A 115,343-nucleotide genomic window follows, 5' to 3' on the forward strand; every position below is an offset into this window, starting at 1 on the left:
AGATGGCTGGTCGCCCTGATGGTCGGTTTATCCTGCGCCTGTTTTTGTAAACTCAATAACGGCGGATGGGATGGTGCGGTGATCACCTTTTTCGCCAGCATGGTGGCGATGTATATCCGCCAGATACTGGCATCCCGGCATTTGCATCCGCAAATCAATTTTTGCATCACCGCCTTTGTGGCGACCACCATTTCAGGCTTGCTGCTGACGTTGCCGACTTTTAGTAATACTCCGACTATCGCTATGGCCGCCAGCGTGCTACTGCTGGTTCCGGGCTTTCCGTTGATCAACTCCGTCGCGGATATGTTTAAGGGACACATTAATACCGGACTCGCTCGCTGGGCTATTGCCAGTCTGCTTACGTTGGCGACCTGTATTGGCGTGATCGTGTCGATGACCTTATGGGGGCTGCGCGGATGGGCGTGATCGATTTCATACTGGCGCTAATGCAGGATATGATCCTGTCGGCGATCCCGGCGCTTGGCTTTGCCATGGTATTCAATGTCCCCCATCGGGCGCTCCCATGGTGCGCATTACTCGGTGCACTCGGTCACGGCTCACGAATGGTGATGATGACCGCAGGGTTTAATATTGAATGGTCAACATTTATGGCGTCGCTGCTGGTCGGCTGCATTGGGATCCAGTGGTCGCGCTGGTATCTGGCGCATCCGAAAGTCTTCACCGTCGCGGCAGTGATCCCTATGTTTCCGGGGATCTCCGCCTACACAGCCATGATCTCAGCAGTAAAAATCGGCCATTTTGGTTACAGCGAAGTGCTGATGATTACCCTGCTGACCAACTTCCTGAAAGCCTCATCGATTGTCGGTGCGCTCTCCATCGGTCTGTCCGTGCCAGGATTATGGCTGTATCGCAAACGTCCACGCGTTTAACGGTGCACTTTCTTTAATACCGTGCAGAGAGGGGAATCTCCCCTCACCTGCTGCTCTCCTTCTTCTCTGTGTTACTATAAAAGCAGTCCCCTTCTCGGTTGTTGTTCAGTATTGAGAAACATTATGCCCTGCAAAATTTTGACGCCAGACGTCACGAGCATTGACGCCTTATTACACGATCACCACGCTGTGCTGGCCAAGTCTGCGGGTGGCGCCGTAGCCGTATTCGCTAACAATGCACCAGCGTTTTACGCGGTGACGCCTGCGAGACTGGCTGAGCTGTTGGCGCTTGAGGAGAAACTGTCACGCCCGGGAAGCGATGTGACATTGGATGATCAATTTTATGAAGAGCCGCAAACCGCTCCCGTTGCCGTGCCAATGGGGAAATTTGCGATGTACGCTGCCTGGCAGCCTGATGCCGACTTTCAGCGTCAGGCCGCTTTATGGGGCGTAGCGTTGCGAGAGCCGGTTACTGCTGAAGAACTGGCCTCATTTGTTGCCTACTGGCAGGCTGAAGGCAAAGTCTTTCACCATATTCAGTGGCAGCAAAAACTGGCGCGCAGCATTCAGATTGGACGGGCCAGCAATGGCGGAATGCCAAAGCGCGATGTGAACAGCGTCAGTGAACCTGACAGCCACATTCCACCGGGTTTTAGAGGATAACGATGAAAAACGTTGGCGACCTGATGAAACGTCTGCAAAAAATGATGCCACCTAATGTCGAGCCCGCCTTTAAAACGGGCGAGGAGCTGCTGGCATGGCAAAAAGAGCAAGGTGAAATTCGTGCCGCAGCGCTGGCCCGCGAAAACCGGGCCATGAAAATGCAGCGCACATTCAACCGTTCCGGTATCCGTCCGCTGCATCAGAACTGTTCGTTCGAAAACTATCGGGTAGAGTGCGAAGGTCAGATGAACGCCCTGAGCAAAGCCCGCCAATACGTTGAAGAGTTTGACGGCAACATCGCCAGCTTTATCTTCTCCGGCAAACCCGGCACCGGCAAAAACCATCTGGCCGCCGCCATCTGCAACGAACTGCTATTGCGCGGCAAGTCGGTACTGATCATTACCGTGGCCGATATCATGTCGGCGATGAAAGAAACGTTCAGCAATCGTGAAACCAGCGAAGAACAGCTGCTCAACGATCTGAGCAATGTGGATCTGCTGGTGATCGACGAGATCGGCATGCAGACCGAATCCCGCTATGAAAAAGTGATTATTAATCAGATTGTCGATCGCCGTTCATCCTCAAAACGTCCGACCGGCATGTTAACTAACAGCAATATGGATGAAATGAACAAGCTGCTGGGCGAGCGCGTGATGGATCGTATGCGCCTTGGCAACAGCCTGTGGGTCATTTTTAACTGGGAAAGCTACCGTAGTCGGGTCACCGGTAAAGAGTATTAACGTATTAGGACCACTCCTAAGACTGCCAGCGCTATACTGCGCTGAAAAGGCATAACACGAGTTGCATATAATGATGAAAACTACCAAACGTCTGCTGTGCTGTGCGCTTGCCGCCAGCACGCTCATCTCCACCAGCGTTTTCGCCGCCTCCTGGCAGGATTCGCTCTCCAGCGCGGCCAGTGAGCTAAGCAAACAAAGCTCCGGCTCGCAAAGCAGCTCGTCGCTCTCTTCCCTGACCAGCCTGCTGAATGGCAGCAATCAGTCGTTGACCTCCAGCAGCATGAATAACGCCGCCGGGATCCTGGAATATTGCGCGAAACAGAAGCTGGCCTCGGTCACCGACACGCAAAACGTCAAAAACCAGGTGCTGGATAAACTGGGGCTCAGTGCTCCTGAGCAGAAGCAAGACACCAACTATATGGACGGGATTCAGGGTCTGCTCAACGCCAAAGATGGTCAACAGCTGGACCTGAACACGATTGGCAACAGCTCGCTGGCGAAACAGGTTAAAACCAAGGCCTGCGATCTGGTGTTAAAACAGGGCATGAACTTCATTTCCTGACGCACGACACGCCGCGTATAACCTGCGCGGCATCTATTTATTTCCGTCAATGCATTCACATTTCAAATAAATAGTAATTCCCCACAAAAACGCGCATATCTAAACCAATTCTGAATAACAACGTAATTTAATGTCACTACAATTGCAGCAATGTAACAACGCTATTACATTGTGCTTTCCCCCTAATGATTAGCCTGCCAGGCATGTGCCCGGTTTACTGAGGATCGACCGTTGTCAGAATTAATCTCCATCACTCTGTTTCTCGCTTCAGTGCTGATTTACGCCTGGAAAGCGGGTCGCAACACCTGGTGGTTTGCCGCCACGTTATCGGTGCTGGGGATTTTTATTGTCCTGAATATCACGCTGTACGCCAGTGACTATTTCACCGGCGACGGGATCAATGATGCGGTTCTGTACACGCTGACCAACAGTCTGACCGGCGCGGGGGTTGGAAAATATATTTTGCCGGGCGTTGGGATCGCGCTGGCGCTGACGACCGTTTTTGTCGCGCTCGGTTGGATCCTGCGCCGCCGTCGCCATCACCCGCATCATGTGGGTTACAGTCTGCTGGCCCTGCTGCTGGCGCTGGCCTCCGTTGACGCCAGCCCGGCGTTTCACCAGATAACCGAACTGGTGAAGTCGCAGTCGCGCGATGGCGATCCGGATTTCCCGACGTATTATAAAGAGCCATCGAAAACCATTCCCAACCCGAAGCTGAACCTGGTGTATATCTACGGTGAGAGCCTCGAGCGCACCTATTTTAATAACGACGCGTTCCCGGATCTGACCCCGGAACTCGGCGCGTTAAAAAATGAAGGTCTGGATTTCAGCAATACCATGCAACTGCCGGGTACCGATTACACCATCGCTGGCATGGTCGCCTCCCAGTGCGGTATTCCGCTGTTTGCGCCATTTGAAGGCAACGCCTCGGCGTCGGTCTCAAGTTTCTTCCCTAACAATATCTGTCTGGGCGATATCCTGAAAAACTCCGGCTATCAGAACTACTTTGTGCAGGGTGCCAACCTGCGCTTTGCCGGCAAAGACGTGTTCCTGAAATCTCACGGCTTTGACCATCTGTACGGTGCGGAAGAGTTAAAAAGCGTGGTGGCGGACCCGGCCTATCGTAACGACTGGGGCTTCTACGACGATACCGTGCTGGACGAAGCATGGAAAAAATTCGAAGAGCTTTCGCGCTCGGGCCAGCGTTTTTCACTGTTTACCCTGACCGTGGACACCCATCATCCGGATGGATTTATCTCACGTAGCTGCAACCGTAAACGTTATGACATCGACGGGAAGGCCAACCAGTCGTTCAGCGCGGTCAGTTGCAGCCAGGAAAACATTGCCGAATTTATCAATAAAATCAAAGCATCGCCGTGGTTTAAAGATACCGTTATCGTTGTTTCTTCCGATCATCTGGCGATGAACAACACCGCATGGAAGTATCTGAACAAGCAGGATCGTAACAACCTGTTCTTCGTGCTGCGCGGCGACCAACCGCAACAGGACACGCTGGCGGTAAAACGTAATACGATGGATAACGGCGCAACGGTACTGGATATTCTCGGCGGCGATAACTTTATCGGTCTTGGCCGTAGCAGCTTGTCGAGCGAATCCGTGTCGGAAGTATTCCTGAACATTAAAGAAAAAATGCTGGCGTGGAAGCCCGATATCATTCGCCTGTGGAATTTCCCGAAAGAGATGAAAGAGTTCACCGTCGACCAGGACAAAAATATGATCTCCTTCTCCGGCAGCCATTTCCGCTTGCCGTTGCTTTTACGGGTATCGGACAAACGCGTCGAGCCGCTGCCGGAAAGCGAATACTCGGCCCCGCTGCGCTTCCAGCTGGCGGATTTCGCCCCGCGCGATAACTTTGTCTGGGTCGATCGCTGCTACAAAATGGCGCAACTGTGGGCGCCGGAGCTGGCGCTTTCTACCGACTGGTGCGTTTCACAGGGTCAGTTAGGCGGGCAGCAAATTGTGCAGCACGTCGACAAAGCCAAATGGAAAAGTAAAACCGTATTTAAAGATACGGTGATCGACATGGAGCGCTACAAAGGTAACGTCGATACGCTGAAAATTGTCGATAACGACATTCGCTACAAAGCAGATAGCTTCGTTTTCAACGTGGCGGGCGCGCCGGAAGAGGTGAAACAATTTAGCGGTATTTCACGCCCCGAATCCTGGGGACGCTGGTCCAATGCGCAGCTCAGCGAAGAAGTAACGATTGAGTACAAAGCCCCGCTACCGAAGAAATTCGATCTGGTCATTACCGCGAAAGCCTTCGGCGACAACGCTAATCGCCCTATTCCCGTGCGCGTTGGCAACGAGGAACAGACGCTGGTGTTAGGCCATGACGTCAGCACCACTACCTTACATTTTGATAACCCGGCGGATGCCGATACGCTGGTGATTGTCCCGCCCGATCCGGTTGCCACCAACGAGGGCAATATTCTCGGTCACTCACCGCGTAAGCTGGGGATCGGGATGGTTGAAATCAAAATAGTGGCTGCTCAGGGATAAAAAAACAGCGCCCAACACCACACCGGGCGCTGCATGGCAACCTTATTCCAGACCGTTCACCGCCTGGCGCATACCCTGCACCAGAATCATCTCCAGGTTGGCCGTCACCTGCCCGGCAAGCCCAGGTAACAACGTCAAATCCTCTCCCCAGTGCGCCGCATCGCCAAGCACTGCATCCACCAGTTCACGCAGCGTTAAATCATTGCCAACTCGCGGCCACAGGCTGGCATAGAGGCTTACCCACTGCTCATCATCCTGTATCGGATAGCGTTCCCCGTGACGCTCTGCGCGATAAAACGCCAGCAGCGCAGCGAGGGCAAACGTTAACCGCACTGGCCAGCGCCCATTTTGCTCACCCGCCAGCAGTTGCGGCAAAATTCGGGTGCGGAATTTAGTCATTCCGTTAAGCGCAATGGAAAGCAACTGGTGGCGAATGTAGGGGTTCTGAAAACGCCCGCTCACCGCGTCGGCAAATTCTCGCAGTTCGTCCGCCGGGAGATCCAACACCGGAATAATCTCCTCACTAATCGCCCGCTCGACAAAGCGGCAGATATCAGCATCCTGCATCGCCTCGCCAACGGTCTCCAACCCGCACAGCCACGCCACCGGCACCAGCGCCGTATGCGCGCCATTGAGAATAGCGACTTTGCGCTCTTTGTACGGTTTGATATCGCTCACTACACGGATATTCAGCGGACACTGCGCCAGCTTCAGCTCCTCAGCCAGCCACTGCGGCCCCTGGATCACAAACAGGTAAAAATGCTCCGCGGTATCGAGAAACGCATCGTGATAGCCAAGTGTAGCCTCCAGCGCTGCGGCTTCTTCGCGCGGGTAGCCGGTGACAATACGGTCAACCAGCGTGGAACAGAACGTGTTTGCCGTCTCCACCCAGTCGGCAAATGCCGGAGGAAGATGCCACTCCTGCGCATACCGCAGTACCAGGGTTTTGAGCGCCTCACCGTTATAGTCGATAAGCTCGCACGGGATAATTACCCAGCCCTTATCCACCGCGCCCTCAAAGTGGTTAAAGCGCTCCAGCAGCAGGCGCGTCAGTTTGGCCGGAAAGCTCACCGGCGGCGCATCATCCACACAGTCTGCCGCGTGATAGCTAATTCCGGCTTCGGTAGTATTTGAAAACACAAAACGGATATCCGCATTGTGCGCCAGCGCCAGATACGCCGCGAAATCCTGGTACGGGTTGATTTCGTGATTCACCGAACGGATAAGCCGCACCTCACTCACCGCCTCACCCTGCTCGTTTAGCCCGCGAATAAGCGTGGTATACAGCCCGTCCTGGGTATTCAGCGACGGCGGGAAATCGGTATTAATTGGCCGAACGATGGTCACGCCAGCGTTCAGATCAGTATGCTCGTTGAGGATATCCAGTTGCCAGTCGACAAACGCCCGCAGAAAGTTACCTTCTCCAAACTGGATCACACGCGTTGGGTAGCTGGCTCCCGGAAAATCACGTCGATTCAATGTTTTCATCCTGTTTTCCCTCTCAGAACGTGATCACGCCTTTAATCAGTTCACGGTTGTTGATCACATCCCGCTCGTAGATTTCAGCCAGTGTGGCAAACGCGTAACGGTGCGTAAGCATCATGTCAGCGGTCAATTTGCCTTCCGACATCAGGCGGCCCACTTTGGCGAAATCTTCCGGCGTGGCGTTGCGACTGCCCATCATGGTGGTCTCTTTCTTGTGGAACTCAGGGTCAGAGAACTGCAAATCGCCTTTAAACAACCCAACGAAAACGATGCTGCCGCCATGACGAATCAAATTCACCGTGTTATTCATCGCATGCTGATTCCCCGTGGCATCAATGACCTTTTGCGCCAGCGAACCGCCAAACTGGTTTCGCAGCTGCGCATCAAAATCTTCAGCGGACGGATCGATAACCGGGAGTCCCAGGCGGGAAACCACATGGTCTCGGCGCGCCGGACTGGTATCGGCGACCACCACCTGTGCGCCATCGGCTTTGGCAATCGCTGCAGCCCCCAGGCCAATCGGACCAGCGCCGACCACCAGCACCTGCTCACCCGGCGCCACCGCCGCCCGGCGTACCGCATGCGCGCTGATGGCATAAGGCTCAATCAGCGCCGCCGCCTGCGGGTCAATCCCCTGCGCATCCAGCAGGTTGGTCACCGGAACGGACAAATATTCACTGAAACCGCCATCCTGGTGCACGCCAATTACTGAAATCTTCTCGCAGCAGTTAGTGCGCCCGCTCAGGCATGCCGGACACTGCTGGCAGGCCACGTAAGGAATAACCGCCACCTGCTGACCATTTTTCAGATTCTGTATATTCTTACCCAGCCCGACAATTTCCCCACATATTTCATGCCCTAATACACGTGGGTAGCTGAAAAAAGGTTGATTGCCACCCCAGGCATGAATATCGGTACCACAAATCCCTACCGATTTAATTTTTATTAATGCTTCGCTCTCACCCGGAATAGGTATTTCGCGTTCTTTCCAGACTAATTTTTTAGGTTCCTGGCAAATCAACGTATTCATCGTAGACATGATTCTGCTCTCCTGTTTTTTGTTGCCTCAGATATCAACGAAAATAAAAAAGACGGAGAAAGCAGAAACACAATCTGTGAATCCCAGCGCATAAAAATGTTTTAAATCGGGTTTTAATAGATAAAAAGGAGAAGCCATGAGCCGTTCGCAGAACTTACGCCACAATGTGATTAACCAGATTATCGATGATATGGCGCGTGGTCATATCCCTTCCCCTCTCCCGTCGCAAAGCGCACTAGCGGAGATGTACAACATCAGCCGCACCACCGTGCGTCATATGCTGAGCCACTTAGGCGAGTGCGGCGTTCTGACCCAGGTCGGCAGCCACTATGTTATCGTGCGTAAACCCGACCATGACGACGGTTTTGCCTGCACCACCGCCTCCATGACCGAGCAAAACCGGATTTTTGAGCAGGCTTTTTTCACCATGATCAACCAGCGCCAGCTGCGTGCAGGTGAGAGCTTCTCCGAACTGCAGCTTGCCAGAGCCGCGGGCGTCAGTCCGGTAGTCGTACGGGAATATCTTTTAAAATTCGAACGTTACAACCTGATCAAAAACGAAAAACGCGGTCAGTGGAGCATGAAGCAGTTCGATCAGGCCTATGCGGAGCAGCTGTTTGAACTCAGAGAAATGCTGGAAACCCATTCCCTGCAGCATTTTCTCAATCTGCCTGACGATGACCCACGCTGGCTGCAAGCGAAAACGCTGCTGGAACGCCACCGGATCCTGCGCGACAGCATCGGCAGCAGCTTTCGTATGTTCTCGCAGTTAGACCGTGAGTTTCATGCCTTGCTGCTCTCTGCTGCCGATAATATATTTTTCAATCAATCACTTGAAATCATCTCCGTGATTTTCCACTTCCACTATCAGTGGGATGAGAGCGACCTCAAACAACGCAACATCATTGCCATCGATGAGCATATGACCATCCTCAGCGCGCTGATCTGCCGCAGCGACCTGGATGCCACCCTGGCGCTTTGTAACCATTTGAATTCAGCCAAACAATCAATGATTCGTTCCATCAACCAGAGTCATAGCGCCGCCCATTAAGTACCGATAAAAAACAGCAAATCATTACCGGGAGCACGATTTTATAAAAATAAAAACGCCTGAAAAATACCTCTTGCCTATGCTCACGCTAAGTCGACTGCATTAAAACTTTTGTGAGCGGTGATGAGCAAATTGATTCATCACCGGTATTTTTTCAATACTGCACAGTCCTGCTGTGTGAAAAATAAATTATTGAGGTTCAGGAGTCCGGCGTGGAAAAAAATAATATTACCCTCGACCCGAGTTCTTCGTTTGGCACGTCATCATCTGCGGATATTAATGTTCCGCCTGAGGGCATGGTGCAACGCAGTAGCCGAATAAAACGTATTCAGACCACGGCAATGATTTTATTATTTTTTGCTGCGGTTATTAATTACCTCGACCGCAGTTCTCTGTCGGTCGCCAACTTAACGATTCGTGAAGAACTGGGGCTGAGCGCCACGCAAATCGGCGTGCTACTGTCGGTATTCTCTCTCGCTTACGGTATTGCACAATTGCCCTGCGGCCCGCTACTGGATCGCAAAGGTCCGCGCATTATGCTGGGGCTGGGGATGTTCTTCTGGTCGCTGTTTCAGGCAATGTCTGGCATGGTACACAGCTTCACCCAGTTTGTGTTGGTGCGTATCGGGATGGGGATCGGCGAAGCGCCAATGAACCCGTGCGGCGTAAAGGTCATCAACGACTGGTTTAACATCAAAGAGCGCGGCCGCCCGATGGGATTATTCAACGCCGCCTCCACCATCGGGGTTGCCATTAGCCCGCCGATTCTGGCTGCCATGATGCTGGTAATGGGCTGGCGCTGGATGTTCATCACCATTGGCGTGCTGGGTATTTTCCTCGCCATCGGCTGGTACATGCTGTATCGCAACCGCGAGCAAATTGAGCTGAGCGCCACGGAACAAGCGTACCTGAACGCTGGTAGCGTCAATGCCCGCCGCGATCCGCTGAGCTTTGCCGAATGGCGCAGCCTGTTTCGCAACCGTACCATGTGGGGCATGATGCTGGGCTTTAGCGGCATCAACTATACCGCATGGTTATACCTGGCCTGGCTGCCGGGCTACCTGCAAACCTCCTACAACCTGGATTTAAAAAGCACCGGATTAATGGCGGCGATCCCGTTCCTGTTTGGCGCAGCCGGCATGTTGATTAACGGTTTTGTCACCGACTGGCTGGTGAAGGGCGGTATGGCGCCGATTAAGAGCCGTAAGATTTGTATAATCGCCGGGATGTTCTGCTCTGCAGCCTTCACCTTCGTTGTGCCGCAGGCCACAACGTCAATGGCCGCCGTGTTACTGATCGGTATGGCGTTGTTCTGTATCCACTTCGCCGGTACCTCGTGCTGGGGCCTGATCCACGTCGCCGTCGCCTCACGCATGACCGCTTCCGTGGGCAGTATCCAGAACTTTGCCAGCTTTATCTGCGCGTCGTTTGCGCCGATCGTCACCGGATTTATTGTTGATACCACCAACTCTTTCCGCCTGGCGCTGATCATCTGCGGCTGCGTCACCATGGTGGGGGCCCTTGCCTACATCTTCCTGGTTCGCCAGCCCATTAGCGATCCACGTAAAGATTAATCCTCCAGATGCCCGATAACACCGTGCTTATCGGGCATGTTATGCTCCTCGTATGAACATCACCTTACGCGCCACTACTCTGGCAGATACAGCCGCTCTTCCCGCCATCGAACGATCTGCGGGGCAACGTTTTTTACAGATCCCGGAACTGGCGTGGATTGCTGATGACCAGATTATATCGGCTGCTCAGCATCAGGCATTTGCCGCCACTGGCTTGAGCTGGCTGGTGCTGGCCGATGAGCATCCGGTCGGCTTTTTAGTCGCCGAAACGCTGGATTCATCGCTGTTTATTGCGGAACTGTCGCTGCATCAGGAGTGGCAGGGAAAAGGAATTGGCCGCCGATTAATTTGCTATGTTGCCGAACAGGCGTGCGAGAAAGGTTACACGTCGCTCACGCTGACCACCTTCCGCGATGTGCCGTGGAATGCGCCATGGTACGCGCGTCTGGGATTTGAAATGTTGGCTGAAGAGACGCTGCCCGCAAAGTTGCGCCAGAAAAGAGAAGAGGAAGCGGCGCATGGACTGGCATATGAATCGCGCTGCGCCATGCGCCTGATGTTGCGCTAATTGCCCGATGGCGGCTACGCCTTATCGGGCCTACGTAACATTCCCGTAGGCCAGATAAGCGATAGCACCATCCAGCAACCACATAACTTTCCCGTAGGCCGGATAAGCGATAGCGCCATCCGGCATCACAGTCTTAGAACGTTTCCCAGTTATCCCCGGCATCCGCTACCGCGGCTTTACGCGGCTGGACCGTTGAAACCGGTTTAGCGGCCGCAACGTCACGCGCGCGCTGTTGGTCATGCTGAATACGGAACACGGCAACGGCTTGAGTCAGGCGGCTGGCCTGCTCTTCCAGCGCGGCAGCGGCAGCGGCGGATTCTTCCACAAGCGAGGCGTTCTGCTGCGTCACACGATCCATCTCGGCAACGGCCAGACCAACCTGATCAATACCGCGGCTCTGTTCATCAGAAGCAGAGGCGATTTCACCCATGATATCGGTCACGCGGGTTACCGCATTGACGATCTCATCCATGGTTTCACCGGCGCTTTCAACCAGCGTTGAACCAACATCCACACGGCTGACCGAGTCTTCAATCAGGCTCTTAATCTCGCGCGCGGCCTGCGCACTACGCTGGGCCAGGTTACGCACTTCACCCGCAACCACCGCAAATCCACGGCCCTGCTCGCCCGCACGTGCGGCTTCTACCGCGGCGTTGAGTGCCAGAATATTGGTCTGGAAGGCAATGCCGTCGATGACGCTAATAATGTCGGCGATCTTCTGCGAACTGGAAGCGATATCACGCATGGTTTGCACCACGTTGTCCACCACTTTGCCGCCTTTCTGCGCGGTTTCCGACGCACTCAGCGCCAGATGGCTGGCCTGACGCGCGTTTTCGGCGTTCTGCTTCACGGTTGCCGTCAGCTGTTCCATGCTGGCTGCGGTTTCTTCCAGAGAGGCCGCCTGCTGTTCGGTACGGGAGGAGAGATCGTTATTGCCCATCGCAATCTCGCTGGCCCCGCTGTAAATTGCGTTGGCGCCGTTACGCACGTCACCCACGGTATTCATCAGCTCACCCTGCATGTGACGCAGGCTTTCCGCCAGTTGCCCAATCTCGTTGGAACCTTCCACCTCAATACGCTTCACCAAATCGCCGCTGGCGATATGACGAATGCTGTCGATCAGACGGTTCATTGGGGAGATAAGGGTCAGTTTGATACCAAACCACACCGCAATAATCGCCGCCAGTACGGTAATAAGCACGCAGATCAGCACCCACATCGCCTGGCTGTAAGAACTGTTGTTATCTTCCACCGCGATGTCATACAGGCGATCGTTCTGCTGCATGTAACTCATATACTGCTTCTCAAAGCCATCCTGATAGCTCTGCGTCGGTTGATCAAAGAACGCGTTGATCTTCCCGTCACCCAGTAACTGGATCAGCTCCGCCAGCGCACCGTGATAGATGTCATAGGTGCGGTTGATCTCCTGGAAAGCGGCTTCGCTTTGGCGCGGATCGCGCGGGAGCGACTCGTAAATCGCCCAGTTTTTTTCCGTCAGCTTCAGCGCCGTACTCGCCACCTGCATCAGCTCGGCAACGGTCGCGCCGCTGCCGATATTGCTCTGATCCATCATGTAGCGAATGCCCGCCCGGTTCAGGGTATTACGCGTTTGCAGCAGCTCAACCCAGGTGGCGTTCAGCGCAGACTGTTGCTGGCGAATGGTTTGCAGAACGGTAAAGTTCTCTTTGTCATTCTTAAGTGAGTTAAAAAACAAGCCGCCCGAGGCGAGCTGTAAAAGGCCAAATAGAGCCAATACCAGCAGTAAGCTGGTAACAATCTTCATACGTTTTAACATGTTTTCTCTTTCCGCTAGACAGATGTCAGAATTTTCGGCCTGGAAAGGGAAAACTTTATGGATATCGTTCGAAAAGCCGGTGTTCTGGCAATATCTCTCGCTGAAAAAAGCAGCAAACACACTCGGCACATACCACGCAAAAGTTGCCGTAGTGGCTTCCCCACCTTTTCAGAGGGCTTTTCATTTATACGCACTTCGATTACCAATGGAAGTCCTGTCACCCGCCTCTAAAACAAGGAAGTCCCTTTGTGAAAAAGAAATTTTTCGATTTATTATCTAATGCTGCTCCCTTCTTACTGCTGGGAGGCATTTTAGGATTAATGACCCCCATAGTGCCAAAGCTCCTTATCCCGGAGATTTCAGGCATCTTAATGGAGAGCATCGCACCTAAAAGCATCATGTTTCTGCTCATTATAGATGCGTTATTTACTGTAATTTTACTCAGGCTATGTGGTGTATTCGATTCAAAAAAAGAAAAATCTGCTTTTGTCTATGAAAGATTTTTATTTAAATTCAATGAATTGGGAAAATCCATTACCGCAGCCACGTTTGGTACACTTTTCGGGCTTACGCTGGCAATGCTTCCCTATAGCGAATTTCGCATGGCGGGAGTCGGCCTATATTTTTCTGCGATGTTGATCGTGATATGGGCCCTATTTGACTTCCTGAGCCACATGAGTAAAAACGCGGTTGGCAAAACTGAACGATGTACCTTTTATACCGTGGTTATCGCCATTTTCGCCTACTACCTCTACCTTATAGCCACTCAAATACAGGCGTCCACTCCCGCCGTGTGAACCTCACACCGGTAATTATGTGATTTTAATCACATAATTACCGGTCTACACCCCATATTAAAACCGCTCACTGACACTTGGGACCGCTTAAGCTGACATACAACCGCTCACTTATTTACCTTACTTTACGCGCGTAATTCTCTGGCAAGATCCCCCCAACATAGCAGTCAAATAACCTCCTCAAACACAAGATCAAACCCACGCGGCTTCGGCCAATTATTAATTAGATACCAGGTTTTACTATGGATACGAAAAAGATATTCAAGCACATACCCTGGGTGATTCTCGGAATCATCGGTGCATTCTGCCTCTCGGTAGTGGCATTACGTCGGGGTGAGCACATCAGTGCCCTGTGGATCGTGGTCGCCTCAGTTTCTGTTTATCTGGTGGCTTATCGTTACTACAGTTTGTACATCGCCCAAAAGGTGATGAAACTTGACCCGACGCGCGCCACGCCGGCGGTCATCAATAATGATGGTCTGAACTACGTTCCAACCAACCGTAACGTGTTGTTTGGTCACCACTTTGCTGCTATCGCAGGTGCAGGTCCGCTGGTTGGGCCGGTACTGGCCGCGCAGATGGGCTACCTGCCTGGTACGCTGTGGTTGCTGGCGGGCGTAGTGTTGGCCGGTGCGGTACAGGACTTCATGGTGCTGTTTATCTCTTCTCGCCGTAACGGCGCATCTCTGGGTGAGATGATCAAAGAAGAGATGGGCCCGGTGCCGGGAACCATTGCGCTGTTCGGCTGCTTCTTAATCATGATCATCATCCTCGCGGTACTGGCGTTGATCGTGGTGAAAGCACTGGCTGAAAGCCCGTGGGGTGTGTTCACCGTCTGCTCAACCGTACCTATCGCGCTGTTCATGGGGATCTACATGCGATTCCTGCGCCCAGGACGCGTGGGCGAAGTGTCGGTGATTGGTATTGTGTTGCTGGTTGCCTCCATCTACTTCGGCGGCGTGATTGCGCACGACCCGTACTGGGGCCCGGCGCTGACCTTTAAAGACACCACCATTACCTTCACCCTGATCGGTTACGCGTTTATCTCCGCGCTGCTGCCGGTATGGCTGATCCTTGCCCCGCGCGACTATCTGGCTACCTTCCTGAAAATCGGCGTTATCGTCGGTCTGGCGGTGGGGATTGTTATTCTCAACCCGGAACTGAAAATGCCGGCGATGACCCAGTACGTTGATGGTACTGGCCCGCTGTGGAAAGGCGCTCTGTTCCCGTTCCTGTTCATCACCATCGCGTGTGGTGCGGTATCTGGCTTCCACGCGCTGATCGCTTCCGGTACTACACCGAAGCTGCTGGCCTGTGAAACCGACGCGCGTTTCATTGGTTACGGCGCGATGCTGATGGAATCCTTCGTGGCGATTATGGCGCTGGTTGCTGCGTCCATCATCGAACCGGGTCTGTACTTCGCAATGAACACCCCGCCTGCTGGCCTTGGCATCACCATGCCGAACCTGCATGAAATGAGCGGTGAGAACGCCCCGCTGATTATGGCGCAGTTGAAAGACGTTACCGCACACGCAGCGGCAACCGTCAGCTCCTGGGGCTTTGTGATTTCACCTGAGCAGATCCTGCAAACCGCGAAAGACATCGGCGAGCCGTCTGTTCTGAACCGCGCAGGTGGCGCACCGACGCTGGCCGTTGGTATCGCCCACGTGTTCCATAAAGTGCTGCCGATGGCTGACATGGGCTTCTGGTACCACTTCGGTATCCTGTTCGAAGCGCTGTTCATCCTGACCGCACTGGACGCCGGTACCCGTTCTGGCCGCTTTATGCTGCAAGATTTACTGGGTAACTTCGTTCCGTTCCTGAAGAAAACCGACTCTCTGGTTGCGGGTATCATTGGTACTGCGGGCTGCGTAGGCCTGTGGGGTTACCTGCTGTATCAAGGTGTTGTTGACCCGCTGGGCGGCGTTAAGAGCCTGTGGCCGCTGTTCGGTATCTCTAACCAGATGCTGGCTGCCGTGGCGCTGGTTCTCGGCACCGTGGTGCTGGTTAAAATGCAACGCACCAAATACATCTGGGTTACCGTGGTTCCGGCAGTATGGCTGCTTATCTGCACCACCTGGGCGCTGGGTCTGAAACTGTTCAGCACCAACCCGCAGATGGAAGGCTTCTTCTTCATGGCGAATCAGTACAAAGAGAAGATTGCTAACGGCGGCGAACTGACCGCACAGCAGATTGCCAATATGAACCATATCGTCATCAACAACTACACCAACGCAGGCCTGAGTATTCTGTTCCTGGTGGTGGTGTACAGCATCATTTTCTACGGGTTCCGTACCTGGCAGAAAGCCCGTACCATCAACGGTCGCTCTGATAAAGAGACACCGTATGTACCGGTGCCGGAAGGCGGCGTGAAAACCTCTTCACATCATTAAGCCGTAATTGCCGGATGGCGCTGCGCTTATCTGGCCTACAAAATGTGCAGTATGTAGGCCGGATAAGGCGCAAGCCGCCATCCGGCTTTATTCATTAACAGGACGGCAGAATGTTTGGTACTTTAGGTCAGGCAAAAAAATATCTCGGTCAGGCGGCAAAGATGCTGATTGGCATTCCGGACTACGACAACTACGTCGAGCACATGAAGACCAACCATCCCGATAAGCCGTACATGACCTACGAAGAATTCTTCCGCGAGCGCCAGGAAGCCCGCTACGGTAGCGGCGGAAGCAGTTGCTGTTAGAAGGAGAAGTGAATGACCCCGATTGCAGTTACCCTACTCACCGGTTTTCTTGGCGCGGGTAAAACTACCCTGCTGCGCCATATTCTTAACGAGCAGCACGGTTACAAGATTGCCGTTATCGAAAACGAATTCGGCGAAGTCTCGGTAGACGATCAGCTGATTGGCGATCGCGCAACACAGATCAAAACCCTGACCAATGGCTGTATTTGCTGTACCCGATCTAGTGAGCTGGAAGACGCGTTGCTCGATCTGCTCGACAACCTCGACAAAGGCACCATCAATTTCGACCGTCTGGTGATCGAATGCACCGGCATGGCCGATCCCGGCCCGATTATTCAGACCTTTTTCTCCCATGAAGTAATTTGCGAACGCTACCTGCTGGACGGCGTGATTGCGCTGGTTGACGCGGTGCATGCCGACGAGCAGATGAACCAGTTCACCATTGCCCAGTCTCAGGTGGGCTACGCCGACCGCATCCTGCTGACCAAAACCGACGTAGCAGGCGAAAGCGAAAAGCTGCGAGAGCGCCTGGCGCGCATCAACGCCCGTGCGCCAATTTACACCGTGACGCATGGCGATATTGACCTATCCCTGCTGTTCGACACCAACGGTTTCATGCTGGAAGAGAACGTGGTCAGCGCCAAACCGCGCTTCCACTTTATTGCCGACAAACAAAACGATATCTCCTCGATCGTCGTCGAGCTGGATTACCCGGTGAACATCAGCGACGTGTCCCGAGTGATGGAAAACCTGCTGCTGGAATCCGCTGAGAAGCTGCTGCGCTACAAAGGTATGCTGTGGATTGAAGGCGAGCCAAATCGCCTACTGTTCCAGGGCGTCCAGCGCCTGTACAGCGCCGACTGGGACCGCCCGTGGGGCGACGAACAACCGTACAGCCAACTGGTGTTTATCGGTATTAATCTGCCGGAAAACGAGATCAGAGCCGCGTTTGCGGGGTTGAAGAAGTAGATTTTTTGTAGGCCGGATAAGGCGCAGCCGCCATCCGGCATTCCAACCACTCACTCGGTGATCACAAATCGTGTCGCCGCAAAGCAGTTCAATATCCGGTGCACCAGAAATACCATCGTTAATGTGGCCAGCAGCGCGACGGTAACGGAGGTGATGCGGTAGAGATCGCTGAACACCAGATCGCTGTCCGGATGCAGGTTCTGGCCAAACATAATGCCGATGGTGGTGATACTGGCAAAACCCACGCCCGCACCGACTTTTTCCATCACGTGCAGGCGGGCGCTGAACGCCAGTCCAAGACCAATCAGCGGCATCATCAACAGCATATGGTTGCTGAAATCATACACCAGCAGTTGCACCAGCAGAATGTACAGACAAGCCAGAACCACGCCGACCACGCGCCAGAGAGAGCTCAACACCGCGCCGCGATAATGCATCGGAAACAGGATCAAAATCCCCGCCATCAGCGCCGACAGCGAATCACTCAAGTCACAGATCTGGAAGACCACAAAAATCATCGTCGCCACCGTGCCGGAAAGCAGCGACTCGTGGCGCACCCGGGCGGCATCTTTTTCAATGCGCGGCGGCGGCTGGCGGGGTTCCACGTCCTGGATCAGATAATGCAGCAACGCGCTCAGCGCCACCGCCATGACGCAGGCTTCCATATTGGAGAACATCAGCGTATGCCAGTTGGTGGTGGGATAGCTCATAAAATTGAGCATCGTGCTCTGGCACACCACGCCCATTGAGCCGAACAGAAACAGCGGTCCTTTGCTCATCAAACGAAAACGCACCACGTACAGGCCAAATACCACCAGCGTCATAATCAGCGGCCATTGTGAGAGATAGCCGACAATCAGCACCATTTCGACGCAATTCACCGCCGCGCTGAACACAAACTGTTTGGCCACATGGCGGTTGAACACCGGTACCAGCGACAGCAGCATCAGCGGATAAACCACAAAAAATACGCCGTACTGCACGTTGTAGAAGGTCGAGATACTCAGCGCGATTGTCCCGGCGACGGAAATCCGCAGGGTCTGGCGAAAATCATTGGCGGTGTAGACAATATTCCCGTGCGGCGTAAAGACGTGAGCCAGGGTGTTAATAGACATAATGCAGCCAGCTAACAAGGTGGATCTGCGCCCCGGCAAAAGTGCGAGCGAACATCCCTTCGCTGTTATACAGCTGTACCGTGGCGCGCGCCCCGGTCGGTAACGGCGTGTCGAGCGGTTCGTTCAGCGCGACGTGAATACGCATACGCTGGGCATCGCGCACCCAGCGGGTGGACTGTTCCGGCTGCGACAGCTGGCCGTTAACCAGCTCCTGGCCCGCCAGAATACCGGCATCGCTGCTGGTGACGCGGGCAGAGAAAACCTTGCCCGGCATGGCGTCGAACACTACGGCGGCATCGGTATCCACCCGGGTGTGGCGCAGGCTTTTCTCGCGAAAGTCGGCCACGATATCAGTCTGATGGCTGACCAGCGCCAGTAGCGGCGTGGCGGCGGTGGCATAAAGTCCGGGACTAAGCTGGAGATTGCTCACCGTGCCGTCGGTCTGTGCATACACTTTGCTCCAGCCGAGGTTCAGTTGCGCCTCTTCCAGCGCGTTACGGTATTTTTGCAGCGTCACGTTGCGGTTTTCATCGCGCTCGCCGCGTTGGATCAGCAGGTTCTGAATACTGGCATTGAGCGCCGACACCGACTGCTCGCTGGTTTGCCAGGCGGTGCGCACCTTGTCGAGATCGGCTTGCGACACGTTCTGCATGGCGCTCAGGCGCTGAAAGCGGTCAAAGGTGGTCTTGTCGTTCCGGGCGTTGAATTGCGCGGTGCGCAGGTTGGCACGCACAGAGGCGATCTGCGCATCCAGCTGTTGGTTGCTCAGCTTTGCCTGCTCAAGGGCGATTTGCGCAGCCTCGACCTTATTGATAAATGGCGTCGGATCCAGTTCGTACAGCAAGTCGCCCTTTTTCACCTGGCTATTGTTATGTACATGCACCTGCGAGACGTAGCCGGATACGCGTGAGGAAACAGGCGTTACCACGCGCATCACCGTGGAGTCCGGCGTCAGCGGGATCCAGATATCAGCAACGATAAACCAGGCGAATATAACCAGGAAAGCGGCAATACTCACCCTTACCCAACGGGCAAATTTTTGTTCTGGGGTCATCATAGTTTTTTAGTGTTGATTGTCTTCTTCGCGGATTGTCCGCAAATTGCAGGCGAGTTGATTTAAGGTCGAGCTGAAGGCGGCAAGCTCCGCTTCGGGGATGGTACACGTGACGCGATGTTGGTAGTTCTCAATCACCCGGTTTAGTTCTTCCAGCCTTGCGCGGCCTTGCTCGGTCAGCGTGAGCAGGCGAATGCGTTTGTCATAAGGCGATGTGGAACGCAACAGATAGCCGTGCTTTTCCAGCTGTGAGAGAGTGCGCATAAGCGGCGGCAGTTCAATACCCTGCACCTCCGCCAGTTCACTGACCGAGACGTTGTCTCCCAGTTGATACAGCTGCATTAGTACCGTCCAGCTTGATTGCGTCAGGCCAGTGTCGGTAATGGCTGCATCAATAATGGCCCGCCACTGGCGCACCACCATTGCCATGCGCATCCCCATCGGACGGCGGGCAAACAGTTCATCTTCAGTCATGTATCCTTCCCCTCATCGCTGAGAAGAAAATAATACTTATCATGGTAAGTATCAAGAAACACATCATTCAGAAGCATGAATTGATAAATACTATGAATACAAAAGAGGCCGGGCGATAACCCCCAGCCTCTGCCGATGAAAGAAAATCACTCCACCTGATCGCGTCGCAGCCCGACGTCCCGCAGCCGCTCGTCGCTCATCTGTTGCAACAGGCGCCGCGTTTGCGCTCGCAGTCGCCACGCCTTGTATGCCCGCCAGATTAGTACAAACCCAATAAACGGCTGTTTTGCTTTATTCTCGTGAAATTCCATACCTTGCCTCCCCGCCTTGCCAGAGGCTTTATCTTCACGGATTTGGCCCAAAACAATACAGACTCACAAAGTACTTTTATTTAACATACAGATTGGTTAAAAAGAGTTCTGCATCGCTTTTTTCACGCCAATCTGTACCGGTTTGTTAATCTGTATGGTACCCATGAGGGATACAGCATGACGCGTTACCAACATCTGGCCAATCTGCTGGCCGAACGCATTGAGCAAGGTTTGTATCGCCATGGCGAAAAACTGCCTTCGGTACGCAGTCTGAGCCAGGAGCACGGGGTCAGCATCAGCACCGTCCAGCAGGCGTATCAGACGCTGGAACAATTACGGCTGATCACGCCGCAGCCGCGTTCCGGTTATTTTGTTGCACCACAAAAAGCACAGCCGCCGGTGCCGCTGATGTCGCGCCCGGTCCAGCGTCCAGTTGAGATAACCCAGTGGGATCAGGTGCTGGACATGCTTGCAGGTCATGCAGACAAATCGATAATCCCTTTTAGCAGTGGCGTGCCCGATATCAATCAACCCAGCCTGAAGCCGCTCTGGCGCGAGCTAAGCCGCGTGGCGCAGCATAATCTCAAGGCGGTTCTGGGCTACGATGAATTACCAGGCTGTCGCGAATTGCGTCAACAGATTGCCCGGCTCATGCTGGACGGAGGTTCGGTCATCAATGCGGATGATATTGTGATCACCAGCGGGAGTCAGAGCGGGATGTCACTGGCGCTGCTGGCAGTCTGCCAGCCAGGAGATATCGTCGCCGTAGAATCGCCCGCCTATTACGGCACGATGCAGCTGCTACGCGGATTAGGGATCAAAGTTATAGAGATCCCAACCGATCCGGATACAGGGATCAGCATTGAAGCGCTGGAACTGGCGCTGGATCAGTGGCCGATTAAAGGGGTGATTCTGGTTCCTAGCTGCAATAATCCCCTCGGATTTATTATGCCGGATGCGCGTAAACGGGCGGTGCTCGCCCTCGCCCAGCAGCACGATATTGTTATTTTTGAAGATGATGTGTACGGAGAGCTTGCCACGGAATATCCCCGTCCGCGCACAATACACTCCTGGGACAGCGATGGTCGGGTGCTACTGTGCAGTTCATTTACCAAATCCGTGGCGCCGGGGTTGCGCGTTGGTTGGGTTATTCCCGGTCGTTATCACGATAAATTTCTACATATGAAATATGCCGTCATCGGCACTAACGTTCCTGCTACGCAGCTGGCGGCCGCCGCTTTCGTGCGCGAGGGGCATTATCATCGGCATGTTCGCCGTATGCGTCAGATCTACCAGCGCAATATGGAGATCTACACCTGTTGGGTACGGGAATACTTCCCCTGCGGGATCTGCGTCACCCGACCGAAAGGCGGCTTTATGCTGTGGGTCGAGCTGCCGCACCAGGTCGATATGGTCTGTGTCGCTAAGCAGCTCTGTCGCCTCAAAATCCAGGTTGCGCCGGGTTCGCTGTTCTCCGCATCAGGAAAGTATCGCAACTGCGTACGCATCAACTGCGCGTTGCCGCCAAACGAGAAGCATCGGGAAGTGATGCAAAAACTCGGGGAAGCGGTAAAGGTGGCGATAGAGTAAATCAGACTACCCGGTGCTACCGGGCTGGCGATTGCACGGTTTAGGTCATTTCTAATGGCTTACGCCCTGAATATCTTCAACGGAAAGTCGGGTAATTTTTTGCACCGTGCTGAGATCAGTACCGTCGGCCAGCATGGTGCGGGCGATACGCAACGCCTCAGTACGTCGCCCCTCGATTAGACCTTCTTGTTTACCTTCTTGTTTACCTTCCTGCTTACCTTTTTGCTGGCCCTCTTGCAGACCCTCAAGCCACCCTTTTTGAAATCCAGCCTCATGCAATCTGTCTGCGATCGTCATTAAATGCTCCTTATGCTGCGGTGAACGTTCAGCAACCCCACGAATAAACTCACTGAAGCGAGGTGCATCGCCAGTTTGCAAAATATAATTAAACAGCGTCTTTATCTGGCTGTCATTAGTCACTCCAGTAAGTAGCAAGGAAACAATTTGCTCAACAAGCCCCATAAGATCGCGTTGACGGATATGTTTTTGGATTAACTCCAACAGCGCCATGCGTCGATGCTGCACAATTTCGTCATCTGGGATAACCGTAATATCCACCAGCGGAAACGCCGCAGCATACACCTGGCGTGCCAGCTTCGGGTTGGCAAACTCGTCCAGCCAACATAGCGAATAAGGGTACGGACTTTTAGCGCCGTGATAGAACAGCATCGGCACCACCAGCGGCAACTGCTGATGTCCGGCATCCAGATGTTTCTGCATGGCCGCAACTGCATAGCGCATCAGTCTGAATGCCATATGCGCATCCGGTGTGCTTTGATGTTCAATCACCACATAAATATATCCATCCCCTTCTGTCGTATTCACCGACCACAGCACATCGGAATAGTACGCACGTAAATTCTCTTCGATAAAACTGTCTGACTCGAGTTTCAGCGTCTGAAGATCGCAAAGTTCGCGTAGCGAGGCAGGAAGATGTATTTGCAGAAAATCCCGAGCTGTCTCAGGGTGACGTAAAAATGTTTTAAAAACCGCATCATGCGGTGTGGAAGTCGGCGCTTTGTTCATGGCGATCCGTCACCTGGAAATAAGATGCCGTGACTGTAGCGCCGGAAAACTGCCCCCTCACCTGCAACTTTCTCTGTTTGCGAGACGATTTCCGGGATAAAAACGTCCCTATGTAACGTCTGCATTTGTCTGGAACCCGTCACGCAGAATCACGACCTCAATGCACATTCCCGCTTTTTCACCACTCGGCCTGTGCTATAACGAATCATTACTTTCAGGGAGGAGGCGATGTGACGCACACCCGGGATATTCCACAATCGTTCTGGCGTGATGAACAGCTCCCGTGGCTGGAACTGCGCAGCACCTGGCAAAGCCAGCAGGCCTATAAGCGGCATCACCACTCTCAGCTCTCGATTGGAGCAATTCTCGAGGGGGAAACGTGCTGCCTGTGCGATGGCAAGGAATACCATCTGCAGGTGGGCGATCTGATTGTGATCCCACCGCTGGCACCTCACAGCTGTAATCCTGTTAACGGACAGTTTCGCAGCTATCACATGCTTTATCTTGATGCCCGGTGGTGCCTTGCCCATCTGCCTGCGCAGAACAACAATCAGCGGCTTTGCACGCGCGATCGTGTTATCCGCGATCGGCAATTGTTCCAGCACTATGTAAACCTCGTGGCACTTATGCAGCAACGGCAAACGACGCGGGTAACGGATGCCGCACAAGCATTGCTACGTTCGCTACCATTGCAATCGGTAGCACCGGAAAACCTAAGCGCCGCCAGCCAGTATCTGCGCGAACGGTTGCAGTCCAACCTGCAGGCTCCGCCCTCACTCGATGAGCTGGCACATGAGTGTCACATGCGTAAAGAAACGCTGATCCGTACCTTTAAGCAGGACACCGGGCTGACGCCAGGAAGTTATCTGAACATCATACGGATTGACTATGCCCGCCAGCGGCTGCGGGCCGGGGACGAAATTGCCGATGTCGGCTATCAGAGCGGGTTTGCCGACCAGAGCCATTTCCATCGCACCTTTGTTCGCTACACCGCCGCCACACCGCGCCAGTACGCGTTGGGGCGATCAATATCAGACAATAATTAGCGCTGCGTCAGGCGTACGGTGATCTCAGATTCATTGTCTGAGGTCGCTATGTCGCTGCTTTCTGTACTTTTTCCGTCTGCTTTTCCCGCGCTGGCGCTGGCACATTTTGTCGCACTACTCAGCCCCGGTCCGGACTTCTTTTTACTGGTCGGTTATGCCGTACGATACCGGATGCGCGACAGCACCGGGCTGTGCGTGGGGATCGCTATCGGCAACGGGCTGTATATCCTGCTGGCAATTATCGGTTGGGGGATCCTGCGCCAGCTTCCCCTGCTGTTTACCATTATTGAGCTGCTGGGCGCGCTCTATTTATTGTGGATAGGCAGCCTGCTGATACGCAGCCGCCCGCAAACTCTGACCGGAGCTGATGCCCGGTCTACCTGTCCAGGATTTGGTAAACAGCTGCTGCTGGGATTGGGTTCGTCACTGCTTAACCCAAAAAATGCACTGTTCTATCTGGCGCTAATGACCGCCCTGCTCGGCCCGTCAGTGACGCTGCTACAACAAACCATGAGCGGGATCTGGATGACCAGCGTGGTGCTGTGCTGGGATCTGCTGATCGTGATGTTCATCGGCTTACCGCAGATCCAGCGGCGGTTAACCAGAGGGATCCTGTGGGTAGAGCGTATCGCTGGCGGTGTATTGATTATCTTCGGCTGTGCTATCGCGCTGCGGTTTTTGCAGAGCATCGTAGTCTGATTTGCGGTGCGATTTTCTACACATAAACAGGATAAACTCGTTTAATTAATATCCAATCCGCATTACACTGCGGATGGTTATTACCCGTTCAACTTACTCTTCCTGAGGTGCGATGTGCTGATTGTTACCTGTAATCGTTACGTTTTCTGACCCCACGTTAGTGAGCGTTTCTCCTGTTTGCGCTTCACGCAGGCAGCGTTTTTGATTACATGAAATTCAGTACATTTGCAGTCTGCTTTTATTCTGTCATCGGCCTGACGTCTCAAAGACGGTATTGAATTTCGCTATTCCCGTTGAGGGTTTTCTCCCGACAAGGAGCTGTTTTATGCAACGGATTCTCGCATTTTTCTCCCAACGCGCTACGACGCTATTTTTTCCTATTGCGTTGATTTTGTATGATTTCGCCGCCTATCTGTCGACGGACTTGATTCAGCCCGGCATCATTAATGTCGTACGCGATTTCAACGCCGACGTCAGCCTGGCGCCCGCTGCGGTGAGCCTCTATCTGGCAGGCGGCATGGCGCTGCAATGGCTGTTGGGGCCACTTTCCGACCGGATTGGCCGTCGACCGGTGCTGATTGCGGGGGCGTTAATCTTTACCCTCGCCTGCGCTGCCACGCTGTTTACTACTTCAATGACGCAATTTCTGATCGCCCGATTTGTGCAGGGCACCAGCATTTGCTTTATCGCGACCGTTGGCTATGTCACGGTACAGGAGGCGTTTGGGCAAACGAAGGCCATTAAGTTAATGGCGATAATCACTTCCATAGTGTTGGTTGCACCGGTTATCGGCCCGCTCTCCGGAGCGGCGCTAATGCACTTTGTACACTGGAAGATCCTGTTTGCCATCATTGCCGTCATGGGGCTTATCGCCCTGATTGGGTTAATGCTAGCCATGCCGGAAACCGTCCAGCGCGGCGCGGTGCCGTTCAGTGCACGCGGCGTACTGCGCGATTTTCGCGACGTTTTCCGCAACCGGGTATTCCTGTTTGGCGCAGCCACGCTATCGCTAAGCTATATCCCGATGATGAGCTGGGTGGCGGTCTCGCCGGTGATCCTGATTGATGCGGGCGGCATGACCACATCACAGTTTGCCTGGGCGCAGGCGCCGGTGTTTGGCGCAGTGATCGTCGCCAATATGGTGGTAGTTCGTTTCGTGAAAGATCCGACCCGACCACGCTTTATCTGGCGGGCCGCACCTATACAACTGAGCGGGCTGACGGTGCTGATTGTCGGCAATTTACTGTGGCCGCACGTCTGGCTGTGGTCGGTGCTGGGAACCAGCCTGTATGCGTTTGGTATTGGGATGATCTTCCCGACGCTGTTCCGCTTTACACTTTTTTCCAACAACTTACCTAAAGGAACGGTCTCGGCATCGCTGAATATGGTGATCCTGACGGTGATGGCGGTTTCTGTCGAAATTGGACGCTGGCTATGGTTTAACGGTGGCAGGATTTCGTTTCATCTGCTGGCGGTTGCGGCGGGGCTCGCTGTCGTGTTCACGCTGGCAGGCTTACTCAAACGGGTACGCCAACATGAGGCAACGACGTTAGTCACTGAAAACTAACCTGCCCGCTTATCCGGCCTACGACAACTATGTAGGCCGGATAAGGCGCTTGCGCCGCATCCGGCTACGCTCACATCACCTTACGCAATGCGTGCAAATCCCGCTTCGAGATCGGCAATCAGGTCGCCAATATCCTCCAGGCCAATATGCACCCTGACCAGCGTGCCGCTGAAATCCACCTCTCCAGCCGGGCGGATGCTGTTCAGCTCTTCCGGCTGGTTCGCCAGAATGAGCGACTCAAATCCACCCCACGAATAGGCCATATGGAACAGCGAGAAATTATCGAGGAAATTCGCCATCTGTTCGTCGGTCAGTCTCTTTTTCAGCACAAATGAGAACAGGCCTGAGCTTCCGGTAAAATCACGCTGAAAATACTCATGGCCCGGACATTCCGGTAACGCCGGATGGTTCACCCGCGCCACTTCCGGTCTTGCCGACAGCCAGCGAGCAATATGGATACTGCTCTCCTGATGCTGCTTAAGGCGTACCGCCAGGGTACGCAATCCGCGGCTGCCGTTGTAGGCGGTATCGGCATCCAGCGTTTGCCCCATCAGATAGGAGTTCTCGCGCAGACGATCCCAACAACGAGCGTTAGATACCGCCGTGCCCAGCATGCCGTCCGAATGACCGATGGTGTACTTCGTTCCCGCCTGAATGGAAATATCCACGCCATAATCCAGCGCTTTGAACAGCACGCCCGCCGCCCAGGTGTTGTCGATCATAATGACAATCTCCGGATTCACCGCGCGGATAGCCTTCACCATCCCCGGCACGTCCTGGACTTCCATAGTGATAGAACTTGGTGACTCAAGGAATACAACCTTCGTTTCCGGACGCAGAAGATCGACGATACCTGCACCAATCAGCGGATCGTAATACGTTGTTTCAACATTGAATTTACTCAGGATCTTATTGCAAAAATCCTGGGTTGGCTCGTAGGCCGCGCCGGTCATCAGGATATGATCGCCACCCTGAACAAACGCCAGAATCGCATTGGTCACCGCCGCAGCACCACATGGGTACAGCGCGCAGCCAACGCCGCCTTCCAGTTCGCTCATTGCCTTCTGGAAGGCAAAGTGGGTATAGGTTCCGCGACGACCGTAAAACAGCTCACCGTTTGCGCGATTGGCGGTGGCAAATTTCTTGTCCTTCACGGTATCAAATACCAGTGAAGAGGCACGTTGGATAACCGGATTCACCGCTCCCTGGGTGTAGCGTTTGTCACGACCAGCAACAACCAGTTGCGTCTCAAGCTTCATTGCGTCTTTCATAACATCTCCTGTTCTTAATCCGTGTGAAACCTATACCACCGCAGCAGTAGAGTTTATTTCAGTGTTGGTCTGCTTTTTTCCAGCGAACCGTTCAACAATCTGCGCCGCATTCAAATCATGGATAACGTTAATCAGTGTGGCCGGCGCATCGGTAATAGTGCCCAGCACCACCAGCATCGGGATTGCTTCCATCGGCAGGCCCAGCGTGGTAACGATAAAGATTTCACCGAGGAACGCCCCGCCCGGCACGCCACCAACGATAATGGCGGAGAGCACCGCAATCAGCATCGTCAGGAAGAAGGTTTCGGTGGTGAATTCCATGCCCAGCACGGAATAGATAAAGACGATTTTCAGCGCGGCAATCATCGCCACACCGCCTTTGTTCAGGTTAACCAGCAGCGGAATGGAAACATCAACGATTTCCGGGTTAATCCCCATCGCCTTACCGGCACGCAGCGTCACCGGGAGCGTCCCCAGCGAAGAGCAGGTCCCCAGCGCAGTCGCAGACGGTTCAATCGCGTTACGCCAGAAGGCTTTGACCGCCGGAATACCGCCGCCAATATACGAATAGAGAATCGAGCCAAAAACAAAATAGACCAGCGTGGCAACCATAAACAGGCCGATGGCGCGGGCAAAGGTTAACAATAGTGCAGAGTCCTGACTGGCCATGGTGGCGGCGAAGTAGCAGCCCAGACCAATCGGCGCGACCTTCATAATGATCGAAACGATCTTCATGATCACGGTATTGGCGTCTTCCAGCAGCGACGCAATACGTTTACCGGCCTGATCCGACTGGCCAATCGCCACACCGGCGATGATCGCCATCACGATCAGTGCCAGAATATTGGACTTAGAGAACAGCCCAATAAAGTCGCTGGTGGTGATCATGCTGACAAAATCCATCTTGCCGCTGCCCGCCTGCACCGACTGCGAGAGATCGATAGTGACGCCCTGCGCCGGGTTATACCAGAGCGCCAGCGCGACGATCCCGGCCGCCGGAATAAAGGCCATCGCGATCGAAACAATAAAGATAATCGCCATAATACGCCCCAGCCTTTTCAGGTCGGTCATACTGGCGATCGAAGACATGACGCTGATCCCCACCAGCGGCACAATAATCATAAATAACAGGTTTAAGAATATCTGACCTATTGGCTGGAGTTTACTTGCAAACGATGGGGCATAAATACCTAATAAGCCGCCAATCACCAGAGCAACTAATAAAATAATCGACGATCTGTAGGGTTCGAGTCGTGACCACATAATCGGTACCTTTAGAATAATAATTAATGAGATTAAATTCACAATGTGATGAGTTTCCGTTTCGCCTCCTTTTATTTTGTGACGTAACTCACCTAAGTTGTTATTTTTTCATTTTGCCAGCAAGTTGTTTCCTGTGATTCAATAGTTGCATGTTTAAAAGGCGAATGTAACGGCCTATTCGTACCGTTTTTGCAAATCACTTGTGAATTAAAGGAAACTATGAGTACGCCGATTTCACTCAAGCATCTGGAGTTTTTTACTAAAATCGTCGACTGCGGAGGATTGTCAGAAGCCGCGGCGCAGCTCAACGTCTCGCCGTCTGCGGTCAGCAAAAGCCTGGCAGCGATGGAAGATACGTTAGGCACGACATTAATTAAACGCACCACCCGCAGTATTACCCTGACCGACGCCGGGCAATATCTCTTTAATCGCGCTAACAAGCTGTTGAAAGAATTCGATGAAACGCTGAACACTACTTCCGGTTATTACCATAACCCGCAGGGTGAATTACGTATAACCTGCTCAATTGCGTTTGGTTATTCCCGGCTGGTGAACCTGGTGGATAAATACCGCTCCCAGTTCCCGGATGTGAATCTGTATATCGATCTCAACGATAACTTCGTCAATCTGAACGAAACGGATTTCGACATTGCCCTGCGAATTTCCACCGCGCCGCCGCAAAACTATGCGATGCGCAAGCTGGTGCCCGTTCGCTGGGCGTACTGTGCCTCACCCGGCTACCTCGCCAAAAAAGGCATGCCCCAGCGTCGCAGCGATCTGGTAGATCATGATTGCCTGGTTTACCCGGGCCTCACGCCGGTACTGAAGGTGGCAGATGAACAGGATCGACTGCATCAGTTGAAACTACATATGCCGATCCAGGCCAACAGCAGTCTGGTGCTGTTGAAGTCGGTGTTAGAAGATCAGGGGGTGGCATATTTGCCCACTTATTTGATTGGCGATCATATTCAAAAAGAGGAGATCACGCCGCTGATGCTCGACGGCACCATCACCTGTGAAACTCATGCCCTGTATGCGCTGTACTTTCCCAGCAAGTACAGCAATCCGAAGGTGCGATCGTTTATCGATTTTCTGGTCGCAGAACTTGGTCCCTTACCGGCGTGGGATAACTGGATCCCAGGATAAACGCTTCCCGCCTGAAAATGGGAGACGCGCCACATTTTTTGCGCGATCCCCCCGTCTGGCTCTATCCTTAAGCCTATGAATAAAATTGCTGAACTCAAACGTGCCAAGCGACTGGCGCTCTCTCTGCTGCTGATCGCTGCCGCGACCTTCGTCATCACGCTGTTTTTGCCGCCTAACTTCTGGGTACTCGGGATCAAAGCGATTGCCGAAGCGGCGATGGTCGGCGCGCTGGCGGACTGGTTTGCCGTGGTGGCGCTTTTTCGCCGGGTGCCGATCCCGTTTATCTCGCAACACACGGCTATTATCCCGCGCAATAAGGATCGGATCGGCGAAAATCTTGGTCAGTTTGTACAAGAGAAATTCCTCGATACCCAGTCGCTGATAGCCCTGATCCGCCGCCATGAACCGGCGCTGTTGATCGGCAACTGGTTCAGCCAGCCGGAAAACGCCCAGCGCATCGGCCAGCATCTGTTGCAGATCATGAGCGGTTTTCTCGAACTGACCGACGACTCGCGCATTCAGCGGCTGATCAAGCGGGCGGTGCACAAGGCTATCGACAAGGTCGATCTCTCCGGAACCAGCGCGCTGATGCTGGAAAGCATGACCAAAAACAATCGCCATCAGGTGCTGCTCGATACGCTGATCGCCCAACTGATCGCCCTGCTCCAGCGCGACAGCTCGCGAGCGTTTATCGCCAGACAAGTAGTGCACTGGCTGGAAACCGAACATCCGCTGAAAGCAAAGATCCTGCCAACCGAATGGCTGGGCGAGCACAGCGCCGAGCTGGTGTCTGATGCCGTTAACTCCTTGCTGGATGACATCAGCCACGATCGCGCGCATCAGATCCGCCATGCCTTCGATCGCGCTACATTTAAGCTCATCGATAAGCTCAAACACGATCCGGAAATGGCCGCGCGGGCCGAAAGCCTGAAAAGCTATCTGAAGGAAGATGAAGCCTTCAACCGTTATCTTGGCGAGCTGTGGGCAGACCTGCGTCAGTGGGTGAAAACCGACATTAACGCAGATGATTCCCGCGTGAAGCAGCGCATCGCCAGCGCCGGGCAGTGGTTCGGCGAAACGCTGGTAGCCGACAGCGCCCTGCGTGCCTCACTAAATGGGCATCTGGAGCAGGCCGCGCATAAAGTTGCCCCGGAGTTCGCCACCTTCCTGACGCGCCATATTAGCGACACGGTGAAAAGTTGGGATGCTCGCGATATGTCGCAGCAAATTGAGTTAAACATCGGTAAAGATTTGCAGTTTATTCGCGTCAACGGCACGTTGGTTGGCGGTTCAATCGGGCTGGTGTTATATCTGTTGTCGCAAATTCCGTCCCTGCTGACGCTGGCGAATTTTTAAGGAGAAAGATTCAATGACGATGAACATCCGCATTTTTTCCCTGCGCGAAACACCGGAAAAGCTGCACGAGATCACCGCTTACTTTCAGCAGCAATGGGCCTCAGAAGACTCCATGGCGGTATACGAGGATGCATTGCGCCGTTGTATTGGCGCAAAGAATCCGCTACCGCAGTGGTACTGGCTACAGGATGGTGGCAGCATTGTTGGCTGTGCTGGATTGATCACCAATGATTTTATTAGTCGCGGCGAACTGTGGCCGTGGCTATGCGCGCTCTATATCGATCCTCGCTATCGTGGTCACGGTCTGGCGTTTCGCCTGATCGAACATATTGCACAGCAGGCCAGACAGTTGGGTTTTACACAGCTCCATCTGTGTACTGACCTGAAAGGTTTATACGAGAAAGCAGGGTTTTACTTCAACGGGCCGGGCTATCATCCGTGGGGAGAAGCCTCGCGGGTCTACAGCCGTAACCTTTGATGGCATTCAGCGTTACGCGGTTTTATTTTTACTTTTCATTATCATTTACGTATGTAATATAACAATTATCAGCTAACAGCGCGAAATGAGAGTCCGTATGCCCCAGGGAAGCCCAGATTCAAATCGCCATGCCATCAGTGTCGCGCTCTTTGGCATGCTGGTCTTAACGCTGGGCATGGGGATTGGGCGCTTTCTGTATACGCCAATGCTGCCGGTACTGCTGTCAGAAGGTCAATTTACGTTTGACCAACTCTCGTGGATTGCCAGCGCCAACTACGCCGGGTATCTGGCGGGAAGCCTGCTCTTCTCCTTTGGGCTCTTTCATCTTCCCTCACGCTTACGTCCAATGTTGCTAACGTCCGCGCTCGCTACCGCAGGGCTGATTCTGGCGATGGCCAGCTTAACGCAGCCCGCGCTGGTGATGCTGATCCGCTTTCTGGCGGGCGTCGCCAGTGCCGGTATGATGATCTTTGGCTCGATGATCGTTCTGCATCATACCCGGCATCCCTTCGTGATTGCGGCGTTGTTCTCCGGCGTTGGCGCAGGCATTTTGCTGGGCAATGAATATGTCATTAGCGGTCTGCATTTTGCGCTGTCCTCGCACACGCTCTGGCTGGGCGCGGCGGCAGCCTCGGCTCTGTTCTTTGTGCTACTGGTTATACTCCTGCCATCTCGCGACCACGTGCTCCCCGCCGCGGCCCCGGTAAAAACAGAGCATCAGCCTATGTCCTGGTGGCTGCTGGCGCTGCTGTACGGGCTGGCCGGATTTGGCTACATCATTGTCGCCACCTACCTGCCGCTAATGGCGAAAAGCGCCGGTTCGCCGCTGTTGACTGCACATCTCTGGTCGCTGGTCGGCATATCGATAATTCCGGGGTGTTTCGCCTGGCTGTGGGCCGCCCGACGCTGGGGAGTATTGCAATGCCTGACGGCGAATTTGCTAATTCAAAGCGCCTGCGTGCTCATGACGCTCGCCAGCGGCTCTTTGCCGCTGCTGGTGATAAGCAGCATGGGTTTTGGCGCAACGTTTATGGGAACCACTTCACTGGTGATGCCGCTTGCCCGACAACTTAGCGTACCGCGCAATATTAATCTGCTGGGCCTGGTCACTCTGACTTACGGCATTGGGCAAATACTTGGTCCGCTATTAACCAGCCTGCTGGGAAGCGGCGCACTGGCGATCGTTAACGCCACGGTGTGCGGCGCCGTCGCGTTGTTTATTGCGGCACTTATCAGCCTCACGCAATTATACAAACAGCGTTTCGCCTCGCCAAAAAGGGTATAACCGGCAACCTTCTAAAGAAGGTATATTCGGATTAGTCCGCAATTAAATGTCAACATTTAATAAACCGCAAATAATCGGTAATTACCCACCAGACAATTTATAATTCCCGTCCGTTCATTTATAAACTCAATTTAAAATGCGTAAAAATGGACATATTAATTCAACATCAACACTATCTTCGGGAAAACACATGTCGTGGTTTAAAAGAATGTTACTGGGGTTGATTATTTTGGCGGGTTTAATTGGCACGCTAAAGGATTATAAAGACTTTGGCCTGTTTGGCGCACTGGGATTGTTTATTATCTTCCTGTTATCAACAACATTTTTATGGCAATGGGCATCTGGCAGGTTACCGGAGATAACAAAGTTACATGCCATACTTATTTTACTGGCCAGCGCGATAGCCTCTATTTTTGTTATCAATATGGCCATTGCCGGAAATTTGCATGTGGATTTAATGGAGGTCATGCGCGTTACCATTACGCATAATCCACTTTTTTATCTGATTCTCTGCGTGGTTGCATGGGTAAAAGTGGGCATCTGGCAATGGCTGTTAAGCGGTGTACAGCAGGAAGATAGTCAGCCGGTTTAAACGCCGGCAGATATAAAAAAGGCGTCTTAACCAGGACGCCTTTTTCATACCAGAACAAAAAGTTAGAACTGATAGGTCAGACCCGCAGCAACCTGGTTATCGCTGTCTTTACCATCGAGCAGGTTAATTTTATAACCTACATCAGCCACGATGTTTTTGTTGAAGTAGTAGTCTGTACCCAGCGCGACGTATTCGGTCAGGTCATTATTGTTGTTATCACGCGCGTGGACGTAAGCCACGTTTGGACGCAGACCAAAATCAAACACATACGCGGCCATCGCTTCAAAGTGCTCAGCTTTGTCCGCATCCTGAATCAGGTTGTGGGACTCTCCGTACATAGTCGCTACATAGATAGCATTAGCATCATATTTCAGACCCGCGCCCCAGAACTCTGCGTTTTCGCCATTCCAACCTTTTTGTTTCTGCTGAGCAGTCACAGAACTGTTGGTATAGGCCGCAATTGCAGATATGCCAGAATCCGCAATGTTGTCATAACCCAGGGAGAAGCCGTAGCCATTGCCGTGTTGTTTCGTCGGATCCTTATTGGTATCGTCCTGACCCTGATATTGCGCGCCAACATTCAGACCATCAACGGCACCGAACAGATTTTTGGTGCGAAGTGTTGCAACGCCAGAAGTGCGTGTAGTAAGGAAGCGGTCAGTATTTTCAAAGGAGTCACCGCCGAACTCTGAGAGAGTATCAGTATAAGCTCCCACATCGTAAGCGATACCATAGTTACGACCATAGTCAAAACTGACGTCATGACCATAATCCAGGCCAGCAAACGCCAGACGTGTATTAACGCCATTCTGCGAACCTTCTGCTTTAGCGGCATCAAACTGACTTTCAAATTGCCCGTAACCGGTCAGTTGATCGTTGATTTGCGTCTCACCGCGAAAACCCAGACGTGCGTAGGTTTCATCAGCATTAGTACCATCAGTCCAGGAATGGGCTGCTTTTACTTTGCCGTAGAGATCCAGCTTGTTGCCATCTTTATTATAAATTTCCGCTGCATGAACGGAGGTTACCCCTAATGCCATTACAGCTAATGCCACTACTGACTTTTTCATGTTATTACTCACTTTTAATTGTGAATTTGGCTATCAACTTTGTTATGCAGGCAGAATACCTGCATAAAAAAGTCCCCTATGGATTAAGGGGCAATACCAATAACACACCAAAAAAATACCAATGAAGGTAATAATGAAGTGGCAAGACATAATTCATTTTTGGATTTTCAATCAAAACCGGACAGCGATAATTACTCGAGACTTTCACTCTCATTAACTGAGCGATGCAACATTAATGCTTCAGCAATAATATCTTGTTTACTTTTACGGGTTTCAAATGCCAGCGTTCGCACATATTCCCACAAAGAGGTATCGACACGGGCACTTAAAAGAACCATATCTTTTGATCGGGTCCCTCTGGGTTTTCGAATATCGGGATAGTCTCGAGATGGCATTTTCAACTCCTGAACGTAATAACACGCTTATGGCGATGAAATATGCAGTTAGTGTAAAAACATGTCAACGGTAAAATACCGTCATAATAGTAATGAAAGTGTTAATAAACCAATGAAGAATGGAACGATATTTCAAATGAAAGATAACTTGTTTATGGAATAATGTGTAATGTTAACTTTACGCATATTGGCTTTTATTCATTTGATTAAAAAAACATGAGGAATTTACATTAGACATATCACAACTCAAAACATCATTATGACCAATAAGTTACGCACCGTTATTAATGTCTACATTTACGCGAACCGCTTGTTTTTATGTGTAGTTATGCCGGTATACCTTATCCTGATTACTGCAGAGATCGCGTTGATTCTCACTTAACCCAGACCCATTTTGTCTAAAAATAAGCACGGAAAGGTAAAAATAAGGTAAACGACACATTTTTTCGCATGCGAAAATAAGTTGTTTTTAATTGATTTAAATCAATTTGCACCGCACAAAGGGGACGAAAAAATGTTCATCCGAGGCGATGGAAACAATTTTTTACGTGACTTTCAGAACGTGAAAAGCGGCCCTGCCGGGCAATGAATGAGGATGCGGAAAACGCGGTGCGGGCCGCAATAGCCCGCGTATGAGAGGAAGGGAAATCAGGCGTTAACTTTATCCAGCGGCCAGGAATCAAACAGATAACCATCAAAATCAATGTCATCGACATTTGAAAACTCCAGCAGACGCTGTTTGACGTTTTCCAGATGCTGCCACATGGCCAGCTTGGCCGCGCGGGCATCTTTTTTGATTAATGCAGCCAGGATCTGTTTATGGTCGCCCATCCACTCTTTCCGGTAGTGGGTATCGTCGAGGTGGCTATGGAGCTGGATCCACATCGGGTTGTTCTCACGCCACTGCCATGACTGGCGAAACAGCTCCACCAGCATGCTGTTATGCGTGGCTTCAGCTATGGCGAGATGGAACTGCATGTCGCCGCTTTCAGAACCGTTCGGCTCGCTGGAAGCCAGCTCCCGCTCTTCCAGTTGCAACGCCTGGCGCATTTTGACGATATCTTCGCGGGTAGCCTGCAGCGCGGCAAATTCGGCAATGTTGCTTTCCAGCAGCTGTCGCGCCTGCAACAGTTCAAACGGGCCCGCATCATTGCAATGATTTGCATCCGTACTGTCGATAGTCTGCGCATCCGCATTGTCGAGCACGTAGATCCCGGCTCCGCGGCGCACGTCCACCAGGCCTTTAATTTCCAGCATGATTAACGCTTCGCGAACCACCGTGCGAGTGACATTGAGCATCTCGGCAATTTCACGCTCTGGCGGCAAGCGTTCACCGGGCTGGTACGGCGTCTGGACAATCAGATCGCGGATCATGGCACCCACTTCCTGGTAGGGTCTTTGCTGAGAAGTGTTCGATTTCATCGTGTTATGTCCGTCAGATGCGTGTAATCAGATACGGGGAATAGGTATCGAACTATAGCATTTGCGGGAAGGCAAAAACAGAAAACGGGTCAACCAAACCAATATTTTGATTGACCCGTCATAGTTCGGAAGTTATGCGTCAGCGCTTAATGCCGCAACGCACTCACGTGCGCCGTGTTCACATAGCTGTTGATACGTCGCGATAATGGTCTCCACAAAGCCGGCGTTTTCCGCCAGGTCATGACCAAAAATGCCAGACAGCCCCAGCAGCGCCGTCACGCGCTCGGCGCCCTGGTACTGTTGGTTAATGTGCTGGAATTCAGCCAGCATAGGGTCGACAACATCAATGGCCTGCCCTTGCTCATCCACACCGTGGGTGTAGCGCATCCAGCCCGCCACGCCCAGCGCCAGGTGACGCCAGCCGCTGGCATTTTGCAGGTGCAGACGCACCGGATCCAGCAGGCGCTGCGGCAGTTTCTGGCTGCCGTCCATCGCAATCTGCCAGGTACGGTGGCGCAGAGACGGGTTGCTGAAACGCTCGATCAGCAGTGTCGCGTAGGCGTTGAGATCGGTGCCTTCCGGCATCGAGAGCGTCGGCGCCTGCTCCTGCATCATCAGCGCAAACGCAGCTTTGCGGTACGCCGGATTGGTCATGGTATCGGCGATGGTTTCATAGCCGCCGAGATAGCCCAGATATGCGAGGAAAGAGTGGCTGCCGTTGAGCATGCGCAGTTTCATCATTTCAAACGGCACCACGTCGGCCACGAACTGTGCGCCAACCTTGTCCCAGTCAGGACGACCGTTGACAAAATTGTCTTCAATTACCCACTGACGGAACGGCTCACAGGCGATAGCACATGGATCGTAAACGCCCAACTGGTCGGCAATCTCCTGCAACGTTTCCGGCGTCGCCGCCGGAACAATGCGGTCGACCATAGTGCACGGGAAAGTCGCATTAGCTTCAATCCACTGCGCCAGCTGCGGGTCGCGCGCCTGCGCCAGCCCCAGTACTGCGACTTTCGCCACATGCCCATTTTCACGCACGTTATCGCAGGACATCACGGTAAAAGCCGCCAGCCCCTGCTCACGGCGCAGGTACAGCGCTTGTACGATGTAACCAATCGCCGATTTCGGCGCGGTCGGATTCGCCAGATCGTGTTTAATCAGCGGGTTATTAAGATCTAACTGACCGCTGGCCGCATCGGTGCAGTAGCCTTTTTCGGTGACCGTCAGCGAAACAATTGCCGTCTGCGGGCGCGCCATCGCCTGTAAAATACCGTCACAGCCGTCAAGATCCGGGTGCAGCGCTTCTTTCATTGACCCGATCACTTTCAGCACGGTGTTGTCCGCACCTTTTTCCGCCACGGTATACAGCAGTTGCTGCTTGCGCAGATTTTCAATCAGTACGCAGTCGTTACCCGGCATCAGGTTAACTTCACAGATCCCCCAGTCGCTGTCAGTGGTTTCCAGCAAATGATGGGTGTACAGCGCCTGATGCGCGCGGTGAAAAGCGCCACATCCCAGGTGAACAATGCGGGATTGCAGGCGCGAGCGGTCCCATGCAGGGCGCGCAACCGGCAGGTCGCTATTGGCAATTGTCGTTGTCATCGTGAACTCCAGAACCCGTTGAAAGGCCAACGGATGAGAAAAGAAAAAGCCGGCCAGACAGGTGGCCGGCAACTCGCTTTAGCGGCTGAAGAAAGCGCGCTGGATAGCCATCTCAACGCCGCGCACTTCCGCCAGCCCTTTCAGGCGACCAATCGCGGAGTAGCCTGGGTTGGTTTTCTTTTTCAGATCGTCCAGCATCTGGTGGCCATGGTCCGGACGCATCGGGATCAGATCCTCTTTACCCTCGGCTTTACGGCGTTGTTCTTCTTCAACGATCGCTTTCACCACCTCGTACATGTCGACATCGCCATTAAGATGCGCCGCCTCATGGAAGGTTTTCGGGTTATCTTCACGCAGCGTGGAGCGCAGATGGGTGAAGTAAATGCGTGGGCCAAACTGTTTGATCATGTCGACCAGATCGTTGTCCGCCCGCACGCCATAGGAGCCGGTGCACATGGTGAAACCGTTCGCCATGCTGTTGACCGTATCGACCATCCACTGCATGTCTTCTACCGTGGAAACAATGCGCGGCAGGCCAAGGATCGGGCGCGGCGGATCGTCCGGGTGTACCGCCATGCGTACGCCGGCTTCTTCCGCCACCGGAATAATCGCCTTCAGGAAGACGGCGAAATTCTCACGCAGCGCGGCTTTGTCGATATCTTTATAGCGCGCAAGATGCTGGCGAAACTGGTCAAGCGTGTAGCCCTCTTCCGCACCCGGCAGACCGGCGATGATGTTGCGGGTCAGACGCGCTTTGTCTTCATCGCTCATGATGGCGAAGCGTTCATTTGCCTGAGCAATCTCTTCGGCGGTGTAATCCGCTTCCGCGCCCGGGCGCTGGAGGATATGCAGCTCAAAGGCGGCAAACTCAATCTGGTCAAAACGCAGCGCTTTGGAGCCGTCCGGCAGAACGTATTCCAGGTCGGTACGGGTCCAGTCGAGAACCGGCATGAAGTTGTAGCACACGGTACGAATACCGCACTGAGCCAGGTTACGCAGGCTTTGCTGGTAGTTGGCGATCCACTGCAGATAGTTGCCGGAACGGGTTTTAATGTCTTCGTGGATCGGCACGCTTTCGACGACCGACCAGACCAGGCCCGCCTGCTCAATAATGGCTTTGCGTTTTAGGATCTCATCAACCGTCCACACTTCCCCGTTCGGGATATGGTGTAAGGCGGTGACAACGCCTGTGGCACCCGCCTGACGTACATCCGCTAAGGTGACCGGATCGTTAGGACCATACCAGCGCCATGTCTGTTCCATGTTTTATTCCTCGTTACGTTATGGACTCGACGATATGGCACATAAATTCCTCCTTTTGGTATGACATGTCAACCTAAAGCTTAAAATTGGTTAACCAAATCACGATTTATTCTATTGAGATCGCCATTTTACGGCCCTGTTGCTCAGTAATAATGTAAACATGTAACGCAATGTGACATTCATCGCATCAATGGTTAACCAATATATGTAACATCTCAACCAAAATCATAATAGTTCAACCAATAAAGGTAGACGTTATATGCACGTTCTCAATATTCTGTGGGTCGTATTCGGCATCGGTCTGATGCTGGTGCTCAATCTAAGATTCAAAATAAACTCGATGGTCGCCCTGCTGCTGGCGGCGCTCTCGGTCGGTATGCTGGCGGGTATGGATTTAATGGAGCTGCTGCACACCATGAAATCCGGCTTTGGCAGCACGCTGGGTGAACTGGCGATTATCGTGGTATTCGGGGCGGTCATCGGTAAGCTGATGGTTGATTCCGGGGCGGCGCATCAGATTGCCCATACGCTGCTGGCGCGCCTCGGCCTGCGCTATGTGCAGCTGTCGGTAATCATTATTGGTCTGATCTTCGGCCTGGCGATGTTCTATGAAGTGGCATTCATTATGCTGGCGCCGCTGGTGATCGTCATTGCTGCAGAAGCGAAGATCCCGTTCCTCAAGCTGGCGATTCCTGCCGTTGCCGCCGCCACCACCGCCCACTCGCTGTTCCCACCGCAGCCGGGTCCGGTGGCGCTGGTTAACGCCTACGGTGCGGACATGGGCATGGTTTACATCTACGGTATTCTGGTGACCATTCCGAGCGTGATCTGCGCCGGGCTTATCCTGCCGAAATTCCTCGGCAACCTCGATCGCCCAACGCCGTCATTCATGAAGGCCGACGTACCGGTTGACCAGAATAACCTGCCATCCTTCGGTGTTTCTATCCTGGTGCCGCTGATCCCGGCAATCATCATGATCTCCACCACCATCGCCAACATCTGGCTGGTGAAAGGGACGCAGGCGTGGGAAGTGGTCAACTTCTTAGGCTCTTCACCGATTGCAATGTTTATCGCTATGGTTGTCGCCTTCGTGCTGTTTGGTACCGCGCGTGGTCACGACATGCAGTGGGTGATGAATGCCTTTGAAAACGCGGTGAAAAGCATCGCCATGGTGATCCTGATCATCGGCGCGGGCGGTGTACTGAAGCAGACCATTATTGATACCGGCATTGGCGATACCATCGGTATGCTGATGTCGCACGGCAATATTTCTCCGTACATCATGGCGTGGTTGATAACCGTGCTGATTCGTCTGGCAACGGGTCAGGGCGTAGTCTCAGCCATGACGGCTGCAGGGATTATTAGCGCCGCCATTCTCGACCCGGCAACCGGTCAACTGGTAGGCGTCGATCCGGCGTTACTGGTACTGGCAACGGCGGCGGGCTCCAACACCCTGACCCATATCAACGATGCCTCGTTCTGGCTGTTCAAAGGCTACTTTGACCTGTCGGTGAAGGATACGCTGAAAACCTGGGGTCTGCTGGAGCTGGTGAACTCCGTGGTTGGCCTGATTATCGTATTGATCATCAGCATGATTGCATAACGTCGATACCGCTCTGGCCCGCAGCGCCAGAGCGGTTATCCATCCTGCCTCAACAATCCTCAATAATCAGATACACCGCCTTCACCGGGCCATGCACTCCAACCACCTTGATAAGCTCAATATCTGCCGTCGAGCTGGGTCCACTGATGATGTTAATGCACGATGGCATACGCTCACCGGCCTGCGCCTTCTGATGCAGTTTTTCTGCCAGTTGCGCCACGCGCGGCAGGATAGTGCTTTTACGCAACACGAAAATTGAGGATTCCGGCAACAGGCTCAGGGAACGCCCGCGCTCCGGCGCGGAAAACAGCACCACGCCGCCGGACTCGGTCAGGCCATACTCGGCATACACCACGCCCACTTTCGCCTTTTCGGCCTGGGTAATATTTTCGCTGCCACGCGCCGGATCCCAGACCACGGCGTTGCATTCCTGTTGCAAGCGTTCGGTAATGCCCAGCGCCGCCAGCCGGCTGTCGCCGCTCAGCACCACCGGCTGCTGGCCCAATTCTTCGCACAGACGGAGCGCCGCATCTGCGGCCTGGTCTTCGCGAGTCAGCTCACAGCGAGCCAGCATCACTTCACTGGCAAACTGGACAAATGCATCGCAGCGCTGCTGCGGGCTAAGTTCGGTCAGGCGCTCGTTAGCATAGTTGTTAACCGGTGCGACATCCGCTTGCGGTTCGAAGCGCAGCGGGCGACCCAGCGCCTGGGCGATGGTATTTAAAAACGCGGTACGGTTATCCATTCTTTTTCTCCTGCGCCTGATGTTTCTTAAACCAGCTACGGAAGCTCTCGCCGTCGGCATCAGGCAGATCGCGCGCCTCCATCCAGTCACCAATCGCGCCAACCTTGAGCGGCGTTTTGCCGCCATTGATAAACCAGCTCGCCGCATGTGCGCCCGCCATCATCCCGACTTTCCACAGCCCCGGATGGCTATTGGCGTAGGCGAACATTTTGATCGCCCGTCGCTCGGCTTTCGGCGTTATACCCTCCTCGGCCATCACCCGGCGATGACGCAGGATCAGTTTTGACAGCGGAATCTTAACCGGACAAACGCTGTCACAGGCCGTGCATAATGAACAGGCGTATGGCAGATCTTTAAAATCTTTATAGCCGCCGAGCAGCGGAGAGATCACCGCGCCGATAGGGCCGGGATAGATAGAACCATAACCGTGTCCGCCAATGTGGCGGTACGCCGGGCAGGTGTTCATACAAGCCCCGCAGCGGATGCAGCGCAGCACATCGCGAAACTCAGAGCCCAGCACCTGTGAGCGGCCGTTATCGACAATCACCAGATGGAACTCTTCCGGGCCGTCGACGTTATCCGCCTCGCGTGGGCCGGTAAGCCAGGTGTTGTAGCCCGTCAGACGTGCGCCCACGGCGCTGCGCGCCAGCATGGTGATCAGCACATCCACCTCGGCAAAGGTCGGCGCGATACGCTCCATGCCCATCACCGCAATGTGCGTTTTCGGCAGCGTGGTGCACATGCGCGCGTTGCCTTCGTTGGTCACCAGGCAAACAGAGCCGGTTTCCGCCACGGCAAAGTTACAGCCGGTAATACCGATTTCGGCACTGAGGAAATCCTCGCGGATCTTCTGGCGAATGAATAAGGTCATCGCCTCTGGCGTTTCCGGGCCGTCATACCCCAGACGTTCGTTCAGCACGCGGCGGATCTGGTAGCGATCTTTATGAATAGCCGGGACCACGACGTGCGAAGGCGGATCCTGATCCAACTGCAGGATATATTCTCCGAGATCGGTTTCGATCACCTGAATTCCCGCATCCTGCAGCACATGGTTGACACCGATCTCTTCGGTCACCATCGACTTGGACTTCACCACCTTCTTCGCATTTTTACTCTGCGCAACCTGCAGAATATAGCGGGTGGCGTCTTCTTTGGTTTTGGCGAAATAGACGTGGCCGCCGTTTTCCGTCACTTTCTCGGAGAGTTGATACAGGTAAGCGTCGAGGTTGCTCAGAACGTGATCGCGGATCTGGCTGGCACGATCGCGCCAGTCTTCCCAGTGGCCTAGCTCATCAACCATTTTCTGCCGATTCGCACCAATACGCTCCTGCGCGTTGGCCACGGCTTTGCGCATGATCGGATCTTCGATCTGCTGACGAATGCGCAGTTTAAATTCTACATCGCTGGTTTTTATCGACATCTCTTTCCCCTCAGCGGCTCATCAGCACTTCAGCAATATGCATCACTTTGACCGGCTGGCCTTCGCGTTGCAGTCGGCCGCCAATATTCAGCAGGCAGCTGACGTCAGCGCCGATCAAAAACTCCGGCTTCGCATCCATCAGATGTAAAACTTTCTCTTTCACCATCTCGCCGGAGATCTCGGCCATCTTGACCGAGAACGTCCCGCCAAAGCCGCAGCAGGTGTCCTGATCGGCAAACGTCAACAGCTCCAGTCCGCGCACGTTTTTCAGCAGCGTGAGCGGCTCTTCCTTCACCCCCAGTTTGCGGGTCAGGCTACAGGAAGGATGATACACAGCGCGGCCCTGTAGGCTGGCACCCACGTCCACCACACCCAGTTTGTTGACGATAAAAGAGGTGAGATCCTGCATACGTCCGGCAACCTTCTCGGCGCGCAGCGCCCATTCAGGCTCATCCGCCAGATACGTCGGGTAGCTTTTTACCGCGTAGGTGCAGGAGCCTGCCGGGGAGATAATCGGATCGTCGTTGTCTTCCAGGGCGGCGATCAGGTTTTTCATCCCGGGGATCGCCTCTTTGATGTAACCGCTGTTGATGGCTGGCTGACCGCAACACCCTTGCTTCTCGGGGAAATTAACGCGACAACCCAGTTTTTCCAGCAGCAATACGGAGTCTCGTGCCATCCGTGATTTCAGTGCGTCACCAATACAGGTAACAAAGAAATTTACATTCACAATAACTACTCCATTGCTTCATTTCTGTTTATTGCGCTTGATATCGCGATATCAAACAAATGCTCATTCGTATTTCATGCCCAGTTTTTCTGTTTGCTGGTTTTACCAATACCTGGGTTCATGGTGATGCTCTGATCTTTTTCCTTTGATGACGACTCTCCTCTTCTTATATCAGGACAATCGCAAATGTCTGTATTTTCATTTGTATGACAAAACCAAATAATCCCCTAATCGACTCGCACATGCAATACCCTGGTTTATTTATTTCGGCCTCGCTCACATTTTTACATTGGAAACCACAGCGTTATTAACACCTTAGAAAACAGTTTCAAGTGATTACCACTGTTGTCACTACCATTATTAAAAAGTTTATTAAATAACTACTTATAGGTATTTAATCGGCACTTAAGTATATTTACCCGGCATTGGATTTTAATTAAAAGATTACAATAGTTACAAAACTACAAATCATAATTACTTTATTCACTGAAGCGATTCAGTTTGCATACTTTATTAGAACAGCAATGTAGCCTCCCCACCATAAATATAAATCAGGTTTAATGAACCAATTGGGAATAGCAATGAACGAATATTTTATGTTTGCCCTGGCACTCTCTCCGTTACTACTGATGGTATTTTTAATATTGAAATTGAAAATGCCCATCCATTATTCAGTACTGATCTCTTTGGTATTCACCGCTGCACTATCGGCAATATTCTGGGAAATGCCCGTACAAAATCTAAAAGCCGCGATAGGCTATGGCGCGCTGAAGGGATTATGGCCGATTGTGATCGTGATCCTCGGCGCTATCTTCAGTTATAACGTCATGCAGGCGACCAAAGCGCTGGATATTCTGCGCGATATTCTCGCCAGTATTAGCGAAGATAAGCGTATTCAGGTGCTGCTGATTTCATGGTGCTTTGGTGGATTTCTTGAAGCCGCGGCGGGTTATGGTACAGCGGTCGCCATTCCGATCGGCATTCTTATCGCACTGGGTTTCAATCCGCTGAAGGCGGCGATTGCCTCTCTGGTGGCAAATACCGTTCCCACTGCATTCGGCGCGGTCGGGATCCCGGTTTCTATTCTGGCAGAACAGGTTAACCTGCCGGTTTATACCTTAGGCGGAACCATTATTCTGCAGCTCGCGCTGTTTAATATCCTGCTGCCGTTTGTGATTGTCTGCATTATTGGCGGCGGCCTGAAAGCCATTCGCGGCGTATTTCTGATCACGTTAATTTGCGGTATTACCACGCTGGTTCCGCAGTATTTTGTCGCTATTCATCTCGGTGCTGAATTACCCGCCTTTGCCGGTAGCCTGGTCAGCCTGTTTGCCGTGGCGATGGTTAGTCGCCTGCGCAAAGGGAAAACCGATCCCGAGTGGCGAATTGAAGTCAGCCATACCCGCGAAACCACGCCGCGCTCGGCAAAAGTGTTGTTCCGAGTTGGCTCTATTTATCTGTTTATTTTTGTGTTTATCCTGATGTGTTCGCCGCTGTTCCCGACGATAAAAGGCGCAGCCTCACAACTGGCCTCGGTGCTACATTTCACGTTGGCTGACGGCAAAACGATGGCGTTGAAAGTTGAATGGGTGACCACGCCAGGGATGCTGATCATCTTTGCGACCATTATCGGTGGTTTTATTCAGGGAGCGTCCGCACGCGGGATGCTGGAAGTATTTATCAAAACGATTTTCCAGCTTAAAAACTCTATCGTCGCAATTATGGCGATCGTCGCGCTGGCCACGGTGATGGATCTCAGCGGGATTATCTCCACGCTGGCGCAGTCGATTGTCGATCTGACCGGCAGCTCGTACGTCTTCCTCGCCCCGGTGATTGGCGCGCTGGGCACGTTCGTTACCGGCAGCGATACCAACTCGAACATTTTGTTCGGAAAACTGCAAACCATTGCCGCCAGCAAACTGCATATCGATCCCAACTGGCTGGCAGCGGCCAATACCTCTGGCGCAACGGGCGGGAAAATGATTTCGCCGCAAAGCATCGCCATCGCGGTATCCGCCACAAAAATGGACGGTCAGGCCAACCAGATCATGTCTGGCACCATGAAATACTGCTGCGCCTATATCGTGATCCTCGGCTTAAAGGTTGGCCTCTTTTATTACTGGTTTATGGCATAAGCCATTGTCAACCCCGTCAAATTTGCGGCAACCGTATTTGACGACGCGGTGACCAAAAAGGTTTACACCTCCCCGGAAACGGAACGAGGCGACAGACTTTACGATTTGTCGGCGCTGACTAAAATAGCGCCGATGTTTCAAATCGAGGATTGTTGTTATGTTGTTCTGGAAAAAGATGGTGAAGAAGTTCGACGCCTTTTCCGCGTTGATTCCACCACGCTACTTCCGCGTGTAATACTGGGCACTTATGCCTGATGGCGCTTCGCTTATCATGCCTACGTTTCGCATTCATTTGTAGGCCTGCGTTTCACGCTCATTTGTAGGCCGGATAAGGCGCTAGCCGCATCCGGCAGCAGCGTAAAATGTTCACCCCTTTCTCTTACGCAGTCCGCACGCTCTTAACATCACAACCCAAATACGAAGCCATGCAAAACGGTAGACCAGCGGATGCTGAAACCTCAGCAATGTCAGAAACACAGAGCCCCCTTGCGGCGTCAGATCACTGTTGCCTGATAGCGAACCTGTGGGTCCATAATCTGGTGGCGCGCGTCTATCAGCCGCAGTTCATACGAATCATGCTCTTTCGTCAGCCGCATTACCGCGTCAACAACACTGGTGGTCCGCTCCAGCGCCAGCTTGTCCTCATAACCATTGAGTAGTGAGGCCAGCATCACGCTGCAAATCAGATCCCCAACGCCCACCGGCATTTTGGCAAAGGTATACAGCGGCCGGGCAATGTGTAACGTCTGTTCCGGCGTCACCAGCAGCATTTCAAACGCCTGTTTGTCCCGCGAACAGGCGCCGAGATGCTTCACCAGCACCTTCTTTACGCCCCACGACACCAGCTGCCGCGCCGCTTCCACCACCTCGTCAAAACTACGCAGTTGTTTGCCCGTCAGCACGCCCAGCTCATAGAGATTCGGTCCCATCATGTCGGCCAGTTGAATGGCGTCATCGACAAAAAATGACTCCACGCCCTGCGCGACAATGCAGCCTTTTTGCGGGTCGCCCATTACCGGATCGCAAAAATAGAGCGCCTGCGGATTACGCTGACGAATGGTGGTGACCGCGTGCTTCACCTCTTCACAATGGCGTTTATCTCCAAGATACCCGGACAATACGGCATCGCATTGCGCCAGCTTTTGCAGGTCATCCAGCCCGCTGATGATCGCGCTCAGCTCGCCGTGCGGCATCGCCATGCCCTGCCACATCCCATATTGGGTGTGGTTGGAAAACTGTACGGTGTAAAACGGCCAGACATCGATCCCCGAGAGCTGCATCGGCAACACAGCGGCTTTATTTCCGGCATAGCCATAAACGACCGACGACTGAACAGACAACACGTTTTTCATTTTGACTCCGTCTAACGAAACGTTGGCAGCAGACCAAATACGTCCAGAACAACCGTCAGATAGACAACCGCTCCGCAGACAATCACCAGGTTAAGCACGGTGTTATTACAGGGCGCGGTATAGCTGGCGGTCGGGAAACGTTTCCGCGCGGCTTTCACCAGGAACGGCGGCAGGATCACGCTCCAGATGGTAAAGGCCAGACCGGCGTAACCAATCGCGTGCACAAAACCGTTCGGGAAGAAGAAGCACACGGCGGCTGGCGGGAAGTAGGTCACCAGCGCGGTTTTCAGGCGGCCCATGCCGTCGTCCGGGAAGTGAAACAGGTCGGCGATGTAATCGAACAGGCCAAGCGTCGCCGCCAGCAGGGAACTGGCTACCGCGAAGTTGCCGAAAAAGGTGAGGATCAGATCCATATACCGGCTGGTGAACAGCCCGCTGATGGCCTCGACAAACACATCGATATTGCCGCCTTTGGCGATAATCGGCGGGAATGAGGAACGGCTGATGTTACCCATCGTCACGCCCAGCCAGAAAATATACAGCAGCAGAGCAAACAGCGTACCGATGATAATCGAACGCGTAATATTCGAGACTCCGCTTGTGCCATACAGTTTGACCAGGCTCGGCACGTTACCGTGAAAACCAAACGAGATAATACAGAACGGCAGCGTCATCAGGATGTACGGCAGATACTGCGAATTTGGCAACGCCACCGCCACGCTGTCGATGAGTTTTGCCACTTCGATATGGCCAATCAGCCCGGAGAACGTGGCAAAGAACGCCACAAACTTACCGATAATCAGCACGGTAGTGATGCGTCCGACCAGTAAGGAACTATACCAGGCAATCGCCCCTACCAGCATACTGACGATCACCACCGAGATATTCGCCGGAAAGCGCACGCCGCTGTATTTGAACACGGTTTGCGCCATCACCGCCGACGAACCGGAGATATAGGCATAGGTCAGAATATACAGCACAAAGCCGAAAGCGATACCAACCACGATATTCCACTTCCGGCCTAATAAATCCTGAGTAAAGGTATTAAAACTGGCACCAGCGCCATAATGCAGGTTAACTTCGACCAGCATCAGACCGGTTAATAACATCATGATGGCGATAAACAGAAGAATAACAGACGCACCGGGGAACCATACGCCGGCCATCGCAATCGGCAGGGAGAACATCCCGCCACCCACTACGGTCGCGATAACCAACATGGTTCCGCTAATCAGTCCGGGGGTACTACTCTGTCGCTCAATGGCATTAATATCCATGATAAATGTTCCTGTAGACTATTCGTTATAATTACAGCTGTCATTTGTACATCATGCGGATAATAAAAATGTCGGAGTCAGGGTTTACTTTTTTTTAGTTATGTCACGGTAACGGGCACCGCAAAGGTTTCCTGTTCATGGAAAAGGAATACAAAAAAGCCCCATCACGTGATGGGGCCATAACTATTTTTTAGATGTAATCAAAGCGTGCAGTAAAGAAACGCAACTGCTTCGGCTCGTAAATAAACTTCAGCCCGCGAATATCTTCTTTGTGCTGGTAAAGTTTAATAATACCGTCAGCCACAACATCCATATGTGCGTAGGTATAAACACGACGTGGAATAGTCAGACGCACGGTTTCCAGTTTCGGTCTGTGGTGTTCACCGGTCACGTTATTACGGCCCGCAGAGATAATTCCGCGCTCCATGCTGCGCACGCCGGTTTCCACATAGATGCTGGCGGCCAGACTTTGCGCCGGGAACTCATCTTGCGTCAGATGCTCGCAGAAGCGACGCGCATCGAGGAATACCGCATGACCGCCTACCGGTTCAACAATCGGTACGCCAGCGGCTTTCAGTTTGTCGCCCAGATAGCGAACCTGCTTCACGCGGTGCTCAATATATTCGTACTGCATGGCTTCGCGCAGGCCAATCGCCATCGCTTCCATATCACGTCCGGCCAGGCCGCCGTAAGATGGCATCCCTTCGTAGACCACGACTAACTCTTTGGCAGAAGAGAACATTTCGTCATCGTTCATGCACAGGAAGCCGCCGATGTTCACCAGACAGTCTTTTTTACCACTCATGGTACAACCGTCGGCGTAGCTGAACATCTCATGCACGATCTCGGCGATGCTCTTGTTCTCAAAGCCCTGCTCTTGCTCTTTGATAAAGTAGGCGTTTTCTACGCAGCGGGTAGCGTCGTAGAACACTTTAATGCCATGCGCTTCTGTCAGTTCACGCACCGCACGCATGTTAGCCATCGAGACCGGCTGCCCACCCGCGAGGTTAACCGTCACCGCCAGGCAGATATACGCAATATTCTCTGCGCCTTTTTCATCAATCAGCTTTTGTAATTTTTTAAGATCGATATCACCTTTAAACGCAATATTCAGACCGGCATCGTGCGCTTCGTCACGAACGATATCGACAAACACCGCACCATTTTTTTCCTGGTGATAACGGGTGGTAGTGAAATACATATTCCCGGCAACATATTGCCCAGGTTTAATAGCCAGCTGCGATAACAGGTTTTCTGCGCCACGCCCCTGGTGAGTCGGAACAATATGTTTAAAGCCAAACAGTTCCTGCACTGTTCTTTCCAGATGATAGAAGTTTTCGCTGCCCGCGTACGCTTCATCACCCATCATCATTCCGGCCCACTGCTTGTCGCTCATTGCGTTAGTGCCACTGTCTGTCAGCAGGTCAATATAAATATCTTTCGAATTTAACAGGAAAGTATTGTAACCCGCTTCCTGCATTTTCTTGAGGCGCTCATCACGCGGGATCATAGATACAGTTTCAACGCTTTTAATACGGAAGGGTTCTGCCGGATAATTCATTTTGTTTCTCCAGTAACAGTGGTCATGTACGTATTAATGTGAAGTAAATCATACCTGGTTCATCAACAAATCCTGATGAAATATAACTATTCGCCTCCTGAGTCAGGGGGAGAAATAATGTGGAGGCACTATGCAAGATTTGATTGATTATGGAAATAGCCCGGTCAACATTAATCACTGGCAATAATTTAAAAAGCTGTAAATGTGGGTGATGCAAATCACACGTCATTTTTTTACCCGTTAATATTCAACAAGTTTTTTTTTGCGTTTCGATTTGCCATTCGTCGTAGTGTGTCTGCGGAGAGTGGAAATACTGAAAACATAACTTTCCAGGCTGTGCTCGTAATGTATTGGTGAATGAGTACACCTCATTTTGTGAGAGTCGGATCACTTCACGGAGTGATATTTGTGATTCACATCACTAAAAGTGTAAAGCAAAGTGTACAAAACCGTGTTGTTTCAGAGTTTGCTATTTGCTTCAGTGAGTGAGATCGCATTTTTGGCCAGATGCAGAGGAGCATTATTTTCTGGAAATGGCAGGTATTTGGCGGATTGGATGAGAATGGATTTATACGGTGAATAATACCGGATTTATTGGGGTGAAGGGGTTTTCTATTTATTCCGAAAGCGTGCTATTCGCGCTTATTTCATCTTATTTACATCTGGACTTCCCCCAAGATACTGGCGTAATTTACAGGGGTTTTATTAGCGCGATGCGAAGGTGCGCCAACACCTCCGCATCGCTAATCACAGCAACTATTAATAGAGAATAGCAGCCATGACTGATACGCATTGTATTGCAGTTTCATTTGATCCAGAAGTCCACGCCGCAGATAACCGTCGCCTGAAGGTGGGTTATGCGAGCCGTTATCCTGATTACAGCCGTATTCCGGTGAAGTTCGTCCGGTTTCCGTCCATTGTGATGAAGGGCCAGTGGCTGAAAGCCGCCGGATTCGACACCGGCACCGACGTTGATGTTCGCGTAATGCAAGGCTGCATCGTATTAACCGCCCGCGCCGCCGAACCCGAAGAGTCAGAACTAATGAAATCCCTGCGCGCCGTGGAAAAGCTCTCCGTGCGTAAGCAAAAGCAGGTACTGGAGTTTATCGGGGTAATTGCGGGGAAAGCGTTGAAGGGGTGAGTGTGTGATTGTCATTGGGGCGCCTGCGGGCGCCTTTTTGAGCTTTTACAGGTAAGCGATAAAGTGACATCGATAGTGTATCGGCCTCACACCTGTTGATCAGGTGATAATTTGCGAGCATCATCGCAATTATTTACCTGATAATGAAATCAATGACTTCCAGTAAAACCCTGCAACAGGCAATTGCCGACATCACCATCTGGCGTAAAGGCGAGCAGCGCGCGCCGCACAAGCCCCTGCTGCTGCTTCATGTGCTGGCGGGTTATCAGCAGGGTCACGGTCGCCTGTTTGACTACGGTTCGGAGGTTCGCGACCCGTTGCATAGCCTGCTGGAGCGATTTGGACCACAGCGCGCGCAATACCGCCCGGATATGCCCTTCTGGCGCTTACAGGGAGATGGGTTCTGGGAGCTACAAAACGCCGAGCATTGTTCAACGTCCGGTTGCAGCAAACAGCCCCCTGCCGGAGAACTGGTGACGCATAACGTTGCCGGAGGCTTTGATGAACAGCATTTTGCCCTGCTGAAAAAGAACAAGAATCTCATTAATGCCCTGGCCCAGCAAATCCTCGAGGCGCACTTCACCGAAAGCATTCAGGAAGAGATCGCGGATGAACTGGGATTTGATATCCTGCAAATCCGCAAACAGCGGGACCCATTGTTCCGCCAGCAGGTTCTGCGTGCCTATAACTATGAATGCGCCATTTGTGGCTTCAATATGCGCCACGACAGCACCTCTGTCGCCCTGGAAGCCGCCCATATCAAATGGAAACAGCACGGCGGCCCGTGCGAGATTTCAAACGGCCTTGCGCTGTGTGCAATCCACCATAAAGCCTTTGATAAAGGTTCGATTGGCCTGGATGAAAGTATGCGAGTTCAAGTGTCGCCCGCAGTAAATGGCAGCGGCATGGTGGGCAGACTGTTCTGGGATTTCGACGGGAAGGAGATTGCTCTACCGATGATGCGCGAAAATTATCCACAAGAAGGGTTTGTGGAGTGGCACAGGAAAGAGGTGTTTAGAGGGTGAGTGCGAAGGCCGGACTCGCCTTTTCTTTTACTTTATTGAAAAGTAATGGGTTTTTAGGTTTTAGTTTGGGGATTTGCCCCCAGAATGGACACTTTATGCCATTACTTGGAAGAAGATCACAGAATTAGCAACTAAGCGTATCAGGTTTCATTATCTTTTTTCATCGCACAATTAAATTCATCCTGAACCTGCTGGAGACGTTCAATGATTTTATCAAACCCGTCAGGCTCCTTAAAAAACATTCCACCCTCAATAGCAATTCGATGATCTTCAGCGATAGCAGCAAGGCGCCCTGCATCTTCAGGGACCAGACGTAGCTCACCTTTAGCAACCAACGTATAATCCACACCAGGAAAGGTCCAGCGCTGCTGCTTCATTTCAATTACGTTTTGCATTGCTTCTTTTGTATCATAAAGATCGGCAAATTGATGCTGTAACAGGCAATCAACATCGTACCAGTGACGGGATAGACGTTCTGCATTTAACTCTTTTTCCTGGGTACAAAACTGATGCAGGGCGGTAATTTTTTCCCAGAGAATATAGCCAGGGTTATATGCCTGGACTGTTGCTGATGGCAACTCCAGCTCACCCAGCTCTTTTATTCCAGACAAATAACTGCTTACTGTTATTGTATCCGTCGGTTTTCCCCGATTACGACCACCGAACTCCAATAAGATATGATCTCGCTGGTAAGCCGCAGTATCAGCGTGAACACGAGGAAAGAATATATCGACCTTTTCTCCCCTACTTTCCGCCTCTAAACGAGCCTCCAGGCCGGAAATACCATAAGACTGGAAACGCTGATTAAGTTTTTCCACTAACTCCGCGGTCCATTCTTCTAGTCTTGTTTGCTGTTGTTCACGAAAGCGTTGATTCTGACTTCGACTACGAGTACTTGCTTTCCAGGCCTCTTGTTCCTGTTCTTCTGAATGACCAGCAAGTTCCGCCCAATGAATCGATAAATCGATATCTTCAGAAAAGCGCTCAATCACATTCCAGCACTTGCTTAATGAAGTTCCACCTTTAAAAGCGACTGTGTATGGACGAAGAAAACCTTCATCAAACAGAAGACGTAGGATCTCTGTAACCCAGAGATCCTTTTCCAGAAAGCTCGCCCCTAGACTCAATGGGTGCTTCTGTGCAGCATAAGTGAATATTTCCTGAAGTTGGCCCCGCCCTTCTTCAGTTTTATAGAGTTCAAAGATGCTGCTCATCAGATAGCCTGCCGAAAGAGTTCAAGCTGAGTACGCCATCCCTGAAGAGCTGGTTCACTCACTAATTTCTTAGCAATGGCTGAGCGAGCTTCCCGGGAAGAGATATTAAGACGGTTAAAAGCATTTTTGATTGCTTCCAGACGGGCATACTTTCCACTCAGGCTCAGCAACCCACGTAACAACTCCCCTTCAGGCCGATTCAGCCACTTCAGTTTACTTTCTGACTTGTGCTGAACAATCACAGTCTCGTTGCCAACCTTAAACTCTCTGGTTGGACCGTTCGACCAGTAAATACGCTTAACCGGAGCTTGCGTCTGCATACCCAGCCGATAAGCAGCCTCCAGCCCCTGGATGGTAATTTTATAGCCACGCTCTTTAGCCCATGCAGCCACTACCTTTTCAGCACTGGTTACGATCTTGATGGAAGGAATATTCTTGAGTGGTTTCGGTCGCGCGTAAAATCCTCGATCTACGCGAACAATCATGCCTTCTTTTGCCAGGCGACTCATAGCCTGCTGTACAGATGCGCGACTTCCCAGCGGGTAGAACCCACTGATAGAAAACGGTACACCTCGTCTCATGCGGTTAATCCGCTGACGGACCAGTGCTATAACAGACATACGCACTCCTTAACCTTAAGTGACACATAACAGACCATGTGAAATCATTATAGCCCTTATGCCATGGTGATTTCAAGGGTGTTTACGTCAGCAAAAGGTAGTCTATCGAGGCCATCATATTTCGTTAAAAAGTTTTTTTCACAAAAACAGTATTGGTTCAGATAATTTTGAACTTAAATCAATGCCATAAGAGGAATGCACAGGTAGAACATTATTTAGAGGGCGATATGAAAATATTTATGGATAAAGAAGCAAGAATTTATTAGGATATTATTACTAACACGTTGACTTATTTTAAAAATTATGCTAAGCTCTGCCACGCACTGCGATACCGCGAGTGCAAAGCACCACGACGCGTAAGCGTTCGCTAATCGCAGTGCGTGGCAGAATAAAAGTTTTAAATTTGAATAAATTTTTAACTTGCAAAAATATATTTTTAATACTCATTCTATTTGCTCTCCATTATTTATTATCGGATGGTACAATTGTTGACTACCTGAAGCAACTAACAGGGTGGTTAATTATACCATTGATAAGTTCATTTATAAAACCAAATAGATAAATTTTATTAGCTCTTTAAATGATGTCGTTCTGGCGTTCTTATTTCTTTGTATTTATCATCTCTATCAAGAGTTTCCTCTGGAGATATTCAATATATTAATCTTTTTATCTTTAGACAAGAACTGAGGATGGGCTTATGCCCCAAAAAACTATCGTTAATGTCGCCAGCTATGTTCAAGAGTTGGCAAAAGAAAACAATGTTACAGCTAATCGTGATGTTATGAGCCGCATGGCAGTGACCATTACTGCGCTTACTGGTGACTTTGTTGAGTTAGATAAAATCGAGCAATTGCTGGTAAACCTTAAGAAGAAAGGTATTCTGAGCAAAACTGAAATACTACAACTTCATGGCCGCTATATCTGTGAAGAACGACTTTTTAAGTTGTTAGATTTCTGATATATTTGGACCGTGTAAACAGCTTCTATTATAACTTTAAAAAAACAATATCATATTCTCCATTTGAAATAAAATCATTAAATCAACCAACAAGGAGTAATACAACAATGAAACTTCTTAATACTTATGAAAATAAAGACGAAGCAGAGGAGGCGTTGACAAAGATATCGGGTGAAAAAAGGCTGGCAAGTGAGAGAGATAGTACTGTTGTAATTTATAATCTTTTTGGACAACCGACGTGGGGTAACTTTTATAAACTTGAAATGTTTAACCTTCATGAATTGAAGAAAATATTAGAGGCGAAGAATTCTGGTCAGAATATTGAAAAAGCAAGGTATGATGAAATTATCACCATGCTTCGTTATGTATCTCGAACATTTGATTTAACTATTCCAGAACATTGGTTATAAAAAGAGCCGGCAACCCGGCCCCTTTTATTCTTTACTCTTCAAATTCAGCATTACCAAAGTTCAGCATGTTACAGTTTTCTTTGATTGCTCTCTGAAGATTCGCATCAAATCCTTTTTCTGAACGAGCATTAATCTCGACAGAGATAACTACATCCACACCTAATTGACTGGTGAAGTTTTGTACCACTTCATCCATCAGAGTAGCAAAATCTATTTTTGCTTTTAATGGATCTAATCGAACAGAACCATAAAATTGTTGTTTGGTGGGTTCGCTAACACCACTTCCAGAACCAGGGGTTACAGTAGAACTTGTGTCAATTACAGAGCCTGTATCAGCAGAAGATCCATTATCTGTAACAGGGACAGTATCAGCACTCTTTGATGATTGTTCTGCTTTTAATTTATCCACGTATTGAAGAGCTGATTCGCGACTTATGAGCAAACAATTCTCATCAAGAAAAACCGTAGCCGGACGACCAAAGGCAAATCCTTCGTAACGTTCTTCACGTTCCCCCGCAGCAAAAGCGAAGAAATCATCACTTTTGACAGCCTCTTCAATAGTACCGCGTAGTACCTGATCATTAACTAATCGCGGCATATACAGATATTGACAAGCATCTTGCCAAACCTTTACCGCACTCACTTGGTGAGTACCATTAGTAAAATAATACTTCTCCAAAAGATTACGAAGATGCACAGGTGACCATGCCTTAATTAACCATTCTTCCTCAATCAACCGATTTTCAATTTCTTGTACTAATTTTGGCGCACTGGAAGAAATTTGTGCGGTTTCCCACACTAAATCCTGGCCAGGCTCTTGTAACGGTGCCATAAGCCATTTATAGGTATCCCTAACCAGACCATTAAATCTCTGTAATGCACTATCGCGATTACTTTTGGCTTGAGTGAGGTGAGCAAGGTCTTGGTTTAATACACCATTTTCAATATCCTGAACGATGGATAACCACGCCAGATATATTTTCCCTTGCTCCTTAAGACGGCTTAAACTGTCATAATCTGCTGCAAGGAAGAATAAACGGTTTTGCTTAACCCTTGGCTGTTCTCCTCGTTTCAATAGAATATTTTCGGCAGCCTTAAACGCTAGATTATTACTATTGCTGCGACTGTATGCTGAAATAGTCTCTGGTGGTAAAACGACCAGACGAGGACCGGTACCAAACTCATCCGGAACATCTGTTGCTGGGGCAAATACATGAACACCTGTAAAGCAATGCTGGCTTCCAAAGCATGAAGTAACTGTTTTTTTGATCAGTGGGATCAGTACTTCACGTTCATTTATATTGCCCTTGCGAGTTTCCATCTCACGACGCAAATTTGGCTTAGTATCTAACCAAAGTCGATCTTTTTCTCCATACAGGTATGTCAAGCGATCGCGTAAACGCAAAAGAACATCTTCAAAAGTTCCAATTGTCTGTTCTGGTGAACATGCCCCTAGTAATACTCTCTCAATCTGTAAGCCGCGATGCATCTGATCGCCGCTGCTTGGAGCACTCCCCAAGAAAAGAGTGCGCATTACACGCCGTGCAGCATGATATTGACCAAAACGTGTATCGTTTTTGTCTATTTCAGTAGCTTCAGAGCGAGGGCCATCAACTTCTTTTTCAATAACAGGCTCCCAACCTTGAGGGAGGTAATGAATACTTTTACCCCGGACAATGCTGTCATCCAAAGGTAATGAACCTGGCATTATGAGCGCATCACGGTTATCGCTTACCCATAAACGATGGATGACTATAGCCATGTATTGCAAAACACCACGGGTACGCTGGAACTTATCAAGAGTTGACCAATCTTCATAAAGTCGGTCAAACACCTCTGGATGGATAGGATAAGATTGACACAATCGGTCATAGTAGTGAGCCGACTGAGTCTCATTAGGGAATTTGTGCGCGTTCTTACGATAAAAATCAGTATATTGCTGCGAAATCCCCTGAACTTGAGCTGTTTCTCCTGCAAACTCAAAAAGACGTCGGCGCACTATCTCAAAAGCTTCTTCAGTAGCTACCGGCTTCCACACAGACTCGACACGAGCAAAGTATTTTTCAAGAGAATCAAGAGCTTTCTGCCCCATTGTTCCCCCCACTTCCAGAGCTGATTCTGGAAGAGAGGCCAGCAATATGGCATTTGGAACAGCCTTAAATGCTTCAGTCAACGCTTGAACGAAAGTGATATTAGAATCGAAAGTACCTGCCTTGAACTGCTTGCCAACTTCAAGCTGACGTAAAAAAGCCACCAATTCATCAATTAAAACAACACAAGGCGCAGACCTGGTCAATAATTGTACTAACGCTTCTTTACCAGGGGACGTACCATCACGATCGCTATCTTCGACTAGAGTATATCCTTCTTCACCAAGCAGCTGCCAGGCAAGCTCACCCCATAAAGTGTTGGTAGAAACACTCCCATGCTCTCGAGGTTGGCTGACTGATAAATTAATGCCATCGATGACGGCAACCCTTGCTTGTGGCAATTCACTAATTCCAGCAGCATCAAGGATTGGGGGGATACCTTGTAAACGATCGGTACTGACATTGCGTGAGGCCAAATGATATACAGCCAGCATGGTGTGGGTTTTGCCTCCACCAAATGCGGTCTGCAATTGAATTACAGGATCTCCTCCTTTGCCTGTTAAACGTTCTGCTACTGACCCCAGCAATAAACGCATACCCTCAGTGATGAATGTACGTGCAAAAAATTGCTCAGCATCCTGGTACTCTCTGGGTGCTTTGCCATTTGCTACCTGAGTGATATCAGCAGCAAATTCTGATTGTTTGAAAGTGCCTTCAAGTACGTCGCGGTGAGGGCGTGCAATTTCACGCCAGGGTTTAAGACTCATTTTTTTATCCTGAATTTACAATGCCTGCTCTTTGTTTAAGAAACAGGCAGTGGCGTCAAACTTTGCTGTGGCTTTATTAGAAATCAAGAGATTGCTGATCGCCAGACTTACCAGTTTCTGCCATAGCAGATTGCATGGAATCCCATGATGTTACCAATTCATTGTAAGCTCGAGCATCACTCGCCCATCCTTTGCGCTCGCAAAGAGTATACAGCCGATAGGCCAATGAGCGGATTGCATCGCTTTTATTGGTGATTCGTCCTAACATGGTACCAGCAGCACTGGCTCCTTTGCTGTTCAAAACTCGAATCAATTGATGTAGCGCTTCCCAAATTGGGGTCCTACTATCGTGTTCTGGAGACCAATCATCCGGCATTTCTGCCCATTTCAGTAGACGTAATTCCCCTTGACCAGCATGGATTACCCCTGCGTCAACTAATCCGGCTACACTGGTTCCCTTGGCTCGGGCAAGTACATCAGCCTCTCCAAACTTACCTGTATTCCAGCCCTCTTGTTCAAACCAACTCAAGCAGAACTGAGTATCATGATCGAAATCATCTTCAGCAAGGAAACGATTAATCAATTGCAGGGCAGTTTTAACAGTCATTTTACTGCCATCTGCTTCTAAAACTGAGGCATATTTACTAAAAATACCCATTCCAGGACCAATGATGGCTTGTGATAGGTCGACTGGCGCTACTGGAGAGTTAACTCCCCCTTGGGTCATTTCATCCAGAGCTTCTGGTAGTGTAGCGTTTAGTTCACGAATAAACTGTCGGCGACTAATTGTTTCAGCGCTAACCTTCCTTTTATTGCATACGAGAACTACGCTTGAGGCTAAAGCATTCGTCCCTTTACCGATTAATCGTTCTGATTGTTCACTACGCATCGGCCAAGTGCCGCTAATGGCGAACCCTGCATCGATTACAGCTTGTAAAAACGTCTCCCAGCCAGCACTTGAAGTGCCATCTACTTTGGTTTCGGATTGCTTAAAGGCATAATAAATTGTGACAGGGAAAGCTGGATGTGCCTTCTCAGCCAACTGATGAATCGCTTGACTCATACCTGCAAGGAAAAATGCTTCCGCCCCTTCTTTACCACCATGCCGATAAGGGGTTGCAACTAACTCTTCAGCCTTAGGAACAGCTATGGATGCGTAAAGATTTGGAAATATTGGGCGTAGTGATTTGCGCGACCAAACATAGAAAAAATCGGATAAATCAGCATATCCAATGTTATCATAATAGGGAGGATCGCATGATACTACTTTATTAGTGCTTATATTTTGAGTCTGAGCATCTTGCTGAAATACGAAACCATTAATTTCCTGATTGGGAAGTTTAGTTATACAGTCTGCAATAAAGTTAGCGGCTGGTAAAAAACCACCAACCACATTTTCAAGTACTCCTGCCTCTGGAAAATCCCATGTCATTGCTATCGCTTGTTTACCATACAAGTTCATGACCTTTTGATTACCAGGAACCCATCTGGTGCAAGTATTTGAGAAATCGGCACAACGATCAACTACAAACGCAAGATATACGCCAACTGCCTGAGCATATGCAGTCGCACCGACACCTCCAGAATCTAAGCTGATACCATCATCCGTCATACCAGAAATAATAGCATCATTACGACAATGTTCTATCGCCTCTACAACTAGCTCCGAAAAAGTCGACAATGCTACTAACTGACGAGGGGTAAAAAGATCACCGAATTTGTCCAGACCATAATTTGGAGTTTTGAAATCTCGGGGGTTGTTAGGTAATGACATTACAGGTGACCATTCAGGCTTTGCTTGCTTTGCTATATCACTATGGGATTGCTCAGGAGAAATATATATGCGACCTTTTTTACCTTCAGCTACAATGGCCATTAATTTTTGCCCCATCCGTCCAGCACTACCTTCACTACGAATATATTTGTAGTCAATAGGTGAACCTGATAGCAAACAAATAAAAGCAGCTCTTTTACCAGCGGTTGTCCCCAATTTTGCTGATTCAGGGTATAAACCTGTTTTGACGGTGAAATAATAGCTATCCCCCTCAACTACAGGCTTAACATAAGCTTCTTTACCTGTCTTAGAAGATAAAATAAAACTGGATGCCAAGGGGACATCTACATGGGAAAACGCAGGGTTAGGGCTTTTGACTGTACGAGCCCACAGCCAGGCAACGACTGTGAGCTCTTCACCCAAATAAGGTTGTAGGTCGGGACGGCTAGCAACCATTTCTTTTGTTATTAATATCTTAGGGTAAAGATGGCCGATTCGTTTCTGTGCTTCATTTCGAACCCACGCACCGTAACGGCGCACGTCTTCTGCCAACCCTTCTGTGCCATACCACTCTTCAAATACACTCAGAACATTTGTATTTTTTTTGTTACCCTCACTACTAATAGATGTTGGTCCAACCGGAGCTGTATTAACAAACTTAGGTGGAATTTCAATCATCGCCTTATTAATCGTTACTGCAACTGGGTTTAAGTCAGATGCATAGGATTCTAAGCCTAATCGCTGAGCTTCTAATGGCAAGGCCCCGCCGCCTGCAAATGGGTCATGAAAACCCGGAAGTTTTTCTGGGTTAAATAGCTCTTTAGCTTGTGGATGATCTTTGTTTAGTGAGCAGATATCACGCCAACTTTCCCAAATGGCTCCGCGAGCTTCGCTTAACACTTCTTCATTATTAATGTTTTCCCACTTAACCAGTTTACGTATGATATTGAATAAATATTCACGTTTTTTGGCGGCTTCTTGCTTGTTAACTCCATATCGAAAGCCTTCACCTTGCTGGTAACCAGGGTCATTTACCATCTGAGCAAAGATGACAGCTCTTGCAGCAGCTAACGGGCGACGAGCCCACCATAAGTGAATACCTCTGGGATGGGGACCAATACCAGGCATCTTTTCATGGGCGCAAGCGGCATTGATATCGTCTAATGGTAGCGCTACTTCGATAAGTTTTTTAGGTGACTTGACAAGTGTCATTTTTCTTCCAATACGAATTACTAAACCAACGGCACACGAGCAGGTGTGGATTGCCGGATAGCTTAGCATACCCCAAGCGCTTAACGCTTGGGGTATGCTTATGGATAAAGTCAGTTGTAAAAGGGAACTCTGTAACCACCTTTCACATGCTTTCCTTAGCCTCGGTCGCTTTTGAGAGCAGTTCAGCAAGGTCGTAGTTAATGCTTGCTACACCAGTATCCGGTTCTTTGTTAAAAGGCTGGCGAATGTAAAAGGGACCTTCAAAACTATCCCCGTCTACCAGCACTATCGCCAGGAGGAATTTTTCTGCCTGATTAAGAGCGTAGAGAATTTCATTACGACTTACAGTGATAGTCGTCTGACCTTTACTACGCCCCTTAACTTCAATGTGCCTGTCCTGCGGGAGCGAGCCATCCGTATTGAGCGGCGGACGAGCAGTAATGTCCCACCCACATTTATCTGCCGATACGTCAAACACACTATGCCCTAAAGCTTGTTCAGCAGAGAACACAGCTGACATCGCGACTTTCTCAATATGCGCACGGCTTGCAGCATCAGGTGTAAAAATCACTTCTCCCTTACGTTTAGATAAGAACCCTTGAGGAATTACTAATGCGCTACCAATCACAACCGGAGTGCTTGAAACGACTTGCTTTAGTGCAATCAATTCAGCTGTCCGCTGCTGCAACCTTGCCGTCAGCTCATCAACCCTGCGACGGGCATTTTCAGGCTGTAATTTGGGTTGTTTTCCAGCTTTTACATCATCACTTAATTTTAGGAAACGGTCTTGCCAGTAGTTGATTTCTTTAACCAAACGTTCATGTACTGCCTCAAGGGTTTTATCCGCCTGTAGCTCTCGACGTAGCTTAACCTCTGCGTAATGATCAGGAACCAATTTCTCGGAGGCAAGCTGTAATGCCAAAGGTTCAAGCGATTGAGATAACCAAGGTGAATGTAAGATATCTTTAATCAAAAGGAGATCACTCTCCTCAATTGGCTGCAGATCCAAGTGCGGAGCCCAACCAGCATAAGCAGCCTTATTATTCATATCTATAGAGACAAATTGTATGCGCCGAGAAGCAATACCCTTTGCCTGACCGTTAGTTTCACGGATAGTGTGCTCAAGCATCAAGATGAGACGAGGCATGTCACTATCATCAGCTGGATCGATTAAAATAGCACCCTGTTTTAGTTTATTTCGATGCATTTGTAAGGTGAGATCAAGCACTGAATGCATTAATGGATGAACGGGATGTATTAACTCTGCGAGAGCTTTACCAGTTGGTCTGATTTGCTGCTTTTCAAAACAAATCCTTTCATACCGAGATAGAACAGGCGTCCTACTCTCACCAATACTTCGGTCACGTTCTCTAATTAGAGCTGGTACATGGTTGATCTCATACCGACCTTGTTCGCGAGGTCTCAGTTCTCCACCTAATGCCTTGAAGGACTCCTGGAAAAATGCACGAATAAAAAAAGGCTGTAGCCGGCGAGCTTCGGCTTTTTCCATTTGCTCCTTAATAGCATATAACCCCTCTAATCCCATTTGAGATTCAACAAGGGCATTGCGTCGGAGGATCTCTTTCAAATGCTCACTATCCAGAGCACCTTCGATCACTTGATCCATTTTTGCACGTGTAGCAGGATCTTCACCGTAGCGAATAGCCTCGATCAAGAGATCTTTAAGAGAAACGTTATCGAAGGCTTCCCCCAATATATCGAATACTTTTCCACCCAGAGCAGATTTCTCAATTTCAAGCTTTTCGAATAATTTCTGAAAGACCGCCCCCTCACGAGTTTCGTTGGCAACAATATTCCAAAGATGACATACCTCTTTTTGGCCAATCCTGTGGATACGCCCAAAACGCTGTTCGAGGCGGTTAGGATTCCATGGCAAGTCGTAGTTGACCATTAAATTTGCGTTTTGTAGGTTTACACCTTCACCGGCAGCATCAGTAGCAATAAGGATTAATACAGTTGGATCGCTACGAAATTCGGTTTGGATCTTGCGGCGTTCATCTCTATTCGTTCCGCCATAGATTACCCTAACCGCCTGGGGCTGCCCCAACAGATCTGATACACGCTGTCGTAAATAATTTAAGGTATCTTTATGCTCAGTAAAGATGATCAATTTTCGACGCTTACCGTCGCGATTAATCATCTCGGGCGAATCTTGCAACAGCCTAGAAAGTTCTTCCCACTTTTTATCGTTACCAGACTGAACAAGCACTAATGCTTGATTTTCCAGTTCAATGAGTGAGTTTATTTCTGCTTCAAGTTCAAAAATAGTTTCAGCAGCTGTTGCCTGATCGGCTACTTCCTCTGAATAAAGTTCATACTCTTCAGCACTAAGTTCTTCGTCCAATTCATCCCAATCATCTGGTAGCTCAATTGATTTACTTACTTTATGCTTTTCAAGTGTTTCCGCTTCTCCAGATCGTTTAGCTTTTTGCCCTCGCGCCATTAGCTTCATCTCATCAAGTTTGTCTTTAAGACGATTACGACGCCGTTTTAAAGATTGATAGATCGCTTCAGGGCTTGATGCCAGACGCCGTTGCAATTGCGTAAGTGCAAAACCGACAGTATTTTTCTTTTTATTATCCAGTTTGTCGGCACGATTCATTTCTTCTCTGACGTAAGTTGTTACTTGCTCGTACAAAGAAGCTTCAAGAGGAGAAAGCTCATAATTAGCGGTATAAGCTCTGCGTTCAGGAAATAGAGGCGTACCATCAAAGGTTAGAAGCTCCTCTTTGACCATTCTACGCATCATATCCGTGATATCGACTTTATGGGCACCTTCACGAAACTTACCGTAAAATCTGTCGCTATCCAGAAGTGACATCCAGACTTGAAAATCTTCTTCTTTACCATTATGTGGAGTAGCCGTCATCAAAAGGAAATGACGGCATATCGAGCCGAGTAACTCACCTAAGGTAAATCTTTTAGTTTTATTAATTTTATTGCCAAAATAATTAGCAGATAACTTATGAGCTTCATCGACGATGATTAAATCCCAATCAGTATTTTGTAATTTTTCCTGTAACTCTTCGCTTCTTGATAATTGATCCAGACGGCAGATTAATCTATCTGTTTCGGCAAAGTAGTTTCCGGTAACGCATTGCTCCTGCTTTTCCTTGCTAAAGATATCAAATTGAAGCCCAAATTTCTCAAAGAGCTCGTCTTGCCACTGTTCAGTCAACGACCCAGGTGATACAACCATGACGCGGCGTGCATCTGCGCGAAGCAGTAATTCTGAAATTAGCAAGCCAGCCATTATAGTTTTACCTGCTCCAGGATCATCAGCCAGCACATAGCGAAGAGGTTGCTTAGGAAGCATGTACTCATATACGGCAGAAATCTGATGAGGTAGCGGGTCAACATTAGCCATGTTAACGGCCATCATTGGATCAAATAATGCAGCCTGCGAAATTCGGTATGCTTCAAGGCCTAATTTAAATTCACGCCCTGGCGCATCAAATGACCAAGGACGTTCTGCTGTGGCCATAGCCAAGTTGGTCTCGTCACTACGAAACAACATCCTTTCAGCCAGAGAGCCCTGATTATCTTTGTAGTAAACAGTTAGAGCGTGCTCTCCGATAGGCTCAACTGTGACTACACGCACGACCTGTCCTTCGATAATGCCCCGGATTTGCGCGTCTTTTTTGATTTCTTCAAGCTTGAGCATTGTATCCCTTTGATTTGGTTGCTTTAGCAAGTTTGCAATCGCTATTGGTAATCAAGGAGCTTCCGAGTCATGTCAACACTGGCTGCGAACTCCTCACAAGATACTCATATTACTGCATGATAGAACCGTATAACATGGCCCCAGATTAATCGTTTTCTTGCACAATTGACGCCCTAAAGCATACGAATTATTTGGACATCAATAGGTACGCCTCTTGGCAAGATTACGTCCACACCCAAAATCAGGTATGTCTTATCTCAGTAAATTCTCCCGATGCCATTCCAGATAACAATAAGAGTCAACAGAAAACGCCTTTATTTTCTCCGGCAACAAAAACTGCTCTTTCACACCAATATCCAGTTCATTACTAATTAATAAACGCCCATCGTTCTCAAACGAAATCCATCCCTGATCGAATAAAATATCAATATGCGCGGCCAGTATAATTCCATTATAAGGATCAAGACGTTCGTTCCCATTCTCGCAGGCAGCCCACGGTTTTATATGGCTGGCACGGAGTAACGGCGCAAACGTCGTTCCCGTAACAGGGCATGCCGGGTAAAGCATGAGACAATTTTTCCGAAAGGTACCCTGCCCCAGCCGTGCCGCAATCAGCTGCTCGCGTACGGTATCTTCAATACTTCTATCCTGCTGAATAGCAAGACAGTCACGTTGAGCCTGTTCATCTCCATCAGAAGATATTAACGAAAGAACGTGCTGCTCAATTGCACTATCAGAAAGCAGACTCAACCGCTGATGCACACGCTGCGCTGAATGAGAAAGCGCAGCAGGAGCGCCCTGCTCGTCACGCCAGCCAACACGCACATCACTAAGCCAGGAATCAAAACGGTCACGACTATTTTTCAAACTATTGTGAAACTCGCTGGCGGTTTTACCCGCTCCAAAACGAGGATAAAACAAGGCAAAAGCCTCTTTCCATTTCTGAACACCCAGTCCCACGGGTGGTTGAGATTTACCGTACTTCGATAAATACCACGCCACTTCAAGCAAATCGTATTCCGAGCTATTCAATGTTACATCCTGTTTTTCAAGCGTAATTCATTACCAGATTATGTCTGAAAAGATCGTTAACTAAACTGATCAGGTTAGTTGTTTTAGCAAAAACATCTCACACCGGTTTTCACCATCAACAAGCACGATACGCAACCAACAACACAAAAAGGAACACGCTATGCCCCCACACAAAATCCGCCAGGAGTGGCTGACGCTGGATGAGGCCGCAGAAGTCATCCGGCAGCACAACATCACATTGCTGCCTGCCGATCTGATCCGCCATGCCCTGCACGGCGATCTGTCGCTCTCGGTCTACTTCCCTTCACCCGTACTTCTGAGACCACTCAACCCCCCTTGCCGCTTTGCCTGCCGATTCAGCAAGTCTCCCTTTCCACCTTCGCAGTGCAACAAACCCGGCAACCGCAAAGTAATGGCGAATTCTCCGCCGTGCAGACGCGACCCGACTCTGCAACTGACCACCAGCCATCTATGGAATTTGCCGTTAATCGGCCTTGAGCGCCTGCTGCTCCACCAGCAACTGGCGAAAACGTTGAATCGTCCTTGCCCCAAAGACACCCACTGCTGCAACCAGATTGGCATCGTGGTCTGTGATGAGCACGACAGCTACTACCAACTCTGTTGCCGCAAATCGTTGCGGGAGCTTTTGCTGGAACTGCTCGCCACGCAAAACAACCTTCAGGAAGAGCTACATCTGCTGATAGGCCAGCTGTATGGCAATGGTCGCAATGACCTTAAATCCCGGCTCAGTCTGTCCATCTGCTACCTGCAGGACACGCTGCCTCCAGACGCACTGTTCGTCATCCGCCGTACCCACCTAGAGGCTTTTCTGGATAATCATCAGCCGGAATCAAAGGAACGGATCACTTCCGCGCTTTCCCGTTTGCTGTGGCTGGCCTGCAAGCACAACCCACAACTGGACGATGAAATGCTGGAGCATCCCTACAAACTGATGAACATTTTCGAATGCTGGGCGCGTGAGGAAGGTATGCACCTGCCGCTGAGCCCCGAGACGTTGAAAACCGCACTCCAGCGCGGCGCACCGCCGTAACGCGATCAACTAACACTTTCAACTAACAACTCTCACTAACCCAGATAAGGATTTTTACTGCCTGGCAGGGACGCTGCTGCTTTGATAACCACGCCCATCGTGCTGATGTAAACGAATCTGGACACAGGAGGAATGGTTATGAATAGCGACAGATTTTTACGCTTACGCCAGGTGGAAGACAAAATCGGCTTCGGTAAATCGTGGATTTACCGGCAAATCCAGCTGCAACAGTTTCCGCCATCCATTCGACTCAACAGCCGCCACGTCGCCTGGCTGGAAAGCGAGGTGGACGCGTGGATCCACCAGCGCATCCGCCTCACACGCGATGTCTGAATGCCGGAGGAAGATTATGTGCGCTTCACACCTGCTCAACCGCTGGCTTCACGGTGCCAGCACTATCGGAGAACAGGAGATGGTCCAGGTCAGTCTGGAGCAAATCCAGCCGTTCTCTCTCAATCCCCGTGTCACCCGCAACCCCGGCTATGACGTACTGAAAGCGTCGATTCTTGCCCGTGGGCTGGATAACCCGCCGGTGTTGACCCGTCGCCCTGGTGATGAAAAATATATGCTCGCCAGCGGTGGGAATACGCGCCTCGCCATCCTCAATGAACTGTGGCAAGAGACACAGGATGAGCGTTACCACCGCGTCTGCTGGCCGTTCAGACCGTGGCCGGAAACGCTGTCCCCACAGCAGGGCGAAGTCCAGTGCCTGATTGGCCATCTGGCCGAAAGCGACCTGCATAACGGATTGATGTTTATCGAACGGGCGGAAGGTATTCTGCATCTGCGCGATCTTTACCACGAGGCAGGCATTGAATGCCTGACGCAGCTGGCGCTGGCGGAACAACTGACCCGCGACGGCTATCCCGTCAGCCAGTCGCAAATCAGCCGGATGCTACAGACCGTCGACTGGCTGCTGCCCTGCATCCCCAATGCGCTGTACGGCGGGCTTACCCGAACGGTTATCGACCGCCTGCTGGCCCTGCGCAGCGCGGCGGAACAGGTCTGGGCAAAACTGATGCCGCTGGAACGCCAGCCGGAGTTTGCCGACCTGTTCAGCACCGCCCTCTCCACCTTCAACGGTGAGCCGGAAGCCGTGGTACCGCAACTGGTGCAGGACGAACTGCTCGGCGAGATGAGTAGCCGCAGCGGCATGAGCTGGAATACGTTACTGGCGGAACTGACCGATGGCCAGAGCAAGCGGCAGACGCTGCTGGGACCGCCAGCCGAAAAGGTCCTCTGGCCGCCACCGCCCGAACCAGAAAAAGCACCGCTTCCAGAGACAGAGCTACCGACTGTACCCGCCGCGCCCGGCGAGCCAAAGCCCTCGCCGCTGGTGCATACGGCACGGTCGCTGTTTGCCTGCTGGGGACTCGACGCCTGTATCCAGCCGGACGATAGCGCTCCGGCCGGTTTCACCCTCGCGCCCTGCGACGATTTTCCCCATCCGGCGGCACAGCGCTGTTACCAGGTGCTGGCCGCCCTGAACGGTGACACCAGCACGCCGATGCCCGCCCTCGAATTGTTACTGTCGCCGGACTACGACAACGCCCAGATCCAGCAACTGATGCAGCTTATCAGCCTGTGCCGCCAGCGACGGCTGCGGGAGGTTCACCATGACGCCCTCAGTTAACCAGGCCGTGCTCACCCACATTGTCCAGGCGCTGAAGGAGGGGCAGATCCGCTACTGCGAATCGCTCGGCTTCAGCCCGCAGGAGCTGTGCGAACTGACGCGCCTTACCGCCGATGACATCCTGTTTCTCAGCAACAGCGCGGTGCAGTTCATCACCACCCACATTGACCACAATATGCTGGGCCGGATGCTGGCGAGGATGGAGCAGGAGCGGCTGTTCCAACAGCGTCTGGAGGAAGCGCTGTCGCTCGGCGCGTCCATCGAATTCATCAACCACTATTTTGGCCTTTCCACGCCGGAGGTCTGTGCCCGGCGACGTCTGATTGGCCTGTTTGTCCGGCAAGGGCGCAACAATGCTCCGGATGAGCAGGTGGAGACACTGGTATGGAACGAGTGGCAGAAAACGGGCGTGAAAAAGCTCGACTCACCCGAAGCGCTGACCGCCATGATGGCGATGGCCCGTGAGCACGACCTGTCGCTGACGGTTATCTGGAACCTGCTGCGCCAGTGGACTCAGGAGAAGCTGCTGCATGAAGAGTGACGATCGGCTGCTGTTTCTCGGCAACCCGCAGCAGAGCGTGCCGAAGCGCCTGCTGCTGGCGCGCAACCTCTCCCCACGTGACAAGTTTGCGTGGCAACTGCTGCGCCTGCATGCCCGCGACGACGGCAGCGGCGTCTTCCCCTCCTACAACGAACTCCAGGGCTGGCTCTCTGACCAGCCTGAAGGCGAGAAGGCCTCGCGCAGTACCGTCAGCAACGCGCTGATGATGCTGCGGATCACCCGCTGGCTGAGCCTGTGCCAGCGGCTGCGCGACGAGCAAAGCGGCAGGATCACCGGCAACCTCTACGCCCTGCATGATGCGCCACTGACTCATGCCGATGCCTGTCGGATGGACAGCGAATATCTGGCGCTGCTCACGGCCTGCTCCCACCATCGCAACCGACGTATCCGCAACATCGCTATCGGACTGCTGCTCACCCTGCAACAACCTGTGGACAGTGGACGAACCTGCACTGAGTCTCCATTGAAGACCGCCCCTGGTCTTAATCGAGGACTCAGTAAAAAATGCCCGAGTCTTCAATTAAGACTCAGTGATGTGGTGGGGGCTGGCGGGCAACCTGAGCCGCATTGCGTACATACTGGTACAGATTTAAACAATAAACATCAAAAGCGTACGCAACTGCTGCACTGGCCTGTGGATAATCCCTTCAGCGCCAGCGAGCGCCGCGCCGCCGAACGCGCGATGCGCAATCTGGATCCCTCCCTCTGCCAGCAGGTGCTGGACGACTGCCTGTTGCGGATCGCCGCCCACAATATCCACCGCCCCCTCGCCTATCTGCTGGCGACGCTGGAGAAAGCCAGACGGGGCGAGTTCAATCAGCTTCGGCGCAGGCGCAGATAGCCCTGATTTTATGCGCACCGCATAAAGCCGGTGTACCAGCTATCAATCAAACCTCATCCATCGACGAAATTAACTTTCTGCGAACCAGATGGGTTTATCGTCGCCTGACTCATTGCGTGGACCGACACTGCGGGCATCTGAATCCATGGAGAATTTCCGATGCCTAGCACAAACCTTTTCAGCGATATCCGCATCACCCTGCACACCCGCGTCGCCGCCCGGCTGTGGCAGGCGCATCCCACCGGCATGCTGCTCTGTCTGGCGCTACTCAGGCGTCTGCTGCGCGCCGAAGAGGCCGACGATCCGTGGGCCGCCCACTGGCTGAAGCAACTGCGCATCCGCCTGAACCTGATCGCGCACCTGCTGAAGCAAAAAAACCGTCGTCTGGACCATGCCTTCGCCAGCCTGCCGGGCGCTATCCACACCACGCAGGTCAGTAACCCGTCCCCGACCGAATTCATCCTGCCGCTGGCGCTGTTCTCACCGCCCGGTTCGCGCCTACTGCAACAGTTGATTGATTACGATCTGCAGGTACGCCGTACTCTGCTTGCCTGGCATCTCGGTCTTATCACCCAGGCGGAGAAGCGCGATTTCATTGCGATGATCCCACGCCTGATGCTCCAGGCGTTCAGCTTCGTGAACCGCTTTCGCACCACCGGCGTGACCCGCGCTGACGTGCGGGCGAACAGTCCGCTGGCGCAGACGATGGCGCATAAGCTCGGCAATCTGCCCAAAAAGATGCTTGCGGAGATCCAGCGCGATGTTCAATGACGATGATGATGAACGCTCCGCCCGCAAAAGCTCGCTAAAGGGCCTTTTAAAGGCCTTTAAGGGTAAGGGAGAGCTGCGAGCGCTGGCGCTGGAATTACAGGCGCTGCGCGTGCAACTGCAACAACGTCAGCCGATGCTGAAACAGGCGGTGTATGAACTGCCGGGACGTAACGTACCGCTGATCCTGTGCAGCAACCCGGCGCGCTCCGGCGTCAGCTATCTGCGCTGGCGTAATCTGGACAACAACCGTTCGGGAGGCGTGGCGTTGCAGGAAGCCATTCAACAGCCGGACGTGAGCGATGAACTGCGCGACGCGCTGATGGCCCTCGAATGGCGGCGGCAGGTGCTGAATACGCAGCTATCAGTGGTGATGTTTATGCTGCGGCGGATACAGCCGCTAACCACGCTGGTTTAAAATTTTGAGCAAAGTTAAACCCTGAGTGTCACTTTAGCGATTATTTTAAACTCACCTCATGCACCTTAAAACAGGCACTATCCGCTTAATGCACGTTTTAAGGTGCAATTTTTACCTTCTCCCTTCAGTTTCCCCTGTCGCCTTCTCCCTCCGGCACACCATGCTGAACTCCCTTTCACCGGAGACAGCCCATGCAACTTTACCTGTGCGAAAAACCCTCTCAGGCGCGCGATATCGCCCGCGTGCTTGACGCCCGTAACCGCAGCGACGGCTACCTGCATAACGCCACCGTGACCATCACCTGGTGCTTCGGCCATCTGCTGAGCATGGCCGCGCCGGAGGATTACGATCCGAAACTGAAACACTGGCGGGCAGAGCATCTGCCGTTTATTCCCCCAGCGTGGCGGCTGATGACCCGCCCGGAGGTGCGCAAGCAGTTCCGCATCATCGAAAAGCTGCTGAAACAGGCGGATACAGTGGTGATTGCCACCGACGCCGACCGCGAAGGCGAAACCATCGCCCGTGAAATTCTGGAACAATGCCGCTGGCGCGGTCCGGTCCAGCGGCTGTGGCTGTCGGCGCTGGATGAGGCCAGTATCCACAAGGCACTCGCTGCCCTGCTACCCGGCGACAGCACGTTTCCGCTGTACCAGGCCGGACTGGCGCGCGCCCGCGCCGACTGGCTGGTCGGCATCAACATGACCCGCGCCTGCACGCTGATGAACCGGCGGCACAAGGGTGTGCTCTCCGTGGGCCGGGTACAGACGCCGACCCTGAGTCTGGTGGTGGAGCGCGACCGGGAGATCGCTCGTTTCACGCCCCGCCCCTGGTGGCGGGTGGATGCCCGCTTGCATGCGGAGGGTTGTTCCTTTCTGGCGCAGTGGCAGCCTGATAGTGCGTACTGTGACGACGAAGGCCGCTGTATCCGAGAATCCGCCGCCCGCGAGGCCGCCGGGCGTCTGCAACAGGCCGGCACCGCGCTGGTAATGGACGTGACCACCCGGCGGGAGAAAACGCCGCCACCGCAGGCCTTCACCCTCAGCGCCCTGCAGCAGGTCTGCTCAAAACAGTGGGGCATGGGCGCGCAGGAGGTACTGGATATCGCCCAGCGCCTGTATGAGACCCATAAGGCCACCACCTACCCGCGCACCGACTGCGGCTATCTGCCGCTTTCCATGCACGCTGAAGCGCCACAGGTGCTGGCCGCGGTGGTCGCCAGCGATGCCTCACTCCAGCCCCTCGCCACGCAGCTTAACCTGCAGCAGCGCTCACGACTGTGGGACGACAGCAAAATCACCGCCCACCACGGCATCATCCCGACCCGTAAAACGGTAGAACTGACGCAGCTAAGCGACAGCGAGCGCAAGGTCTACGGCCTGGTACGCAGCCATTTTCTGGCGCAGTTTCTGCCGGACCATGAGGTGGATAAAACGGAGTTACGCCTGAACTGCGCCGGGGAAACGCTGGCTGCCCGTGGCTCTGTGATGATTGTCAGTGGCTGGCGGCAGCTGTTTTTGCGCGAGATGGCAACACACTCACCGGAAGAAACGCAGGCACTTCCCGCCCTGCAACAGGGACAAACCTGCCAGGTGGAACAGGTGGACGTTCGCGCCCGCCAGACCCAACCGCCGGAGCACTACACGGAAGGGACGCTGATTGCCGCGATGAAAAACGCCGCCCGTTTTGTCAGCGATGAGCGCCTGAAGCAGCGGCTGAAAGAAAATGCGGGTATTGGCACCGAAGCCACCCGCGCCGGGATTATCCAGACGCTCCTTAAGCGCGGTTATCTGATTAAGCAACGCCGCTTCCTGCTGGCAACGGATACCGCCAGCACACTGATTGATGCCCTGCCGGAAGCACTGAAAGATCCGGGCACCACTGCGCTGTGGGAGCAGATGCTGGATGAAATCGCGACGGGAAAAATGGGGCTGGAGGCTTTCCTGGTGCAGCAGCAGCAGAACGTGACAGAGCTGATTAAGTCATTACGAAATGGGTAAATAACCTGTCTCCTGCATCACATTTTTACTTGCTCCTGATTGCTCATTCAAATTGGCAGTCTGATGATCCTCTATGAGGAATATTCCTCATTTTTCGGAGTGTTAAGATGGCCAAGAATACCGGAGACGGTTATCGCAAGGGCTCTGTTACAGACCGCACACAGGTTCAGAATCCGCAGAATGGCAATTACACCAAACGCGATACAACGACAGGCCGCTTTATCGACCAGAAGCAGGACGGCACTCCCTTTAAAGGTGTCGCCAAAGAAGTCGATGACCGTCGGAAATAATCTTTAGCTACCTTTCAGGGCCTTAGTGATTAAGGCCTTTTTGCATTCTGTACTACCAACTTTCACGCCTTAAAAACAATTCCTCCTTTCGCTTCCCCCTGCCGAAGATTCAACTAAACAGGTCAACCCAAAGTCCGCCATGCATTCCTGAAACGCGGAGGCGCACAGCGCGGAATGCCCGTACTGCCAGTAACTCTGAGGGCTTGCAGCCCATGAGCCAAACCCGAAGCGGGGCATCCCCGCGCATGGGGCCTCCGCACCTTTCAACACGGAGATACCACCATGAACGATACCCACTACTTCAACCTGTACACCAGCGGTCTGGGCTACCTCAACCGGATCCGGGAAGTGACCCCGAAAAAAGGCGAACCGTTCCTGTGTTGCGACATTGCCGCACTACGGGGCGAAGCCAGCAACGCGGAGCACACCTGGTTCGACTGCCGCGTCAGCGGCAAGGAAGCGCAGAAACTGGTACGTCGCTGTATCGACTCCTGCGAGCAGAAACGCAAGGTGCTGATCCAGTTCCGCCTCGGCGATCTGTATGCCGACACCTTTGTCTACAGCAAAGGCGACCGTAAAGGCGAAACCGGCGTCAGCCTGAAGGCCCATCTGCTGCACATCGGGCTCATCAAAATTGACGGTGAAGAGGTTTACCGGGCAGAGCGCGAAGCTGAATCCCAGCCAGCGCCTGCCGCGCCGCCAGCAGAGCCTGTACCGCAGTTCTGACGCACAGCATTCACCCTGCCGGGGAAATTCCCCGCCGGGGCGTTTCCCCGGCCTTTTACCGGAGAAACGCATGATGAATACCGTATTTAACTCTCGTGAAGAAGCCCTTGACCAGGGTGCGTTGTTTAATCTGAATGACGCGGCGATAGCGGCCAGGCTGCCGATGGAACTGGCCATTACCCTTCCGGCCCACAAGCAATGTCTTGAAGACCGGAATGACAACGCCATCAGGGACTTGCTGAAAGGTGTTGAAATGGCAGCGGTAGTGGCCTTTATCGCCCACCAACCTCCGCAACGCACCATTCGTATCGATTACCGCTCGGTGCTCTCGCAAAAAACCAACGGCAGCACACAGCAGCAAACCGTCAGGCTGACATTACGCGTTCATTTTTCTGAGCAAGGCATCCCCATCGCCGCCACTCTGGGGCTGATGGGGGAAAGATTCCCTTACTGATCTGATTTTGCGCCCGGGACCGGGCGCTATTTTTCATTTAAAGGTAGGTGAGCACTAAGTTCTTTATAGTAGTATTTTTCTACGCTTATTCTCAGTAACCCTGATATATTTCGGATCAAGGTAATCAATCAGTTCTATAAGCGCATGCTGTAATTTTATAAATTTGGATTGATAATGAATAAAATCATCAGCCATATGAACCACTTCTTGTTTCAACTGATTTAAAAAAGGTTCATGATTAACCAAGTCCATTTTTATAAACTCACCATAACCAATACAACCATAACCATTAACTGATTTTACAAGCATACGTTCACCAATTGCACGCTGCTCTCCCGAAAAAATAACAAAATACTGACCCAAACTGTCGGTCTGAATGAGCGAATATATTACATCTTGTAATTCTGATAACCTTCGTGTTCTTTCATCATTTTCAAGATTAAGAAACTGAACATCCTGACGGACTGCCTCTGACCAGGCAAAGAACTGAGAAAATAAATACGTTGTATGCAGTATGACATAGTCCCGTTGTCTCTGGTTACCACTATGATAATACCCCTCAAGAAACCCACCTTTTGTTATATTATATATTCTACTTTGTAGATCTGCTGAAGATTTTATTAATGGCTCAAGATAAAACTTATGTTTTTTACTTGACTCTTGCATCTGATTTATTTTGTTTATTCGATTCTGATTAAAGGCTGGAATGACAACCGCTACGATAGCAACCAGACCACTAATCATACTGGAAACCAATGCCACATCCATTACATTCTCCTGACGGTATTTAAAATGATAGCGGCACTCCAGCCACTGTAAATTAGCTAATTCTCATGCAATAACTTTTCACTGCAAAAAATAATTGTTGATGGAAACCATTCAACATCACCAGCATTCTCCAGACAAGACCACACTGGAGTACACTATGAAACTGCTGCTATTCACAATGTTGGCGTTTATATTGATAGCAGTCAACAACACTTCTACTGCATCCAGAGCTACGCCTTTCGTAGTGCGCTACGACCGCTATCTACTGGTCAGAACGTCACCGCAACAGCCGCCGCTGGAACAGCTTACCGCCCTGTCCGTTCCGCCCGGTTTTCATCCGACGGTAGGGGAAGCTCTACAGTACCTGATGCGCGACAGCGGCTGGTCTTTGTGTCTCGCCGATGCGCGCCGGGCGCAGCTTTATAGCCTCCCGTTACCGCTGAGCCAGTACAACACCGGCCCGCTGCGCCTGAAGGCCGCCCTGAAACTACTGGTGGGCCCGGCGTGGCGAATAACCACCGACGAAAACCGCCGCGAAGTCTGTTTCGCCAGCGACCATTCCCTCCCCCAGACGGTGGTTTACCGTCATCCCGTGTCCCTCCGCCCTTTGGGGCCGCTTGCGGCCCCGTTTTTTCTCGCCGGAACCGTACAGCGCGGCGATATCCGCCTGGCCGTAATCGTGCCGCCCGAAGCCGTTTACCTCCATCAGGTGGTGTGGCTGCGCAAGGGAGAACAGTGGTACGGCTGGCGGCTGGAGCGGTTTGATGAGCGTCGGGCGGTATTCCGCCACGGCAAACGCCAGTTGACGCTGAAAGTACCGGAGTAAGCGATGAAACACCTGATTCTCCTGTTACTGTTCACCGCCAGCGTGTGGGCGCAACCGCTTCAGATGCAGACCAGCCAGAACGGAGACTTTGCTCTCAAGCCGCTGACCACGCAACAGCAGGCCACCGTCTGGGGCATCACGCCGGAAGAGTGGCAGCGCTATCTCACGCTAAAACATCAGGCACGCGGCATCTGGTCGCCGGGACTCGATCCGCTGACCACGCTGGGCGTCGAAGCCGACACTGACTACGAACGTCAGCGCTTCGCCGAACTGCTGGTCAGGCAGGAGTACCAGCGGCTGGAAAAGGAACTCGCCTTCCAGCACGCCTATGACGCCGCCTGGCAACGCCTTTATCCGGACCTGACGCCGCTGAAAACAACCTCCACCAGCACCTCCCGCGTTTCGCTGTTTGTCCAGGATGACTGCCCGCCCTGCGACAGCCTGCTGCGTACCCTGCTGGCACAACAGCGCCCGCTGGATATCTGGCTGATCAACAGCGAAGGTGATGATAACCGGGTGCGACGCTGGGCGATGGCGCACGGTATTGACGCAAAGCTGGTGAGTGAACACAGCATCACGCTTAACCACGACGCGGGCCGCTGGCTGCTTTTAGGGCAGAGCAAAATCCCGGTAGCGCTGGAACGTAAGGGGGAGCAATGGCGCGAGGTCCTGCCCTGATCCTGCTGCTGCCCTGCCTGGCGCTGGCACAACCCCTGCCGGAAGCGTACCTGCGCAGCGCGGAGCATTTCCGCGTGCCGCCGGAACTGCTGTGGGCCGTCACACAGACCGAAAGCGGAGCGAACCTAAGCGGCAAACATCGCCCATGGCCGTGGACGCTCAATATCAAAGGCACCGGCTACCGCTACGCCAGCCGGGAGCAGGCCTGTCAGGCGCTGCTGGCCGCCATCCGCCACACCAGCCCGAAGCTCATTGACGTGGGGCTCGGGCAAATCAATATCGGCTGGCATCGGGCGTATTTTGACTCTCCCTGCGACGCCCTGCATCCCCTGCAGAACCTGTCGCTCACCGCGCAACTGCTGCGTCAGCGCTACGATGAACGTCCCGGAAGCTGGCTCAATGCCGCCGCTCGCTATCACCGCCCCGCAGGCGGCGCGCCCGCTGCTCGCTACCGCAAGCTGGTCAGCCGCCATCTGCAACAGGCCGCACCGCCATGAGCCGCTATGCGCTGGAGGCGCTGCTGCGCCCGCCTGTAGAGTTTTACAGCACCGTCACCGCTGGCTGTGGCGCATTAATCTGCCTGACGCAGGCCCCGCTGCTGATGCTGACGCCGTGGCAGGCCCGCCTGATGGCCTGCGCCCTGATGCTGCTGGCCCTGCGACGCGGCTGGCATGGATGGCAAATCGTACGCTACCAGCGTAACCTCCTGCGCCTGCCGCGCTACGCGCTCACCAGCCGGAAAATCCCGGTCAGCCGCCAGAGGCTGTTTCTCGGTAAGGGCTTTCGCTGGCAGCCCATCCACACCCAGCGTCTGTACGACTGCCTGCAACCGGAAGCCGCACGCAGGCTGCGCCCGGGATGGTGTTACCGCCTGGCAAGACACATCGAAAAACGCAGCGAACATACTCTACCCGGCCTTGCCCACCTGCTCAGCGCCGATCGCTGGCTGAACCCGGTGCGCCCGCTGCCGCCCGTCGGCGGCAATCCGTGGCTGCACGGCGTGGAGCTGAAAGAGTGCGACGTCACCCTGCCGCTCAGTGAACGCCCCGGACACACACTGGTGCTCGGCACCACCCGCGTCGGCAAAACCCGGCTGGCGGAAATGCTTGCCACTCAGGACATCCGCCGTGGCGAGGTGGTGATCATTTTCGATCCAAAAGGCGACGCGGATCTGTTGAAGCGTCTGTGGACAGAGGCGCAGCGCGCCGGACGCGGAGACCGCTTTATCCTGTTCCACCTGGCGTATCCGGAGATCTCCGCCCGCTATAACGCCATCGGGCGCTTTGGCCGCATCTCGGAAGTAGCATCGCGCCTCACCGGACAGCTTTCCGGCGAAGGCAACTCGGCGGCCTTTCGCGAGTTCGCCTGGCGCTTTGTCAATATCATCGCCCGCGCCCTGGTGGCGCTCGGTCAACGTCCCGACTATCAGTTAATTTCCCGCCACGTCGTCAATATCGACGCCCTGTTTATCGACTATGCCCGCATCGTGCTGCCGCGCCACAACGCGCGAGCGTGGGAAGTGGTGGCGCAACTGGCGGAACGCGTTAACGACAAAAACACACCGCGCCATATGCTGGGCCGCGATCCTCACGTGGTGGCGCTGGAGCAGTACCTCAATGCGGAGAAATTTTACGATCCGATCCTCGACGGCCTGCTCTCGGCGGTGCGCTATGACAAAACCTACTTCGACAAGATTGTCGCCTCGCTGCTGCCACTGCTGGAAAAGCTGACCACCGGCACGCTCGCCGCCCTACTCGCCCCGGACTATCACGATCTAGACGACGCGCGCCCGATCCTCGACTGGCAGCAGGCGATCCGCCAGAAGGCGGTGGTCTATGTCGGGCTGGACTCGCTCTCTGATGCGGTGGTCGCTGCCGCCGTCGGCAATTCTATGTTTGCCGACCTGGTGAGCGTCGCCGGGCATCTCTACAAATTTGGCCTCAACGAAGGACTGCCCGGCAACAGTGAAAAACCGCCGCCTATCAACCTGCACTGCGATGAGTTTAACGAACTGATGGGCGACGAGTTTATCCCGCTGGTCAACAAGGGCGGCGGCGCGGGTATTCAGGTCACCGCCTACACCCAGACGCTGAGTGATATTCAGGCCCGCATCGGCAGCGCGCCCAAGGCAGGCCAGGTTGTGGGTAATTTCAACAACCTGATTATGCTGCGGGTGCGAGAAACCGCCACTGCTGAACTACTGACAAAGCAACTGCCACAGGTTGACGTGCGCAGCCGCCAGGTCAGTTCCGGCGTCACCGACACGCCGGGCGGCATCAACAGCTTTACCAGCAACACCCGCGAACAGGTGATCACCTGTAATGTGCCGCTACTCGATACCGCCGCACTGATCCAGCTTCCAAAAGGCCAGGCCTTTGCTCTGATCGAAGGCGGGCAGTTGTGGAAAATCCGTCTGCCGCTGCCCGTAGCGGATAAGCACTGTCCGCTACCCGAGTCCATCGCGCAACTGGCGGCCTGGATGCAGGCACGCCAGCAGGGGCAGCCGGAATGAGCGAACAGCGATCCCCGCCGTCACGTCCGCCACAGGGGCCGGTCGGCTGGCTGCTGTCGCTGGCCGGAAGGTTAATCGGGTTGGTTATTGGTGCGCTGGTGCTGCGGGTAGTAGTGGAACTGGCGGGGTTATATTTCTGGTGGCCGCAGGAGGGGAGCAGACATGTTTTTCAGGTGATGAGACAAGAGCGGGCGGAACTGGTTATTGCGCTACAACCGCATCCGCTGGGGAATGAAATTCTGGTGCTGCTGGAAAAAGGGGCAACTCGTGTACTTATGGCCAACAGGCTCCTGCAGAAACCGTTCACCGCCCTGGCTGATACGCTGGTGAGTTTTATGCAGCGCCTGGTATGGCTCGTCTCCATACTCCCCCTGGTCTGTCTGTGCGTATTAATCGGACTGACAGACGGACTGGTCCTGCGGGATTTGAGGCGGTTTGGCTCCGGGCTGGAATCGGTTTTTCTCCACCGTTATGTCATCAGGTCAGGCAGTTCAGTCGCCTCCACGCTGTGGGTGTTTTATCTGGCACAGCCGCTGTTTCTGCCCGCGATGCTGGTTTTACTACCAGCCACTTTATGGTTCGGGATAACGATATGGATGGTGGCAGGGAGTTTTAAGCGCTGGTTATAACTCAGCCAACTTTAAATTTATTGTTTTTGATCAAAAAGGTTCACTTCATCGGACTTCTCTAACAATGATGATCTTTTCCATTATCCGAGACTGTGCTCTGCTATCATATATTAACTCAGATCTGAGCTAATACGTGCTCATAAATTGCACATAATCATACAAACAGGTTTGTACTAGCAGGCATAAAAACGTGTTAGTTCACAGAAAACATCCCAAGCTCTTTTAATAAAAAGATAAAATAGTTACATATAAATAGACAGTACCACTCACAATCAAAACATAATAGTGCTATAGTAATTTTCATTTTATGGACAAGTTAACCATGCAATACAATCCAAGAATAGATATTAATAAGTTATTTTCGCATCCAGGCTTCAATATAGATGAAAATAATGTTTGGTATTATGAAGACCATAGTCGAAATGTTTGCATGGTATGGGATATGATTAAGGACCTGATAAGCCAAGATGCTATTAATTTATTTATAAATTCTGATATGGATAATTTTTATTCTGATGATTTCACTTGGATTCATGATCTCTGTAGAATCTCAAACACCCAATACCATAATATACCAATTATCCTTAAAGAGAGGATTTTTAGCACATTCAAATACATCCGATGCTATCACGGAACAAGAACTCAAAACATTGATTCATTTTTATCTCAAGGCATAAAATCATTTAACCCCGAGGAATTAGAAGAATTTGCAAAAAAATTATTTATTGAACATGAACCAAACATGACCAATGAAATATTCCAAGCTGCTTTAATTAAATCAAAAAGATATAAACAGGCAAGGTTTGATGGAAATGAAAGTGGTGTTAACCTCGTTTTAAATAAACACATACCTGTATCAGCAGATTGCTCTAGCTATATAGAATCAGGTAGTGAATATGTTCAATGCATAGCAAAAAATCTTGCTGAACTCGGCCTTAAGACAGATAACATCTTAAACAGAATAGGCACTCCATACTTATTGATATGTGACATACCTCTTAATTTGATAGACGAGAGAGCATTGCAAAACATTGTAAATAAATGCTTGTATGACGCATTTAGAGATTTAATCGATGACATGAATGGCTATATTCCGATGGCAGGAATCGCAATCCAAACTGGTGTTAACGCTGAATATATGAAATCAGCTATAGAGGTCCCAATGTTGTAAAAGAAAACACTGCAAGGAAAGTCATATGATATATGTGTATATAATGACTGGGCACGAATCTCTTATCACGGACATGAAAAGATGTCATTCGCGTCCGTTCTTCGCCCGTTGCAGAATATTAGATTTAAGCTTGTTCTAACACAAAACACTGACAGAACATTTCTAAGCCAATACCTAACGCAAATTTTATATCTGTAAGGGGGTAAATACCGAAACTATCCCCATACCCCACCCAAATTTTTCATCAAGCACAACCATTTCTTCACTGCTCCTTCTATCAACTCTCATCTACCCTGCCGAATACACTTTTGGAGAAAGTTGTCATGCGCAGCAGCTCAATATTTCTGTTACTGGTTTTGCCAATAGGGCCGCAGGCCTGGGCCACCTCAGAATCGACCCAACTCGCTCTCGCACTGAAACAACTCGACGGCGTGAAAACCTCGCTGGAACGCGCCCGGACCAGCGCCAGCACTGACCCACAGTCGCGCTACTTCTTCGACTACTTACAGGCGCAGCAGGACATCTCCACCGTTGAACAGGGCATCCGCCGCTATCTTGCCCCAACGAGAGCGCAGCCGCGTACCGTTCAGCCCCTGAGCACCAGCTACCAGCGGGAGAACCCCGATGACTGACTCCCAACTCGCCGCCTTCCAGGCCGCCAGCCTGAGCAAACCGGAGACCGTCAGCCTGCTCATAATCGGCCTGTTTACCAGCGTCATGCTGCTGTGGTGCGCCTGGACACTGCTGGTCGCCTGGCAGGGAGTTTGCCGCCAGCGCCTGAGCTGGCAGAGCTTTGGCGCGGTGGCGGCCCGTTCGCTGTTACTGGTGCTGGTCAGTTTCTGGCTGGTACTGAGCTGAGGAGGCATCATGCGCTGGCTTCTGTTACTGCTGTTCGCCACATTTAACGCCCTCGCCGACCTGCCGACGATGGAAGATCCCTCACGCGGCCAGGGTCAGGGCATTATGGAGACACTGCAAAACTACGGATTTGACATCGTGGTACTGCTGGCGCTGGCCATCTGCGCCGTCGGTTTTCTGGTGGTGGCGAACAACTGCATTGCTACCTACTCGGAGATCCAGAGCGGGCGCAAGCAGTGGAAAGATCTGGGCTCGATGGCGGGCGTCGGCAGCATACTGCTGGTGATCATCATCTGGCTGCTCAACCAGGCTTCGGACGTCCTGTAATATGGCGACCATCCCCTTTCTCCCCGACCGCCTCAACCGCGAGCCCGTGGTTTGGCGCGGCCTGACCACCAGCGAGCTGTTTCTGGCGCTGGCTCTCGGTCTTGGCGGCGGTTGCGCGTTCGGCATAATGCTAGCCCTGATAACCCACTACTGGCCGTTGATCCCCGGTTCGGCACTGGCAGGTGCGGCATTACTGATTCAGGGTGGTGGGCGAATTCTGGCCCGCGCGAAACGCGGTAAGCCCGACAGCTGGCTGCCACAGGCGATCCTCGCCTGGCTGGAGCGCCATCACTTCCGGGGCGCACAACTGGTCCAGCACAGCGCCGTATGGGTAGTGCGCAGGAGTCCGCGATGAGCCGCTTTCGCCACGCGCTGGCCGAGCGCGATAACCATATCCTGACGCTGCGGGCGGTGATTGTTCTGCTGTGCCTGTGCCTGGCGGGCGTCGGCTACGGCTGGTACAGCGCGCCGCAAAAGCTCACCCTCTGGTTCCCACCGGATCTGCGCAGCGGCAGCACTCGTCCGTGGTGGGAGGTGCCGCCCGCCAGCGTCTACGCCTTCACCTTTTATATTTTCCAGCAGCTTAACCGCTGGCCGGATAACGGCGAGGAGGACTATTCCCGCAATCTCCGCTCGCTGCGCGCCTACCTGACGCCCGCCTGTTACACCCGGCTGGAGCACGATTTTCAGGTACGACGCAATGGCGGTGAACTGCACGAGCGCACGCGCGGCGTGTATGAACTGCCCGGCCACGGCTACAGCAGCCTGGTGCATGACGGCGATAAACGCCCCTTCCCCCGCGTCGAGACCTTAAGCCGGGATGCCTGGCGGGTGACACTTGATGTAGCGGTTGAGGAGTATTACCAGAACGAGCCGGTGAAAAAAGCACTGGTGCGCTACCCGTTGCAGGTGGTGCGTTACGCCATTGATGCGGAGAAAAACCCGTGGGGGCTGGCAATCGACTGTACCGACGCCGCGCCGCAGCGTCTGGTGGCGGAGGAGAAACCATGAAGCCGGTCCTCTTTGCTTTATTGTTCAGTTTCCCGGTCTTCGCCACAGAAGTGGTGCAGTGGGAAAACATCCCGCTGCCCGTCACGCTGCATATCGGGCAGGAGCGGATTGTCGACGTGGGGAAAGCGGTGCGCATCGGCTATCCCGCCACGCTGGAAGGCAAAGTGCGTCTGCAAAGTGCGGGCGGTAAGGTCTTCCTGCTGGCGAATGTGGCGTTTCCGGTTACCCGAATCCAGCTACGTGATACTGGCAGCGGTGAACTGATCCTGCTGGATATTCAGGCCACCCAAAGCACTTCGCCACTTGAACCCGTGCAAATCAGCTATACGCCGCTGACGCCTGCCACAGCAAAAACGTCCGTCCCAGTGACAACATCAACCGAGCCTCTGCCCGTTCTGCTGGTGCGCTATGCCGCGCAGAACCTGTATGCGCCGCTGCGCACCGTCGAAGCCCTGCCCGGCATCACGCCTGCCCCCGTCCGGCTGGCGAAACGCATCACCACCTTATTACCACAGCAGCCGGTTACCGCCATCCCGCTGGCGTCATGGCAGGTCAATGCCACCACCGTCACCGCCATCCGCCTGCAAAACCAGAGCGGACAGCGCATCACGCTCGATCCGCGCGAACTTCAGGGGCAGTTCACCGCCGCCGCGTTCCAGCATGACTGGCTTGGCCCGCGCGGACTGGCGGAGGACACCACCGTGGTGTATCTGGTGACAGAAGGCCCGGTTTCCCGCGCCCTGCTGCCGGAGCCAAAACCATGATGCCGCGCCAGAGCATTCTGCTGAAAGTCCTGCTGCCCGTCATTGTGCTGGTAACGATATGGCTGCTGCTGCGCCCGGCCAGCAAAAACACGCAGGAGAAATCCCCGTCCCGCAGCGTGGCAGCATTAACGCCGCAGGAACTGCGAGATCTGGGTATTGACGGCGACACGCCTGCCGATACTGTCGCCACGCTGGTCGGTCAGATGAAGCAGTACCGCCGGGAGCTTCAGACAATCCAGAACGATAACGAAAGCCAGCAGGACCGCGAGAAGCGCCTGAAAGCGCAGCAGGCGACGCTGGTATCGGAGCTACGCGGGGATATGCGCAGGCAGCAGGACCAGATGCGCGACGAGCTACTGAAAAGCCAGCGGGGATTGCTGGATAAGCTCGACCGTCTGATGGCTAAGCGCCCGGACGATATCCCGCCCGGTCTGGGGCTGACGCCCGGTGAACTGCCCGCCGACGTACAGCCGGATATCCGCTGGCTGGAGCCGCTGGATGCACCTCCGCCCATGGATGAAAAGCTGCTGCGCGTCCCCCTGAAAGCAGCCAACAAACCGCCGCCAAAACCTGACGTGAAGGTCTATACCCTCCCGCAGAATGCCACGCTGACCGGATCGGTCGCCATGACGGCGCTGATTGGCCGCGTGCCGCTTAATGGCACCGTCAGCGATCCCTATCCGTTCAAGTTGCTGATTGGTGAGGATAACCTCACCGCCAACGGCATCGAACTGCCGGACGTGGCGGGTGCGGTGGTCTCCGGCATCGCCTCGGGCGACTGGACGCTCTCCTGCGTGCGCGGGCAAATCACCTCCATAACCTTTGTGTTTCACGACGGCACCATCCGCACCGTCCCACAGGGCGGCAAATCCGGCAACAAACAGCAGGAGATCGGCTGGCTCTCGGATAACCAGGGGCTGCCGTGTATTCCCGGCGAGCGCAAAAGCAACGCGAAGGAGTACCTGACCTCGCAGTTCCTGCTGGCGGGTTCCGGCGCGGCGGCGCAGGCCTTCGCCAATGGCGAAAGCACCACCGTGGTGGAGGACGGCAGCATCACCAGCGCAGTGACGGGCAACAACGGTCAGTACGTGCTCGGCCAGGCCATCGGCGGCGGATTAAAAGAGACCGCCGACTGGATGAAACAGCACTACGGCCAAATGTTCGATGCGGTGTACGTGCCTCCAGGCCACAAGGTGGCGGTGCATCTCACCGAACTGCTGACTATCGACTACGAGCCGGAAGGCCGCAAAGTGAAATACCAGCAGGCCAGCACACCGGGGGGACTGGAATGATACGCGCTATATTGATGTTGCTGTTTTTGCTGGCCGGATGCAGCACCTCGCAGGAAGAACTGATGCCGGTCGCCCCCGATGCCAGCATGCTCTCGCTGTGGCAGCAGCAAAGCGGCGGCAACGCGGCTCTGCTGGATGCCCGCGCCCAGCTACGCCGCCCGCCGGATGGTCCGGTGGCGCAGCCTGAGGCAGACACTATCCGCAGCCAGTTTCCGCGTCTGCCCAACCCGGATATGGTGTTGTACGTTTTCCCACACCTCAATGGCAACACGCCGGTGCCCGGCTACAGCACCGTCTTCCCCTTCTATACCCGCCCGCAGTATGCATTGCCGGGCGAACGCCTGACTCCGCCATGAATGAACGTCGCGGCCTGACCGAACAGGCGCTGAATACCAGCTACCGCAAAGGCCCGTCGTTTGTGGACTGGCTGCCGTGGGTGGAATTTTTACCGAAGTCACAGACGCTACTGCTGGAGGATGGCCGCTCGGTAGGTGCCGTATTTGAGCTAAATCCCGTTGGCACCGAAGGCCGCTCGACGGCCTTTCTCGAACAGGTCCGTGATACCGTCACTGACGCATTGCAGGATACCTTTGATGAACACGAGCGCGCGCCGTGGGTGGTACAGTTTTTCTGCCAGGATGAGGACGACAGCGAAGCCTGGCTGGAATCGCTGGCGGCTTACGCCGCACCGGAAATCCGCGGCTCCGCCTTTACCCGCGAATGGCTGGCGCAGATGGCAAAGCATATGGCCGCCCTCACCCGCGACGAGGGGCTGTTTTTCGATAACACCGTGACCCGTACCCGCTGGCGGGCGACGTGGCGGCGCACGCGGATGGTGGTCTACCGCTGGCTGCCCGCGCCTTTGCCGGATGAACCATCACCGGAAGAGACGCTGAACCATATCTGCGAACGCCTCACAGCCGGGCTGAAAGCGGCGGGTATCAGCGCTGTCCGCCAGAATGAGCAGGACATTCACCGCTGGCTGGTGCGCTGGTTTAACCCTGTGCCGCCCGTTGAAGATAAAAAAACCTTCTGGCGACAACTGGATTTACCGGAAGAAGAATCCCTGCCCGTTTTCACCGACTTCGCCGAACGCCTGCTGACGAGCGAACCCCGCTCGGATGCGGAGAACGGCGTCTGGTGGCTGGATAACCGTCCGCATAAAGTGGTCGTCGTTGACCGCCTGCGCAAAGCGCCACCACCCGGCCTGCTGACCGGAGAGACCTCGCGCGGCAATGGCATCAACGCCCTGTTTGATCTGCTGCCATCGGGGACCATAATGAACCTGACGGTGGTGGTGTATCCGCAGGACAAGCTGGAACAGCACATCAGCCATCTCTCCGACCGGGCGATTGGCGACAATACCGATTCGGAATACACCCGCCGCGACTGCCACGAGGTACGCAGCTACCTGAAGGATGGCCATAAGCTCTACCGCAGCACGCTGGCGTTTTATCTGCACGCACCCGATACCGATGCCCTTTTTCGCCAGCAGCGCCAGCTACACAGCCTGTTGCTCAACGCCGGACTGGTGCCAGTGCAGGAGCAACACGAAGTCGCCCCACTCAGCCACTGGCTACGCTGGCTGCCAATGTGTTTCGATCCCCTGCACGATCCGCGTGGGCTGTATATCCGCCTCAACTTCGTCCAACATATCGCCGGGCTGCTGCCAGTGTACGGGCGGGAAACCGGCACCGGACATCCGGGGATTTGCTACTTCAATCGCGGCGGCGCGCCACTGTGCTTCGATCCGCTGAATAAGCTGGATCGTGCCCAGAACGGCCATCTGCTGTTGCTCGGCCCGACCGGAGCGGGGAAATCCGCCAGCCTCAATGCCAAAATCGCGCAACTGATGGCGCTGCACCGCCCGCGCCTGTTTATCATCGAAGCCGGAAACTCATTTGGCCTGATGGCCGACTACGCCGCCACCCATGGCCTGACGGTGAATAAAATCAGCCTGCGCCCAGGCTCCGGCGTCACCCTGCCCCTGTTCGCCGACGCGTGGCGACTGGTGGAACAGGTGGTTACCGACGCCGAACCGCCGGAGGACGAAGAGAGCGATGGCGACGACCAGCGCGACGTGCTGGGCGAGATGGAGATCACCGCCCGGCTGATGATCACCGGCGGCGAGGCGAAAGAAGATGCGCGCCTCACCCGGCCAGACCGGGCGATGATCCGCCAGGCGATTATCGCCGCCGCACATACCTGCTACGAGGAAAAACGCCAGACGCTGACCCAGGATATCCGTGACGCGTTGTTTGGTCTTTCAAAAGATGCCAGCCTGCCGGCAGCCCGCCGCCAGCGGGCGTATGAGATGGCGGAATCCATCAACCTGTTCTGCGCCGGGTTTGAAGGCGAACTCTTCAACCGCGAAGGCACAATGTGGCCGGAGGCGGATATCACGCTGGTTGACCTCGCCACCTTCGCTCGCGAAGGCTACGAAGCGCAGCTTGCCATCAGTTATATCTCGCTGATTAACCATATCAACAACCTCGGCGAGCGCGACCAGCATCTGGCGCGTCCCATCGTTAACATCACCGATGAGGCGCATATCATCACCGTTAATCCACTGCTGGCGCGGTTCCTGACCAAGGGCTCGAAGATGTGGCGTAAGCTCGGGATCTGGCTGTGGCTGGCGACGCAGAACCTGGCGGATTTTCCTGATGAGGCGAAGAAACTGCTCAATATGATCGAGTGGTGGGAGTTGCTGGTAATGCCGCCGGAGGAGATCGATCAGGTGTGCCGGTTTAAAGCACTGACCGAAGAACAACGACAACTATTGCGCTCAGCAGTGAAATCACCGGGGCAGTATACAGAAGGCGTGGTGCTGTCACCGCGCGTTGAAGCGCTGTTTCGGGTAGTGCCGCCAGCCCTGTATCTGGCGCTGGCGATGACCGAAAAGCATGAGAAGGCGGAACGGATGCGGATTATGAAGGAGACGGGGTGTAGTGAGGTAGAGGCGGCTATGAGATTGGTAGTTTCAAAATTTATCCCCCACTGCTCATAAACAGTAAAATCGACGAAGGTTATAATTATAATTACTTGTTGGTAACTGTAAGATTTGGCACTATTCTGAAGTTTTTATATGCAATTCTTGCCTTGATAACATCCACAGCCTCATTTTTTCCTTTGAATAAATTTCGCACTGACGAAAGTGGGATGTTACATTTTACCCCAAGAATAACTTGTTTTAACTTAAGAGAATCAGAGAATGATTCAAAATATAAACCAGCCTCATCATTTAACTCTCTCAGATCAATATGTAACCTGCGTTCAGCTTCGTATTCCCATTGTTCAAACTTCGTTAATGATAGTTTCTCTATGTATGCTTTATCTTTACAATTATCGATAGTTATAGGGGACAATCCCTTTTTATAATCCACCTCATGTAGCATTGACCTTGGAATATCAAAACCAAGAGCGATGCCTCTATGTTTATCAGCATAATGCCCCCATAACAGTGGATTACTCCAGCTTTTGCTAAAGCAAATTATTCCCTGTCGCTGTTCAATTTCTTTTTTTATGGCACGAATCTCTCGCCTGATTTTTCTATCACTCAAATCGGCGGCAATCAATTCAAAAGGATCATTTAATTCCTGATACCTTGATATTTTTAGTCTATTAAGCGCAATATTACTAATTGCATATTCTGCACTGGTAAGGTAATAAACCCTCATTGTATTTTTTAATTTAGAACTTCCCTTTTGCATATTTCAATATATCCTCGCGCTCATGCTTATTCATTTGCAGGAAAACTAACATCAACTCCGCCAAATCATCATCTTCAGCATAAAAGTAAGCCAACGGCACTTGCAAAACCTCGGCCAGTTTCTGCACAATTTCCGTACCCGGTTCATGTACACCCTTTTCATACCTATTGATGCGCGTACTGGCGACAAATTCATCAATCCCTGCTGCGATTCCCAGACGTTTTTGTGAAAGCCCACTTGCCAGTCGAGCCTGCTTCAGGCGACGGCAAAAAATATCGTTGTAATGGTTACTTGTATTCATAACTACGAGAATCGTAGTTTTTACTTGCTGCCGATACTACGATTAACGTAGTATCACAGTAACAGGTTAAAAGAGGCTGTATCTTAAACATCATCTTCAGGGGAGATACCTACCATCTGGCGGGACGTTTCCAGCAACTGAAGTTGCGCATCAGGAGAGAGGGCAGCGAAGTTGAGAATCAGTTCAGCAAGATTCTCATCCGAAGCGAACAACCATGGTAGGGGAACATTCAGCACATCAGCTATCCGTGCAGCAGTTTCCATATCAGGCTCATGAACACCTTTCTCGTAGCGATTGAAACGGGTGCTTGCAACAGAAGGATCTACAGCCGCAGCAATCCCCACAGCAGTCTGAGAAATGTCTAAGCGCTGTCGGGCTTCTTTTAATCGACGGATGAAAACATCCCGTTGTCTGAGTCTTTTTTGCATAACTACGAGATTCGTAGTTTTTTAATGACTTAGATACTACGAAAAACGTAGCATCAGGATTATAGAGGTAAACGGAATGACTAAAAAAGACTGGCACCCCGCCGACATCATTGCCGCCTTACACAAGCGCGGCACCAGTATGGCGAAGCTCTCGCGGGAAGCGGGACTGGCGTCGTCCACGCTGGCGAATGTTCTCAATCGACCGTGGCCGAAAGGCGAGTGGCTGATTGCCGTCGCACTTGACGTGCATCCGTCAGTAATCTGGCCGGAGCGCTACCTCAACACCACCAAACGCGAACCCAGAAAACCGCTTCACCTCATGACAACAACAGAAAACTCCGGGACATAACGACCCGCGCTGTGAGTGGCAGGACGCATTAACCAACACGCCTGACAGGAGAGTTGTTTATGCACACCGAACCACACCCAAGCCCCATCGCTCTTACCACCGGAGGCCACCGTCACCCGGCCTCCCGGACTGAAGGCTTTATTCACAGCTTCAGGCTCCACGCCTTCTCATCCGCACCGGGCCGTACTCTCATGCCCAGTAAACGGGAGAACGAGCCATGATGACCTACTGCGCGCACATTGCCGCCATCGGGCTGTTTGTCGCTGACGGACTGGCCGACAGAACGCTCATCACCTTCGACAGCAACGGTCCGAAAGATTGCCTCGATTATTCCCTGTCGCTGGACCCCTCATTCCGGGAAGACAACCTGCTGATCCTGCCCGGCGATCGGCTGCTGCTGGCAAGCCATGACTACCTGGTAACCGCCGTAGGTAAAGCGGCGCAGCAGTCGCTGTTTGAACTCGGCCACCTGACCATGGTGTTTAACGGCAGCCTGAACGCCTGCCACGCGGGGGCCGTTCATCTCTCCGGCCCAATCCCTAAGCTTCGTGACCTGTACGGCGACCTGCTGATTGAGGAGGGGCGGCCATAAGCACTGCCCTGAATCCGTCCACAACGACAAGAGAAGACACTATGAAACTCAACAGAAGCCTGAAAGCCCGCCACCTGACGATGATTTCCGTGGGCGGCGTGATTGGCGCTGGATTTTTCCTCGGCGCAGGCGCGGCCATCGCCCGCACCGGCCCGTCGGTGGTGCTGGCCTACCTTATCGGCGGCGTCATCACTCTGTTCATTATGCTGCTGCTCGCCGAAATGGCGGTCTCCAGACCCGTCTCCGGCTCCTTTGAAACTTATGCCCGCACCGCCTTTGGCCCGTGGTGTGGCTTTATCACCGGCTGGACCTACTGGCTGGCCTTCCTGATTGGTCCGGCGTCGGAAGCCATTGCCGCAGGCACCTTCCTGAACATGTGGTTCCCCGGCGTCCCCGTCTGGCTGTTCTGCCTGGTGATCGCCTCGTCGCTGACCGCCATCAACATGGTCGGCGTCCATTTTTTCGGTGAAGTGGAGTTCTGGCTGAGCCTGGTAAAAGTGGTGGCGCTACTGGCCTTTATCGTCGCGGGCTGCTACAGCCTCGGGCTGGATGACGCCTCACCCGCCAGCGCCGCTAACCTGACCGACAACGGCCGCTTTTTTGCGGGCGGGCTGCCCGGTTTTCTCGGTGCGATGCTGATGGTGATTTTCTCCTTCGGCGGCACAGAAGCCATTGGCACCGCCGCGGGCGAAAGTGAGAACCCGCAGCGCGATATTCCCCGCACGCTGCGCGGCACCGTGGTACGGATCCTGCTGCTGTACGTTGGCTCGCTGACCGTCCTGCTGCTCGTTCTTCCCTGGCAACAGGCGGGTGTCAGCAGCAGTCCGTATGTGGAGGCGTCCGGCATTCTCGGTGGCGACATGGCGCGGCACATTATGAACTTTGTGGTGCTGACCGCCGCGCTCTCCTGCATTGATACGGGCGTTTACGCCACCTCGCGGATGCTGCACGCCATGGCGTCCGACGGCTATTTCCCTGGCTGGTTTGCCCGCCTGCACCCGACGCACAAAACGCCTGATAACGCCATCCTTGCCAGCAGCCTGGTGCTGTTTACCGGCGTCATTATCGCCATCCTCTCGCCGGATGCGTATGTCATCCTCGCCGGGATTTCCGGGTTCGGCTTCCTGTTCACCTGGCTGATGATTGCCTTAAGCCAGCCGACCCTGCACCGGATTGCGCTGCACGACGGAACGCTGAAGTACAGGGCTCCGGCCGCCCGCTACATCCAGCCGCTCACCGTGGGGCTGATTGCGCTGATCATGGCCGGGCAATTTTTTACCGACGGCGGCGGCATCACCCTGGTCACCGTCCTGGTCTGGCTGGCCCTCGCCAGCGCGTACTATTTCTTTATCGTCCGAAAAAACAGGAGACTGTCCGATGAAAAAAGTCATGCTCAATGAACTGACGGGCCGGGAAATCCGCGAACTGTTGCAGTCCGGCAAGGAACTCACCGCCATCGTCAGTTTCGGCAGTTGTGAGAATCACGCCGATCACCTGCCGCTCGGCCCCGATATGTTTGTCCCGGAAGTGGTCGCCTGCCGGGTGGCGCAGCGGGTAGACAATACCCTTGTGCTGCCCTGCACGCCGTTCGGCACTTCCGTTCACTACAACGCCCATCCGCTGGCCATCACCCTGCGCTATGAAACGAATATCGCGCTGGCGGAAGATATCTTCACCAGCCTGTTGCACCACGGCATCCGCAGGATGCTGGTGATTAACGGCCACGACGGCAATATCCCGGCAATCGAGATCGCCGCCCATAACGTGAAGGCACAACACCCGCAGGCAGCGATTGTGGTGGTTCCGGCGTGGTGGGATCTGGTGGGACATCATCTCGGGAAGGGATTTTTTGACTCATGGGATAACACCGGGCTCGGACACGGCGGCGAGGGAGAAACGTCTGTCATGATGGCGCTGCTCCCGGAACTGGTGGAACTGAAATATGCGCAGAAACAGATCCCTACGGAGGTGTTCGCCGATTATGGCGTGAGCCGGATCTGGGATATCGGGGAAATCAGCACCACCGGCACGACCGGCGATCCGCGCTGCGCCTCGGCAGAAAAAGGCGAGCGGATCCTCGCCTGCCTGGTGGATGTGCTCTGTGCGTTGCTAAGTAAGCTGGATGCGGCGGACTGGCGGTGTGCCCCGGACAGGTAATCAACGAAGCGTGGCGGTAAAAGCATGAATATCAAAATTTACCGCCACCACTTCCGTGGGCTCAAGCTCGCAAACCGCTTCCGTAAACCGGGCGGCATAATCTTTACCGCCTTCGACTTTAATGCACCGCGTAACATAGCTGGTGGACAGAAAAAATTGCGCAATCTCCAGTGGGGTCAGGAAAAGAATGTTACTGAACACCTCCCTTTGACAGTCCACCAGATGACCACAAGCCTGCATCAGTTCCAGCGTATTGTCATACTGGAGCAAGCGTGGATCGCGGTAATAATGCCAGCGGTCTGCCAGCTCTGTTTCAATAAAATCCCGCAATTGCCCATATACCACCGGAAAGTCATATTTATACGCGCAAAACACCCCACCGGGGTTCAGCCAGTCGCGCAGGTTCGCCAGCACCCGCGTTCGATCCATCCAGTAAAATGAAGTAGCGCTGGTCACCAGGTCAAATCGCCGTTGCGGAGAAAAGCTCTCGGCTGGAGATACCGAAAACAGCAGGCCGGGGTAATTTACCCGCGCCCGCTCAATCAGGGCATCACCCTGGTCACAGCCCTCGACATGGCGAAACCACGTGCTCAGTCGCCCGGTTGATACGCCGTTGCCACATCCAATATCCAGCGCGGCACCATGAGCAGGTGCCCGCTCGGCCAGAGAAAAGTAAAGCGCTTCCGGGTAGGTGATTTTTTCCACGAACAGCATCGTAAGCACCGGCATTCTTATTGAACTGTTGCACTACTGCTCTCCTTAATAAAGCGTATCAGCCCAGAATCCGGGGCTATTTATACGTCAACGTAAACGTCGCCGTGCCGTTTGCCGCACCCGGCGTTATCGTTCCTGCCGTCTGGTAGTACCGCGCCTTAAGCTGAACAATCTCGTCGCCATACACCGACTGCCAGTAAAATCGCTCCTGGCCATACTGGACGACGGCATCATCCGGGCGGTAGTGCAGCTGGATCCCCACGCCGGATGCGCCACCGCTATCAAGCTGCATAACGCCTTGCGAACCCGCAGACGCATCCGCCGCGGCATCAATACGCACGTTAATTCGCGCACCCACATCGCAGTTCAGGCCGATATCGAAGCTCACCCAGTCGGTTGTTGATCCCGCCCCGCTGAATTCACTTTTATCGTGATCCCTCATGGGGACGTCAACAGACGGCGTGGTGACGCTACAGGCTTCAGATTTCACCGTGTTGGTTCCGTTCAGCGTGACGTTGGCAAAGTAAAACCGGTTTACCACCGACGCCCTGGCCAGCACGCCGTTGGTTAACGTGCCGCTGGTGATATTCCCGGTTTTGATAAGCTCACCTTTGATACCATCGCCGGGAATGGAGGCCCAGGAGCCCCCGGCGTTATAGGGGTAACTACTTTCATAAGGCAGAACTTTACCCGATGAGGCGGTGCTCAGCCGCAGCCCGACGCCCGGCAGGTTGGTGTTGTAAACGCCGCTACCATAGCCGCTCAGGGTGCCCCATTGGGTCAGTTCCCAGCGCGCGGTCCAGGCTTCACGCGTACATCCGGCGATAGCGTTGCCGTTGTTGTAAGCCCCAGTAACATCGGTGGCCAGCACGCTCCCCACTGGCGCATCCCGCTGGACGGTGACGTTGCCAAAGTTCAGGTATCCCGCCAGTTCGGACGTCACGCCGCCGGTAAACGAGCAGCTTGCCATCGCGACATCAGGCACAGCCATCAGCAGTAAAAAGAACAGAATGACGTTTCTCATCTCATGGCTCCGGCAGGATCATTTATAGGTCAGCGTGAAGGTCGCCGTGGCGTTAGCCATCCCCGCCGTTATCGCTGCTGTGGTCTGGTAGTACCTCGCTTTAAGCTGCACCGTCTCGGAGCCGCCATTCGGCGAGGTGTAGTAATACCGGCTCTGGCCGAACTGCACGGCGCTGTCATCCGGCGCAAAGTACAGTTGCACGCCCACCCCGGTGGCGGTCATATCGCCTGGCGCGCTGTCCAGCTTCATCACGCCTGCGACAGTAGACGGATCCTGTGCGGCATCTATCTGGACGTTTATGCGGGCACTTTTGTCGCAGTCCAGGCCGATATTGAACGCCTTCCATCCGGTGGACGAACCCGGTCCAGAGAACTCAGATTTTTTATGCTGGCCCAGCGATACCTCAATCACGTCCGGTGATGTGACCGAGCAGGCGATCGTGGTGATTTGTCCCCCGGAAAAGGTGATGGGAAGTTCATTTGACCACTGTGCGTTCTCCCGGGTACCGGCAATAAAACGTCCGGGTGAGCCACTCAGCGCACCGGGAGTAATATCACCGGTTTTGATCAGGCGGATCCGCGCCTGGTCATTAATCGAGGGATGGTAACCAGCGCTGTGGCTAATCTGGAGGGTGAACACCTGTGACTGCCCGCTGGCAATGCCGGTCCAGTTTTCCGGTAACGGGTTACTGTCCACAGAGGTCCGGCCTTCAAACACATACCCCACACCTGGTACATTGGTTTTGAACACTGCCTCCCCGTTCCAGGTGATACTGGCCTTCGCGCCCGTATTTTTGATACCCGCATTAATGGCGTACTGTGGGGTGCTGTCAAAATTACAGTCCTGATAGGCCACGCCCTGGTTTGACATCAGCCAGTCGCTGATGGGCTGCCCCACCACCGCGTCCCGCTGGACCACGACCGTGCCGGGGCTTATTGAGAAGCTCCCCGTTATTGAGCACAGCGCCCAGGAAGCCTGACTGAAGGCCAGACTCACCAGCAGGATCATTCCGCGCCATAACGTCATTTCGCGGCCTCCTGGCAATCCTGTGCCACCGTGATGACCGGTGGCAGGTTTTGCTGTTCCGGCAACCGGTAATGCACCACGCACTGCTGCGCCCCGTTCCAGTTCACCGTGATATCCCCTTCCTCCGGCACCCCCGTCAGGTACACCTGGCCGTCATCGCCGACAATCCCACTGCCGCCGTCTTTCAGCTTCGCCTGTGCGCCAAACGGCACCGGCAGTCCGCGATACAGCAACGTCATCAGCACGCGCCGCCCGACGTGGGTGTTGAAGTCCGCCATCACCACCGCGCCCTGCGTTGGCGTCACCGTCTGCACGGCGGTGTCGATATCCACCTCGTCGCCGAGCGTACTGGTGTCAAGCGCGATACGGTTTTTCTTGTACGGGTTGACGTACGGCACCACCGCGTAGCCGCGCCAGTCGGTATAGACCCCGGTGTTGTTCTGCACCTTCGCATCCTCCGCGCCGGGCGCGTTGACAATCGCCAGCGACTGGCCGAGCGGCTGGGACAGCGTGATGCCGTGCGGATGCACGACGATGCCGCCCTTCAGGCCGTAGTTGACCTGCTGCGTGTCGTCGTCATAGTTGTAGCCGCCGGTGATCTCCCCCTGCCCGCCTTTGTAGTCAGCGCTGATATTGCCGGAGCCGCCTTCACCGTGGTTGGTGTAGCTCTGCTGGAGGCTGTAGCTGAGGTTGTTGTCAGCCAGCGCCGTGCCATTCAGCCCCACCTGCTGGCGGGTGTCGCCGTGTTTCGCGGTGTTGACGCTGTAGCTCGCCCAGGCATTCGGCATAAAGCGGCTGAGCGGCACCTGGATATTGAACGCCAGCTGCTGGTCAGCAGGCTGCGTGCTGTCCGGGTAGTCGCTGTAGCTGTACGTCACGCTGTAGCTGATACCGTCGATGTTGCCATTCCAGCCTGTGCTTAATGTGCGTTCATAGCCGTCTTCCTGCCAGTAATCCTGCTGGTAGCCGGAGACAAAGAACGAGCCGTAGCTGCCGATGCTCTGGCTGAGGTCCAACTGAAGGCGCTGGCGTTTGTTGTACGTCATCCGCCAGCTGTCATCGCTGTCCACACGCAGGTCGTTCGCTTCCTGGAAGGTGTAAAACCCGGCGGTGGAGTAGCGGTACGCCGCCAGCGTGAAGCTGGTGTCGGTGGCCTGAAAATCCTTCGAATATTGCACCCTATATGACTGCCCGTTGTGGCTGTCGTCGTTATTGAGCGTGGTGTGGGCAGCGGTGATATCGGCAGAAAGCGATCCGAACTCCCCGAGGCCAAAACCGAGCCCCGCCGCGCCGGACTGGTAATCCTCAGAATAGAGCGTACCGCCGTAGACGGTAATGGCATGTGGCAGGCCGTAAATCGCCGTGACCTGACCGAACTCCGGTTCGTCGCTGTCCTCGTTGCCGCTGCGGTATTTCCCGGCGGTGAGGGCGTATTTGAGTCGGCCTTCGCGCTGCATGATCGGTACCGCCGAGAACGGCTGGACGAAGGTGCGCTCGCTGCCGTCGGCCTCTTTGATGGTCACTTCCAGGTCGCCGCTGCCCGAAGTCGGATAGAGGTCGCTGATGGTGAACGCGCCCGGCGCAACATAGCTCTGGTAGATGATGTAGCCGTTCTGTTTGATGGTCACCTGGGCGTTGGACTGGGCGATGCCACGGATGACCGGGGCGAACCCACGCAGGCTGTCCGGCAGCATGTTGTCGTCAGAAGCGAGTTGCGCGCCGCGAAACTGCACGCTGTCGAAGATATCCGACGGCGTATAGCTGTCGCCGAGCGTCAGTTGTCCCTTCAGGCGCTGGATATCCCGCTGAAGGTAGGTGTTCACCGAATCCCAGTGGCTGCCGTTGTCCCCGTCATAGTTCCAGGTCGAGTAGTTACGCAGCCGCCACGCCCCCAGGTTCAGCCCGCTTTGCAGGTTGGCGTAGTAGTTATCGTCCGAACCGTTTTCCCCGTCGCGCCAGGTATTGCTGCCGCTGAGGTTGTAGTTGACCAGCGCGGCTGGCACGCCTTCGTCCCACTCGGACGGGTCCACCCAGCCGCGGGCGCTGGCATTCATCGCTGCCTGCGGAATGCTGACGTTAAGCTGGAGTTTACTGAAGCGCAGATCGGTAGCGGCCATCGGAATGTAGCGGCCAATGTCGCCCAGCGGCTTATCCGGCGGCAGTGCCGCCAACGCCGGGAAGACGTCGGTTTTCACGCCCCAGGCTTTCAGCATCGCGGGCGTTAGCTGCGCGGTGAGCTTTTTATCAGGCCCGGCGACAAAGGCGATGTCCTGCGCTTCGCCCTGCTTTTCACCGTTCACATAGACCGCCACCCGGTAGGTGCCGGGAAGCTGGCCGTCGGACTCGGCAAAGGCCGACAAATCCGCCACCGGCTGGCCAGGGTTATCGATTTCCAGCGCGTGGGAGTTAAACACCTCGCGGGCCCCGGCATTACGTAAATAGCCGGACAGAAGCAGCGTCAGCAGGAATATCATCAGACGTGGCATCGGGTTCTTCATCACGTCCTCCTTCACAGCTTACGGCTTTCGGTCTGGCTAACGCCGCCGTAATCACTGATAGCCTGCCAGGTCACGCTGGATGCGCCCGCCGACGGCAGCGTGAAGCTGGCACTGCCTTTCGGCGGCACCATGTCTGCCTCTTTGATCTCCTGCCCGTCGACCTTCAGGGTGAACAGCGTGACGTAATACGGTGTGGGGTTGCTGACGGTAAGATGGTTGCCGCTTCGCGCGACGCTCAGTTGGTGATAAGCGGTCTCGGGCAGCCCTTCCAGCCCTACCGGGCGGTAAAAGAGTTTCAGGCGCGACTTGACCACCACCTGCAATACGTTGGTGCGCGGCTTGCTGTCGTCGGTGGCGGGGATCGATTTCACGTTCAGCCAGAACACCGACTCCCGGTCCTGCGGCAGATTGCTTCCGGTGCGCACAATGCGCAGCATGTTCTCTTCGCCGGGGTTGATGCGAAACAGCGGCGGTGTGACGATAAACGGCGTTTTGCCGCCCTGCTCGCCGCTGTCCACCCAGCTTTGCACCAGATACACGCCGGATTTCTCCGGATTGCGCACCGAGGCAGAGGTCTCTTTTTTATCCCCGTCATAAATCACGCGCGTACCGCCAATCACAATCCCGGCCTGAGCCTGCACACTCAGGAAAGCCAGCACCAGCGCCAGCATCACGTCTGCATACCTGTTCATTTTCTTATTCTCCGCACGAAAAATACGCATCCCTGCGAAACGCTCCCTGTTATGCGGCGGTACACCCGGTCGGGTAGGATGGGAGGTGAGGTGCACCCCGCGACGGCACAGCGTTATTTGTAGTTAATGGTGAACTGCGAGGTCCCGTTGGCTGTACCCGTGCCCACAGCGGTGCCGGTGGAGACATAACGGGCAACAAAGTCCAGCGTATTGCTGCCTTCTGCGAGGTCGTAATTGGTCGAGGCCGTATGCAGGGGGATGGGAGTACCATTTTTATCGGCGATTTCAATACCGACGCCGGTCGCAATACCGGTACCGCTGTCCAGCGCCAGCAGGCTCTGGTTTACACCATCGGACGTCCCGTCAAATTTCACGTTCGCCCCGGTGACGGTGTCCGGACAGTCGGTCAGGGTGAGGGTAAAGCGCGTCGGAGAGGCTTTCATCCCCGATGCGCCGTCGAGGGCGGTTTGCGCCACCGTACCCAGATCGACATTCAGGTTCTGTGAGCCACTGTCCACGGTGCAGGTCTGGTCGGTGATGCTGCCAGTGAAGTGGATGGTGCCGTCGGCGGCGATTGCGCTCCCGGCTACCAGTAAAAAACACGCGCTTAGCATCGTTTTTTTCATGTATTTCTCCTTGATGAAAGATCGTTCGGGACTCAGCCCCGCATCACTCTGGCGGTGAAAAAGTCCGCGTTAGACTTTCCCGTTAGTGCCAGAGTGGTGAGTTCAGGAGAAAATGCGGTGGACGAAGAGAGTGAAAAATAAAATGTCAGCGGAGGCGAAGCATGGCGTTCGAAATGGCATAAAACAGTAATGCGATGAGCAAATGAAAACTGGCAACGTGAACCTCTTAAGCACGTTGCCAGCCTGGACCAGAGGGAAACCACATATTAGTTACATTTAATATCAATTTAAAAACAAAAAGATAGTCCGTTATCAAAAGGGGTCTCAGAAAAATTTTGACACTTTGCTAAATTTTTCTGATACTACTTTACATTCTGGCACTAATTGTGTGGTTTTCTCTCACATTCCCCCAGACATTCATAAACCTCTGCGTATTTGTCGCCGTATAAATCACCGTATGCCGGATGTTCCGGTGCCCCAGATAATCCTGTATCAGACGGGTATCCCGCCCTAAATCCGCCAGCGCGTAACCGCAACCGTGTCTCAGCATATGCGGATAGGCGGCAATGCTGACGCCCGCCAGTTCTCCGTAACGTTTGAGTAACAACCTGACCTGATGCCGCGACAGCGCACCGCCCTTCTGCGACAGAAACAGCCAGTCACTGTCTGCATCCCGCCAGCGGTTGCGGACCTGTAGCCAGCGCATCAGCGCGGGCAGTTCGGTATCGAACAGCGGATGCTGGGTGGAGAGGCTGTTTTTCAGTCGCCGGACATAGACCGAGCCGCCAACCAGGTCGATATCCGACAGGCGCATCCCGCACAATTCACTGACCCGCAGGCCGTGTAAAAAACACATCTGAATGAGGCAATAATCGCGCTCAAAATGGATCCCTCTGTCCGCTGCAAGCAGTATCTGTCCCACTTCATGACGCGTGAGATGCTTTCTTTTTTCAGGCATCAGCCTTTGCTCCTTATGAAAATAAAAAATGAAAAAAACAGGCCGGAACTGCCTTCGCAGTTCTGGCCCGAGCCAGAGAATACCATCAGAAGCCGCACAGAATGATGATGCAGAACTCAACAATTTTTACGGGCAGCCTTTAGTTTTATGCAGTGAAAGCAGCGCCAGTGCGCTACACCCGGCAGAAGAAATCTCTGTTGCCGGAGGCGCGATGCGAGCCCAATACACTCTTTTTCTGCTGTGCGCGGCCTTACCTCTCAGGGCCATTAACACACCGGAGATTGCCGCTTCCGCGCTGACGCCAGAGTGCGTGCAATACCGGGTGGTCGGCCTGTGCTACTGGCTGTACTGCTCGCCGTTTGGCTGCACGGTGCGCACCTCGGTGAAGGTCAGCCATTTCCGCCCGGATCTGGTGGTGTCGGCTTACAGCTTCGCCGGGCAATACCCGTGGACGGAGATGTCGCTTCTCAGCCCGCCGTTGTCCGGCATTGCCGAAGGCGGCGGCGACACTAATCCGCGTTCAGCGAGCCAGCACAGCAAAATCCGCTTTAAAAACGCCGACGCCATCGGCTTCCCGGCTGGCGATGAGCTGGCAAAATTCTTCACTGAGTTTGGCTATGTCTGCTCCCCCTCCTCCCAACCTTTTCAACCGTACTTTCTGAGCCAGGTGGATACGCTGGCGTGGCGCAGCGGGGTGCCGGAGATGACATACCCGGAGGCGCTGACACCGGGCCTGCGGGAAGTTGGTAAGAGCGGCGATATGTGGGGCAATATCTACCCACGCACCGGAGCCATCAGCCAGACGCACGATTATAAAGCTGCCGCCGTTATCGCCCAGCGAGTGGCCGATCTGGTGACCCGTACCGGGCAACCGCATATCTATACGCCGCTGACCGCCTCATCCCGCGCCGGGTACTGGCCGCCGCCACCGGTTATCGAAGGCGACGGCAGTAACCACCAGTGGCAGATGCTGACGCCCAAAAAATCCGCCGCCTGTTCGGTGTTCCCGGACAGGGGCGTTACCGATACTTACGCCGACAAGCTGGCGGAGAACGGCGCTTACGCCTGGACGCTCTGGCGGCCTTATAAGTGTTGTCCACGCCGTGGGCAGACTTTTCTCGGCAGCACGGGTTAACGGAGGCGGTGATGAGAGTCCTTTGCCTGACCTTACTGCTTTTCTCATGGGTTTGCGCGGCCGCAGACGACTACAGCTTCCGCACGCGAGGCGCGGTTGACGACCTGCTTTACTACCAGATTGGCGGCGGTGAAGCGGTGATGCCACCTTCCGTACGCCGTAGCCCTTCGCCGCTCAGTGTCGGCATTGGCTGGAACAGCGATATGATGTGCGGGAATTTCGATATCGACACCACGGTACGCAACCAGCTAAACGGCATCACCGACGGCTTCCAGCAACTGATGGGCAACGTCATCCAGAGCGCCACCGGGGCGGTCGCCAGCCTGCCTGCGATGGTTATCCAGCGCGCCAACCCGCAGCTTTATGATTTACTGACCAACGGCGTATTACAGGGGCGGCTGGATTTCGATAAATCGCTGCTGAACTGCCAGAAGATGGCGGAGAAGATGACCGATTTGGCGGCCGATTCCGCCTGGTTTTCCGGAGCCAAAGCGGAGAACTACCAGTCCCTTGCCGCCAGCGACAACGATGCCATCCGCACCGACCAGAAAGCGGCAAAAGAGGCCGCCGAAAAAGGTAAACGCTGGGTGGGTGGCGAAAAGCGCGGCGGTAAAGGCCAGCCGCCGATTAAGATAGTCCATGACGCCACCGCCGCAGGCTGGAATATTCTCAACCAGCAGCCCGCCACCAGCACCACGTCAATCACCACCTCTGAATGCGACGGAGAAATTTGCACTACCTGGAAATCTCCAGAAGAGGCTGCCGGATGGATGACCCGCGTGGTGGGCGAGCAGACCATCAGCGTGGCGCAGGCCACCGACGATCCGGATGCGCGTTCCGGCGCACAGGCGGGGATCGGCCTGCATCCGCTGATCGACGAAGAAAAAGCGAAGATCCTGCCCCTGCTGGCAGATCTGGTTAACGGCAGCCAGAAAGCCGGTTTCGACAATCTGGCAAAAGCCTCCGGCGGATCCATGCAACTGACCCGTGGTGTGGTCGAGGCGCTGCATGACGATCCGGACGCCGCCGTCCTCACCGAACGGCTGGCGGGAGAGCTGGCGCTGGCACGCGTCACCGAGCAGGCATTACTCGCCCGGCGCACGCTGCTCGCGGGCATGCGCGAGCCGAATATCGCCAACGTCAAAGAGGCACAGGAGAGCTTAGGCAAAACCACCGCCCAACTGGATGAGGAGCTGAACCAGCTTAAGCTGGAACTTGATTTTCGCCAGGCGCTGACGCGCAATACCGCAAGCCAGATCCTGCAACGCAAGCAGCAGCGAGACCAGCTTCAGGGACAGGCGGTGGAAGTACCGGACGACAGCGATCGCCGAATGCATAAGCTGAATAACCCGCAGCCGGACAGCCCGCGATGACCGCCAACAGCTATTTTGAGTACGTGCTCACCCTGCTCGGCTGGCTGGTGAACAACGGCGTGTGGCAGACACTGACCGCCACCGGGCTGTTCGCCCTGCCCCTGCTGGCAAAACTGATTGCCCTGTGGCTGAAGGCGCGCGGCCAGGGGGCGGATGAAGGCAATGTCGCCCGCCTGCTGGTCGTCTGGGTGGAGCACTCGCTCTACAGCGCCCTGCTGGTGAACCTCTTTGCGGGCGTGCCGTTTCTCAATGTCGATATCAATACCCTCACCTACGACAGCCAGCGCACAAAACAGTGCGGCTGGTCGGTGGTACAGCCCGGCGATTCCGGCTATGCACCTTTGATTAATGAACTCAGCGGCCAGAGCGCTTCCGTTCCGGTGTGGTGGTACTTCACGCATGCACTGGGCAAAGGCATCACCAGCGCCGCCGTCGCGGTGCTGCCCTGCAAGCCGGACCTGCGCCAGCTGCGCTTTGAAGTGCAGCACACCCGGATCGCCGATCCGGCGATGGCGCAGGAGTTGCAGGATTTCGTGAACGACTGCTATGGGCCATCGCGCACACGCCTCAAGCGGCTGGGCAGTGATATCAGCGAGGAACAGAGCCGGGAAGTGGACTGGGTGGGATCGGCTTTTTATCTCGCCACGCCAGGCTATTACGACCACGATCATTCCCGTTCGCCCCGCGCCGCATGGCCCTATGATGCCAGCCGCGATGATGGCCTGAGCAATATAGGTAGCGGAGGCTATCCCGCGTGTAAAGAGTGGTGGTCCGATGGTGATTCGGGGCTGAAAAATCGGCTACTGAAGCAAGTCGATACCACGCTCTGGCAGCAACTGCAAAAACTGGGGCAGTCTAAAGAGGAGTATGAGGAAGCGGTGCTGCGCTCGCTGGTGAGCCCGCGCAATATGCAGGTATCGCAGGGCGGACTGGTGTACAACGGATTTGGTGGGAGTGCGGGAGATAACTTGAATGCATCGCAAGCGCTAAGTCGGTTGGGGAGTATCGCCGGAATGTCGATTTCCAGCCTCGCTTTGTTCCCTGCTTTCGACAGCGTGCGCCAGGCATTGCCGATGGTGCAGGCATTCCTTGGAATGGCCCTTGTGATTTGTATTCCTGTGATCCTGCTGTTCTCGGCATGGGATCTAAAAACGGTTATCACGCTGAGCTTTGTGCAGTTCGCCCTGTTCTTTCTCACCTTCTGGTGGGAGCTGGCCCGTTGGCTGGATAGCTGGCTGATGCAGATGATGTACGACAGCGACACCCACTCGTACTTCAACCTCTGGGGCCTGCAAAATACCTCCGACGATCTGATTGTGAATATCATTATGGGCGTGATGTTCCTGGTGCTACCGGCATTCTGGTTGGGTGCGCTGACATGGGCGGGCATCAGGATCGGCGCAGCCATCGCCGGAGTGATGGGCAGCGCGGTCGGCGATATCCGCAGCGCTGGCGAACAGGTCGGGAAGATGATCGTCAGTAAAACGCGGATCCCCTGAAGCGCTCATCCAGATGTTGTGATGAACTGGTCTTGAGTCAGACGCGTTTTGCGAGCATGATCGCAATAACATCAGCCTGTTACCCGGTTCATTCCTATGATCTCACCTGAAATGCTGCAATCTGCCATCTCCAACGTCTCTGTCTGGCGTCAGGGTGACGTATGCGCGCCGCATAAACCGCTGCTGTTGTTGTACGTGCTGTCGCAGTACAAAGCAGGCCATCAGCGCCTGTTTAACTACGGCGAAGAGATCAACGAACCGCTTACGCGCCTGCTGAAAGAGTTTGGCCCGAAACGGCGCACCGACTATCCCAATATGCCGTTCTGGCGGCTGCGAACAGACGGCTTCTGGGAGATTGCCCACGCAGAAAGTTGCAAACCGCGTAAGGGCAATACTCAGCCGACAAAGAAAGAACTGATTGATAACCAGGTGGCGGGCGGCTTCGATGAAGCGGCTTACCAGCAATTGCTGGCACATCCAGAGATGATCGACCAACTGGCTCAGAAGATCCTTACCGATCGCTTCCCGGAAAGTATTCAGCGGATCCTGGCCAACCAACTGGGATTCGATTTTATCGATCGCTCCAGGAACCGCGATCCGCGCTTCAGGGATATAGTTCTTCGCGCTTACCACTCACGGTGCGCGTTCTGTGGTTACGATCTCAGACTCGATGGCGCGCTGGTTGGTATTGAAGCGGCGCATATTCACTGGAAAGCGTACGGTGGTCCGTGCGTGGTAAACAATGGCCTGGCGCTCTGTACATTACACCATGACGCGTTTGATATGGGGGCATTCGGGCTGGATGAGAGTATGACCATCCGCATCTCCGGCGGCGTCAGTCGTAGTCCGGTAGTTGACCATCTGTTCTGGCAACGGAACGGCCAGCAGTTATTCCTCCCTTATGACAAAACGCAGTGGCCTGCTGAACAGTATGTCGGCTGGCACCGAAAACAGATTTTCAAAGCCTGAAAAAACGCAACGGGCCGTTAAGCCCGTTGTTCGTTACATCACCGCAGCTCTATCACTCTCGCGCGCTCAGCCTGCTTTCGGTAGTGTTCGTATCGCTCCCGGAACCATGCTTGTTGTTCATCACTCATATTGCCGGTTACGGCAGCAACATCTATCGGCTGACCCAGGGCGTGCATACGGGCAAAACTGCGCGCCAGAAAATCAAAGTTCTTTAGTGCGTGTAATTCTTGTCGGTTCATCGCATATCCCTCCAGTCATGGTGTTTGCTGTTCAAGGTCATATGCTTTTCTGATTTCAGTATCTTCCTGAAAAAGATCGTTTTTTGAGCGATGCGTGCGCAATGGCCTGCCTGCGCTCACATTTCTGGAATGCGAAAACTCTCAGCTCTCCGTAAAGATTTTCCCCTCTCTTTTATTGCGGCTTAAGCAAACACTACCGTCACACACGCAGTAAGTTCGCCATGTATCCGGAAGGCGCGAACGGCGCAGATGCGCAGGATACCCGTACCATCCCATCCCGCAGGGAAACGCCCTGCGAAGGGTGTTCCCTGCTCATTTACAGGAGAAACACCATGTCGCTTTTCGATAAAAAACCGTCGTTAATGCCGGTGGTTATCGCCCCTGATGTCTGGCAATCCGCTGTGGAATTTCCCGCCGACCCGCAGCAGGTGGAAGAACGGCTGGGCAATCTGTTGCTCGCCGTGCTGCTGACCCTGCGCACCGCTGGGATATCCCGCAAGAAAGTCACCTTTACGCTCTACTGCCAGCCGCCACAGGGCGATATGAAAGTCCCTGTCACCTTACCGCTGTCGCTCAACTATCACGGCCACTATGTACAGGTCTCGATGGCTGAACAGGCATAACCTCTCCCCGCCGGAGTCGCTTCCGGATGGAGGTGGTTCCGGCTTCTTCCATGAGGATCGCACGATGGACAGAAGCAACGATATCTACCAGAAAGTCACCGACCAGATTATTGCTGAGCTGGAAAACGGTAATGTGCCGTGGATCCGCCCGTGGCGCGACGGCGAGCCGCCGTTCCCGATCAATGCGTTATCCGGTCGTCCGTATCACGGCATCAACGTGCCGCTGCTGTGGAACAGCGCGGATAAGCAGAGTTTCTCCAGCGACCGCTGGCTGACGTTCCATCAGGTCAGCGCGCTCGGCGGGCAAGTGCGCCGTGGGGAGAAATCCTCTCTGGCGGTGCTGTATCTGCCGCGCACGCAGGAAGAGACCGACGCACTCGGTCAGCCGTTGCTGGATAAAGACGGCGAGCCGAAGGTACGGCATTTCGGGATCATTCGTGAATTTCGGCTGTTTAATCTGTCGCAGTGCGATGGCCTGCCGCAGACGCTGTCCGAGCCGTTAACCCGGCCTGCAACGCCTGTGGAGATGGCTGAAGCCATCGCAATGAATAGCGGCGTGACGCTGCGCCATCGCCGCCAGTCGAAAGCGTATTACAAACCCGCGACCGACCTGGTGATGATGCCGCACCCGCAACAGTTTGAAAGCAGCGAGGCGTACTACGCCACGCTGTTGCACGAACTGACGCACGCCACCGGACACGCTTCACGCCTGAACCGCCCCGGTATTGCCGGAGCGGAACGCACCGAAGCACTCTACGCCGCTGAAGAGTTAGTGGCGGAGATGGGGAGCGCCTTCCTGTGCGCCCATTGCGGCATTCAGGGCAGGCTCCAGCACGCCAGCTATATCGGCTACTGGCTGGATATCCTGCGCCAGGACAAGCGGGCAGTGATCCGCGCCAGCGGTATGGCGCGCCACGCCAGTGAATGGCTGCTCAACACTGTACCACAACCCTGTCAGCTTAGCGCCTGACAGCCCACCCGCACGGGGAGCCTTCCTCGTCGGGGAGTTGCTCCCCTCGAATATTTCCCAAAATCATTCGGGTTGCAGGAAGGCGGCGACGCAGCGAATCCCCGGGAGCGTAGACAAACTACGTGACCGGGGTGAGCGAGGAAAGCCAACGCACCTGCGGCCTGAAGGATGAAGGGGAATGAGGAACAATGTATGGGACTCGATATCTTCTTTTTCGAACGGGCAAAAAACGCGCCCGATGAAAGCCAGTACGACAGAGTGGGTTATTTCCGCAAGGTGAACCCGTTACTCAAATGGGTGGATAAACACGTTGGACTGGTGCGCAACCAGGTGCTGTTAGAAGTCACAAAAGCACATTTGCAGGCGCTTCTGAGCGACCTGCAGAGCCTGACGCCGGATAACTGCGGTGCGGTTTATCCCACAATTGATGGCTTTTTCTATGGTTATACCGATTATGGAGAACACTACTGGAAGGATGTCCGCGCCGTCACTCTCTGGGTGAAAGAGACGCTGGAGACGTTTGATTTTGAGCGAGACAGGCTGATGTTTTATGCCTGGTGGTAGTTTTAAAGTGGCCGACAAAACGTCGGTCACTTTTTTCATACTCGGTCGGAGAAAAAAGAATATGCCCTGACTGCATCTATTCTGCACCATTGATGAGTTGCCACGCTTCGGCTTCCGCCGCCTGAATTACATTGGCCGGATAGCGCGATAGCATCTCCTGCGGCATCTTGCCTGCCAATAAATCATTTGAAGTAGCAAACCACTCGGCTATGCCCCATGGCGTTTTCACCTTTGTCAGAATATCCAGAATCGATTTCATCACCGGTAATGGCCGCAGGTTTTCATCTAATGCATAACCAGGAAATACCTCCCCTACACCATTTTTATGTACCGAGAAAATACAGTGCTCGCATTTCCAATTAGCAAACTGTTCAGGAGTGAAATCCGTCAACAGGGATATTTCATCTGCTGTCAGCCAGCCCTGTGCAACCAATTGCCCTCTGGCCTGCGCCAGTGCTTCCTCATCAATCAAAGTGCACAAATTACCTGCTATTTTTCCATCCAACGCTGTGTGGTTCACTCGCACCATAACATTGGCCTCACCGATCGCATTATTTCAGCCACCAGTACCATATTGAACAAAATTTGTCCGTTGAGATAAGCACAACATTTAACTATTCCTGGCTGACAAAAAAACCTGCTGCATGCAAAAGGCCCAAAGGGAGAAACTGCAAAGGAAGGGCGGCAAGGGCAAAGGGGCCTGCCCGGAAAGGGGAAATATGCTGAAGTGGCTACAAAGACCATCCCAGAGTCAGCTACCTGCGCCGGACGCTACGCTGCCGGAGGGTTGGTTTGCGCCACAATCCGCAGAGCGATTGTTGGCGACACCGTTACGCCAGTCCTGTTTGCACCAGTTACGACAACTGACCCCACTGCCGGATACCCTGTTTGATAGCTGGATCCTCACGGCGATTCATCGCTTCGCCGCACTGGTACAGCTGCTACCCGCCTCACAAAGTCATCACCATTCCACTCCCGGCGGGTTGCTGGATCATTCGCTGGAAGTTGCCTGCAACGCCATCCGGCTGCGCCAGGGTTATCTGCTGCCACCGGAAGCGGGTGCGGAAGAACAGGCCCGGCAGGCCAGCGCATGGACGGTCGCGGTAGTCTGCGCGGCATTACTGCACGATACGGGAAAAATCGCCGTGGATATGGAGATTCATCAACGTGATGGCACCCGCTGGCATCCGTGGCAGGGTAATCTGGCGCAGCCTTATCGCTGGCAGTACCAGAGCAATGGTCGCGACTATCATCTGCATCCTGCTGCCGCCGCAATGCTGATTAATCAGTTGATACCCGCGCTATTACTGGACTGGCTGGCCGGATACCCCACGACTTTTGTGTCCCTGATTTATCAGCTTACCGGACACTACGAACGGGCTGGCGCACTGGCGGAACTGGTGCAACAGGCCGATAAAGCTTCTGTCGCCCGATACCTCGGTGGCGATATCAAAACCGCGCTGGCACAAAAGCCCTCGTCCTTCCCCCAGCAGCTTCTTTCCGCCTTGCGGTCGCTGGTACAGAACGAGTACCGACTCAATAATCCCGAATGCGGATCTGATGGCTGGCTGACGGAGGATGCGCTGTGGCTGATCAGCAAAACCACCGCCGACCGGGTACGCGCCTGGCTGCTCCAGCATGGCGTATCTAGCGTACCGGAAAACAATAACCGCCTGTTTGACGAACTGCTGACGCATCAGCTTATCGTTGCCAATGAGGATAAAGCGATCTGGCGCTGCATTATCCGATCGGATAAGGGCTGGTCGCCCGTTGAACCGCTGACGCTGCTGCGCCTGACACCGTCTGCAATATGGGAGCCAGGCGAACAACGTCCCGCCTGTTTTGTCGGTGATGTGACGCCGGTAAGCGAAGCTGAACCCGTCCCTGAACTTAGCGCCCCCACTCAACCGCTACCGGAGATAGCAGACGACCCAAGACTTGGTGACAATAATAATTTCCTGCAGTGGCTGAAGAACCACACCAGCCCTTCAGCCACGGTGAATACCCGGAACGGCAAGGTACATGTGGTGGAAAACCATCTTTTCTTGATTTCACCGGGGATCTTTAAGATATACGCATCAGAAACCACTGGAGACACCGGCGACGGCTGGAAGCTGGCACAGCGAATGTTTCAGGAGTCAGGGCTGGCCCTGCGCTGTAATGATGACAGTTTTATCTGGACCTGCGAGGTTCGGGTTCCACAAAAGAAAAGTATTCAGTTGAAAGGTTTTCTGATGGAAGATCCGAAGCAGGTGTTAGGGGAGAAAGTGCCGGTGAATAATCCGTGGCTGAAGTTGCTGCGCGAATAGCAATTTATATCAAAATACTCTCTTCCACCGAGCTACAGCGAATGGGCTTTAATACCTAAAGAGCCGCATGATATTCAATAATTGATTTCAATTCTTCAGGCGAAAAAGGCGGATTACGCCGATGCAACATGGCGTGGCAATTAGGGCAGACGGGAATAAGATCTTTTTTGGGATCCAGAGAGTAATTCTCTTTGATGTCTGATAGCGGAATCAGGTGATGTATATGGATAAAACCTTTTGCTATCTCACCATACACCTTCATCATATCAATACCACATACTCTGCACAGACAACCATGCCAGGCTAATGCGGCCTGTCGGGCCTTACGGTCGCGTTCATAGCGGTTAACCGTTACCTGCGTAGCTGCACCTTCATTAAATACGCTCTGCGGCGGCAGTTCATCAGGAAAAATACTGATGGCAGGCTGCTCGTTACCTAAATTTTTCTCAACGATCTGAAACCCTTGATCGGTAAGCAACTTGACGCATTTCGACTTGATACCACCACTAAAATCTTCAGGGGAAAACTCAACGCCTGTCATATTTGAAGCAGCAATACCGACTATAGCTTTAGGTGGATAACTGCGCCCTTCAAAGACCACATCATACAGCCGGGACTCGCTGAACTGGTGGCGTACACCTTCATCATAGGCGCGCATAGCCGCAATAATGCATTCCCTGGAAAGCTGGTCTGGCAGTTTATTCTTCATTTACAACTCATCATCCCTGAAACGACATTTGCTAACTCTTTATTTTATAGCATATTAATTTATCCGGTGATAAACAGCACTCTTCAATTTCGCATTACCGGGATACGGGCATCAGTGCAGCGGCAGAGTAACGTAGCGGCAGAGAAACCGCGCCTCATGCTGATTGTCCAGCCGTACCTGAAAGATATCGTGTGTATTCTGCACGGATGCATCCTCACGCCATGCCAGCAGGCCCTGTTGGTTCATGCGGGTAATAATCTGATCGGGCGTTTCGCCCTGATTCAATGCTTCGACTACCTGTTGCAGGGGAAGCGGTAGCGTCTGAGCAGGCCACATCACTTCAACGCTTACGAGCTGGCGGTGTGTCCGGGATGACATCGGTAGTATCCTCCATGGCTAGAATTTCGCGGTTAATTAGCCATGAAATAGGGGCATTTTTTACAGTTGCAAGGTTGCCGAGAGACCTCATTTAAAGGTCGATACATCTCAGGTAGTGAAGTCTCTTCCCAGGCAAATCCAGATAGTCTGCGCCAAGCGTCTGAGGATATGTCGATAAAAAGCATTTTTTTAAACATATAGCCAAAACATGTTTATGCCATCGACACGTTGCGGCGATATGTCGATAAAACACGATTTTTTAAACATGATGCCGTGACATGCTTATAGCATCGACATATGATGTCTATATGTCGATAAAATCGGTTTTTATAAACATATGAACTGGAATCCCGAAGCCCCTTACAATGATCTGCCAAAACTGCCGCCTGATCTGCAGCAGATAGAAACACGTAATGTACTAAAAGCGTGTATAAATGCGCGCGCGGCAATTGCAGAGCTGAAAACGGCGGGTGAGTTGATCCCCGATCAGGGATTGTTGATTAACATTCTCCCAATGCTGGAAGCGAAAGATTCCTCACGCATTGAGAACATCGTAACGACCAGCGATCAGCTCTTTCAGTATGCTGATCGTGCAGACGGAGCAGATCCAGCAACCAAAGAAGCATTGCGCTATCGTACGGCGCTTTATGATGGTTATACCCATCTTGAGGTCTATCCACTTTGCACAAACACCGCAATCGCTATCTGTACCAAATTACGCGCAGTTCAGACCGATATAAGAAAAACACCGGGCACGGTACTGCGCGATCAGAATAACAGCGTGGTGTATACGCCCCCGGTGGGTGAAGATACTATCCGTAACTTATTGGCGAACTGGGAGCAGTTCATACATGGCGATGATGATTTAGATCCATTGGTGAAAATGGCTATTGCACACTATCAGTTTGAGTGCATCCACCCTTTTCCGGACGGGAATGGGCGAACAGGTCGTATCCTGAATATTCTTTACTTGATTCAAAATGAATTACTTTCACTGCCTATCCTGTACCTGTCCCGCTTTATTCTGGAGAGACGTGGTGATTACTACACGCTCTTGCGTAGGGTAACAGAGGAAGGAGACTGGGAATCGTGGATATTATTTATGCTGGAGGCCGTAGAAAACACGTCCCGATGGACGACTGACAAGATTGCGGTTGTTCGGGCATTGATGGCAGAAACGACCGAGTATGTACGTGAGAAACTACCAAAAATTTATACCTATGAACTCATCCAGGTGCTCTATGCGCAACCGTATTGCCGGATCGATAACCTTGTTGAACGAGGTATCGCTAAACGACAGACGGCATCAGCGTATCTCAAACAGTTGGTAGATATAGGCGTGCTGGAAGAAATGAGCGTTGGTCGCGAAAAGCTGTATATCAATACCAGGTTGGTGCAGGAATTGAATCAGTAAAGCTTATTGGTTCCACAGTTCACCACTCCTGGTCCCAGCTATCAGACGATTTATGTTTGCCCCTACGGCTTACGGCCTGAAGCTTAAGGTCCAGAGCGACAAGCAACTTAAAGAGCGTACCTATGCGGGTCCCCTCAGGATGATTCTCAAACTCTGAAACCGTTGATTGTTTCATGCCTATACTTTCTGCAGTTTCGCGTTGAGTCAGCTTACGTTGCTTGCGAGCATTCCTCACTGTCTGAGCCAGCATTTTGGGTGAAGTAACGTTCATTTTATCCCCCATGACAGATATTTTAAGTATATACGCTTTAGGGGATAACTATATGTTCTTAAAAGGGGATATAATTTGAAGTCTTATGAAACTCTATTTTCGTATCCATATACTTATATATACACGCAAAAGACATTGTTAAAGGCATTGTATAAAATCATGATCGACCACAAAAATCGTAGTTAGTGATAAATCAACCATATTTTTATCATTAAAATTCAAGTAATTACAAATAAAATCATTAAAGAAATCTTATCAATCTTCCGTTTTTAGACTTTGTTTAACTACTAAAATCATGCAACTTATCACTTCAACAATGAGATTGAGAGACAGCACTACGGCAAACAGCTCTGCCGCAGTAAATAACTTATCCTTAGAAGGAATCAACTCATGCTTGGGATAATTTATTAGAGGTAAGTCATAATTTCGAAGGTACGGCAAAAAAATTGTTGCGCCTAAACAGATCACAAGTAATTTCAGATCAGCTTCTAAACTTCCCAAGTAACTTGTAAAACTTGAGCGTTTTTGCCCCTTATTGACGACCGCCAGAATGCCAAAAATTACAGAGATCCCTGCAGTAATCCCTCCAAGAATTGAGCCGATCACCCCCGCCGATGCCTGCTCAAGCAGGGTATAAACCTGTTTATCGGTTGACGATAACGCTAAGCATAATATGAATAGCGCTATAGCTTTAATCCAGACGCCTAGATTCTTCATTTTTGTATGTGTACCTGTTTTGATGTAATGCTATGATTTCTTTGATATCACTCGGTGAGTAACCATCTAACTGAATTTCTGAAATCTCACCTTCGATAAGGACTATCTTGGCCGTTTGATTACTGGATACAGTTGTAGGTTTTGATTTGAGTGTTTTTCGACCTTTAATTAACCAAGAACCACCACCATCTTTTACCCAATCAACAAAAACAGATGCCCAATGAGAACCTTTAAGCTTTAAATTACCATCTGTGTTTTCAAATGTTGTGGTTACAGCGTTTGCATTAGTATCTGCCTCAAGCTTTCGCAAATCGTCAGTTAAGGCCTGCTTGCTACTTCCGAAAATATTCGGAGTAATCAACGTAAAACTAACTTTATCAATAAACTGAAGTCTATGATATTCAGACCAAAAATCTTCCATTTCAAGGCAAGCTTCGATAAATACTCTTAGTCCCAATTGAGCCAAATAGTCGTTGTTGGCAAGATCTTCAAATGCCTTAGCAACTTGATGCGCATCCTTAAATACCGCTGTTTTCTTCTCAACCAATAACACTTGCTCTTCTCTATCCCAGATCCATACGATAGGTGGATAATTGTCTACATCGAACTCGCGAAAATCCTTATCATGTCCTTTAATTTTTTGCTGTTTTGATATGACCCCTGCCATGACGCCTTCAGTGGGTTTTATACTCAGCTTCAGGGTGTAGCTGGTTTTCTTATGAACGGATGGTGTTGATGATGTCAGATGTAACTTTTGCGCGCTGAATACTATGGCATTTTCAAAATGCTCAATGTCTTTTTGAACAGATCCCTTTGAAAAAAGATCAGGGTCGCGTGGTCTCATTAACACACGTAAGGCGAACAATTGCATAAGAAAACTCCTGTAAATTAATTGATTTTATTATTCCATAAAACCAAGGACCTACAAGAGATTAAATTTTTTCATTACTGTATAAATACACAGTATCACTGGATGAGATAAAATTCAAACTTTGATTTTCACTCAGTTTTTAGCATTGCCATCACAGTGCAGAGCTGTCTAACTAGGCGATTAATGCCCTAAAAGTATATGGACATCAATACCTTTTGCTTCGTAAATGCTGCTAAAGAACCTTGTTCGTAATGCCACTGGAGCATCATCCCCCAACTTAATCTCTACCTTATCCCGTAACCTACTCCTCCGACGCCACCTCATCCTGCGCCGCCAGCAGTACCAACTCTGACTTTGATACCAGCAAATCTTTCGGCTTCCCACCTCTCAACCTGCGATTAGTCGAACCAAACCATATAGCCAGTCCCCAGGGCGTTTTGCGCTCCTTGAACAGTGAGAGAATCAAACGGACAACCTTGAGAGGCCGCGCTTTCTCATCCAGAACATAATCCGGG

At 52.9% G+C, this 115,343-nt stretch carries 113 protein-coding genes (2 of these 113 only partly in view); 67 read left to right on the plus strand and 46 right to left on the minus strand.

Translation table 11 applies throughout. The annotated features are described in order from the left end of the window. From SK34_RS19705 to opgB, 6 genes are all read left to right on the plus strand, one after another. Positions 1-426 carry the 3' portion of a threonine/serine exporter family protein gene (locus SK34_RS19705; RefSeq protein ID WP_003019122.1) on the plus strand. It extends 351 nt beyond the left edge of the window, so the window shows 426 of its 777 coding nt (coding positions 352-777); the start codon falls outside the window, past its left edge; its stop codon occupies positions 424-426. After that, on the plus strand, positions 417-890 hold the full coding sequence (locus SK34_RS19710) for a threonine/serine exporter (RefSeq protein ID WP_003019127.1): 474 nt from the start codon (positions 417-419) through the stop codon (positions 888-890). The genes SK34_RS19705 and SK34_RS19710 overlap by 10 nt, the downstream gene beginning before the upstream one ends. Before the next feature lie 123 nt (positions 891-1,013). Continuing rightward, entirely contained in the window at positions 1,014-1,553 is a 540-nt protein-coding gene (gene dnaT / locus SK34_RS19715) for a primosomal protein DnaT (RefSeq protein WP_003019130.1), read from the plus strand. Between the two features lie 2 nt (positions 1,554-1,555). Continuing rightward, on the plus strand, positions 1,556-2,293 hold the full coding sequence (gene dnaC, locus SK34_RS19720; RefSeq protein WP_003019133.1) for a replicative helicase loader DnaC: 738 nt from the start codon (positions 1,556-1,558) through the stop codon (positions 2,291-2,293). A gap of 70 nt (positions 2,294-2,363) precedes the next feature. After that, positions 2,364-2,855, plus strand: a complete 492-nt coding sequence (locus SK34_RS19725; protein WP_003830016.1) for a YjjA family protein — start codon at positions 2,364-2,366, stop codon at positions 2,853-2,855. A gap of 231 nt (positions 2,856-3,086) precedes the next feature. Next, a complete protein-coding gene (gene opgB, locus SK34_RS19730) occupies positions 3,087-5,378 on the plus strand; it encodes a phosphatidylglycerol--membrane-oligosaccharide glycerophosphotransferase (protein ID WP_048233953.1) in 2,292 nt (763 codons plus the stop codon). Positions 5,379-5,420: 42 nt separating this feature from the next. Here the strand turns inward: opgB and SK34_RS19735 are convergent, their stop codons facing one another. Together SK34_RS19735 and SK34_RS19740 are read right to left on the minus strand one after the other, a co-directional pair. Continuing rightward, positions 5,421-6,866 carry a tagaturonate reductase gene (locus SK34_RS19735; RefSeq protein WP_048233954.1) on the minus strand — a complete coding sequence of 482 codons (1,446 nt, stop codon included), beginning with the start codon at positions 6,864-6,866 and terminating at the stop codon, positions 5,421-5,423. A 13-nt stretch (positions 6,867-6,879) separates the two neighbouring features. Further along, a complete protein-coding gene (locus SK34_RS19740; RefSeq protein WP_048233956.1) occupies positions 6,880-7,902 on the minus strand; it encodes a zinc-binding alcohol dehydrogenase family protein in 1,023 nt (340 codons plus the stop codon). Between the two features lie 136 nt (positions 7,903-8,038). Between SK34_RS19740 and SK34_RS19745 the strand changes: the two genes are divergently transcribed. From SK34_RS19745 to SK34_RS19755, 3 genes are all read left to right on the plus strand, one after another. After that, positions 8,039-8,953, plus strand: coding sequence for a GntR family transcriptional regulator (locus SK34_RS19745; RefSeq protein WP_003019148.1), 915 nt, complete (start codon positions 8,039-8,041; stop codon positions 8,951-8,953). A gap of 212 nt (positions 8,954-9,165) precedes the next feature. Beyond that, a complete protein-coding gene (locus SK34_RS19750) occupies positions 9,166-10,527 on the plus strand; it encodes an MFS transporter (protein ID WP_003845612.1) in 1,362 nt (453 codons plus the stop codon). A gap of 52 nt (positions 10,528-10,579) precedes the next feature. Then, positions 10,580-11,095, plus strand: coding sequence for a GNAT family N-acetyltransferase (locus SK34_RS19755; protein ID WP_003837225.1), 516 nt, complete (start codon positions 10,580-10,582; stop codon positions 11,093-11,095). A 133-nt stretch (positions 11,096-11,228) separates the two neighbouring features. Here SK34_RS19755 and tsr read toward each other — a convergent pair whose 3' ends face one another. Then, positions 11,229-12,890: a methyl-accepting chemotaxis protein gene (tsr, locus tag SK34_RS19760; RefSeq protein WP_003837223.1), complete on the minus strand. Its 1,662-nt coding sequence runs from the start codon at positions 12,888-12,890 to the stop codon at positions 11,229-11,231. Between the two features lie 248 nt (positions 12,891-13,138). On the opposite strand from tsr, the gene SK34_RS19765 reads away from it, so the two are divergent. The 4 genes from SK34_RS19765 to yjiA all read left to right on the plus strand — a co-directional run bounded on the left by SK34_RS19765 (position 13,139) and on the right by yjiA (position 17,354). After that, entirely contained in the window at positions 13,139-13,687 is a 549-nt protein-coding gene (locus tag SK34_RS19765; protein ID WP_048233957.1) for a hypothetical protein, read from the plus strand. A 242-nt stretch (positions 13,688-13,929) separates the two neighbouring features. Then, positions 13,930-16,080: a pyruvate/proton symporter BtsT gene (gene btsT / locus SK34_RS19770; protein ID WP_003845609.1), complete on the plus strand. Its 2,151-nt coding sequence runs from the start codon at positions 13,930-13,932 to the stop codon at positions 16,078-16,080. A 110-nt stretch (positions 16,081-16,190) separates the two neighbouring features. Further along, positions 16,191-16,385 (plus strand): YbdD/YjiX family protein, encoded by a 195-nt coding sequence (locus SK34_RS19775; protein WP_003830038.1) that lies wholly within the window; start codon positions 16,191-16,193, stop codon positions 16,383-16,385. Positions 16,386-16,397: 12 nt separating this feature from the next. Further along, entirely contained in the window at positions 16,398-17,354 is a 957-nt protein-coding gene (yjiA, locus tag SK34_RS19780; protein ID WP_048233959.1) for a GTPase, read from the plus strand. Positions 17,355-17,404: 50 nt separating this feature from the next. Here the strand turns inward: yjiA and SK34_RS19785 are convergent, their stop codons facing one another. From SK34_RS19785 to SK34_RS24250, 4 genes are all read right to left on the minus strand, one after another. Next, on the minus strand, positions 17,405-18,469 hold the full coding sequence (locus SK34_RS19785; protein WP_048233961.1) for a DUF2955 domain-containing protein: 1,065 nt from the start codon (positions 18,467-18,469) through the stop codon (positions 17,405-17,407). Beyond that, positions 18,459-19,526 carry an HlyD family secretion protein gene (locus SK34_RS19790; RefSeq protein ID WP_048233963.1) on the minus strand — a complete coding sequence of 356 codons (1,068 nt, stop codon included), beginning with the start codon at positions 19,524-19,526 and terminating at the stop codon, positions 18,459-18,461. Before SK34_RS19790 ends, SK34_RS19785 begins: the two co-directional genes overlap by 11 nt. Positions 19,527-19,532: 6 nt before the next feature. Then, a complete protein-coding gene (locus tag SK34_RS19795) occupies positions 19,533-19,997 on the minus strand; it encodes a MarR family winged helix-turn-helix transcriptional regulator (protein WP_003019178.1) in 465 nt (154 codons plus the stop codon). A 146-nt stretch (positions 19,998-20,143) separates the two neighbouring features. Then, positions 20,144-20,308, minus strand: coding sequence for a DUF1127 domain-containing protein (locus SK34_RS24250; RefSeq protein ID WP_003019180.1), 165 nt, complete (start codon positions 20,306-20,308; stop codon positions 20,144-20,146). 177 nt (positions 20,309-20,485) lie between these two features. Here SK34_RS24250 and SK34_RS19800 point away from each other — a divergent pair, with 177 nt between their 5' ends. After that, the gene (locus tag SK34_RS19800; protein WP_048233965.1) at positions 20,486-21,898 is read left to right on the plus strand and encodes an aminotransferase-like domain-containing protein; all 1,413 of its coding nucleotides are present in this window, start codon (positions 20,486-20,488) and stop codon (positions 21,896-21,898) included. 51 nt (positions 21,899-21,949) lie between these two features. Here SK34_RS19800 and SK34_RS19805 read toward each other — a convergent pair whose 3' ends face one another. Next, a complete protein-coding gene (locus tag SK34_RS19805; protein WP_048233967.1) occupies positions 21,950-22,924 on the minus strand; it encodes an Rpn family recombination-promoting nuclease/putative transposase in 975 nt (324 codons plus the stop codon). Positions 22,925-23,154: 230 nt separating this feature from the next. Between SK34_RS19805 and SK34_RS19810 the strand changes: the two genes are divergently transcribed. From SK34_RS19810 to mdtM, 3 genes are all read left to right on the plus strand, one after another. Beyond that, on the plus strand, positions 23,155-23,970 hold the full coding sequence (locus SK34_RS19810; protein WP_048233969.1) for a helix-turn-helix domain-containing protein: 816 nt from the start codon (positions 23,155-23,157) through the stop codon (positions 23,968-23,970). A 48-nt stretch (positions 23,971-24,018) separates the two neighbouring features. Beyond that, positions 24,019-24,669 (plus strand): LysE family translocator, encoded by a 651-nt coding sequence (locus SK34_RS19815; RefSeq protein ID WP_048216865.1) that lies wholly within the window; start codon positions 24,019-24,021, stop codon positions 24,667-24,669. A 325-nt stretch (positions 24,670-24,994) separates the two neighbouring features. After that, positions 24,995-26,236, plus strand: coding sequence for a multidrug efflux MFS transporter MdtM (gene mdtM / locus SK34_RS19820; protein WP_044713030.1), 1,242 nt, complete (start codon positions 24,995-24,997; stop codon positions 26,234-26,236). Between the two features lie 80 nt (positions 26,237-26,316). Here mdtM and metC read toward each other — a convergent pair whose 3' ends face one another. Together metC and SK34_RS19830 are read right to left on the minus strand one after the other, a co-directional pair. After that, the gene (gene metC, locus SK34_RS19825) at positions 26,317-27,507 is read right to left on the minus strand and encodes a cystathionine beta-lyase (protein ID WP_003019195.1); all 1,191 of its coding nucleotides are present in this window, start codon (positions 27,505-27,507) and stop codon (positions 26,317-26,319) included. 30 nt (positions 27,508-27,537) lie between these two features. Continuing rightward, positions 27,538-28,770, minus strand: a complete 1,233-nt coding sequence (locus SK34_RS19830) for a dicarboxylate/amino acid:cation symporter (RefSeq protein WP_003019196.1) — start codon at positions 28,768-28,770, stop codon at positions 27,538-27,540. A 219-nt stretch (positions 28,771-28,989) separates the two neighbouring features. Between SK34_RS19830 and SK34_RS19835 the strand changes: the two genes are divergently transcribed. The 5 genes from SK34_RS19835 to SK34_RS19855 all read left to right on the plus strand — a co-directional run bounded on the left by SK34_RS19835 (position 28,990) and on the right by SK34_RS19855 (position 33,627). Further along, positions 28,990-29,916, plus strand: coding sequence for a LysR family transcriptional regulator (locus SK34_RS19835; RefSeq protein WP_048233971.1), 927 nt, complete (start codon positions 28,990-28,992; stop codon positions 29,914-29,916). A 75-nt stretch (positions 29,917-29,991) separates the two neighbouring features. After that, the gene (locus SK34_RS19840; RefSeq protein ID WP_048233973.1) at positions 29,992-31,272 is read left to right on the plus strand and encodes a DUF445 domain-containing protein; all 1,281 of its coding nucleotides are present in this window, start codon (positions 29,992-29,994) and stop codon (positions 31,270-31,272) included. A gap of 13 nt (positions 31,273-31,285) precedes the next feature. Further along, positions 31,286-31,750 (plus strand): GNAT family N-acetyltransferase, encoded by a 465-nt coding sequence (locus SK34_RS19845; protein ID WP_003837181.1) that lies wholly within the window; start codon positions 31,286-31,288, stop codon positions 31,748-31,750. Positions 31,751-31,847: 97 nt separating this feature from the next. Beyond that, the gene (locus tag SK34_RS19850; protein WP_048233975.1) at positions 31,848-33,035 is read left to right on the plus strand and encodes an MFS transporter; all 1,188 of its coding nucleotides are present in this window, start codon (positions 31,848-31,850) and stop codon (positions 33,033-33,035) included. Positions 33,036-33,225: 190 nt separating this feature from the next. Next, entirely contained in the window at positions 33,226-33,627 is a 402-nt protein-coding gene (locus tag SK34_RS19855) for a hypothetical protein (protein WP_048233976.1), read from the plus strand. A gap of 62 nt (positions 33,628-33,689) precedes the next feature. Here SK34_RS19855 and SK34_RS19860 read toward each other — a convergent pair whose 3' ends face one another. The 5 genes from SK34_RS19860 to uxuA all read right to left on the minus strand — a co-directional run bounded on the left by SK34_RS19860 (position 33,690) and on the right by uxuA (position 39,385). Then, on the minus strand, positions 33,690-34,697 hold the full coding sequence (locus SK34_RS19860; RefSeq protein WP_008322158.1) for a porin: 1,008 nt from the start codon (positions 34,695-34,697) through the stop codon (positions 33,690-33,692). A 191-nt stretch (positions 34,698-34,888) separates the two neighbouring features. Next, complete coding sequence (locus SK34_RS19865; protein WP_008322159.1) at positions 34,889-35,092, minus strand: hypothetical protein; 204 nt, start codon at positions 35,090-35,092, stop codon at positions 34,889-34,891. 648 nt (positions 35,093-35,740) lie between these two features. Further along, entirely contained in the window at positions 35,741-36,514 is a 774-nt protein-coding gene (uxuR, locus tag SK34_RS19870) for a Uxu operon transcriptional regulator (protein WP_003033268.1), read from the minus strand. 132 nt (positions 36,515-36,646) lie between these two features. Continuing rightward, a complete protein-coding gene (locus SK34_RS19875) occupies positions 36,647-38,122 on the minus strand; it encodes a fructuronate reductase (protein WP_003837172.1) in 1,476 nt (491 codons plus the stop codon). Positions 38,123-38,200: 78 nt separating this feature from the next. Beyond that, positions 38,201-39,385, minus strand: a complete 1,185-nt coding sequence (gene uxuA / locus SK34_RS19880) for a mannonate dehydratase (RefSeq protein WP_046670861.1) — start codon at positions 39,383-39,385, stop codon at positions 38,201-38,203. A 259-nt stretch (positions 39,386-39,644) separates the two neighbouring features. Between uxuA and gntP the strand changes: the two genes are divergently transcribed. Then, positions 39,645-40,988: a gluconate permease GntP gene (gene gntP, locus SK34_RS19885; RefSeq protein ID WP_003033260.1), complete on the plus strand. Its 1,344-nt coding sequence runs from the start codon at positions 39,645-39,647 to the stop codon at positions 40,986-40,988. A 49-nt stretch (positions 40,989-41,037) separates the two neighbouring features. On the opposite strand, the gene SK34_RS19890 is transcribed toward gntP, so the two are convergent. The 3 genes from SK34_RS19890 to SK34_RS19900 are packed head-to-tail and all read right to left on the minus strand — an operon-like array spanning position 41,038 to position 43,883. Then, complete coding sequence (locus tag SK34_RS19890) at positions 41,038-41,733, minus strand: LutC/YkgG family protein (RefSeq protein ID WP_003837166.1); 696 nt, start codon at positions 41,731-41,733, stop codon at positions 41,038-41,040. Continuing rightward, the gene (locus SK34_RS19895; RefSeq protein ID WP_003033254.1) at positions 41,726-43,153 is read right to left on the minus strand and encodes a LutB/LldF family L-lactate oxidation iron-sulfur protein; all 1,428 of its coding nucleotides are present in this window, start codon (positions 43,151-43,153) and stop codon (positions 41,726-41,728) included. The genes SK34_RS19890 and SK34_RS19895 overlap by 8 nt, the downstream gene beginning before the upstream one ends. A gap of 10 nt (positions 43,154-43,163) precedes the next feature. After that, positions 43,164-43,883 carry a (Fe-S)-binding protein gene (locus SK34_RS19900; protein ID WP_003845579.1) on the minus strand — a complete coding sequence of 240 codons (720 nt, stop codon included), beginning with the start codon at positions 43,881-43,883 and terminating at the stop codon, positions 43,164-43,166. A 581-nt stretch (positions 43,884-44,464) separates the two neighbouring features. On the opposite strand from SK34_RS19900, the gene SK34_RS19905 reads away from it, so the two are divergent. After that, the gene (locus SK34_RS19905; RefSeq protein ID WP_003837161.1) at positions 44,465-46,018 is read left to right on the plus strand and encodes an L-lactate permease; all 1,554 of its coding nucleotides are present in this window, start codon (positions 44,465-44,467) and stop codon (positions 46,016-46,018) included. 494 nt (positions 46,019-46,512) lie between these two features. Here SK34_RS19905 and pdxY read toward each other — a convergent pair whose 3' ends face one another. The 3 genes from pdxY to SK34_RS19920 form a co-directional block, all read right to left on the minus strand. After that, positions 46,513-47,370, minus strand: coding sequence for a pyridoxal kinase PdxY (gene pdxY / locus SK34_RS19910; RefSeq protein WP_048233977.1), 858 nt, complete (start codon positions 47,368-47,370; stop codon positions 46,513-46,515). 11 nt (positions 47,371-47,381) lie between these two features. Beyond that, positions 47,382-48,647: an aromatic amino acid transporter gene (locus SK34_RS19915; RefSeq protein WP_003837156.1), complete on the minus strand. Its 1,266-nt coding sequence runs from the start codon at positions 48,645-48,647 to the stop codon at positions 47,382-47,384. A 190-nt stretch (positions 48,648-48,837) separates the two neighbouring features. Continuing rightward, the gene (locus SK34_RS19920; protein ID WP_003837154.1) at positions 48,838-50,208 is read right to left on the minus strand and encodes a tyrosine phenol-lyase; all 1,371 of its coding nucleotides are present in this window, start codon (positions 50,206-50,208) and stop codon (positions 48,838-48,840) included. A gap of 778 nt (positions 50,209-50,986) precedes the next feature. On the opposite strand from SK34_RS19920, the gene symE reads away from it, so the two are divergent. Then, positions 50,987-51,349 carry an endoribonuclease SymE gene (gene symE / locus SK34_RS19925; protein ID WP_048233978.1) on the plus strand — a complete coding sequence of 121 codons (363 nt, stop codon included), beginning with the start codon at positions 50,987-50,989 and terminating at the stop codon, positions 51,347-51,349. A gap of 152 nt (positions 51,350-51,501) precedes the next feature. Further along, complete coding sequence (locus tag SK34_RS19930; protein WP_082139604.1) at positions 51,502-52,374, plus strand: phosphorothioated DNA-binding restriction endonuclease; 873 nt, start codon at positions 51,502-51,504, stop codon at positions 52,372-52,374. A 140-nt stretch (positions 52,375-52,514) separates the two neighbouring features. Here SK34_RS19930 and SK34_RS19935 read toward each other — a convergent pair whose 3' ends face one another. Continuing rightward, positions 52,515-53,588 (minus strand): nucleotidyl transferase AbiEii/AbiGii toxin family protein, encoded by a 1,074-nt coding sequence (locus tag SK34_RS19935; protein WP_048233980.1) that lies wholly within the window; start codon positions 53,586-53,588, stop codon positions 52,515-52,517. Next, the gene (locus tag SK34_RS19940) at positions 53,588-54,208 is read right to left on the minus strand and encodes a DUF6088 family protein (RefSeq protein WP_048233982.1); all 621 of its coding nucleotides are present in this window, start codon (positions 54,206-54,208) and stop codon (positions 53,588-53,590) included. Before SK34_RS19940 ends, SK34_RS19935 begins: the two co-directional genes overlap by 1 nt. Before the next feature lie 697 nt (positions 54,209-54,905). Here SK34_RS19940 and SK34_RS19945 point away from each other — a divergent pair. Continuing rightward, the gene (locus SK34_RS19945) at positions 54,906-55,166 is read left to right on the plus strand and encodes a hypothetical protein (protein ID WP_048233984.1); all 261 of its coding nucleotides are present in this window, start codon (positions 54,906-54,908) and stop codon (positions 55,164-55,166) included. 107 nt (positions 55,167-55,273) lie between these two features. Next, the gene (locus SK34_RS19950) at positions 55,274-55,576 is read left to right on the plus strand and encodes a hypothetical protein (protein WP_048233986.1); all 303 of its coding nucleotides are present in this window, start codon (positions 55,274-55,276) and stop codon (positions 55,574-55,576) included. 31 nt (positions 55,577-55,607) lie between these two features. Here the strand turns inward: SK34_RS19950 and SK34_RS19955 are convergent, their stop codons facing one another. The 4 genes from SK34_RS19955 to SK34_RS19970 form a co-directional block, all read right to left on the minus strand. Beyond that, entirely contained in the window at positions 55,608-58,433 is a 2,826-nt protein-coding gene (locus SK34_RS19955) for an ATP-binding protein (protein ID WP_048233987.1), read from the minus strand. A 76-nt stretch (positions 58,434-58,509) separates the two neighbouring features. Next, positions 58,510-61,419, minus strand: a complete 2,910-nt coding sequence (locus tag SK34_RS19960; RefSeq protein WP_048233990.1) for a DUF1156 domain-containing protein — start codon at positions 61,417-61,419, stop codon at positions 58,510-58,512. Between the two features lie 142 nt (positions 61,420-61,561). Continuing rightward, positions 61,562-65,104, minus strand: a complete 3,543-nt coding sequence (locus tag SK34_RS19965; protein WP_048233992.1) for a helicase-related protein — start codon at positions 65,102-65,104, stop codon at positions 61,562-61,564. A 252-nt stretch (positions 65,105-65,356) separates the two neighbouring features. Continuing rightward, positions 65,357-66,136, minus strand: coding sequence for an HNH endonuclease (locus tag SK34_RS19970; protein ID WP_048233993.1), 780 nt, complete (start codon positions 66,134-66,136; stop codon positions 65,357-65,359). 160 nt (positions 66,137-66,296) lie between these two features. Here SK34_RS19970 and SK34_RS19975 point away from each other — a divergent pair, with 160 nt between their 5' ends. The 11 genes from SK34_RS19975 to SK34_RS20025 all read left to right on the plus strand — a co-directional run bounded on the left by SK34_RS19975 (position 66,297) and on the right by SK34_RS20025 (position 74,876). Next, complete coding sequence (locus SK34_RS19975; RefSeq protein ID WP_048233995.1) at positions 66,297-67,187, plus strand: hypothetical protein; 891 nt, start codon at positions 66,297-66,299, stop codon at positions 67,185-67,187. Between the two features lie 138 nt (positions 67,188-67,325). Then, positions 67,326-67,520: a helix-turn-helix transcriptional regulator gene (locus SK34_RS19980; protein ID WP_001561320.1), complete on the plus strand. Its 195-nt coding sequence runs from the start codon at positions 67,326-67,328 to the stop codon at positions 67,518-67,520. Between the two features lie 16 nt (positions 67,521-67,536). Beyond that, positions 67,537-68,820, plus strand: coding sequence for a ParB family protein (locus tag SK34_RS19985; protein WP_053064287.1), 1,284 nt, complete (start codon positions 67,537-67,539; stop codon positions 68,818-68,820). Continuing rightward, entirely contained in the window at positions 68,804-69,361 is a 558-nt protein-coding gene (locus SK34_RS19990) for a DUF2857 domain-containing protein (protein WP_048233998.1), read from the plus strand. Before SK34_RS19985 ends, SK34_RS19990 begins: the two co-directional genes overlap by 17 nt. After that, on the plus strand, positions 69,351-70,223 hold the full coding sequence (locus tag SK34_RS19995) for an STY4528 family pathogenicity island replication protein (RefSeq protein WP_048234000.1): 873 nt from the start codon (positions 69,351-69,353) through the stop codon (positions 70,221-70,223). Before SK34_RS19990 ends, SK34_RS19995 begins: the two co-directional genes overlap by 11 nt. A 159-nt stretch (positions 70,224-70,382) precedes the next feature. Then, positions 70,383-70,994, plus strand: coding sequence for a PFL_4669 family integrating conjugative element protein (locus SK34_RS20000; RefSeq protein WP_048234001.1), 612 nt, complete (start codon positions 70,383-70,385; stop codon positions 70,992-70,994). Beyond that, on the plus strand, positions 70,984-71,409 hold the full coding sequence (locus tag SK34_RS20005; protein ID WP_048234003.1) for a DUF3158 family protein: 426 nt from the start codon (positions 70,984-70,986) through the stop codon (positions 71,407-71,409). Before SK34_RS20000 ends, SK34_RS20005 begins: the two co-directional genes overlap by 11 nt. Positions 71,410-71,600: 191 nt before the next feature. After that, positions 71,601-73,406: a DNA topoisomerase III gene (locus SK34_RS20010; RefSeq protein WP_048234004.1), complete on the plus strand. Its 1,806-nt coding sequence runs from the start codon at positions 71,601-71,603 to the stop codon at positions 73,404-73,406. Positions 73,407-73,513: 107 nt separating this feature from the next. Then, the gene (locus tag SK34_RS20015) at positions 73,514-73,696 is read left to right on the plus strand and encodes a hypothetical protein (RefSeq protein ID WP_001561310.1); all 183 of its coding nucleotides are present in this window, start codon (positions 73,514-73,516) and stop codon (positions 73,694-73,696) included. 282 nt (positions 73,697-73,978) lie between these two features. Further along, positions 73,979-74,422 (plus strand): STY4534 family ICE replication protein, encoded by a 444-nt coding sequence (locus SK34_RS20020; RefSeq protein WP_048234006.1) that lies wholly within the window; start codon positions 73,979-73,981, stop codon positions 74,420-74,422. 70 nt (positions 74,423-74,492) lie between these two features. Beyond that, positions 74,493-74,876, plus strand: coding sequence for a hypothetical protein (locus SK34_RS20025; protein WP_048234009.1), 384 nt, complete (start codon positions 74,493-74,495; stop codon positions 74,874-74,876). Positions 74,877-74,939: 63 nt separating this feature from the next. On the opposite strand, the gene SK34_RS20030 is transcribed toward SK34_RS20025, so the two are convergent. Continuing rightward, the gene (locus tag SK34_RS20030) at positions 74,940-75,644 is read right to left on the minus strand and encodes a hypothetical protein (RefSeq protein WP_048234011.1); all 705 of its coding nucleotides are present in this window, start codon (positions 75,642-75,644) and stop codon (positions 74,940-74,942) included. A 157-nt stretch (positions 75,645-75,801) separates the two neighbouring features. On the opposite strand from SK34_RS20030, the gene pilL2 reads away from it, so the two are divergent. The 15 genes from pilL2 to SK34_RS20105 all read left to right on the plus strand — a co-directional run bounded on the left by pilL2 (position 75,802) and on the right by SK34_RS20105 (position 88,719). Continuing rightward, the gene (pilL2, locus tag SK34_RS20035; protein ID WP_048234012.1) at positions 75,802-76,470 is read left to right on the plus strand and encodes a PFGI-1 class ICE element type IV pilus protein PilL2; all 669 of its coding nucleotides are present in this window, start codon (positions 75,802-75,804) and stop codon (positions 76,468-76,470) included. A 3-nt stretch (positions 76,471-76,473) separates the two neighbouring features. Next, the gene (locus tag SK34_RS20040; protein ID WP_053064288.1) at positions 76,474-77,148 is read left to right on the plus strand and encodes a TIGR03759 family integrating conjugative element protein; all 675 of its coding nucleotides are present in this window, start codon (positions 76,474-76,476) and stop codon (positions 77,146-77,148) included. Continuing rightward, the gene (locus SK34_RS20045) at positions 77,127-77,645 is read left to right on the plus strand and encodes a transglycosylase SLT domain-containing protein (protein ID WP_048234013.1); all 519 of its coding nucleotides are present in this window, start codon (positions 77,127-77,129) and stop codon (positions 77,643-77,645) included. Before SK34_RS20040 ends, SK34_RS20045 begins: the two co-directional genes overlap by 22 nt. After that, positions 77,642-79,660 (plus strand): type IV conjugative transfer system coupling protein TraD, encoded by a 2,019-nt coding sequence (gene traD, locus SK34_RS20050; protein ID WP_048234015.1) that lies wholly within the window; start codon positions 77,642-77,644, stop codon positions 79,658-79,660. Before SK34_RS20045 ends, traD begins: the two co-directional genes overlap by 4 nt. Next, positions 79,657-80,289 carry an IncC plasmid conjugative DNA transfer DtrJ family protein gene (locus SK34_RS20055; protein ID WP_048234016.1) on the plus strand — a complete coding sequence of 211 codons (633 nt, stop codon included), beginning with the start codon at positions 79,657-79,659 and terminating at the stop codon, positions 80,287-80,289. Before traD ends, SK34_RS20055 begins: the two co-directional genes overlap by 4 nt. A gap of 307 nt (positions 80,290-80,596) precedes the next feature. After that, the gene (locus tag SK34_RS20060; RefSeq protein WP_231588759.1) at positions 80,597-81,460 is read left to right on the plus strand and encodes a hypothetical protein; all 864 of its coding nucleotides are present in this window, start codon (positions 80,597-80,599) and stop codon (positions 81,458-81,460) included. 323 nt (positions 81,461-81,783) lie between these two features. Beyond that, on the plus strand, positions 81,784-82,092 hold the full coding sequence (locus SK34_RS20065) for an integrative conjugative element protein, RAQPRD family (protein ID WP_048234019.1): 309 nt from the start codon (positions 81,784-81,786) through the stop codon (positions 82,090-82,092). Then, positions 82,085-82,318 carry a TIGR03758 family integrating conjugative element protein gene (locus tag SK34_RS20070; protein WP_048234021.1) on the plus strand — a complete coding sequence of 78 codons (234 nt, stop codon included), beginning with the start codon at positions 82,085-82,087 and terminating at the stop codon, positions 82,316-82,318. The genes SK34_RS20065 and SK34_RS20070 overlap by 8 nt, the downstream gene beginning before the upstream one ends. A gap of 9 nt (positions 82,319-82,327) precedes the next feature. Next, complete coding sequence (locus SK34_RS20075) at positions 82,328-82,645, plus strand: TIGR03745 family integrating conjugative element membrane protein (protein ID WP_012737286.1); 318 nt, start codon at positions 82,328-82,330, stop codon at positions 82,643-82,645. A gap of 1 nt (position 82,646) precedes the next feature. Next, the gene (locus SK34_RS20080) at positions 82,647-83,000 is read left to right on the plus strand and encodes a TIGR03750 family conjugal transfer protein (protein WP_048234023.1); all 354 of its coding nucleotides are present in this window, start codon (positions 82,647-82,649) and stop codon (positions 82,998-83,000) included. Further along, positions 82,997-83,656, plus strand: coding sequence for a PFL_4703 family integrating conjugative element protein (locus SK34_RS20085; RefSeq protein ID WP_048234026.1), 660 nt, complete (start codon positions 82,997-82,999; stop codon positions 83,654-83,656). The genes SK34_RS20080 and SK34_RS20085 overlap by 4 nt, the downstream gene beginning before the upstream one ends. Then, positions 83,653-84,420: a TIGR03749 family integrating conjugative element protein gene (locus SK34_RS20090; protein WP_048234028.1), complete on the plus strand. Its 768-nt coding sequence runs from the start codon at positions 83,653-83,655 to the stop codon at positions 84,418-84,420. Before SK34_RS20085 ends, SK34_RS20090 begins: the two co-directional genes overlap by 4 nt. Beyond that, on the plus strand, positions 84,417-85,712 hold the full coding sequence (locus SK34_RS20095; RefSeq protein ID WP_048234030.1) for a TIGR03752 family integrating conjugative element protein: 1,296 nt from the start codon (positions 84,417-84,419) through the stop codon (positions 85,710-85,712). Before SK34_RS20090 ends, SK34_RS20095 begins: the two co-directional genes overlap by 4 nt. Then, complete coding sequence (locus SK34_RS20100) at positions 85,709-86,068, plus strand: TIGR03751 family conjugal transfer lipoprotein (protein ID WP_048234032.1); 360 nt, start codon at positions 85,709-85,711, stop codon at positions 86,066-86,068. The genes SK34_RS20095 and SK34_RS20100 overlap by 4 nt, the downstream gene beginning before the upstream one ends. After that, a complete protein-coding gene (locus tag SK34_RS20105) occupies positions 86,065-88,719 on the plus strand; it encodes a conjugative transfer ATPase (protein ID WP_048234034.1) in 2,655 nt (884 codons plus the stop codon). The genes SK34_RS20100 and SK34_RS20105 overlap by 4 nt, the downstream gene beginning before the upstream one ends. A 31-nt stretch (positions 88,720-88,750) precedes the next feature. Here SK34_RS20105 and SK34_RS20110 read toward each other — a convergent pair whose 3' ends face one another. The 3 genes from SK34_RS20110 to SK34_RS25115 all read right to left on the minus strand — a co-directional run bounded on the left by SK34_RS20110 (position 88,751) and on the right by SK34_RS25115 (position 90,151). Then, positions 88,751-89,422 carry a DUF2971 domain-containing protein gene (locus SK34_RS20110; protein ID WP_053064289.1) on the minus strand — a complete coding sequence of 224 codons (672 nt, stop codon included), beginning with the start codon at positions 89,420-89,422 and terminating at the stop codon, positions 88,751-88,753. Next, positions 89,403-89,723, minus strand: a complete 321-nt coding sequence (locus SK34_RS20115; RefSeq protein ID WP_048234036.1) for a helix-turn-helix domain-containing protein — start codon at positions 89,721-89,723, stop codon at positions 89,403-89,405. Before SK34_RS20115 ends, SK34_RS20110 begins: the two co-directional genes overlap by 20 nt. Before the next feature lie 83 nt (positions 89,724-89,806). Continuing rightward, positions 89,807-90,151: a helix-turn-helix domain-containing protein gene (locus SK34_RS25115; RefSeq protein ID WP_048234038.1), complete on the minus strand. Its 345-nt coding sequence runs from the start codon at positions 90,149-90,151 to the stop codon at positions 89,807-89,809. A gap of 76 nt (positions 90,152-90,227) precedes the next feature. On the opposite strand from SK34_RS25115, the gene SK34_RS20125 reads away from it, so the two are divergent. The 4 genes from SK34_RS20125 (at position 90,228) to SK34_RS20140 (ending at position 93,249) form a co-directional block, all read left to right on the plus strand. Then, a complete protein-coding gene (locus SK34_RS20125; RefSeq protein ID WP_032942230.1) occupies positions 90,228-90,500 on the plus strand; it encodes a helix-turn-helix domain-containing protein in 273 nt (90 codons plus the stop codon). A 217-nt stretch (positions 90,501-90,717) separates the two neighbouring features. Further along, on the plus strand, positions 90,718-91,092 hold the full coding sequence (locus tag SK34_RS20130; RefSeq protein WP_048234040.1) for a PTS glucitol/sorbitol transporter subunit IIA: 375 nt from the start codon (positions 90,718-90,720) through the stop codon (positions 91,090-91,092). A 41-nt stretch (positions 91,093-91,133) separates the two neighbouring features. Continuing rightward, on the plus strand, positions 91,134-92,492 hold the full coding sequence (locus SK34_RS20135) for an amino acid permease (protein ID WP_048234041.1): 1,359 nt from the start codon (positions 91,134-91,136) through the stop codon (positions 92,490-92,492). Next, positions 92,470-93,249 (plus strand): creatininase family protein, encoded by a 780-nt coding sequence (locus SK34_RS20140; RefSeq protein WP_048234042.1) that lies wholly within the window; start codon positions 92,470-92,472, stop codon positions 93,247-93,249. The genes SK34_RS20135 and SK34_RS20140 overlap by 23 nt, the downstream gene beginning before the upstream one ends. On the opposite strand, the gene SK34_RS20145 is transcribed toward SK34_RS20140, so the two are convergent. The 7 genes from SK34_RS20145 to SK34_RS20175 form a co-directional block, all read right to left on the minus strand. Beyond that, a complete protein-coding gene (locus SK34_RS20145; RefSeq protein ID WP_231588760.1) occupies positions 93,250-93,963 on the minus strand; it encodes a class I SAM-dependent methyltransferase in 714 nt (237 codons plus the stop codon). 76 nt (positions 93,964-94,039) lie between these two features. Then, on the minus strand, positions 94,040-94,987 hold the full coding sequence (locus SK34_RS20150) for a fimbrial protein (RefSeq protein ID WP_048234043.1): 948 nt from the start codon (positions 94,985-94,987) through the stop codon (positions 94,040-94,042). Between the two features lie 18 nt (positions 94,988-95,005). After that, positions 95,006-96,013 (minus strand): fimbrial protein, encoded by a 1,008-nt coding sequence (locus SK34_RS20155; RefSeq protein ID WP_053064290.1) that lies wholly within the window; start codon positions 96,011-96,013, stop codon positions 95,006-95,008. After that, positions 96,010-98,511, minus strand: coding sequence for a fimbria/pilus outer membrane usher protein (locus tag SK34_RS20160; RefSeq protein WP_048234044.1), 2,502 nt, complete (start codon positions 98,509-98,511; stop codon positions 96,010-96,012). Before SK34_RS20160 ends, SK34_RS20155 begins: the two co-directional genes overlap by 4 nt. Before the next feature lie 11 nt (positions 98,512-98,522). Beyond that, positions 98,523-99,203 carry a fimbrial biogenesis chaperone gene (locus tag SK34_RS20165; RefSeq protein ID WP_048234279.1) on the minus strand — a complete coding sequence of 227 codons (681 nt, stop codon included), beginning with the start codon at positions 99,201-99,203 and terminating at the stop codon, positions 98,523-98,525. Positions 99,204-99,316: 113 nt separating this feature from the next. Continuing rightward, on the minus strand, positions 99,317-99,829 hold the full coding sequence (locus SK34_RS20170) for a fimbrial protein (protein WP_048234045.1): 513 nt from the start codon (positions 99,827-99,829) through the stop codon (positions 99,317-99,319). Between the two features lie 367 nt (positions 99,830-100,196). After that, positions 100,197-100,787: a tyrosine-type DNA invertase gene (locus SK34_RS20175; protein ID WP_032942221.1), complete on the minus strand. Its 591-nt coding sequence runs from the start codon at positions 100,785-100,787 to the stop codon at positions 100,197-100,199. A 211-nt stretch (positions 100,788-100,998) separates the two neighbouring features. On the opposite strand from SK34_RS20175, the gene SK34_RS20180 reads away from it, so the two are divergent. The 4 genes from SK34_RS20180 (at position 100,999) to SK34_RS20195 (ending at position 105,763) form a co-directional block, all read left to right on the plus strand. Then, positions 100,999-101,922, plus strand: a complete 924-nt coding sequence (locus SK34_RS20180; protein WP_075262658.1) for a TIGR03756 family integrating conjugative element protein — start codon at positions 100,999-101,001, stop codon at positions 101,920-101,922. 11 nt (positions 101,923-101,933) lie between these two features. After that, entirely contained in the window at positions 101,934-103,295 is a 1,362-nt protein-coding gene (locus SK34_RS20185; RefSeq protein WP_048234047.1) for an integrating conjugative element protein, read from the plus strand. Beyond that, a complete protein-coding gene (locus SK34_RS20190; RefSeq protein ID WP_048234048.1) occupies positions 103,292-104,794 on the plus strand; it encodes a conjugal transfer protein TraG N-terminal domain-containing protein in 1,503 nt (500 codons plus the stop codon). Before SK34_RS20185 ends, SK34_RS20190 begins: the two co-directional genes overlap by 4 nt. 96 nt (positions 104,795-104,890) lie before the next feature. Next, positions 104,891-105,763 carry a phosphorothioated DNA-binding restriction endonuclease gene (locus SK34_RS20195; RefSeq protein WP_048234050.1) on the plus strand — a complete coding sequence of 291 codons (873 nt, stop codon included), beginning with the start codon at positions 104,891-104,893 and terminating at the stop codon, positions 105,761-105,763. Between the two features lie 38 nt (positions 105,764-105,801). Here SK34_RS20195 and glgS read toward each other — a convergent pair whose 3' ends face one another. Continuing rightward, complete coding sequence (glgS, locus tag SK34_RS20200; protein ID WP_048234052.1) at positions 105,802-106,002, minus strand: cell surface composition regulator GlgS; 201 nt, start codon at positions 106,000-106,002, stop codon at positions 105,802-105,804. Between the two features lie 332 nt (positions 106,003-106,334). On the opposite strand from glgS, the gene SK34_RS20205 reads away from it, so the two are divergent. The 3 genes from SK34_RS20205 to SK34_RS20215 all read left to right on the plus strand — a co-directional run bounded on the left by SK34_RS20205 (position 106,335) and on the right by SK34_RS20215 (position 108,159). Beyond that, on the plus strand, positions 106,335-106,625 hold the full coding sequence (locus SK34_RS20205) for a hypothetical protein (protein WP_048234055.1): 291 nt from the start codon (positions 106,335-106,337) through the stop codon (positions 106,623-106,625). Positions 106,626-106,689: 64 nt separating this feature from the next. Beyond that, positions 106,690-107,595: an ArdC family protein gene (locus tag SK34_RS20210; protein WP_048234057.1), complete on the plus strand. Its 906-nt coding sequence runs from the start codon at positions 106,690-106,692 to the stop codon at positions 107,593-107,595. 192 nt (positions 107,596-107,787) lie between these two features. After that, complete coding sequence (locus SK34_RS20215) at positions 107,788-108,159, plus strand: hypothetical protein (RefSeq protein WP_048234059.1); 372 nt, start codon at positions 107,788-107,790, stop codon at positions 108,157-108,159. A 76-nt stretch (positions 108,160-108,235) separates the two neighbouring features. Here SK34_RS20215 and SK34_RS20220 read toward each other — a convergent pair whose 3' ends face one another. After that, complete coding sequence (locus SK34_RS20220) at positions 108,236-108,688, minus strand: patatin-like phospholipase domain-containing protein (RefSeq protein WP_231588761.1); 453 nt, start codon at positions 108,686-108,688, stop codon at positions 108,236-108,238. A gap of 190 nt (positions 108,689-108,878) precedes the next feature. On the opposite strand from SK34_RS20220, the gene mobH reads away from it, so the two are divergent. Next, the gene (mobH, locus tag SK34_RS20225) at positions 108,879-110,468 is read left to right on the plus strand and encodes a MobH family relaxase (protein WP_048234061.1); all 1,590 of its coding nucleotides are present in this window, start codon (positions 108,879-108,881) and stop codon (positions 110,466-110,468) included. Between the two features lie 55 nt (positions 110,469-110,523). Here mobH and SK34_RS20230 read toward each other — a convergent pair whose 3' ends face one another. Both SK34_RS20230 and SK34_RS20235 read right to left on the minus strand, forming a co-directional pair. After that, complete coding sequence (locus SK34_RS20230; RefSeq protein WP_048234063.1) at positions 110,524-111,177, minus strand: HNH endonuclease; 654 nt, start codon at positions 111,175-111,177, stop codon at positions 110,524-110,526. A gap of 111 nt (positions 111,178-111,288) precedes the next feature. Further along, a complete protein-coding gene (locus SK34_RS20235) occupies positions 111,289-111,555 on the minus strand; it encodes a hypothetical protein (protein ID WP_048234064.1) in 267 nt (88 codons plus the stop codon). A gap of 337 nt (positions 111,556-111,892) precedes the next feature. Between SK34_RS20235 and fic the strand changes: the two genes are divergently transcribed. Continuing rightward, positions 111,893-112,969 (plus strand): protein adenylyltransferase Fic, encoded by a 1,077-nt coding sequence (gene fic / locus SK34_RS20240; RefSeq protein WP_047459331.1) that lies wholly within the window; start codon positions 111,893-111,895, stop codon positions 112,967-112,969. 19 nt (positions 112,970-112,988) lie between these two features. Here the strand turns inward: fic and SK34_RS20245 are convergent, their stop codons facing one another. The 4 genes from SK34_RS20245 to SK34_RS20260 form a co-directional block, all read right to left on the minus strand. Continuing rightward, positions 112,989-113,252, minus strand: coding sequence for a helix-turn-helix domain-containing protein (locus tag SK34_RS20245; RefSeq protein WP_308385121.1), 264 nt, complete (start codon positions 113,250-113,252; stop codon positions 112,989-112,991). 243 nt (positions 113,253-113,495) lie between these two features. Beyond that, a complete protein-coding gene (locus SK34_RS20250) occupies positions 113,496-113,957 on the minus strand; it encodes a hypothetical protein (protein ID WP_048234065.1) in 462 nt (153 codons plus the stop codon). After that, complete coding sequence (locus tag SK34_RS20255; RefSeq protein WP_047459334.1) at positions 113,932-114,828, minus strand: hypothetical protein; 897 nt, start codon at positions 114,826-114,828, stop codon at positions 113,932-113,934. Before SK34_RS20255 ends, SK34_RS20250 begins: the two co-directional genes overlap by 26 nt. A gap of 301 nt (positions 114,829-115,129) precedes the next feature. Next, positions 115,130-115,343, minus strand: the final stretch of a protein-coding gene (locus tag SK34_RS20260) for a tyrosine-type recombinase/integrase (RefSeq protein WP_075262651.1). Its footprint extends 1,463 nt past the window's final position; only the last 214 of its 1,677 coding nucleotides appear in the window; the start codon falls outside the window, past its right edge; its stop codon occupies positions 115,130-115,132.

This window comes from Citrobacter sp. MGH104, assembly GCF_001034485.1.
Classification (GTDB): domain Bacteria; phylum Pseudomonadota; class Gammaproteobacteria; order Enterobacterales; family Enterobacteriaceae; genus Citrobacter; species Citrobacter freundii.

Bases quoted from the DNA above. Each gene is read 5' to 3' on its own strand.
- SK34_RS19740 (WP_048233956.1), bottom strand. From the start codon at position 7,902: ATGTCTACGATGAATACGTTGATTTGCCAGGAACCTAAAAAATTAGTC.
- SK34_RS20165 (WP_048234279.1), bottom strand. From the start codon at position 99,203: ATGAACAGGTATGCAGACGTGATGCTGGCGCTGGTGCTGGCTTTCCTG.
- SK34_RS20210 (WP_048234057.1), top strand. From the start codon at position 106,690: ATGGACAGAAGCAACGATATCTACCAGAAAGTCACCGACCAGATTATT.
- SK34_RS19980 (WP_001561320.1), top strand. From the start codon at position 67,326: ATGAATAGCGACAGATTTTTACGCTTACGCCAGGTGGAAGACAAAATC.
- SK34_RS19915 (WP_003837156.1), bottom strand. From the start codon at position 48,647: ATGGATATTAATGCCATTGAGCGACAGAGTAGTACCCCCGGACTGATT.
- SK34_RS20185 (WP_048234047.1), top strand. From the start codon at position 101,934: ATGAGAGTCCTTTGCCTGACCTTACTGCTTTTCTCATGGGTTTGCGCG.
- SK34_RS20090 (WP_048234028.1), top strand. From the start codon at position 83,653: ATGAAGCCGGTCCTCTTTGCTTTATTGTTCAGTTTCCCGGTCTTCGCC.
- gntP (WP_003033260.1), top strand. From the start codon at position 39,645: ATGCACGTTCTCAATATTCTGTGGGTCGTATTCGGCATCGGTCTGATG.
- SK34_RS19975 (WP_048233995.1), top strand. From the start codon at position 66,297: ATGCCCCCACACAAAATCCGCCAGGAGTGGCTGACGCTGGATGAGGCC.
- SK34_RS19795 (WP_003019178.1), bottom strand. From the start codon at position 19,997: ATGACTGAAGATGAACTGTTTGCCCGCCGTCCGATGGGGATGCGCATG.
- SK34_RS19725 (WP_003830016.1), top strand. From the start codon at position 2,364: ATGATGAAAACTACCAAACGTCTGCTGTGCTGTGCGCTTGCCGCCAGC.
- SK34_RS20150 (WP_048234043.1), bottom strand. From the start codon at position 94,987: ATGAGAAACGTCATTCTGTTCTTTTTACTGCTGATGGCTGTGCCTGAT.
- SK34_RS19965 (WP_048233992.1), bottom strand. From the start codon at position 65,104: ATGCTCAAGCTTGAAGAAATCAAAAAAGACGCGCAAATCCGGGGCATT.
- SK34_RS19735 (WP_048233954.1), bottom strand. From the start codon at position 6,866: ATGAAAACATTGAATCGACGTGATTTTCCGGGAGCCAGCTACCCAACG.
- SK34_RS20170 (WP_048234045.1), bottom strand. From the start codon at position 99,829: ATGAAAAAAACGATGCTAAGCGCGTGTTTTTTACTGGTAGCCGGGAGC.
- SK34_RS19845 (WP_003837181.1), top strand. From the start codon at position 31,286: ATGACGATGAACATCCGCATTTTTTCCCTGCGCGAAACACCGGAAAAG.
- SK34_RS19860 (WP_008322158.1), bottom strand. From the start codon at position 34,697: ATGAAAAAGTCAGTAGTGGCATTAGCTGTAATGGCATTAGGGGTAACC.
- SK34_RS20085 (WP_048234026.1), top strand. From the start codon at position 82,997: ATGAGCCGCTTTCGCCACGCGCTGGCCGAGCGCGATAACCATATCCTG.
- SK34_RS19800 (WP_048233965.1), top strand. From the start codon at position 20,486: ATGACGCGTTACCAACATCTGGCCAATCTGCTGGCCGAACGCATTGAG.
- uxuR (WP_003033268.1), bottom strand. From the start codon at position 36,514: ATGAAATCGAACACTTCTCAGCAAAGACCCTACCAGGAAGTGGGTGCC.
- SK34_RS19990 (WP_048233998.1), top strand. From the start codon at position 68,804: ATGACGCCCTCAGTTAACCAGGCCGTGCTCACCCACATTGTCCAGGCG.
- SK34_RS20140 (WP_048234042.1), top strand. From the start codon at position 92,470: ATGAAAAAAGTCATGCTCAATGAACTGACGGGCCGGGAAATCCGCGAA.
- SK34_RS19710 (WP_003019127.1), top strand. From the start codon at position 417: ATGGGCGTGATCGATTTCATACTGGCGCTAATGCAGGATATGATCCTG.
- SK34_RS20125 (WP_032942230.1), top strand. From the start codon at position 90,228: ATGACTAAAAAAGACTGGCACCCCGCCGACATCATTGCCGCCTTACAC.
- SK34_RS25115 (WP_048234038.1), bottom strand. From the start codon at position 90,151: ATGCAAAAAAGACTCAGACAACGGGATGTTTTCATCCGTCGATTAAAA.
- SK34_RS20000 (WP_048234001.1), top strand. From the start codon at position 70,383: ATGCCTAGCACAAACCTTTTCAGCGATATCCGCATCACCCTGCACACC.
- SK34_RS20230 (WP_048234063.1), bottom strand. From the start codon at position 111,177: ATGAAGAATAAACTGCCAGACCAGCTTTCCAGGGAATGCATTATTGCG.
- SK34_RS20020 (WP_048234006.1), top strand. From the start codon at position 73,979: ATGAACGATACCCACTACTTCAACCTGTACACCAGCGGTCTGGGCTAC.
- SK34_RS19840 (WP_048233973.1), top strand. From the start codon at position 29,992: ATGAATAAAATTGCTGAACTCAAACGTGCCAAGCGACTGGCGCTCTCT.
- mobH (WP_048234061.1), top strand. From the start codon at position 108,879: ATGCTGAAGTGGCTACAAAGACCATCCCAGAGTCAGCTACCTGCGCCG.
- SK34_RS19790 (WP_048233963.1), bottom strand. From the start codon at position 19,526: ATGATGACCCCAGAACAAAAATTTGCCCGTTGGGTAAGGGTGAGTATT.
- SK34_RS19930 (WP_082139604.1), top strand. From the start codon at position 51,502: ATGACTTCCAGTAAAACCCTGCAACAGGCAATTGCCGACATCACCATC.
- SK34_RS19955 (WP_048233987.1), bottom strand. From the start codon at position 58,433: ATGAGTCTTAAACCCTGGCGTGAAATTGCACGCCCTCACCGCGACGTA.
- SK34_RS19985 (WP_053064287.1), top strand. From the start codon at position 67,537: ATGTGCGCTTCACACCTGCTCAACCGCTGGCTTCACGGTGCCAGCACT.
- SK34_RS20145 (WP_231588760.1), bottom strand. From the start codon at position 93,963: ATGCTGTTCGTGGAAAAAATCACCTACCCGGAAGCGCTTTACTTTTCT.
- SK34_RS19945 (WP_048233984.1), top strand. From the start codon at position 54,906: ATGCCCCAAAAAACTATCGTTAATGTCGCCAGCTATGTTCAAGAGTTG.
- SK34_RS19755 (WP_003837225.1), top strand. From the start codon at position 10,580: ATGAACATCACCTTACGCGCCACTACTCTGGCAGATACAGCCGCTCTT.
- SK34_RS19835 (WP_048233971.1), top strand. From the start codon at position 28,990: ATGAGTACGCCGATTTCACTCAAGCATCTGGAGTTTTTTACTAAAATC.
- SK34_RS20040 (WP_053064288.1), top strand. From the start codon at position 76,474: ATGAAACACCTGATTCTCCTGTTACTGTTCACCGCCAGCGTGTGGGCG.
- SK34_RS20195 (WP_048234050.1), top strand. From the start codon at position 104,891: ATGATCTCACCTGAAATGCTGCAATCTGCCATCTCCAACGTCTCTGTC.
- btsT (WP_003845609.1), top strand. From the start codon at position 13,930: ATGGATACGAAAAAGATATTCAAGCACATACCCTGGGTGATTCTCGGA.
- SK34_RS20255 (WP_047459334.1), bottom strand. From the start codon at position 114,828: ATGCAATTGTTCGCCTTACGTGTGTTAATGAGACCACGCGACCCTGAT.
- symE (WP_048233978.1), top strand. From the start codon at position 50,987: ATGACTGATACGCATTGTATTGCAGTTTCATTTGATCCAGAAGTCCAC.
- dnaT (WP_003019130.1), top strand. From the start codon at position 1,014: ATGCCCTGCAAAATTTTGACGCCAGACGTCACGAGCATTGACGCCTTA.
- SK34_RS19775 (WP_003830038.1), top strand. From the start codon at position 16,191: ATGTTTGGTACTTTAGGTCAGGCAAAAAAATATCTCGGTCAGGCGGCA.
- SK34_RS20205 (WP_048234055.1), top strand. From the start codon at position 106,335: ATGTCGCTTTTCGATAAAAAACCGTCGTTAATGCCGGTGGTTATCGCC.
- SK34_RS20245 (WP_308385121.1), bottom strand. From the start codon at position 113,252: ATGGGGGATAAAATGAACGTTACTTCACCCAAAATGCTGGCTCAGACA.
- SK34_RS20055 (WP_048234016.1), top strand. From the start codon at position 79,657: ATGAGCGAACAGCGATCCCCGCCGTCACGTCCGCCACAGGGGCCGGTC.
- SK34_RS20065 (WP_048234019.1), top strand. From the start codon at position 81,784: ATGCGCAGCAGCTCAATATTTCTGTTACTGGTTTTGCCAATAGGGCCG.
- SK34_RS20030 (WP_048234011.1), bottom strand. From the start codon at position 75,644: ATGGATGTGGCATTGGTTTCCAGTATGATTAGTGGTCTGGTTGCTATC.
- SK34_RS19950 (WP_048233986.1), top strand. From the start codon at position 55,274: ATGAAACTTCTTAATACTTATGAAAATAAAGACGAAGCAGAGGAGGCG.
- SK34_RS19960 (WP_048233990.1), bottom strand. From the start codon at position 61,419: ATGACACTTGTCAAGTCACCTAAAAAACTTATCGAAGTAGCGCTACCA.
- SK34_RS24250 (WP_003019180.1), bottom strand. From the start codon at position 20,308: ATGGAATTTCACGAGAATAAAGCAAAACAGCCGTTTATTGGGTTTGTA.
- uxuA (WP_046670861.1), bottom strand. From the start codon at position 39,385: ATGGAACAGACATGGCGCTGGTATGGTCCTAACGATCCGGTCACCTTA.
- glgS (WP_048234052.1), bottom strand. From the start codon at position 106,002: ATGAACCGACAAGAATTACACGCACTAAAGAACTTTGATTTTCTGGCG.
- SK34_RS20130 (WP_048234040.1), top strand. From the start codon at position 90,718: ATGATGACCTACTGCGCGCACATTGCCGCCATCGGGCTGTTTGTCGCT.
- SK34_RS20220 (WP_231588761.1), bottom strand. From the start codon at position 108,688: ATGGTGCGAGTGAACCACACAGCGTTGGATGGAAAAATAGCAGGTAAT.
- SK34_RS20110 (WP_053064289.1), bottom strand. From the start codon at position 89,422: ATGCAAAAGGGAAGTTCTAAATTAAAAAATACAATGAGGGTTTATTAC.
- SK34_RS19830 (WP_003019196.1), bottom strand. From the start codon at position 28,770: ATGTGGTCACGACTCGAACCCTACAGATCGTCGATTATTTTATTAGTT.
- SK34_RS20190 (WP_048234048.1), top strand. From the start codon at position 103,292: ATGACCGCCAACAGCTATTTTGAGTACGTGCTCACCCTGCTCGGCTGG.
- SK34_RS20115 (WP_048234036.1), bottom strand. From the start codon at position 89,723: ATGAATACAAGTAACCATTACAACGATATTTTTTGCCGTCGCCTGAAG.
- pdxY (WP_048233977.1), bottom strand. From the start codon at position 47,370: ATGAAAAACGTGTTGTCTGTTCAGTCGTCGGTCGTTTATGGCTATGCC.
- SK34_RS20105 (WP_048234034.1), top strand. From the start codon at position 86,065: ATGAATGAACGTCGCGGCCTGACCGAACAGGCGCTGAATACCAGCTAC.
- tsr (WP_003837223.1), bottom strand. From the start codon at position 12,890: ATGTTAAAACGTATGAAGATTGTTACCAGCTTACTGCTGGTATTGGCT.
- SK34_RS19890 (WP_003837166.1), bottom strand. From the start codon at position 41,733: ATGGATAACCGTACCGCGTTTTTAAATACCATCGCCCAGGCGCTGGGT.
- SK34_RS20080 (WP_048234023.1), top strand. From the start codon at position 82,647: ATGGCGACCATCCCCTTTCTCCCCGACCGCCTCAACCGCGAGCCCGTG.
- SK34_RS20160 (WP_048234044.1), bottom strand. From the start codon at position 98,511: ATGAAGAACCCGATGCCACGTCTGATGATATTCCTGCTGACGCTGCTT.
- SK34_RS19920 (WP_003837154.1), bottom strand. From the start codon at position 50,208: ATGAATTATCCGGCAGAACCCTTCCGTATTAAAAGCGTTGAAACTGTA.
- yjiA (WP_048233959.1), top strand. From the start codon at position 16,398: ATGACCCCGATTGCAGTTACCCTACTCACCGGTTTTCTTGGCGCGGGT.
- traD (WP_048234015.1), top strand. From the start codon at position 77,642: ATGAGCCGCTATGCGCTGGAGGCGCTGCTGCGCCCGCCTGTAGAGTTT.
- SK34_RS20175 (WP_032942221.1), bottom strand. From the start codon at position 100,787: ATGCCTGAAAAAAGAAAGCATCTCACGCGTCATGAAGTGGGACAGATA.
- SK34_RS19875 (WP_003837172.1), bottom strand. From the start codon at position 38,122: ATGACAACGACAATTGCCAATAGCGACCTGCCGGTTGCGCGCCCTGCA.
- SK34_RS20180 (WP_075262658.1), top strand. From the start codon at position 100,999: ATGCGAGCCCAATACACTCTTTTTCTGCTGTGCGCGGCCTTACCTCTC.
- SK34_RS20075 (WP_012737286.1), top strand. From the start codon at position 82,328: ATGCGCTGGCTTCTGTTACTGCTGTTCGCCACATTTAACGCCCTCGCC.
- SK34_RS20250 (WP_048234065.1), bottom strand. From the start codon at position 113,957: ATGAAGAATCTAGGCGTCTGGATTAAAGCTATAGCGCTATTCATATTA.
- SK34_RS19850 (WP_048233975.1), top strand. From the start codon at position 31,848: ATGCCCCAGGGAAGCCCAGATTCAAATCGCCATGCCATCAGTGTCGCG.
- SK34_RS19905 (WP_003837161.1), top strand. From the start codon at position 44,465: ATGAACGAATATTTTATGTTTGCCCTGGCACTCTCTCCGTTACTACTG.
- SK34_RS19745 (WP_003019148.1), top strand. From the start codon at position 8,039: ATGAGCCGTTCGCAGAACTTACGCCACAATGTGATTAACCAGATTATC.
- SK34_RS19935 (WP_048233980.1), bottom strand. From the start codon at position 53,588: ATGAGCAGCATCTTTGAACTCTATAAAACTGAAGAAGGGCGGGGCCAA.
- SK34_RS20155 (WP_053064290.1), bottom strand. From the start codon at position 96,013: ATGACGTTATGGCGCGGAATGATCCTGCTGGTGAGTCTGGCCTTCAGT.
- SK34_RS19805 (WP_048233967.1), bottom strand. From the start codon at position 22,924: ATGAACAAAGCGCCGACTTCCACACCGCATGATGCGGTTTTTAAAACA.
- SK34_RS20005 (WP_048234003.1), top strand. From the start codon at position 70,984: ATGTTCAATGACGATGATGATGAACGCTCCGCCCGCAAAAGCTCGCTA.
- SK34_RS19855 (WP_048233976.1), top strand. From the start codon at position 33,226: ATGTCGTGGTTTAAAAGAATGTTACTGGGGTTGATTATTTTGGCGGGT.
- metC (WP_003019195.1), bottom strand. From the start codon at position 27,507: ATGAAAGACGCAATGAAGCTTGAGACGCAACTGGTTGTTGCTGGTCGT.
- SK34_RS20025 (WP_048234009.1), top strand. From the start codon at position 74,493: ATGATGAATACCGTATTTAACTCTCGTGAAGAAGCCCTTGACCAGGGT.
- SK34_RS20235 (WP_048234064.1), bottom strand. From the start codon at position 111,555: ATGTCATCCCGGACACACCGCCAGCTCGTAAGCGTTGAAGTGATGTGG.
- SK34_RS20070 (WP_048234021.1), top strand. From the start codon at position 82,085: ATGACTGACTCCCAACTCGCCGCCTTCCAGGCCGCCAGCCTGAGCAAA.
- SK34_RS20100 (WP_048234032.1), top strand. From the start codon at position 85,709: ATGATACGCGCTATATTGATGTTGCTGTTTTTGCTGGCCGGATGCAGC.
- SK34_RS19785 (WP_048233961.1), bottom strand. From the start codon at position 18,469: ATGTCTATTAACACCCTGGCTCACGTCTTTACGCCGCACGGGAATATT.
- SK34_RS19895 (WP_003033254.1), bottom strand. From the start codon at position 43,153: ATGTCGATAAAAACCAGCGATGTAGAATTTAAACTGCGCATTCGTCAG.
- pilL2 (WP_048234012.1), top strand. From the start codon at position 75,802: ATGAAACTGCTGCTATTCACAATGTTGGCGTTTATATTGATAGCAGTC.
- SK34_RS20095 (WP_048234030.1), top strand. From the start codon at position 84,417: ATGATGCCGCGCCAGAGCATTCTGCTGAAAGTCCTGCTGCCCGTCATT.
- SK34_RS20135 (WP_048234041.1), top strand. From the start codon at position 91,134: ATGAAACTCAACAGAAGCCTGAAAGCCCGCCACCTGACGATGATTTCC.
- SK34_RS20045 (WP_048234013.1), top strand. From the start codon at position 77,127: ATGGCGCGAGGTCCTGCCCTGATCCTGCTGCTGCCCTGCCTGGCGCTG.
- SK34_RS20215 (WP_048234059.1), top strand. From the start codon at position 107,788: ATGGGACTCGATATCTTCTTTTTCGAACGGGCAAAAAACGCGCCCGAT.
- SK34_RS20060 (WP_231588759.1), top strand. From the start codon at position 80,597: ATGGACAAGTTAACCATGCAATACAATCCAAGAATAGATATTAATAAG.
- SK34_RS20015 (WP_001561310.1), top strand. From the start codon at position 73,514: ATGGCCAAGAATACCGGAGACGGTTATCGCAAGGGCTCTGTTACAGAC.
- fic (WP_047459331.1), top strand. From the start codon at position 111,893: ATGAACTGGAATCCCGAAGCCCCTTACAATGATCTGCCAAAACTGCCG.
- dnaC (WP_003019133.1), top strand. From the start codon at position 1,556: ATGAAAAACGTTGGCGACCTGATGAAACGTCTGCAAAAAATGATGCCA.
- SK34_RS19940 (WP_048233982.1), bottom strand. From the start codon at position 54,208: ATGTCTGTTATAGCACTGGTCCGTCAGCGGATTAACCGCATGAGACGA.
- mdtM (WP_044713030.1), top strand. From the start codon at position 24,995: ATGCAACGGATTCTCGCATTTTTCTCCCAACGCGCTACGACGCTATTT.
- SK34_RS19865 (WP_008322159.1), bottom strand. From the start codon at position 35,092: ATGCCATCTCGAGACTATCCCGATATTCGAAAACCCAGAGGGACCCGA.
- SK34_RS19815 (WP_048216865.1), top strand. From the start codon at position 24,019: ATGTCGCTGCTTTCTGTACTTTTTCCGTCTGCTTTTCCCGCGCTGGCG.
- SK34_RS20010 (WP_048234004.1), top strand. From the start codon at position 71,601: ATGCAACTTTACCTGTGCGAAAAACCCTCTCAGGCGCGCGATATCGCC.
- SK34_RS19995 (WP_048234000.1), top strand. From the start codon at position 69,351: ATGAAGAGTGACGATCGGCTGCTGTTTCTCGGCAACCCGCAGCAGAGC.